The organism is Ruegeria sp. CDSB114 (assembly GCF_059611025.1).
This window is the reverse complement of record NZ_JBXWOT010000007.1, coordinates 1-112122: the sequence shown is the minus strand read 5'-3', so window position 1 is coordinate 112122 and position 112122 is coordinate 1. Positions and strand designations below refer to the sequence as shown.

Annotated in this window: 116 protein-coding genes and 1 tRNA gene; 64 read left to right on the top strand and 53 right to left on the bottom strand. The window is 57.1% G+C overall.

The window, feature by feature from the left end; genetic code table 11:
- Window positions 1–129: 129 nt before the first annotated feature.
- Window positions 130–1665, top strand: coding sequence for a winged helix-turn-helix domain-containing protein (locus AC2FIP_RS15500; RefSeq protein WP_496703047.1), 1536 nt, complete (start codon window positions 130–132; stop codon window positions 1663–1665).
- A gap of 233 nt (window positions 1666–1898) precedes the next feature.
- Here AC2FIP_RS15500 and AC2FIP_RS15495 read toward each other — a convergent pair whose 3' ends face one another.
- A complete protein-coding gene (locus AC2FIP_RS15495; RefSeq protein WP_496692691.1) occupies window positions 1899–2609 on the bottom strand; it encodes a DUF599 domain-containing protein in 711 nt (236 codons plus the stop codon).
- Window positions 2610–2691: 82 nt separating this feature from the next.
- On the opposite strand from AC2FIP_RS15495, the gene AC2FIP_RS15490 reads away from it, so the two are divergent.
- The 6 genes from AC2FIP_RS15490 (at window position 2692) to AC2FIP_RS15465 (ending at window position 8898) form a co-directional block, all read left to right on the top strand.
- Complete coding sequence (locus AC2FIP_RS15490; protein ID WP_496787109.1) at window positions 2692–4146, top strand: FAD-linked oxidase C-terminal domain-containing protein; 1455 nt, start codon at window positions 2692–2694, stop codon at window positions 4144–4146.
- Window positions 4147–4160: 14 nt separating this feature from the next.
- Window positions 4161–5261, top strand: a complete 1101-nt coding sequence (locus AC2FIP_RS15485; protein ID WP_496703051.1) for an FAD-binding protein — start codon at window positions 4161–4163, stop codon at window positions 5259–5261.
- Window positions 5262–5265: 4 nt separating this feature from the next.
- Window positions 5266–6588 (top strand): glycolate oxidase subunit GlcF, encoded by a 1323-nt coding sequence (gene glcF, locus AC2FIP_RS15480; RefSeq protein WP_496703052.1) that lies wholly within the window; start codon window positions 5266–5268, stop codon window positions 6586–6588.
- Between the two features lie 116 nt (window positions 6589–6704).
- Window positions 6705–7496 carry a trypsin-like serine peptidase gene (locus AC2FIP_RS15475; protein WP_281973552.1) on the top strand — a complete coding sequence of 264 codons (792 nt, stop codon included), beginning with the start codon at window positions 6705–6707 and terminating at the stop codon, window positions 7494–7496.
- A 47-nt stretch (window positions 7497–7543) separates the two neighbouring features.
- Window positions 7544–8308, top strand: a complete 765-nt coding sequence (locus tag AC2FIP_RS15470) for a trypsin-like serine peptidase (protein WP_496787108.1) — start codon at window positions 7544–7546, stop codon at window positions 8306–8308.
- 122 nt (window positions 8309–8430) lie between these two features.
- Window positions 8431–8898, top strand: coding sequence for an Hsp20 family protein (locus tag AC2FIP_RS15465; RefSeq protein WP_142638359.1), 468 nt, complete (start codon window positions 8431–8433; stop codon window positions 8896–8898).
- A 122-nt stretch (window positions 8899–9020) separates the two neighbouring features.
- On the opposite strand, the gene AC2FIP_RS15460 is transcribed toward AC2FIP_RS15465, so the two are convergent.
- Window positions 9021–10496 (bottom strand): NAD-dependent succinate-semialdehyde dehydrogenase, encoded by a 1476-nt coding sequence (locus AC2FIP_RS15460; RefSeq protein WP_496692696.1) that lies wholly within the window; start codon window positions 10494–10496, stop codon window positions 9021–9023.
- A 258-nt stretch (window positions 10497–10754) separates the two neighbouring features.
- On the opposite strand from AC2FIP_RS15460, the gene AC2FIP_RS15455 reads away from it, so the two are divergent.
- The 8 genes from AC2FIP_RS15455 to AC2FIP_RS15420 are packed head-to-tail and all read left to right on the top strand — an operon-like array spanning window position 10755 to window position 18345.
- Window positions 10755–11834: a coiled-coil domain-containing protein gene (locus AC2FIP_RS15455; protein WP_271950875.1), complete on the top strand. Its 1080-nt coding sequence runs from the start codon at window positions 10755–10757 to the stop codon at window positions 11832–11834.
- A 26-nt stretch (window positions 11835–11860) separates the two neighbouring features.
- Window positions 11861–12223, top strand: a complete 363-nt coding sequence (locus tag AC2FIP_RS15450) for a hypothetical protein (RefSeq protein ID WP_496787107.1) — start codon at window positions 11861–11863, stop codon at window positions 12221–12223.
- The gene (locus tag AC2FIP_RS15445) at window positions 12216–13334 is read left to right on the top strand and encodes a hypothetical protein (protein WP_496787106.1); all 1119 of its coding nucleotides are present in this window, start codon (window positions 12216–12218) and stop codon (window positions 13332–13334) included. The genes AC2FIP_RS15450 and AC2FIP_RS15445 overlap by 8 nt, the downstream gene beginning before the upstream one ends.
- Window positions 13335–13356: 22 nt before the next feature.
- The gene (locus AC2FIP_RS15440) at window positions 13357–15297 is read left to right on the top strand and encodes an AAA family ATPase (protein WP_496787104.1); all 1941 of its coding nucleotides are present in this window, start codon (window positions 13357–13359) and stop codon (window positions 15295–15297) included.
- Window positions 15294–16088: a hypothetical protein gene (locus tag AC2FIP_RS15435; protein WP_496787103.1), complete on the top strand. Its 795-nt coding sequence runs from the start codon at window positions 15294–15296 to the stop codon at window positions 16086–16088. The genes AC2FIP_RS15440 and AC2FIP_RS15435 overlap by 4 nt, the downstream gene beginning before the upstream one ends.
- Window positions 16085–17422 carry a DUF6638 family protein gene (locus AC2FIP_RS15430; protein WP_496697343.1) on the top strand — a complete coding sequence of 446 codons (1338 nt, stop codon included), beginning with the start codon at window positions 16085–16087 and terminating at the stop codon, window positions 17420–17422. Before AC2FIP_RS15435 ends, AC2FIP_RS15430 begins: the two co-directional genes overlap by 4 nt.
- Before the next feature lies 1 nt (window position 17423).
- On the top strand, window positions 17424–17690 hold the full coding sequence (locus tag AC2FIP_RS15425) for a hypothetical protein (RefSeq protein ID WP_282022190.1): 267 nt from the start codon (window positions 17424–17426) through the stop codon (window positions 17688–17690).
- Between the two features lie 10 nt (window positions 17691–17700).
- Entirely contained in the window at window positions 17701–18345 is a 645-nt protein-coding gene (locus AC2FIP_RS15420; protein ID WP_496689870.1) for a DUF1523 family protein, read from the top strand.
- A 52-nt stretch (window positions 18346–18397) separates the two neighbouring features.
- On the opposite strand, the gene AC2FIP_RS15415 is transcribed toward AC2FIP_RS15420, so the two are convergent.
- From AC2FIP_RS15415 to AC2FIP_RS15390, 6 genes are all read right to left on the bottom strand, one after another.
- Window positions 18398–19492 carry a flagellar basal body P-ring protein FlgI gene (locus AC2FIP_RS15415; protein WP_496787101.1) on the bottom strand — a complete coding sequence of 365 codons (1095 nt, stop codon included), beginning with the start codon at window positions 19490–19492 and terminating at the stop codon, window positions 18398–18400.
- Window positions 19489–20499: a flagellin gene (locus AC2FIP_RS15410; protein ID WP_496787100.1), complete on the bottom strand. Its 1011-nt coding sequence runs from the start codon at window positions 20497–20499 to the stop codon at window positions 19489–19491. The genes AC2FIP_RS15415 and AC2FIP_RS15410 overlap by 4 nt, the downstream gene beginning before the upstream one ends.
- Complete coding sequence (flgK, locus tag AC2FIP_RS15405) at window positions 20499–21950, bottom strand: flagellar hook-associated protein FlgK (RefSeq protein ID WP_496703768.1); 1452 nt, start codon at window positions 21948–21950, stop codon at window positions 20499–20501. The genes AC2FIP_RS15410 and flgK overlap by 1 nt, the downstream gene beginning before the upstream one ends.
- A 33-nt stretch (window positions 21951–21983) precedes the next feature.
- Complete coding sequence (locus AC2FIP_RS15400; protein WP_142638334.1) at window positions 21984–23279, bottom strand: flagellar hook protein FlgE; 1296 nt, start codon at window positions 23277–23279, stop codon at window positions 21984–21986.
- Window positions 23280–23377: 98 nt separating this feature from the next.
- On the bottom strand, window positions 23378–24217 hold the full coding sequence (locus AC2FIP_RS15395) for a flagellar motor protein MotB (protein WP_496787099.1): 840 nt from the start codon (window positions 24215–24217) through the stop codon (window positions 23378–23380).
- An 85-nt stretch (window positions 24218–24302) separates the two neighbouring features.
- The gene (locus AC2FIP_RS15390; RefSeq protein ID WP_496787098.1) at window positions 24303–25640 is read right to left on the bottom strand and encodes a FliI/YscN family ATPase; all 1338 of its coding nucleotides are present in this window, start codon (window positions 25638–25640) and stop codon (window positions 24303–24305) included.
- 87 nt (window positions 25641–25727) lie between these two features.
- Here AC2FIP_RS15390 and AC2FIP_RS15385 point away from each other — a divergent pair, with 87 nt between their 5' ends.
- The 9 genes from AC2FIP_RS15385 to AC2FIP_RS15345 are packed head-to-tail and all read left to right on the top strand — an operon-like array spanning window position 25728 to window position 30278.
- Window positions 25728–26114, top strand: a complete 387-nt coding sequence (locus AC2FIP_RS15385) for a FlgB family protein (RefSeq protein ID WP_496707467.1) — start codon at window positions 25728–25730, stop codon at window positions 26112–26114.
- A gap of 13 nt (window positions 26115–26127) precedes the next feature.
- Window positions 26128–26514 carry a flagellar basal body rod protein FlgC gene (flgC, locus tag AC2FIP_RS15380; protein WP_496787097.1) on the top strand — a complete coding sequence of 129 codons (387 nt, stop codon included), beginning with the start codon at window positions 26128–26130 and terminating at the stop codon, window positions 26512–26514.
- An 11-nt stretch (window positions 26515–26525) separates the two neighbouring features.
- Window positions 26526–26816 (top strand): flagellar hook-basal body complex protein FliE, encoded by a 291-nt coding sequence (fliE, locus tag AC2FIP_RS15375; RefSeq protein ID WP_142638325.1) that lies wholly within the window; start codon window positions 26526–26528, stop codon window positions 26814–26816.
- A 3-nt stretch (window positions 26817–26819) separates the two neighbouring features.
- A complete protein-coding gene (locus AC2FIP_RS15370) occupies window positions 26820–27092 on the top strand; it encodes a flagellar biosynthetic protein FliQ (protein WP_142638323.1) in 273 nt (90 codons plus the stop codon).
- Entirely contained in the window at window positions 27092–27802 is a 711-nt protein-coding gene (locus AC2FIP_RS15365) for a flagellar hook-basal body complex protein (RefSeq protein WP_271950829.1), read from the top strand. The genes AC2FIP_RS15370 and AC2FIP_RS15365 overlap by 1 nt, the downstream gene beginning before the upstream one ends.
- A 21-nt stretch (window positions 27803–27823) precedes the next feature.
- Window positions 27824–28609, top strand: a complete 786-nt coding sequence (gene flgG / locus AC2FIP_RS15360; RefSeq protein WP_142638319.1) for a flagellar basal-body rod protein FlgG — start codon at window positions 27824–27826, stop codon at window positions 28607–28609.
- Window positions 28609–29025 carry a flagellar basal body P-ring formation chaperone FlgA gene (gene flgA / locus AC2FIP_RS15355; protein ID WP_496697358.1) on the top strand — a complete coding sequence of 139 codons (417 nt, stop codon included), beginning with the start codon at window positions 28609–28611 and terminating at the stop codon, window positions 29023–29025. The genes flgG and flgA overlap by 1 nt, the downstream gene beginning before the upstream one ends.
- Entirely contained in the window at window positions 29025–29756 is a 732-nt protein-coding gene (flgH, locus tag AC2FIP_RS15350; protein ID WP_496787096.1) for a flagellar basal body L-ring protein FlgH, read from the top strand. Before flgA ends, flgH begins: the two co-directional genes overlap by 1 nt.
- Window positions 29757–29768: 12 nt before the next feature.
- A complete protein-coding gene (locus tag AC2FIP_RS15345; protein WP_496787095.1) occupies window positions 29769–30278 on the top strand; it encodes a flagellar basal body-associated protein FliL in 510 nt (169 codons plus the stop codon).
- 17 nt (window positions 30279–30295) lie between these two features.
- Here AC2FIP_RS15345 and AC2FIP_RS15340 read toward each other — a convergent pair whose 3' ends face one another.
- The 7 genes from AC2FIP_RS15340 to AC2FIP_RS15310 all read right to left on the bottom strand — a co-directional run bounded on the left by AC2FIP_RS15340 (window position 30296) and on the right by AC2FIP_RS15310 (window position 37206).
- On the bottom strand, window positions 30296–30682 hold the full coding sequence (locus AC2FIP_RS15340; RefSeq protein ID WP_496787093.1) for a hypothetical protein: 387 nt from the start codon (window positions 30680–30682) through the stop codon (window positions 30296–30298).
- On the bottom strand, window positions 30682–31767 hold the full coding sequence (gene flhB / locus AC2FIP_RS15335) for a flagellar type III secretion system protein FlhB (protein ID WP_496787091.1): 1086 nt from the start codon (window positions 31765–31767) through the stop codon (window positions 30682–30684). The genes AC2FIP_RS15340 and flhB overlap by 1 nt, the downstream gene beginning before the upstream one ends.
- The gene (locus AC2FIP_RS15330; protein WP_496787089.1) at window positions 31764–32537 is read right to left on the bottom strand and encodes a flagellar biosynthetic protein FliR; all 774 of its coding nucleotides are present in this window, start codon (window positions 32535–32537) and stop codon (window positions 31764–31766) included. The genes flhB and AC2FIP_RS15330 overlap by 4 nt, the downstream gene beginning before the upstream one ends.
- Window positions 32534–34561, bottom strand: a complete 2028-nt coding sequence (gene flhA, locus AC2FIP_RS15325; RefSeq protein ID WP_496692742.1) for a flagellar biosynthesis protein FlhA — start codon at window positions 34559–34561, stop codon at window positions 32534–32536. The genes AC2FIP_RS15330 and flhA overlap by 4 nt, the downstream gene beginning before the upstream one ends.
- A gap of 69 nt (window positions 34562–34630) precedes the next feature.
- Complete coding sequence (locus tag AC2FIP_RS15320) at window positions 34631–35329, bottom strand: lytic transglycosylase domain-containing protein (RefSeq protein WP_496787088.1); 699 nt, start codon at window positions 35327–35329, stop codon at window positions 34631–34633.
- Window positions 35330–35402: 73 nt separating this feature from the next.
- The gene (locus AC2FIP_RS15315) at window positions 35403–35831 is read right to left on the bottom strand and encodes an Lrp/AsnC family transcriptional regulator (protein ID WP_142638301.1); all 429 of its coding nucleotides are present in this window, start codon (window positions 35829–35831) and stop codon (window positions 35403–35405) included.
- A gap of 55 nt (window positions 35832–35886) precedes the next feature.
- Window positions 35887–37206 carry an MFS transporter gene (locus AC2FIP_RS15310; protein WP_496787087.1) on the bottom strand — a complete coding sequence of 440 codons (1320 nt, stop codon included), beginning with the start codon at window positions 37204–37206 and terminating at the stop codon, window positions 35887–35889.
- A gap of 161 nt (window positions 37207–37367) precedes the next feature.
- Between AC2FIP_RS15310 and AC2FIP_RS15305 the strand changes: the two genes are divergently transcribed.
- The 7 genes from AC2FIP_RS15305 to AC2FIP_RS15275 all read left to right on the top strand — a co-directional run bounded on the left by AC2FIP_RS15305 (window position 37368) and on the right by AC2FIP_RS15275 (window position 42152).
- Window positions 37368–37982 carry a ribonuclease D gene (locus AC2FIP_RS15305; RefSeq protein WP_496697372.1) on the top strand — a complete coding sequence of 205 codons (615 nt, stop codon included), beginning with the start codon at window positions 37368–37370 and terminating at the stop codon, window positions 37980–37982.
- Window positions 37979–38947 (top strand): KpsF/GutQ family sugar-phosphate isomerase, encoded by a 969-nt coding sequence (locus AC2FIP_RS15300; protein ID WP_281973575.1) that lies wholly within the window; start codon window positions 37979–37981, stop codon window positions 38945–38947. Before AC2FIP_RS15305 ends, AC2FIP_RS15300 begins: the two co-directional genes overlap by 4 nt.
- 11 nt (window positions 38948–38958) lie before the next feature.
- A complete protein-coding gene (locus tag AC2FIP_RS15295; protein ID WP_496697374.1) occupies window positions 38959–39558 on the top strand; it encodes an LPS export ABC transporter periplasmic protein LptC in 600 nt (199 codons plus the stop codon).
- Window positions 39559–39600: 42 nt separating this feature from the next.
- Window positions 39601–40053 carry an LptA/OstA family protein gene (locus tag AC2FIP_RS15290; RefSeq protein ID WP_496787146.1) on the top strand — a complete coding sequence of 151 codons (453 nt, stop codon included), beginning with the start codon at window positions 39601–39603 and terminating at the stop codon, window positions 40051–40053.
- Entirely contained in the window at window positions 40053–40811 is a 759-nt protein-coding gene (gene lptB / locus AC2FIP_RS15285; protein WP_496787085.1) for an LPS export ABC transporter ATP-binding protein, read from the top strand. The genes AC2FIP_RS15290 and lptB overlap by 1 nt, the downstream gene beginning before the upstream one ends.
- Window positions 40812–41063: 252 nt before the next feature.
- Window positions 41064–41627: a ribosome hibernation-promoting factor, HPF/YfiA family gene (hpf, locus tag AC2FIP_RS15280; protein ID WP_271950796.1), complete on the top strand. Its 564-nt coding sequence runs from the start codon at window positions 41064–41066 to the stop codon at window positions 41625–41627.
- A 60-nt stretch (window positions 41628–41687) separates the two neighbouring features.
- Window positions 41688–42152 carry a PTS sugar transporter subunit IIA gene (locus AC2FIP_RS15275; protein ID WP_142638287.1) on the top strand — a complete coding sequence of 155 codons (465 nt, stop codon included), beginning with the start codon at window positions 41688–41690 and terminating at the stop codon, window positions 42150–42152.
- A 50-nt stretch (window positions 42153–42202) separates the two neighbouring features.
- Here AC2FIP_RS15275 and dalA read toward each other — a convergent pair whose 3' ends face one another.
- Complete coding sequence (gene dalA / locus AC2FIP_RS15270) at window positions 42203–42718, bottom strand: divisome-associated lipoprotein DalA (RefSeq protein ID WP_496787084.1); 516 nt, start codon at window positions 42716–42718, stop codon at window positions 42203–42205.
- Window positions 42719–42886: 168 nt separating this feature from the next.
- On the opposite strand from dalA, the gene AC2FIP_RS15265 reads away from it, so the two are divergent.
- Both AC2FIP_RS15265 and AC2FIP_RS15260 read left to right on the top strand, forming a co-directional pair.
- Window positions 42887–43486, top strand: a complete 600-nt coding sequence (locus tag AC2FIP_RS15265) for a L,D-transpeptidase (RefSeq protein ID WP_281973577.1) — start codon at window positions 42887–42889, stop codon at window positions 43484–43486.
- A 139-nt stretch (window positions 43487–43625) separates the two neighbouring features.
- Window positions 43626–43808: a hypothetical protein gene (locus AC2FIP_RS15260; protein ID WP_142638281.1), complete on the top strand. Its 183-nt coding sequence runs from the start codon at window positions 43626–43628 to the stop codon at window positions 43806–43808.
- A gap of 75 nt (window positions 43809–43883) precedes the next feature.
- Here the strand turns inward: AC2FIP_RS15260 and hemH are convergent, their stop codons facing one another.
- Both hemH and AC2FIP_RS15250 read right to left on the bottom strand, forming a co-directional pair.
- Entirely contained in the window at window positions 43884–44933 is a 1050-nt protein-coding gene (gene hemH, locus AC2FIP_RS15255; protein ID WP_496787083.1) for a ferrochelatase, read from the bottom strand.
- Between the two features lie 57 nt (window positions 44934–44990).
- Window positions 44991–45821, bottom strand: coding sequence for a methyltransferase domain-containing protein (locus AC2FIP_RS15250; RefSeq protein WP_496787080.1), 831 nt, complete (start codon window positions 45819–45821; stop codon window positions 44991–44993).
- Window positions 45822–45837: 16 nt separating this feature from the next.
- Here AC2FIP_RS15250 and AC2FIP_RS15245 point away from each other — a divergent pair, with 16 nt between their 5' ends.
- The 4 genes from AC2FIP_RS15245 to AC2FIP_RS15230 are packed head-to-tail and all read left to right on the top strand — an operon-like array spanning window position 45838 to window position 48147.
- Entirely contained in the window at window positions 45838–46566 is a 729-nt protein-coding gene (locus tag AC2FIP_RS15245; protein WP_281973580.1) for a ComF family protein, read from the top strand.
- Between the two features lie 37 nt (window positions 46567–46603).
- A complete protein-coding gene (grxC, locus tag AC2FIP_RS15240; RefSeq protein ID WP_142638273.1) occupies window positions 46604–46861 on the top strand; it encodes a glutaredoxin 3 in 258 nt (85 codons plus the stop codon).
- Window positions 46861–47691, top strand: a complete 831-nt coding sequence (locus AC2FIP_RS15235) for a carbon-nitrogen hydrolase family protein (RefSeq protein WP_496787078.1) — start codon at window positions 46861–46863, stop codon at window positions 47689–47691. Before grxC ends, AC2FIP_RS15235 begins: the two co-directional genes overlap by 1 nt.
- Window positions 47692–47706: 15 nt before the next feature.
- Window positions 47707–48147, top strand: a complete 441-nt coding sequence (locus tag AC2FIP_RS15230; protein ID WP_142638269.1) for a MarR family winged helix-turn-helix transcriptional regulator — start codon at window positions 47707–47709, stop codon at window positions 48145–48147.
- A gap of 2 nt (window positions 48148–48149) precedes the next feature.
- On the opposite strand, the gene ubiG is transcribed toward AC2FIP_RS15230, so the two are convergent.
- The gene (gene ubiG / locus AC2FIP_RS15225) at window positions 48150–48896 is read right to left on the bottom strand and encodes a bifunctional 2-polyprenyl-6-hydroxyphenol methylase/3-demethylubiquinol 3-O-methyltransferase UbiG (RefSeq protein WP_496697389.1); all 747 of its coding nucleotides are present in this window, start codon (window positions 48894–48896) and stop codon (window positions 48150–48152) included.
- Window positions 48897–48944: 48 nt separating this feature from the next.
- Here ubiG and pip point away from each other — a divergent pair, with 48 nt between their 5' ends.
- The 6 genes from pip (at window position 48945) to infB (ending at window position 56237) form a co-directional block, all read left to right on the top strand.
- Window positions 48945–49922 (top strand): prolyl aminopeptidase, encoded by a 978-nt coding sequence (gene pip / locus AC2FIP_RS15220; RefSeq protein WP_496697391.1) that lies wholly within the window; start codon window positions 48945–48947, stop codon window positions 49920–49922.
- Window positions 49919–50740 carry an ABC transporter substrate-binding protein gene (locus tag AC2FIP_RS15215; protein WP_496787076.1) on the top strand — a complete coding sequence of 274 codons (822 nt, stop codon included), beginning with the start codon at window positions 49919–49921 and terminating at the stop codon, window positions 50738–50740. Before pip ends, AC2FIP_RS15215 begins: the two co-directional genes overlap by 4 nt.
- Window positions 50741–50901: 161 nt before the next feature.
- The gene (gene rimP / locus AC2FIP_RS15210; RefSeq protein ID WP_496697395.1) at window positions 50902–51492 is read left to right on the top strand and encodes a ribosome maturation factor RimP; all 591 of its coding nucleotides are present in this window, start codon (window positions 50902–50904) and stop codon (window positions 51490–51492) included.
- A complete protein-coding gene (gene nusA, locus AC2FIP_RS15205) occupies window positions 51492–53105 on the top strand; it encodes a transcription termination factor NusA (RefSeq protein ID WP_271950779.1) in 1614 nt (537 codons plus the stop codon). The genes rimP and nusA overlap by 1 nt, the downstream gene beginning before the upstream one ends.
- 22 nt (window positions 53106–53127) lie before the next feature.
- A complete protein-coding gene (locus AC2FIP_RS15200; protein WP_142638257.1) occupies window positions 53128–53751 on the top strand; it encodes an RNA-binding protein in 624 nt (207 codons plus the stop codon).
- A gap of 8 nt (window positions 53752–53759) precedes the next feature.
- Window positions 53760–56237, top strand: coding sequence for a translation initiation factor IF-2 (gene infB / locus AC2FIP_RS15195; protein ID WP_496692727.1), 2478 nt, complete (start codon window positions 53760–53762; stop codon window positions 56235–56237).
- A 587-nt stretch (window positions 56238–56824) separates the two neighbouring features.
- Here the strand turns inward: infB and AC2FIP_RS15190 are convergent.
- Window positions 56825–58420: a GMC family oxidoreductase gene (locus AC2FIP_RS15190; protein ID WP_496697453.1), complete on the bottom strand. Its 1596-nt coding sequence runs from the start codon at window positions 58418–58420 to the stop codon at window positions 56825–56827.
- Window positions 58421–58529: 109 nt separating this feature from the next.
- On the opposite strand from AC2FIP_RS15190, the gene AC2FIP_RS15185 reads away from it, so the two are divergent.
- From AC2FIP_RS15185 to AC2FIP_RS15170, 4 genes are all read left to right on the top strand, one after another.
- The gene (locus AC2FIP_RS15185) at window positions 58530–59768 is read left to right on the top strand and encodes a TRAP transporter substrate-binding protein (protein ID WP_142638251.1); all 1239 of its coding nucleotides are present in this window, start codon (window positions 58530–58532) and stop codon (window positions 59766–59768) included.
- Window positions 59769–59833: 65 nt separating this feature from the next.
- Window positions 59834–60499, top strand: a complete 666-nt coding sequence (locus tag AC2FIP_RS15180) for a TRAP transporter small permease (RefSeq protein WP_496692258.1) — start codon at window positions 59834–59836, stop codon at window positions 60497–60499.
- The gene (locus AC2FIP_RS15175) at window positions 60499–61857 is read left to right on the top strand and encodes a TRAP transporter large permease (RefSeq protein ID WP_496787075.1); all 1359 of its coding nucleotides are present in this window, start codon (window positions 60499–60501) and stop codon (window positions 61855–61857) included. Before AC2FIP_RS15180 ends, AC2FIP_RS15175 begins: the two co-directional genes overlap by 1 nt.
- 11 nt (window positions 61858–61868) lie before the next feature.
- Complete coding sequence (locus AC2FIP_RS15170) at window positions 61869–62648, top strand: IclR family transcriptional regulator (RefSeq protein WP_496678596.1); 780 nt, start codon at window positions 61869–61871, stop codon at window positions 62646–62648.
- Window positions 62649–62948: 300 nt separating this feature from the next.
- On the opposite strand, the gene AC2FIP_RS15165 is transcribed toward AC2FIP_RS15170, so the two are convergent.
- The 5 genes from AC2FIP_RS15165 to AC2FIP_RS15145 form a co-directional block, all read right to left on the bottom strand.
- On the bottom strand, window positions 62949–63776 hold the full coding sequence (locus AC2FIP_RS15165) for an alpha/beta hydrolase (protein WP_496787073.1): 828 nt from the start codon (window positions 63774–63776) through the stop codon (window positions 62949–62951).
- A 3-nt stretch (window positions 63777–63779) separates the two neighbouring features.
- Window positions 63780–64661: a tryptophan 2,3-dioxygenase gene (locus AC2FIP_RS15160; RefSeq protein ID WP_496787072.1), complete on the bottom strand. Its 882-nt coding sequence runs from the start codon at window positions 64659–64661 to the stop codon at window positions 63780–63782.
- Window positions 64662–64724: 63 nt separating this feature from the next.
- Window positions 64725–65753, bottom strand: coding sequence for an L-threonine 3-dehydrogenase (gene tdh / locus AC2FIP_RS15155; RefSeq protein ID WP_142638456.1), 1029 nt, complete (start codon window positions 65751–65753; stop codon window positions 64725–64727).
- Between the two features lie 14 nt (window positions 65754–65767).
- Entirely contained in the window at window positions 65768–66952 is a 1185-nt protein-coding gene (locus AC2FIP_RS15150) for a glycine C-acetyltransferase (RefSeq protein WP_496787070.1), read from the bottom strand.
- Between the two features lie 110 nt (window positions 66953–67062).
- Window positions 67063–67626: a helix-turn-helix domain-containing protein gene (locus AC2FIP_RS15145; protein ID WP_271950762.1), complete on the bottom strand. Its 564-nt coding sequence runs from the start codon at window positions 67624–67626 to the stop codon at window positions 67063–67065.
- 118 nt (window positions 67627–67744) lie between these two features.
- On the opposite strand from AC2FIP_RS15145, the gene AC2FIP_RS15140 reads away from it, so the two are divergent.
- The gene (locus AC2FIP_RS15140; RefSeq protein ID WP_496787069.1) at window positions 67745–68920 is read left to right on the top strand and encodes an acetyl-CoA C-acyltransferase family protein; all 1176 of its coding nucleotides are present in this window, start codon (window positions 67745–67747) and stop codon (window positions 68918–68920) included.
- Window positions 68921–69018: 98 nt separating this feature from the next.
- On the opposite strand, the gene ubiB is transcribed toward AC2FIP_RS15140, so the two are convergent.
- Window positions 69019–70548 (bottom strand): 2-polyprenylphenol 6-hydroxylase, encoded by a 1530-nt coding sequence (gene ubiB / locus AC2FIP_RS15135; RefSeq protein ID WP_496787067.1) that lies wholly within the window; start codon window positions 70546–70548, stop codon window positions 69019–69021.
- Window positions 70548–71300 (bottom strand): bifunctional demethylmenaquinone methyltransferase/2-methoxy-6-polyprenyl-1,4-benzoquinol methylase UbiE, encoded by a 753-nt coding sequence (gene ubiE, locus AC2FIP_RS15130; RefSeq protein WP_142638232.1) that lies wholly within the window; start codon window positions 71298–71300, stop codon window positions 70548–70550. Before ubiE ends, ubiB begins: the two co-directional genes overlap by 1 nt.
- Window positions 71301–71386: 86 nt before the next feature.
- Between ubiE and mutM the strand changes: the two genes are divergently transcribed.
- The 6 genes from mutM to recF all read left to right on the top strand — a co-directional run bounded on the left by mutM (window position 71387) and on the right by recF (window position 77990).
- The gene (mutM, locus tag AC2FIP_RS15125; RefSeq protein ID WP_496689846.1) at window positions 71387–72238 is read left to right on the top strand and encodes a bifunctional DNA-formamidopyrimidine glycosylase/DNA-(apurinic or apyrimidinic site) lyase; all 852 of its coding nucleotides are present in this window, start codon (window positions 71387–71389) and stop codon (window positions 72236–72238) included.
- Window positions 72239–72303: 65 nt separating this feature from the next.
- Entirely contained in the window at window positions 72304–73080 is a 777-nt protein-coding gene (gene acuK, locus AC2FIP_RS15120) for an acryloyl-CoA hydratase (protein ID WP_142638228.1), read from the top strand.
- A gap of 228 nt (window positions 73081–73308) precedes the next feature.
- A complete protein-coding gene (rpsT, locus tag AC2FIP_RS15115; protein ID WP_281973595.1) occupies window positions 73309–73572 on the top strand; it encodes a 30S ribosomal protein S20 in 264 nt (87 codons plus the stop codon).
- Between the two features lie 549 nt (window positions 73573–74121).
- Window positions 74122–75507: a chromosomal replication initiator protein DnaA gene (dnaA, locus tag AC2FIP_RS15110; protein ID WP_142638224.1), complete on the top strand. Its 1386-nt coding sequence runs from the start codon at window positions 74122–74124 to the stop codon at window positions 75505–75507.
- 227 nt (window positions 75508–75734) lie between these two features.
- Window positions 75735–76856 carry a DNA polymerase III subunit beta gene (gene dnaN, locus AC2FIP_RS15105; RefSeq protein WP_271950744.1) on the top strand — a complete coding sequence of 374 codons (1122 nt, stop codon included), beginning with the start codon at window positions 75735–75737 and terminating at the stop codon, window positions 76854–76856.
- A 39-nt stretch (window positions 76857–76895) separates the two neighbouring features.
- Window positions 76896–77990, top strand: a complete 1095-nt coding sequence (gene recF / locus AC2FIP_RS15100) for a DNA replication/repair protein RecF (protein ID WP_496697440.1) — start codon at window positions 76896–76898, stop codon at window positions 77988–77990.
- Here recF and AC2FIP_RS15095 read toward each other — a convergent pair.
- On the bottom strand, window positions 77987–78553 hold the full coding sequence (locus tag AC2FIP_RS15095) for a carboxymuconolactone decarboxylase family protein (protein WP_496787065.1): 567 nt from the start codon (window positions 78551–78553) through the stop codon (window positions 77987–77989). The two genes, recF and AC2FIP_RS15095, sit on opposite strands and share 4 nt — an antisense overlap.
- 99 nt (window positions 78554–78652) lie before the next feature.
- On the opposite strand from AC2FIP_RS15095, the gene AC2FIP_RS15090 reads away from it, so the two are divergent.
- Both AC2FIP_RS15090 and gyrB read left to right on the top strand, forming a co-directional pair.
- Window positions 78653–79225 carry a TetR/AcrR family transcriptional regulator gene (locus AC2FIP_RS15090; RefSeq protein ID WP_496787063.1) on the top strand — a complete coding sequence of 191 codons (573 nt, stop codon included), beginning with the start codon at window positions 78653–78655 and terminating at the stop codon, window positions 79223–79225.
- 101 nt (window positions 79226–79326) lie between these two features.
- The gene (gyrB, locus tag AC2FIP_RS15085) at window positions 79327–81744 is read left to right on the top strand and encodes a DNA topoisomerase (ATP-hydrolyzing) subunit B (protein WP_271950736.1); all 2418 of its coding nucleotides are present in this window, start codon (window positions 79327–79329) and stop codon (window positions 81742–81744) included.
- Window positions 81745–82088: 344 nt separating this feature from the next.
- Here gyrB and AC2FIP_RS15080 read toward each other — a convergent pair whose 3' ends face one another.
- From AC2FIP_RS15080 to AC2FIP_RS15055, 6 genes are all read right to left on the bottom strand, one after another.
- Window positions 82089–82448, bottom strand: coding sequence for a hypothetical protein (locus AC2FIP_RS15080; RefSeq protein WP_496787061.1), 360 nt, complete (start codon window positions 82446–82448; stop codon window positions 82089–82091).
- Window positions 82449–83080: 632 nt separating this feature from the next.
- Complete coding sequence (locus tag AC2FIP_RS15075; protein ID WP_496787060.1) at window positions 83081–83560, bottom strand: hypothetical protein; 480 nt, start codon at window positions 83558–83560, stop codon at window positions 83081–83083.
- 20 nt (window positions 83561–83580) lie between these two features.
- On the bottom strand, window positions 83581–83973 hold the full coding sequence (locus AC2FIP_RS15070) for a hypothetical protein (protein WP_496787058.1): 393 nt from the start codon (window positions 83971–83973) through the stop codon (window positions 83581–83583).
- Complete coding sequence (locus AC2FIP_RS15065; RefSeq protein WP_496787057.1) at window positions 83934–84620, bottom strand: pyridoxal-phosphate dependent enzyme; 687 nt, start codon at window positions 84618–84620, stop codon at window positions 83934–83936. Before AC2FIP_RS15065 ends, AC2FIP_RS15070 begins: the two co-directional genes overlap by 40 nt.
- Window positions 84621–84679: 59 nt before the next feature.
- Entirely contained in the window at window positions 84680–85117 is a 438-nt protein-coding gene (locus tag AC2FIP_RS15060; RefSeq protein ID WP_496787055.1) for a DUF6512 family protein, read from the bottom strand.
- 46 nt (window positions 85118–85163) lie between these two features.
- A complete protein-coding gene (locus AC2FIP_RS15055; protein ID WP_496697459.1) occupies window positions 85164–85532 on the bottom strand; it encodes a hypothetical protein in 369 nt (122 codons plus the stop codon).
- Window positions 85533–86153: 621 nt separating this feature from the next.
- Here AC2FIP_RS15055 and AC2FIP_RS15050 point away from each other — a divergent pair.
- Both AC2FIP_RS15050 and AC2FIP_RS15045 read left to right on the top strand, forming a co-directional pair.
- The gene (locus AC2FIP_RS15050) at window positions 86154–86750 is read left to right on the top strand and encodes a TetR/AcrR family transcriptional regulator (protein ID WP_496787053.1); all 597 of its coding nucleotides are present in this window, start codon (window positions 86154–86156) and stop codon (window positions 86748–86750) included.
- Window positions 86751–86872: 122 nt separating this feature from the next.
- Window positions 86873–87979: an alkene reductase gene (locus tag AC2FIP_RS15045; RefSeq protein ID WP_496787052.1), complete on the top strand. Its 1107-nt coding sequence runs from the start codon at window positions 86873–86875 to the stop codon at window positions 87977–87979.
- Between the two features lie 471 nt (window positions 87980–88450).
- On the opposite strand, the gene AC2FIP_RS15040 is transcribed toward AC2FIP_RS15045, so the two are convergent.
- The 7 genes from AC2FIP_RS15040 to AC2FIP_RS15010 form a co-directional block, all read right to left on the bottom strand.
- Window positions 88451–89962 (bottom strand): mannitol dehydrogenase family protein, encoded by a 1512-nt coding sequence (locus tag AC2FIP_RS15040; protein ID WP_496787051.1) that lies wholly within the window; start codon window positions 89960–89962, stop codon window positions 88451–88453.
- Window positions 89962–90735: an L-iditol 2-dehydrogenase gene (locus AC2FIP_RS15035; protein ID WP_496709976.1), complete on the bottom strand. Its 774-nt coding sequence runs from the start codon at window positions 90733–90735 to the stop codon at window positions 89962–89964. Before AC2FIP_RS15035 ends, AC2FIP_RS15040 begins: the two co-directional genes overlap by 1 nt.
- Window positions 90732–91736 (bottom strand): ABC transporter ATP-binding protein, encoded by a 1005-nt coding sequence (locus tag AC2FIP_RS15030; RefSeq protein WP_496709975.1) that lies wholly within the window; start codon window positions 91734–91736, stop codon window positions 90732–90734. Before AC2FIP_RS15030 ends, AC2FIP_RS15035 begins: the two co-directional genes overlap by 4 nt.
- Window positions 91737–91748: 12 nt before the next feature.
- Complete coding sequence (locus AC2FIP_RS15025; RefSeq protein WP_496787049.1) at window positions 91749–92579, bottom strand: carbohydrate ABC transporter permease; 831 nt, start codon at window positions 92577–92579, stop codon at window positions 91749–91751.
- A gap of 12 nt (window positions 92580–92591) precedes the next feature.
- Entirely contained in the window at window positions 92592–93458 is an 867-nt protein-coding gene (locus tag AC2FIP_RS15020) for a carbohydrate ABC transporter permease (protein WP_142639539.1), read from the bottom strand.
- A gap of 107 nt (window positions 93459–93565) precedes the next feature.
- Window positions 93566–94867, bottom strand: coding sequence for an ABC transporter substrate-binding protein (locus tag AC2FIP_RS15015; protein ID WP_271951885.1), 1302 nt, complete (start codon window positions 94865–94867; stop codon window positions 93566–93568).
- 95 nt (window positions 94868–94962) lie between these two features.
- Window positions 94963–95988, bottom strand: a complete 1026-nt coding sequence (locus AC2FIP_RS15010) for a LacI family DNA-binding transcriptional regulator (RefSeq protein ID WP_142639537.1) — start codon at window positions 95986–95988, stop codon at window positions 94963–94965.
- 114 nt (window positions 95989–96102) lie between these two features.
- Between AC2FIP_RS15010 and xylB the strand changes: the two genes are divergently transcribed.
- A complete protein-coding gene (gene xylB, locus AC2FIP_RS15005; RefSeq protein WP_496787048.1) occupies window positions 96103–97539 on the top strand; it encodes a xylulokinase in 1437 nt (478 codons plus the stop codon).
- A gap of 7 nt (window positions 97540–97546) precedes the next feature.
- On the opposite strand, the gene AC2FIP_RS15000 is transcribed toward xylB, so the two are convergent.
- From AC2FIP_RS15000 to AC2FIP_RS14965, 8 genes are all read right to left on the bottom strand, one after another.
- Window positions 97547–98065, bottom strand: a complete 519-nt coding sequence (locus AC2FIP_RS15000; RefSeq protein WP_496787046.1) for a GNAT family N-acetyltransferase — start codon at window positions 98063–98065, stop codon at window positions 97547–97549.
- Window positions 98062–98616, bottom strand: a complete 555-nt coding sequence (locus AC2FIP_RS14995; protein WP_496787044.1) for a helix-turn-helix domain-containing protein — start codon at window positions 98614–98616, stop codon at window positions 98062–98064. The genes AC2FIP_RS15000 and AC2FIP_RS14995 overlap by 4 nt, the downstream gene beginning before the upstream one ends.
- A gap of 111 nt (window positions 98617–98727) precedes the next feature.
- Window positions 98728–99744, bottom strand: coding sequence for an extracellular solute-binding protein (locus AC2FIP_RS14990; RefSeq protein ID WP_496787042.1), 1017 nt, complete (start codon window positions 99742–99744; stop codon window positions 98728–98730).
- Window positions 99745–99991: 247 nt separating this feature from the next.
- Window positions 99992–100558 carry a hypothetical protein gene (locus tag AC2FIP_RS14985; RefSeq protein ID WP_282022427.1) on the bottom strand — a complete coding sequence of 189 codons (567 nt, stop codon included), beginning with the start codon at window positions 100556–100558 and terminating at the stop codon, window positions 99992–99994.
- 20 nt (window positions 100559–100578) lie between these two features.
- A complete protein-coding gene (locus AC2FIP_RS14980; RefSeq protein WP_496787040.1) occupies window positions 100579–101163 on the bottom strand; it encodes a hypothetical protein in 585 nt (194 codons plus the stop codon).
- Between the two features lie 13 nt (window positions 101164–101176).
- A complete protein-coding gene (locus AC2FIP_RS14975) occupies window positions 101177–101551 on the bottom strand; it encodes a hypothetical protein (RefSeq protein ID WP_496787039.1) in 375 nt (124 codons plus the stop codon).
- Between the two features lie 186 nt (window positions 101552–101737).
- On the bottom strand, window positions 101738–101863 hold the full coding sequence (gene ykgO, locus AC2FIP_RS14970) for a type B 50S ribosomal protein L36 (protein WP_008562923.1): 126 nt from the start codon (window positions 101861–101863) through the stop codon (window positions 101738–101740).
- A gap of 90 nt (window positions 101864–101953) precedes the next feature.
- A tRNA-Val gene (locus tag AC2FIP_RS14965) sits at window positions 101954–102028 on the bottom strand.
- Between the two features lie 148 nt (window positions 102029–102176).
- On the opposite strand from AC2FIP_RS14965, the gene AC2FIP_RS14960 reads away from it, so the two are divergent.
- Entirely contained in the window at window positions 102177–103037 is an 861-nt protein-coding gene (locus AC2FIP_RS14960) for an N-formylglutamate amidohydrolase (RefSeq protein ID WP_282022428.1), read from the top strand.
- A gap of 2 nt (window positions 103038–103039) precedes the next feature.
- Here AC2FIP_RS14960 and AC2FIP_RS14955 read toward each other — a convergent pair whose 3' ends face one another.
- Window positions 103040–104293: a DNA polymerase IV gene (locus AC2FIP_RS14955; RefSeq protein WP_496693105.1), complete on the bottom strand. Its 1254-nt coding sequence runs from the start codon at window positions 104291–104293 to the stop codon at window positions 103040–103042.
- Between the two features lie 359 nt (window positions 104294–104652).
- On the bottom strand, window positions 104653–105357 hold the full coding sequence (gene pyrF / locus AC2FIP_RS14950; protein WP_496787038.1) for an orotidine-5'-phosphate decarboxylase: 705 nt from the start codon (window positions 105355–105357) through the stop codon (window positions 104653–104655).
- Window positions 105358–105496: 139 nt separating this feature from the next.
- Between pyrF and AC2FIP_RS14945 the strand changes: the two genes are divergently transcribed.
- Window positions 105497–105829 carry a hypothetical protein gene (locus AC2FIP_RS14945; protein ID WP_142639515.1) on the top strand — a complete coding sequence of 111 codons (333 nt, stop codon included), beginning with the start codon at window positions 105497–105499 and terminating at the stop codon, window positions 105827–105829.
- Between the two features lie 125 nt (window positions 105830–105954).
- Window positions 105955–108573 carry an ATP-dependent chaperone ClpB gene (gene clpB / locus AC2FIP_RS14940; protein ID WP_496787036.1) on the top strand — a complete coding sequence of 873 codons (2619 nt, stop codon included), beginning with the start codon at window positions 105955–105957 and terminating at the stop codon, window positions 108571–108573.
- Window positions 108574–108626: 53 nt separating this feature from the next.
- Here the strand turns inward: clpB and AC2FIP_RS14935 are convergent, their stop codons facing one another.
- Both AC2FIP_RS14935 and AC2FIP_RS14930 read right to left on the bottom strand, forming a co-directional pair.
- A complete protein-coding gene (locus AC2FIP_RS14935) occupies window positions 108627–109250 on the bottom strand; it encodes a class I SAM-dependent methyltransferase (RefSeq protein WP_496787035.1) in 624 nt (207 codons plus the stop codon).
- A gap of 46 nt (window positions 109251–109296) precedes the next feature.
- On the bottom strand, window positions 109297–110112 hold the full coding sequence (locus AC2FIP_RS14930) for a cyclase family protein (RefSeq protein WP_496787033.1): 816 nt from the start codon (window positions 110110–110112) through the stop codon (window positions 109297–109299).
- A gap of 254 nt (window positions 110113–110366) precedes the next feature.
- On the opposite strand from AC2FIP_RS14930, the gene msrP reads away from it, so the two are divergent.
- Together msrP and msrQ are read left to right on the top strand one after the other, a co-directional pair.
- Window positions 110367–111269: a protein-methionine-sulfoxide reductase catalytic subunit MsrP gene (msrP, locus tag AC2FIP_RS14925; protein WP_282027853.1), complete on the top strand. Its 903-nt coding sequence runs from the start codon at window positions 110367–110369 to the stop codon at window positions 111267–111269.
- 4 nt (window positions 111270–111273) lie between these two features.
- A complete protein-coding gene (gene msrQ / locus AC2FIP_RS14920) occupies window positions 111274–111897 on the top strand; it encodes a protein-methionine-sulfoxide reductase heme-binding subunit MsrQ (protein WP_496787031.1) in 624 nt (207 codons plus the stop codon).
- The last annotated feature ends 225 nt before the right edge of the window (window positions 111898–112122 follow it).

Here is a 112122-nt window from a genome sequence, read left to right as displayed (position 1 = left end):
TCCTAGCCCCTCTTTGAATGGATGATGTTCTGCATTAATGTACTGACTTTGCCCCATGGTTCGCGCACAAGCTTGCAGACAGCTTGTAGAAATGGTGTAGAATTTCGCGACTTCTGATAGATTTCTTTCATGAAATTCTGTTTTGGCAATTTCGAGCTGGACCACGCTGCCGCTGAATTGCGGTATTCGGACGGTCAAGGCGTTCACCTTGAACGGCAAGTTTTCCTGTTGCTGAGCTTATTGGTCCAAAACGGCTCGCGCGTGACGACATTGGACGAAATTGTCACCAAAATCTGGAATGGCGCACCAATTTCAGACGCCGCTATTGCAAGCCGTATCCGATCTGCCCGTGCCGCTTTGGGGGATGACGGGAAAACGCAAAGCATCATCCGCACGATCCGGGGACAGGGCTTTCGGTTCGAATTGCCGGTGACCAAAAAGGTCGACGCAAACCTCGCAGAGACGCTGATCATCAATGAAGGGGTCGCTCCATCCATTGCCGTGTTGCCGTTTCAGGCCTTTGGAGAAACAGATCAGGCTAGGGTGATCGCTCCGGCCCTTGCACATGAATTGATTGTGTCGTTGTCGCTGACAAAGTGGGTGACGGTCATTGCGCGCGCCTCAAGTTTCCAACTCGGTAGTGTTGCAAACACGCAAAGTGTGCGCGAGCAGTTAGATGTAAGATATGTGCTGTCGGGTAGCGTCGAGATTAACGGACCAAATCTGACCGTGTCGCCGGTGCTTGCTGCTGCGGATTCTGGACAAGTGATCTGGGCTGATCGCTACACTGGCCTGATTGATGACATTTTCTCTATCAAGGCAGATGTCACCAATTCTGTAGTAGCAGCGGTCGAACTCCATGTTCCGCGCCACCAGGCCGCCGAGGCCCGACGGCAGGATATTGAATCCCTCGACGCCTGGAGCTTTTTCCACCTTGGACTAAACCACATTTATCGGTTCACCCAAGAAGACAACGCTTTGTCTGCCAGATATTTCAAAGAAGCTCTTGCCCGTGCGCCCAATTTTGCACGTGCCCATGCCGGGCTTTCTTTCGTTTCTTTCCAGAAGGCGTTTACCGGTTTCGGCGCCGATCGCGGTGTTGCCGCTCAGGATGCCTTATCTGCTGCTGAACGGGCAATGGAACAGGCCCCCGATGACCCGTTTTCCAATTTTGTGCTTGGGCGCAGCTATTGGATTCAGCAAGATTTGGATACCGCGGTGCATTACTTGCAACAGGCTGTTTCGCTAAATCCAAATTATGCGCAGGGTCACTACTCGCTCGGTCTAGTGCAAGCGTTGAACGGCGTCAGTGATAACATTGACCAACGTGCAGATCTGGCGACGCGCCTCAGCCCGCTAGACCCGTTGCTCTATGGAATGCACGGCATGAAAGCATGGGCACGGATCAACAGTTGCCAATGGGAAGAGGCCGCGCATTGGGGGGATCTGTCTGCACGCACACCCGGCGCGCATTTCCTCATCGATATGTTAGCGGCTATGGCCCATCAGGCGAATGGAAACATAGAAGACGGCCGTAGATTTGCTGATTGCGCCCGCAAGCGTCGCCCGGACGCGTCACTAGATCATTTTTTCGCGGCCTTCCCCCTTCCTAAGGGTGAGGCAAGAAACACAACACGTGCAGCGCTCACAGCGTTAGGATTCTAGGATTACGTCAGAAATCAGCGCCGTGATTGGTTTTGGTGGGCGACCAAAAAGTAATGAGCGCCGTTACCAACGATAAGTAATCATTGGATTGAGGCGCAGCAATCGGCATTTTGGGCTCAAATCGGCAATTCATTGTGCGTTGATCAAAAAGTTCGTTTCGACCCACACGAAAACCAGCTCGTAACAAGGAAGAACTAAAGGCGGCGCAGTAACGCCACAGCCATGGCATTAGATCACGACGGCGTATTGTCTGCCTGTGCCAGTAGGATCGCGCGGGATTGCGAGGCGAATTCGCGTCGGTAAAGCAGGCCTGCAGTGATAACTGTGCCGACGATCAACGCGAGTGGCCCCAGAAACCATGCAAGCAAGGCCAGTGCGAAATAGGTAGAGCGCAGCCCGCGGTTAAAGCTGCGGGCTGCGGTGACGCAGATTTCGGCCGATTGCGTGGCGCGGGGATAGGCGATGGGATCTTCGGGCTCATTCGGGACCGCGGCCATCAGTACCGCGCAATAGCCGAACAGACGATGCGCCCAGACATATTTCAGAAAGGCATTGGCCAGCAGCAGGACGACGGCGAGTATCTTGATCTCCCACACCAGGGCTGGAAAGCTGCCGATGGCCAGATCACTGGCGACACCGGCCAGACGCTCGGTATTGCCCAGCAGGGCCAGGCCACCACCGATGGCAATCATCGTGGTCGAGGCAAAGAAGGTACTGCCTTGCCGCATCGTGGCCACGACCTGCGCGTCAAACATCCTTGGCTGGCGTGTGACCATCTCGCGCATCCAGTCGCGGCGATACTCATCCATCATCAAGGCCACTGACCGCTTCTTTGGCGACGGGTTTTCGATCATCCACCCAAGGCACAGCCAGGCCCCCATCATCAGCGTTATGGCGGCAAAATCCAAAGGGGCAAACAGAGCGGCGCGGTCAATCCAGGTCATGGCCGTGACAGTACTTCCGGAAGTCGGAACTTGCCATACTGACAAATTGGTAATATTATTTTACCAAACCAAGGAGCCTGCCATGGAAATGCCAAAGCCAAGCCCTGATGTCCTGCGTCGCAAAGATGCGGTGGTGGCACGCCTGTCGGGGGTTCTGCCGGACGAAGCGATCATTCATGACCCGGCCGAGACACGCGCCTATGAATGCGATGCTTTGACCGCCTATAGATGCCCGCCGATGCTGGCGGTTTTGCCTTCGACCACGCAGCAGGTCTCGGATATCTTGCGCATTTGCCATGACGAAGGCGTGCCGGTGGTACCGCGTGGTGCGGGTACGTCGCTGGCCGGGGGCGCGCTGCCAACAGCTGATTGCGTCATACTGGGCGTGGCCCGGATGAACGACGTGCTGGAGGTTGATTATGACAACCGATTCATCAAGGTCCAGACCGGGCGCACCAACCTGAGCGTCACCGGCGCGGTCGAGGAAGAGGATTTCTTTTATGCCCCCGATCCGTCGTCGCAACTGGCTTGTGCGATTGCGGGCAATATCGCGATGAATTCCGGCGGGGCGCATTGCCTGAAATACGGGGTGACCACGAACAACCTGCTGGGTGTGACCCTGGTGATGATGGATGGCTGCGTAGTCGAAATCGGTGGCGCTCATCTGGACGCGCCGGGTCTTGACCTGCTGGGGGTGATCTGCGGGTCCGAAGGGCAACTGGGCGTCGTCACCGAAGCGACCCTGCGCATCCTGCGCAAGCCAGAAGGCGCACGGCCCGTCCTGATGGGGTTTGATGACAATGAAATCGCAGGCCAATGCGTTTCGGACATCATCAAGTCCGGTATCTTGCCTGTTGCGATTGAGTTCATGGATCGCCTGTGCATTCAGGCCTGCGAAAACTTTGCACATGCCGGGTATCCGGAATGCGAAGCATTGTTGATTGTCGAGGTCGAAGGCTCGGAGGCCGAGATCGACAGCCAGCTGGCCAAGATTGTCGAGATTGCAAAACGCCACGATCCGGTCGAGCTGCGCGAGAGCCAGTCGGCGGATGAAAGCGCCCGGATCTGGTTGGGCCGCAAATCGGCCTTTGGCGCCATGGGGCAGATGAACGACTATATGTGCCTGGATGGGACCATCCCGGTATCGGCGCTGCCCGCCGTATTGCGCCGGATTGGTGAGCTGAGCGATGAATTCGGCCTGCCGGTTGGAAATGTATTCCATGCCGGCGACGGGAACATGCACCCTTTGATCCTGTTTGATGCCAACAAACCCGGCGACCTCGAAAAATGTGAGGCGTTCGGGGCGGAAATCCTGAAACTTTGTGTGGATGAGGGCGGTTGCCTGACCGGTGAGCACGGTGTGGGAATTGAAAAGCGCGATCTGATGCATCATCAATATGCCCCTGCCGATCTTGAGGCGCAGATGGCGGTTAAGGATGTGTTCGATCCAGGATGGTTGCTGAACCCCGCCAAAGTGTTCCCGCTGGATGCCTCCGAATCCCGTCGCGACCCGCAAATGGCTGCAAATAGGCTCTAACAAAGAGAAATATGATGAAACCCACGTCAGAAACTGAACTGGCCCAGATGGTGGCCGGGTTGACAGGCGCCGTGCGTATCGCCGGCGGCGGCACCCGTGGTATCGCGGGGCCTGACGAAGTGATTGAGACCAGCAGGCTGACAGGCATCACACTGTATGAACCCGGTGCCCTGACGCTGGTTGCGCAGGCCGGGACACAGTTGGCCGAGGTTGAGGCCGCATTGGACGCCGAGGGCCAGCAACTGGCCTTTGAGCCGATGGACCATCGCAGCCTGTTGGGCACCCAAGGCGAACCGACCATCGGCGGTGTGGTTGCTGCTAACATCTCGGGGCCGCGCCGCATTCAGGCAGGCGCATGTCGCGATTTCTTGCTGGGGGTGCGATATGTCGATGGCACCGGGCAGGTGATCAAAAATGGCGGGCGGGTGATGAAGAATGTCACTGGCTATGATCTGGTCAAGCTGATGTGTGGGTCCTGGGGAACGTTGGGCGTGCTGACCGAAGTATCGCTGAAAGTCCTGCCCAAGCCAGAACACACAGCAACGCTGTCAGTGACCGTATCTAATGCAGAAGCAGCGATAAAAACGCTGTCCGCAGCGCTTAGATCTCCGTTCGAGGTCACTGGCGCAGCTTATGACCCGGAAGGCGAAAAGGCCTTAATTAGAGTCGAAGGTTTTGCCGATTCCGTCGCTTACAGAACCGAGAGGCTGACATCCGAACTGTCTGGGTTCGGCCAGATCGCAAATGTCGATGAACCGGCAACACTGTGGACGGCGATCCGCGATGTTCACGCGTTCCGGGGCAAGGCTGGCGACGTGTGGCGTCTGTCTGTCACGCCCGGTGACGCCCCGATGATCGCGGCGCGGGCCGAGGCTGAACAGGTGCTCTACGACTGGGGCGGGGGTCTGATCTGGCTGCGTCTTCCTGCGGGAACCGATTTGCGCGCGCGTCTTGGCACTTTTTCTGGTCATGCAACCCTTGTGCGCGGCGATGCGGAAATGGTCGAGCGGCTGGGCCGGTTCCAGCCTGAGAGTGTAGCTACACAGGCTCTAATAAAAGGCATTCGGGCGAGATTTGATCCCCGAGGGCTGTTTAACCCAGGGCTGATGGGGTAGGGTAATGCAGACAGATTTCACCGAAAAACAGTTGCAGGATCCGGCGATCCAGCGATCGAACCAGATCCTGCGCAGCTGTGTTCATTGCGGCTTTTGTACTGCCACCTGCCCGACTTATCAGGTGCTGGGGGATGAGCTCGACAGCCCGCGCGGACGGATCTACCTGATCAAGGACATGCTTGAGAATGAGCGTGTCCCGGATGAGAAAACCGTCAAACATATCGACCGCTGCCTGTCCTGTTTGGCCTGCATGACCACCTGTCCGTCGGGCGTTCACTATATGCACCTGGTCGATCACGCGCGCGAGTATATCGAGCAAAACTACAAACGCCCACTGACCGATCGCCTTCTGCGTTGGGTTCTGGCGCAGATTCTGCCCTATCCGACGCGGTTTCGCTGGGCCCTGATCGGGGCCAAGCTGGGCCGTCCCTTTCGGTTTCTGATGCCGGATGCGCGGCTGCGGGCGATGCTGGAGATGGCACCAAAACATATCCCTCCGGTCAGCCGCAACGATGACCCGCAACGCTTTGCCCCTAAAGGAGCGCCGAAAAAGCGCGTGGCACTGATGACAGGCTGCGCCCAAAAGGCGCTGAACACGGATATCAACGATGCCACGATTCGCCTGCTGACCCGGCTGGGCTGCGAAGTCGTTGTGGCCAAAGGCGCGGGATGCTGTGGTGCGCTGACCCATCACATGGGCAAGGTGGCTGACAGCCACAAAGCGGCGGCGGCCAATATACAGGCCTGGACCAATGAGATCGATGGCCAGGGGCTGGATGCCGTCGTCATCAACACCTCGGGTTGTGGTACGACCGTCAAGGATTACGGGCACATGTTCCGAAACGAGGATTTGGCGGCAGATGCCGCGCGGGTTTCGGAGATTGCCATGGATATCAGCGAATTGCTGGTGCAGCTGGACCTGCCCGGAGGCCAGCACAAGGGCATGACCGTCGCCTATCATGCCGCTTGTTCTTTGCAGCATGGGCAAAAGATCAAAAACCATCCCAAAGACCTGTTGAAGAATGCGGGTTTCACCGTGTTAGAGCCTTCAGACAGCCATCTGTGCTGTGGCAGCGCCGGGACCTATAACCTGATGCAGCCCGAAATCTCGGGTCAGTTAAAGCAACGCAAGGTTCGGACGCTTGAGGCTAAGAACCCCGATGTTATCGCTGCAGGCAATATTGGTTGCATGATGCAGATCGGTTCGGCCACGCAGATACCTATTTTGCATACGGTCGAGCTGTTGGATTGGTCCACTGGCGGACCGTTGCCGCGTGCGATGCAGCAGGGTCATGAGGTGGGAACGGCCGTGCCGATCCTGCGTTAGCTACCTGATGCAGGGCTGCATCAGATAGAACGGGAAACGTGCCATACTGTCGATGCCCTATTTTCGCCGTACCTGACAGCTATGAACATATGCCGAAAGCAACGCCGGAGAACCGCTTGAGAAACTGGATCAAGGCTTTGGCGCTGGCACTCATACCGATGGCTGCAACGGCGCAGGATAGCGGGCTGAAGAGTCTGGACACCACCGATGCCGGGCGGGCCTGGATGGCTGTCGGGCGCTTGAATATTGACGGCGAAGCATTCTGCACCGCGACGCTGATTGCGCAGAACCAGGTGCTGACGGCAGCGCATTGTCTTTATGATAAGGCCACAGGCCAACGTATTGACCTGTCTAAGGTCGAATTTCTTGCCGCCTGGCGTCTGGGTCGGGCATCAGCCTATCGTGCGGCGCGCAGGGCGGTGATTCACCCCGATTACTTTTACGACGACGAAACCCCGACCAACCGGATCGGTAGCGATATTGCGCTGATCGAGCTATGGCAGCCAATCCGCAGTACCTCGGTCATTCCATTTGATACCGGCGATCGGCCCGTTCGCGGACAGGAAGTTGGTGTTGTGTCCTATGCGAAGGACCGCGCCGAGGCGCCATCATTGCAGGAGGTCTGCTCGGTCGTGACCGGCGTTTCCGAGGTTCTTGTCCTGTCCTGTGATGTCGAGTTTGGATCCTCCGGCGCCCCGGTATTTGCGTTCGAGGGCGAAAGACCACGGATCGTCTCGGTCGTGGCGGCCAAGGCGGAATTCAATGGCGAGCCTGTGGCCATAGGTACCGCAGTCGAGGTTTCGCTGCCTTTGCTGCGGAGTGAACTGTCCGCCGGGCGCGGATTCAGCGGCTCGGAAACCGGCGATTCGGCAAGCCGTCATATTGGCGCCAGGTTCGTCCGGCCATGATGCGATTTTGGGCAAGCCTGTTTTTATGCCTGGCTATGATGACAACGATGTCCCAGGCGCAAAGTGCAAAACGCAAACTCACCGACCGCGATGACCTATATGGCTGGGAGGCCGTCGGCCGCCTGGATATCGGCGCCGAGGGGTTTTGTACGGGTACGTTGATCGCACAGGATCTGGTACTGACCGCGGCCCATTGCGCCTTGGACAAAAGAACCGGTCAACCCTATGGGCCGGGGCAGGTAACCTTTCGGGCAGGGCTAAGCGACGGAACTGCGTTGGCAGATCGCAAGGTGGTGCAGATCGCGGCACATCCGGATTACACACGTTTCGCTCAACTGTCGCCCGATGCCGTGCGCGTTGATGTCGCGTTGATGCGGCTGGATCAACCGATCCCCTATTCCGTGGCCGATCCCTTTGCGTTGCATAACGGGCGCGTGGCGGGGGATGAGGTCAGTCTTGCATCGTATGGTCGGGGCCGATCGAATGCGATTACGCGGGAACGGTCCTGTAAAATCCTGCAGCGCTATCAGGGCCTGATCACATTCAACTGCGACATTACCTTTGGGTCCTCGGGTTCGGCCCTGTTGGCGCGAAAAGGTCCGCGCTGGCAAATACTTTCAGTAGTCTCTGCAGTTGGTACGGATGGTCGGCAGAAAGTGGGATTCGGTATGGAATTGCAGGAAATTGTGGCCGATCTGAAGGCGACTCTGCGCCGGGATGCCCCTAAGCCAAAGGCGACAATAAAGCGATTGCAGGTGGGATCAGGCAAGTCGGATACCGGTGCGAAATTCATCAGCTCCGGAGGGGGTTGAACTCGGCCAGAACGTTTCCCATGTCAAATGTATCGGGCCGCCGCAAACGGGGCCTGAGACAATCGAACGCCCGTCCGATCGGAGGGCATTACGTTCATCGCTCAAACATGAGGATACGACATATGCGTACATTTGACTTTGCACCGCTGCACCGCGCCACCGTAGGTTTTGACCAGATCGCTGACATGATGGATCGCGTTCTGACCAATGATGTGGCTCAACCCAGCTATCCGCCCTACAACATCGAAAAAACCGATGTCGACACCTATCGTATCTCGGTTGCTGTTGCCGGTTTTTCCGAGGCCGATCTTTCGGTCGAAGTGAAAGAGAATTCGTTGGTCGTCGCCGGTAAGAAAACTGCGGAAGACAAAGATCGCAGCTATCTGCACCGCGGTATCGCCACCCGCGCGTTCGAGCGCCGTTTTGCCCTTGCCGACCACGTTCGTGTTACTGGTGCCAGCCATGAGAACGGCATGCTGAATATCGATCTCAAGCGCGAGGTGCCCGAAGCCCTGAAAGCCCGCCGGATCGAGATTTCGTCCAGCAAGGCCATCGAAAAGGATGTGGTTGACGCCAAAGCCGTAAACTGAGGCAGTCAGTCACCACGCCGCGGTAATCGTTCCTCTCTGGATTACCGCACCATGCGCCCCGCGTTCCTCCAGACGCGGGGCGTTGCCTTTACGGCCAGCTGTTCAGCGAAGGTTTGGGCGGATCAGACCGACAGGCAGATGTATTTCATCTCCAGATAGTCTTCCATGCCATGATGGCTGCCTTCGCGGCCCAAGCCGGATTGTTTGACGCCGCCGAACGGGCCCAACTCGGTTGAGATGATGCCGGTGTTCACACCAACGATCCCGTATTCCAGCGCTTCGGCCACTTTGTAAACGCGGCTGAGATCTTTGGCATAGAAATACGAGGCCAGACCAAAGATCGTGTCATTGGCCATGGCGATCACGTCGTCTTCATCCTCGAACTTGAACAGCGGTGCCAGCGGGCCAAAGGTTTCGTCCTGCGCCACCAGCATGTCCTGCGTCACACCGGTGACAATGGTCGGCTCAAAGAAGGTGCCGCCCAGATCGTGCGGCAGGCCACCGGTCAGGATTTGGCCGCCTTTGTCGGTTACGTCCTTGATGTGTTCTTGCACCTTGGCAACGGCGTCATCATTGATCAACGGTCCAGTGGTGATGCCTTCGTTCAGGCCGTCGCCGACGTTCAGAGCCTCGACCGCGGCCTTCAACTTGGCAGCAAACGCGTCATAGACACCGGCCTGCACATAGATGCGGTTGGCGCAGACACAGGTTTGGCCGTTATTGCGGAACTTGCACATCATCGCGCCTTCGACGGCGGCATCCAGATCGGCATCGTCAAACACGATGAACGGCGCATTGCCGCCCAGTTCCATCGAGCATTTCATCACCTGTTCCGCCGCCTGCCGCAGCAGGATGCGCCCGACTTCGGTTGAGCCGGTAAAAGTCAGCTTGCGCACGCCGGGATTTTCGCAGAATTCCTGGCCGATTTCGCTGGCGCGCGACGAGGGCACCACGTTGAACACACCGGCGGGGATGCCTGCCTGCTGGGCCAATGCGCCCAGAACCAGCGCCGACAAGGGTGTCTCGGCGGCAGGCCGGGCGACAAAGGCACACCCGGCGGCCAGCGCTGGCCCGGCCTTACGGGTGATCATCGCGTTGGGAAAGTTCCACGGCGTGATCGAGGCCGCAACGCCGATGGGCTGTTTCAGCACCATGATGCGTTTGTCGCGCTGATGACCCGGAATAATCTCGCCATAGATGCGCTTGGCCTCTTCGCCGAAAAACTCGATGAACGAGGCACCATAGCCGATCTCACCCACGGCTTCGGCCAGCGGCTTGCCCTGTTCGGCGGTCAGAATCTTGCCCAGATCCTCGGCGTTTTCCATCATCAGATCGTACCAGCGGCGCAGGATCACGGCGCGTTCCTTGCCGGTCAGCTTGGCCCATTCCTTTTGCGCGGCCTCAGCCTGAGCGATGGCACCTGCAACCTGTGCACGGCTCAGATCGGCGACCTCGGCGATCACATCGCCACGCGCTGGGTTGGTGACGGAAAACGTCCCATTGTCACCATCGACCCACTGGCCGCCGATATAGGCCTTGGTCACCAGCAGATCGGGGTTTTTCAGAATGGATTTCAGGTCGGTCGTAGTATCCAGCATGGGTCGGACTCCGGCAGAAAAGGGTTTGCGCGCACCCAAACAGGTGGCGTCGCATTTGTCTATGTCCACTCGGCGGGCAGGATCAATCCAGATTTGATCAAATTCATCGTTGCAGAGCGCAGATATCTCGCCTGCGTGGCCTATCTTTTTCGATACGAAATTGTAAAAGTCTCGGTGATTTGAGGGCTCAAGGGGATGTAAATAAACATAACATTCCCTATCTTATTGGGTAAATAAAGAAAACAGGGGACAGCAGAGATGTCGAACCAGCAATTCGAAGCGTTGATTGAAGAAACACAGACGAAAGTGCGCGAAAGCCAGTCGCAGATCCAAGGGCTGACCTCGCGGATTGAGGCTGCGCGGGCCAAGATCGGTACGGCCGAGGCGGATATCGATATCGAAAACGCCACTTTGGAAGATGTGCACGCCCATACCGAAGTCATGAACGCCAATATCGCCGAGCTGATCATGGGTCTGGATGACGTCACCAGCGCATTCTCTAAGGATTTTGACGAGATGCGCTCAAAATCCGGGTGGGAGACGTTTGTTGGCATCTTCTCGAAGGGCAAATCTGAATCGATGCGGCAGGAGCGGATGCGCACAGCCAGTATTGACGACAAGCTGCAGGACCTGATCGCCAAATCCGACGTGATCGTGAAACTGCTGGAAGGGCAGCTGTCGGTGCTGGAAGAACAGCGCGTGAAGGTTGAAAACAACCTGACCGGCACGCTGGACGACCGTGAGGCCACCGTGGCCGAGCTGGAGGCATTGCGCGCCGAAATTCAGGGCATGGACCCGACAATTATCACGCTGGAGAACAAGATCAGCGTCGAACAAGACGCCGCCGCGCGCACCCAGTTGGAGACCGAGCTGGCCGAGCTGAACAAGCAATACAACGCCAAGGTTCAGGAAGAACAGGTCAAGCTGGCCAAGTCACAGACGCTTGAGCGGTACATCGAAAAGGGCAAGACCTGGGTCGATTCACTGCAGAACCAGGCGGCGACGCAGATGGTGCTGATCAACAAGCTGCAGACAGACACTCAACAGCGTGTAGTGCTGTATGACGCCCTGACCAAATCGCTGAAAACCGCGCAGCAGCAGGATGTGGCCCACCGCATCAACGAGATCGGCGTGCAGACGGATCAAGAGGCGCAAACCGCCATGGCCTCGATCGGCACCGCGACCAACCAGAAAATGGCCGACATGCTCGAGGCGCATGAGGACCACATGGTCTTTGCCCGCGACGTGCTGGAGAAAAAGGCCAAAGCGGATGAGCGCTTTGCCCGGCGGTTTGCGTCGATTGTCGAGAAGCATGATAAGAATTTGTATGGTGGGTGATGAATAGCCCTAAAATGAGAGCGTGTTTGGCGTTCGGATTGCTATTCTTTGCGTTGACCTCGCTGACTTTCTCGGTACCAGCTTATTTTTCGGAGTCGGTGAAAGTAGAATACAGTAACAGTATCACTGGGGAGTCCGGAAAATACACAGCACCGGGTTCGCAACTTGTTGCGTTCCTTGTCACTTTTCCCGTTGTTTTTGGCCTCTTCGGCGCGTTCTTTGGCTGGCAAATACGGAAGCAGCGTCAGGTAACTCTTCTGGCTGCTTCCAATCCGATAGCACCAGATTACGTGAAGAAAAAAAGTAAAACGGGGTTCTTGGATCAATCTGTATATCGATTGAACCAAGACGGAACCGATATGCAGGTCGTTGGGATTGAAAATGACTAACCCCACCCAAGACCACGTCGGCCTGACCGACACGTTCGCCTCGCGTCGCTATTTCCGCAAATTTGAGGTGATCACCGTTCACCTCCTGCGCGTGGCCGCGACGATGGAGGCTGAGGGCGCGATTTCCAAACAAGAGGTGCGCATTGTGTCGCGCTATCTCTCGGGGCTGCTCTTCACCTTCCGCGCGCTATCCATGAAATACCTGCTGGTCGGGCGCGATACGGGGCGGTTCTTTGGAAGCCTCGCCATGGACAAGCGCGACAGTGGGTTTCCGGTGGCGGCCGAGCTGCTGACTATGGCCAACGATGCGCAGCAGGCGCAGGTGCATCTGGCGAATATGCCGTCCGAGGATGAGCTGAAAACCGACATGGTGCGCACCATTATCAGCGACCGGGAAATCCCGACCAAGCTGCAATTCGCGCTGTCCCAAAGGCTCTATTACGAGGAATTGCTGAAGGGTGAGCTTTTCTGGGCCCGTAACGATCCCGAATGTCACTGGATTGGCAATGAGGGCGAGCGGCGCAGGTTCCTGATCCACTGGGCCGTGTACGACAGCCAGATCAACCTGCCGGTCATCTACCTGATGGAGTTGGAGGATTCGGGGCGCACGGCCCTGCCCAAAGATCAACGCCGCTGGCCCGAAGTGCAGGCGCATCTGATGGCGCAATCCTTGGGTGGGTTGAAACTGGTGACCATTGCCAAAGGCTTTGATCAGGATTTCGACGACCTGCATCCCAAACACCTGCGCCGCATTCATGTGGGGCCAATGTATTCCTCGGCCTTTACCGAGCAATCCGGCCCGCTGCGGCAGGTGCTGGAGGATGCGAAATCCCCTGCGGGTCAGGATTGGGCCTTGGCCTGGACCACTGAAGCGCTGCGAAGCGAGGATGTGATTCAGGAACGCTCAGGCTGGTTCGGGACCGTAGACCGCGAGGTCTTTGCGCTGGACCCATTCGGCGGGCAGGGGGCCGAGACGGGGGCGACACAAACCGAGCGCTCGATCATTCTGCCACAACGCCCGTTCCAGGTACTGGCCGAGCGCAACCCGCCGGGCTTTGGTGACGTGCGCAAGTTCGTCGTCAGCAAGACCGGGCAGGTGTTGAGATATTGAAGACAGTAAAGGCTATTTTGAGATGAGTTTGACGTCAGACCAGATGGAATTGCGCGAAGACGATATTCGCAAGCACTACACTGCGGCCACCGCCTTGCTGAACGGGTTCGAGCACGCGCCGCGGATTGCCAAAGCGGTTGAGGCCGCGGTTGAGAGGTCGCCGGGCGTCTCCACAGGTCGGCGGTTTCGGTCCACCACACCTGGTTTGGTGACACGGCGGACTGTACGGGCTGACGGGGTGCATCTGGTGGAACGGATCGAGGCGTCAGATGACGGCGATACGCTGGTTTCACCCCCGCAGGCCACCACACAACAGGCCATTCGCCGCGCGATCGCCATCGCTCTGGCGGTGTCTGAAGCCTATGCCGAACAGACCCCGCTGGCTGATCTCAAACGCGCGAATTTGGCCGGGGATTTGCCCGCCGCACGCAAGACCGAATTCTCGGAACTGCTGACGGCTGAGGCGCTGATCACCTCGCACAGCTTCGGCAATGCGCTGGCCTATCTGATGTCGTCGCATCTGGGTGAAACCACGGTTGATGTTGGGGAAATCGAAGAGGTTCTGACCGACAATGGCCAGCTCGCCCTGCACGGCGCGCTGTGGGAGCTGGACCAAACCCTCGCCAAACACGCGCCCGATGATGCGCATTTGATCGCGGCCACCAGCGCCTATGCCGAGCAACTGATGGACAAGGCCGCCCTGCGCGCCCAGTCCGCAGGCCATCTGGCCCCGTTCCAGAACGCCGCTTGGCATATCGAAGCCGATGACCTGACCATTCGCGGCTTTGAACCCGCCTCCAAAGCGAAATCCACCACCCTCACCATGACGTTCAAGAAACCGAACGAAGTGGTCGGCAACCACATCGCCAAGTATCAGGCGATGAAGCTGGCCAAGATGGTGATGGCCTATGACTTTGACCGCCGTCTAAATCCGTTTGCCGAACTTGGCGGGTTCATCTTCACCTTCATGGGCGACGGCAAACCGGGCACCGGCAAGACCACCTTGATCCAGATGATGGCCGGGCTGATCAACGACTATTGCCAGAACGCGGGCTATCCGTTCCGCTATCAAAACCTGAGCACCGACAATATCGACAGCTATCAGGGCAAATCCGGCCAGAACGCCAAAGCGTTTATCAATACGATCATCGACCCCTCGGTCATCGGCTTCGGCACCATCGACGATATTGACCAACTGGCGGGTAAACGCGGCGACCGGCAGTCCTCGGCCGGGCAGTTGGAAATCACCGCCGTGCTGATGGAAAGCTTTGCGGGCGCCAACACCGTTGTGCGCGGCAACTGTACCTTTGGCATGTTCTCGAACTACCCCGAGAATGTGGACGACGCCCTGCGCCAGAGGGCGGGTGCTCGGTTCCTGGTGGACGGGCCGCAGACGCGCGAGGATTACATCGACATCCTGCACCTGCTGATGGGCCGCAACCACGACATTCCGCTGGGCGAACACGAAGCGTATGCAGCACAGGAGATCAAGAAAGCCGTCGCCGCCAGTTTCGAAAGCCACTCCCGCCCGCACGAAGAGGCTCTGTTGCAGGTCTATGACCGGGTGTCCGGCGATATCGGCCAGATGGACACGATTGCCAAGATGGGCAGCTATCTCAAGGCGATCCAACAGGCGGATGAGCGGTTCACCGGCCGCGCGATCAAGAACATCACCGATGCGGTCAAGGTCCGCGCGATGGATTTCGAACTGCCCGATGAGTGGATGGAAAATCCCGACCTGTTCCTGTTCCGCGACTACGACACCAAGAAGGCCATGATCGAGGACCTGCGCCAGCCGATCACGGTCGAGATGGTGATCCAGGAAATCAACCGCTACGCCGACAGCGAGTTCCGCTATGCCGACAAGAGCGACGAGGTCGCCATCGAAAATGCCGTTCGTGAGATGGGCCGGATGGAAGAGGCCAAACGTCGGTATTTGGAGGGGAAGGGAACAGCTGGATGAAGCGCTCTTTGAAACATCCAGTCTTTTGGGGAGTTTGTGCCACCGCTTTGCTAGGCGCGTTCGCCATCTGGATCGGTTCTCAAGAGTATTGCGTCGGTGATACCAATTGCCGAAGCAAGTTGTCTGTTTTTCTAGATGCGAGCCCCAATGAAGTTGGAGATACATTGGCTGGATTTGCAGGAACGCTGGCCTTTGTTTGGATAATAGTGACTGTTTGGCTCCAAAGCTTGGAGTTGGCCGAACAAAGAAAGGAACTTGCCGCGACACGTGAGGAACTAAAGCTCAGCAGAGAAGCGCAGCAGCAGCAAGTGAAAGCCTTGAGATCGCAGGCAGAAATATTTCTAGATGAGCAACGGTCCCGACAGGAACTTCGAGCAGGTAAACTTTTGGAGGAGAGGTTAAAAGGCTTAGCTGAGCGGATAGTAGGCAAACCTGATCTCGTTGTGGATGTCGATGTCATACGACCCAACTCCAAAGTTCAAAAATCCGGAGTTGGTATCGGGATTGATTTAGACGAGAACATGCCAGTTGACGTAGTCCTAAGGCGTTTCAACCAAGAGTTAGAAGCGATGACACGGGCAGTTGAAAAGAACAAAAGCGAAGGAACTAAGTACACCAACCATCGATATGACATTGCTCGCTTTGGCGAGATAGAGGGTTTGTTAGAAGCTATAATTGAAGACTTTAAGTCGCTATCTGAAGCGGACAAACAGAGGGTTCGAAACCTACATATTGTTAAATCTTACACACAGTTTCTGGAACTGTTGGACCTAAGTATGGTGGAAGCATGATCCGCCTCATCGAAAAAGGCCTGATGTTTGGCAACCTCGTCCACATCTCCAGCCCGGCTCTGGTCGAGCGGTATAACCGCGCGCTGCAGCATCTGGCGGGTAAGACCACGGAGCTGACGGATTTTCACGTGGATATCTCGGGCTATTCGCCGGAGGTGGGGATCGAGCTGGAAGATGAGCTCTACCTCAACCCTAACGGGGTCAACCGGCAGTTCATCCTGCTGACGACCGAACAGAAACGCGCGCCTCTGCTGAACGTCAAATTCTCGACCTCGCGCGATATTCTGCGGGAATTCATCGAGATGAACGAGGCGCAACTGTTCGCGCTGACCGCTACTGATGCGGTGGCTGGAGAACTGGTGAACTCGGTCATCAAGCTCAGCACCCCGCGCGATCTTTTCAACATCCAGAAGATCGAGATTGAGGCCGATACTGCTGGCGGCACCCTGCGCAAGGCTCAGCAACTGGCAGGCATGGTTGAGCAGTTCAAAACCGAAGAGGACGCCTGGTTCGACGATGTGTTGATCGCAAAGATGATCGAAACGGCCAAGGAAACCGGCGATGTCACCCGCAACCCGGTCCACCTGCGCCACACTGCCTTTGAACAGCGTAATTTCTGGACCGCGCATTTCGGCGGGCTGTATCTGTTTCCAGACATGGATCACCCGGCGGCGATCTGCATGGGCGAAAAGCCCGACGATCTGAACATCAAATACACGTTTGACCCGTCGCAGCGGAACCAGATCGCCAAGTTTCTGGACTATAACGACCTGGTCGAACCCATCGTCAAGGCGCGCGGCGTGGATGCTGCTGCGATCCTGCAGCAAAAGATGGACTTCCTGACCGTCGACGCGGCCGCTGATGCCGGGGTCGATCTGACTGGCCTGAACCGCAGTGATATGCGTCGGCTGGCGCGCACCCACGCGGATCGGTTGCCAGAGGCCTATCATGGGCTGGCGCAGCTATTGCGTTGGGCGACGGATGGCGGGCGGTGGCCCCGGATCACCTCGGATCATTCGGCGTATTTCTATACGCTGCGGGCTGCCGATACGCCGAACCGTGATCTGGTGAACATGCTGCTGGCCGAATTGGCCCCACTGGACCCGCGCCAGATGTTCATCTGCCACAAAGAGCTGTTCTATAGCACCTACAAATCCTGGTCCGAGGCCAAGAAGGCCTATGTTGCTGATTTCCTCGCGCGTGAGTATCAGGTGGACAAGGCGGGTGCCCGCGCTGCCCTGTTCGGACATGAGCCGGATATGAGCGGTCGAGACAGGATCAGCGAAACCGTTATCGCCCGCGTTGGTCCCTGGGGCGCATTAGGAAAGGATTGAAATGTTCGGAGCGATGCGCCTGTTTCTGATCCTGCTAGTCATCCAGACCGTGGCCTATTTTGCCCTGTCGCTGTATTCACGCAGTGCGCGTCGCCGCAGGCTAGAGCGTTGGTGGGACGAAAAGGGCAAAACCGGAGACAAGGCAGCCTTTGTCGCACGGGGGCTGCACGTCTATGACAATTCGTTCCGGCGCAAATTGATCCTGGGTGTCTATGTTGTGCCTTGGGTAGCGATCGGGTCGCTGATCTACATTGTGAACTACATGTGAGAGGTAAAGCATGGCCTATTTGAAATGGGCATTCATTCTGATTTTCTGGGGAACGGTCGCCGTAATCCTTCAGTATTCTCTGCCACAACGGGATGTGGTTCGGATCGTCAACACCTATGAAGAACGGCAGGACCTGAACGACTGGACCCGGATCTTCTGGTCCGAGCCCGATGATCAGTCGGCCAGTCTGTCGAACCGGGATGTACAGTTCATTCAGGCCGTACGTGCCAATGGCAAACCGATTGTGTATCGCAACGAAGATACCAGCTGGGGTTGGCCGCCCTATTTCAAATTCGACACTGCCAATTTGTATACCGAAGCCAATGACGCGATCTCGGACAAAAATGACCCGGACTGGGTTGCCGTGACGCATTATGGCTGGCGGAATGAGTTCATGTCGATCTTTCCCAACGCTGTCTTTATCAAACATGTCGATGGTCCGGATGCGCGTCTGATCCCTTGGTTCAACATCGTCTTCCTGACGGTCTTCTTTGCGATTGTCTGGGCAATCTGGGTGCGCTGGCGCAGGTTCCGCCAGGCGCGGATCGATCCGATGATCGAGAGTGTCGAGGATGGGTTGTATGCAACCGGCGACGCCATCGGTGAGCATCGCAACCGATTCCGCAAATGGTTGGACAGTTGGAAATCAAAATGACGTGAATTCCCGGCGGGTCTTGGGGCTGTGCGCCTACCGCCGGGATAGCCCTTCATCGAACGATGAACTCGGCGTGTAATGCTCCGGCCGCTTTGATCGTTTTCAGGATGTCGATCATGTCGCGGGGTGAGACACCCAAAGCGTTTAGCCCTGCGACGACTTCGGACAAGGTCGTGGCCTCGGGAATTTCCGCCAAACCGGTGCCTTCCTCTTCTTCGATACCGGCTACGGTACGCGGAACCACGACGGTTTCGCCTCGTGCGAACGGGTTTGGCTGAACCGCGATAGGGGCCTCTTCGACCGTCAGTGTCAGGTTGCCCTGCGAGACTGCCACGCGTGAGATCCGCACTTCCTGACCCATGACAATCGTGCCCGAACGCTGATCGACTACTACTCGCGCCTTTGTTTCTGGCTCTACCAGGATGTTCTCAATGCGCCCAAGCGCATGCGCGGTCGAGATCGCCTGTGTCGCTGCAATATTCAGTTCGATCGTTCCGGAATCGCGCATGATCGCTACGGCCCGGTTGAATTCGGTATTGATTGCCTGCTCGATCCGACCGGCGGTTGTGAAATCCGGTTCACGCAGAGCCAGGCGCATTTGGGTCAGATCGGAAAGCTCAAAGTCGATTTCGCGTTCGACCCGAGCTCCGGATGGGATCACACCGGATGTCGGCACCCCTTGGGTGACCGAAGCCGCATCGCCTTCGGCAACGGCGCCACCCGCCAAAACCGACCCCTGCGCCACCGCATAGATCTGGCCATCTGCGGCATTCAACGGTGTCATGATAAGCGTCCCGCCCAACAAGCTTTTGGAATCGCCGATTGCCGAAACGGTGACGTCAATCTGCCCACCAACCCGCGAAAAAGGGGGCAGGCTGGCGGTTACAAGAACGGCGGCCACGTTTTTGGGGCGAAAATCCTCACCATTCACGTTCACACCAAGCCGTTCCAGAATATTGGACATGATCTCTTCGGTGAACGGAGAATTCCTGAGCCCATCGCCGGTTCCATTCAATCCGACCACAAGACCATAACCAACCAGGTCATTGCCGCGCACCCCGTCGAAATCGACAAGGTCCTTCAGCCGGATTGCCCCGGCAAAAGACAGGCTCGGAAGCAGGATCAGGAGAATGGCAAGTAATCTCATCTCAGGAAATTCACTAACGATAGGTTCGCGTTGCGAACGGTGACAGAATACAGGCTTTCCAATTGAAATTGGACAGTCTGCAGTTGCACTGCGGTTTGATACGGGTCCGCGGCGATCAGAGAGTTTCGGCTGTATTCCAGGCTTGTATGCGCCGCCGCGTTGCGCGTGGCGGCTTGTTCAATCCGGGCCTCCGCCGAACCAACATCCGCCCGCAGGTTCACTGTGCCGTCCTGCGTATTGGCAAGCTTGACACCCAACTGGGTAAACAAGGACGTCCGCAGATCATTGGGAAGTCCCAGATTATCGTCCGAAACCAGAGCGGCGACGGCGATGTCCCGCAACGCGGCTTTGAGCGTCGGATCGGTCGCAGTGATCGGAATAGAGACACTTTCATTCTCCGAAATGCTCATCGGTGCCAGCGCCGTATCTGCGCCCTGATAGATAACCGCATCGAAACCCGCAGGATCATTGAACCAGTCTTCCGCAGCTTGTGTGATGTCCGTGAGTGTTGTCAGCCCCGTCAACTCAGCCTTTAACGCGGTCAACAAGGTATCCGCAGATGCCAGAGGCGACACATCAGTATCCACGCCGGAAAACAGGCTTCGGCCACCCGCACGGGTGTTCAATGCCGACATGACCGTATCCAGCTCATTTCTGGCCTGGACAGAGGTATGCTCATGCGTGACCGCCTGATTGGAAGTCCCATATGCCAGCAAGGACGACGTCAGGCGCCCCACCGCGTCGTTGACCGTTGTAAGGCTTAGCTGCATGGCGTCGGTGAACAGACCGGCTTCGGCTGTGGCCACTTGAAAGGCATCCAGACGCGACAGGTTGCGATCCATATCCAGAAGATAGGAATAATCCCCGTCCAGATGGCCGGAGACATCCTGCACTTTGCCTGAAGACATCTCATAAGACAGGGTTTCGATCTGATTTTTGATATCAGTCGCCCGCGATTTCAGGGTCAATCCGCGCGCGAGGTCGCCCATAGAGGTTACATTCATCATCACAGCCTCAACAACGTGTCCATAAGTTCATCGACGACCGAAACCAGTCTGGCATTTGCCGCATAGGCCTGTTCGATTTGCATCAGCCGCTGCAATTCCTGATCGGTATCGACGCCCTGTTCGGCCTCAATGGCCGTCATTTCCAGATTGGCGCTGTTTGCAAACACCCGCCGCCCGTCGGCCACATGGGCGTCCGAGCCAACCCGTGACAGCAACGCCTCAGAGATGTCGGCGGCGCGCATGTTTCCGGCCCCGAAAACCGAGCCTGCAACAGGGCGCTCGTCGTTCAGAATTGAGCTGAAGGCGCGCAGTTGGCTGGCATCTCCGGCGCTACCAGGTGTGGCTGCCCCCAGCCCGGCGCGTAGTTTCCAGCTGTCTCCCCCGGCGTCCGGGTCGACGATTGCGTTCAAGCTGATGCGCGAGGCCAATCCCGTCACCGATGCCGGATCAAACCGGCTGCCATCATCGGTGAACACGCCCGGATCCGTGGCCAGCGCCGTCGGATCCAGCCCCGGCGTTTCGAATCTTTCGATAAGATCGCGCGCAACAGCATCCAGATCGACTTGAGCCTCAACCGCGATTTCATCCCGAATCTGGAATTGGGCCATCAAGGCACCACCGCGAATTTGGGCAAAATCGCCACTGGTGCGGACAGGGTTTCCGTTCAGCTCAAGCCCGGACAACAACCCGTTTGCTAGGGTCATATGGGGCTTGGTGTCGCCGGTTGTCGAAAAGGAGAACTCGGCCGCAGTGTTTTCCAGCAATATCAAGCCGCCATCAGAATAAAGCGAGACTTGATCATTGTCCCTTTGAATCACATTTACAGGAACCAGTTCGTTGACCTGATCAATCAGGACCTGTCGTTGATCCAGTAGCCCACCAATATCGGCGCCGGAATACTTAATGGCCGGGATCTTGGCATTCAGCTCTTCGATGTCCTTCAGAGTCTGATTCAGGGTATCGACCTGTTTGCCAATGGTCCGGTCAGCTTCGGACCGCATCTGCCGTAACCCTTCCGATGCTGCGTTCAGGCCGCGCGCCAGATCCTGAGCCGTGCGCGCAACCTGGTCCAGTCTTTCACTGGAATCCGGCAGGCTTGCCGCTGTTAAAAGGCTGTTGTCAAAATCAGCCAGTCGAACCACAAGCGAAGCGGGATCATCGGCGGACCCTACCAAAGATTCCAACCTTGTGTGAAAGTCTGAAATGGTGGTGTGAAAGGCCAGATCGGCATCCGTGGCCCTGCGGTTGGACGTGAGGACGGGATTCTGATGACGAATGACACCTACGGTACGCACGCCGTGGCCGGAAATCGTGTTGGTTGCCAGTTCCAAAGACCTGCGCGCGTAGCCGGGCGTCAATGCGTTTGCAATATTTTCGGACACAACCGCCGCACCGCGACTGGCGGCGGTCAGGCCGCCCAACGCGTTGTTCAATGCTGTGGACATATTCATTCTGCAGGTCCCTTTCCTGAATCAAAACCCTGATCAGCGTTTGATATTGGTTGTTTCCTGAAGCATCTCATCCACCGTTTGGATAACCTTTGCGCTGGAAGAGTAAGCCCGCTGTGTCTGGATCATCGAGGTCAGCTCGGTCGCCACATCGGTAGTGGATTCTTCGCGCGCAAAAGAAACCAGGTCGCCGGTTGGCCCGTCCCCCGCATTCCACAGAAAGAACGTCCCGCTTTCCCGGGATGGTGCATAGGTCTGGCTGTCCAGCGCGGTCAGTCCATTTGGGTTCGGAACATCCGCCAATGGGATCTGGTACATGCGTCGGCTGACGCCGGTATCGTAGAACGCATAAACATACCCGTTTTCGTCAACCTGAACGCTGGTCATGGTGCCGACCGCCGAACCGTCGCGCGTGATCGAAACTGGTGCAAATGTATCGGACAGTTGCGTGATTCCGTCGGCATCCCCGATTTCCCCTATATTGATCTCCATCGGGCCGCCGGCCACGTTCACCACAACGCTGCCGGTTGCTGGGTCATATGCACCGCCGGTGACCGCAGTTACGCTGGCCAGCGTGCCACCCGCAGTTCGGCTATCGGTGAAGGTCAGGGTGTATTCACCGATAATGGCGCCGCCCGAGGCTGAATCGCGCATGATCATCGTCCATTCGTTACTGCTGCCGGTGGCCGGCACTGTAGGGACAAGTTCGATATCAACGCTTTCGGATTTTCCCAGATTGTCGAAATATTCAACGGACAAGGGCTGCATGTCGCCAGGGGAACCCGCATCCGTAGCGGTCGCGGGCAGGTTCATGCGCAGATTCATCTGCGTCGTGGGCGCGCCCGACAGTTGATTAACACTGAGCTGAATGGGTTCAAGCGCAGCTGGCGTGTCACGCGGAACCGCAGGGATGGTTCCATCCGCATTCGCACGCCAACCCAGCAGAACAAGCCCTGATTCGGTGACCAGATATCCTTCTTCATTGGTGCGGAACGACCCTGTCGTGGTCAGCAACATCTCATTCGAACCGGCCGCGATCTGAGAACTTGGTCGTACAGGCATCATGCCGCGCCCACGCACCGCAAGGTCGGTGGAGTTGTTGGTTGTCACCAGCGAACCGCGCTGGTCGATCAGGCGTTGGCTGGTGGTGCGAACGCCCCCAGCGGAATAGCTGCCGCCCTGGCCGGAGGTGACCATAGAATGGAAATCAGTTTCCACCCGTTTATACCCGAAGGTTGACGAATTCGCGATATTGTCCGAGATCGTCGCCAGCCGGTTTGCGTTGGCCTTCAATGCGGCCACGCCAGCGTTCAGCGAAGAGGAAATTGTCATTGGCACGCCCTTCTGTTGCGTCAAATCTTGATGCAACAGCTAACGCGCTGGGCCTTAACAGCGCGCTAACAGGTAAAATGCCGTCTATCCTTTTATTCTCAGGTGCCGCGCAGAAAGATGATCTCGATCCTGTTGTTGCGTGCGGCCATCGGGTTTTCATCCGACAATTTTCGATCAGCATGACCGGTTACGCGGTCCAACCTGAGCGGCGCAACACCCTTGTCCTGCAGCATTTGGCGAACTTGCTGAGCGCGCGAGGTAGACAAATCCCAGGCCGGGTTTTTGGCCAGAACCACCGGCGAGGAACCGACATGCCCTCCGACCGCCATGTCATTTGTCACCAGATCAGAGGATCGGGCCACCAACAATGTCAGAGCACGCAGCATATTGGTTGGTTGGTTCGTCCCTGATTCGAACAGAGGTTGATCCTTGGTGGCGAAGAGTTCGACCACCAGACCCTCATCTGTCACGCGGGTGACGATATGTTTGTGGACCTTGTCGGACACCATGCTTTCGCCGGTTCGCCCCATAAGCTCTGATTCCAGTGAGGAAAAGTCTTCGACCGTTTCTTTTCCGCCGCCGTCCGAGCTGACGCCAACCGATCCACGCGCTTGTCGCGCGGGCGTCGGGCTGCGTTTGCTGGCGCCGGTCCCGTCCATGACCAGAGTTTCCTCAGAGAACATGTTATTGCCGCCAAAGGCCCCATCGCCGCCACCCGAAACCGGGTTTATGGGAATGGTCGGCGAGAAATAATCCGCAAGCCCTTTGCGTTGTTGTTCCGTTGTTGCATTCAGCAGCCACATCAACATGAAGAACGCCATCATGGCCGTGACAAAGTCGGCATATGCGACTTTCCACGCGCCACCATGGTGACCATCGCCACCTGACACACGTTTCTTCTTGATGATGATTGGCGCCACATTGGATTGCGCACCCATCTCCACCACCTTTTTATCACCCAGTTACAGGGGTAGCCGGGCAGGTCTTAAGGTGGGCTTAACACTTAAAACTGTCTTGAATTCCTCACTGCGGTAATGCTGCCCCGGCACGGCGCAGAATCAGTTGCAGGTGTTTGAAACTGTTGCTGATTCCGTCCGGCTCGGCCTTGCCGAAAAAGGCATCAAGCTCGTCATGAACCCGGACTGCCTGATCCAATAACGGGTCTGCCCCTTCGGCATAAAGCCCGGCTTTGATCATAACCTCGGATTGCTCGTAACTGCCAACCAGCTTGCGGGTTTCCGAGATCATCCGGTTTTCCGCCTCGGAGGCAGCCCCCGGCAGGCTGCGTGAAACTGAACGGCTAAGGTCAATGGCGGGGAAACGGCCGCGCTCGGCGATTTCGCGGCTCAGGACGATATGCCCGTCCAGAACGCCACGCAGAATGTCCGCTATCGGTTCATCCATGTCCGAGCCCGCAACCAGAACGCTGAAGACTGCGGTGATATCACCCTGATCGGCGGTGCCCGGCCCGGTTCGTTCGCACAGGCCTGCGATCAAGGGCGTGACTGAAGGTGGGAACCCGCGCAAAGTGGGGGCCTCACCCATCGCAACGGCGATTTCGCGGTGCGCCTCGGCAAAGCGGGTGACCGAGTCGGCCAGAAACAGGACGTTCAGCCCTTGGTCCCGCAGGAATTCCGCGACTGAAAGTGCCGACCATGCACAGCGCCTGCGGGCCAGCGCTGACTGATCCGAGGTTGCCGCCACAACCACAGATCGTGCCAACCCCTTGGCTCCAAGCGCATGTTCAACGAACTCATTGACCTCACGACCACGTTCGCCGACCAGAGCGACCACAACCGCGTCTGCCTGAATCGACCGCGCCAGGGTCGCCAACAGGGTCGACTTGCCGACCCCTGACCCGGCGAACAGGCCGATACGCTGTCCCTGCACCACAGGTAACATGGTGTTCATAATGCTCAGCCCGGTTTCCATCGGTGCGCCCAGCGGTTTGCGGACAACGGCAGGTGGCGGATTTTGCAGGATATCTCTTTCCTGAGTGCCCGACAGCAACGGCTTGCCGTCCAGCGGTTTGCCGAAGGGATCAATGACCCGGCCCAGCCAGTGCAGTCCGGGGGAAAATGCCGGTGTCTGATTTAGAATCACCCGATCACCCAAGCAAACACCATCGGGTGCAGCGGCGGGTAACATGTGGATCAGATCCGATTCGACATGCAGAACTTCACCCGCCAGATCCGGGCCGCTGCGCCGCCGCAGGGTCAGGTTGTCGCCGATGCGGGCAACGTACTCCAACCCCTTTATTTCTATGACGCCGCGCCCAACACTGGCCACGCGGCCCATATGGCGCATGGCAGACAGACGGTCGAATTCGCATTTCAGAAGCATCGGGTCGAGATCGGTCATCGTGGGTTCTCCAACGGGTTTCTGAAAACGGTTTCTAAAGGAATCGGGGTTAAGCCTTGATTGAAATTGATCGAGGGAGAAGCCCCGATGTTCTCTGACCTGAACGTCTTTAAGACAGCGTACGCAATGGCAACCCATGCCGGGCAACGGCAGTCTGTCATTGCGCGAAACATGGCAAATGCGGATACGCCGGGTTATCAGCCCCGCGATATCGAGACCTTTCAGAAAGCTTTCGAAAGTTCCGGGCGTGAGGTTGCGATGACCGCCACGCGGGCCAGGCATCTGAACGGCGCCGCCGCAGCCCAACCCTGGGCCGAGTTCGATGCCGCACCCTCGGGCGATCCCAACGGAAATGGTGTTTCTCTTGAGGAAGAAATGCTCAAAGCGGTCGAGGTCAAGCGTCAACATGACCGCGCGTTGGCGATCTATAAATCCTCGATTGGCATCCTGCGTACCAGCCTTGGTCGCGGGTGAGGAGGGCTGAGAGATGAGCGATTTTTCCCATTCCCTTTCCACCTCGGCCAGCGCCCTGCGCGCGCAGGCGGCCCGTTTGCGGCACGTCTCCGAAAACATCTCGAATGCGGATACGCCGGGATATCGGCGCAAAACCGTGCCGTTTGAAGCGGTCAGCAAAGATGGTGCGCAAATGGTCGAGACCGGGCGCGTTAAGCTTGATCGTCGCGACCTGTCGCGCATCTATGACCCCGGCCATGCGTTGGCCGATGAGACCGGCCATTATCGCGGGTCCAATGTAGATTTGATGATCGAAATCGCTGACGCGCGTGAAGCGCAGCGCAGCTACGAAGCCAATCTCAAGATGTTCGACCAGACACGACAAATGTCGTCGAGCCTTATGGAACTTCTCAGAAAATAAAGGACACCAGAATGGATATCCGATCCCTGACCGCCGCGCAGAGCTACGCCGTAGCGCGGCCCGCTACGCAGCCCGACCCCGACCTTGCCGGAATGGCACAGGGGTTGCGCTCAACCTTTCAGGACTTTGCCGCAACATTGAAACAGTCCGAGCAGATGTCCGGCGCGGCGATGACCGGCCAGGCCGATCCGCACGCGCTGGTTCAGGCGTTGGCGCAGACCGAACTGGCCGTCGAAACCGCCGTCATCGTGCGCAACAAAGTGGTCGAGGCCTATCAGGAAATCCTGCGGATGCCGGTCTGACCGATGCTCAGCGAAGGTCTGTATTATGACATCGTCCGTCAGGCGCTTTGGGTCGCGGTGATCACATCCGTCCCGATCCTGGCGGTGGCATTGGTCTCGGGTCTGGTTGTGGGTCTGTTCCAAGCGTTGACCTCGGTTCAGGAAATGACGCTGACCTTCGTGCCAAAGCTGATCGCCATCGTGATCGTGTTCTGGATTTCGATGGGGTTCATGACCCAGACGCTGGTGACGTTCTTTACCTCAACCCTCATCCCACTGATCGCCGGAGGCCGCTGATGGATACCTCATATACCACCTTGTCCCGCCAATCGGGGCTGATGAATGAAATGCGGCTGGTGGCGAACAATATCGCCAACGCCAATACCACGGGGTACCGCCAGCAGGGCTTGGTGTTTTCCGAGTTCGTGAAAGCCTCGCCGGGCAATCCGTCCTTGTCCATGGCGCGGGCAGAGGCACGCAATACCTCGTTGCAACAAGGCGTTCTGACCGAAACCGGCGGGCAATTTGATTTTGCCATCGAAGGCGACGGGTTCTTCATGATCGAAACCCCCAGCGGCAACCGGCTGACACGGGCGGGTGCGTTTTCACCCAGTGCCGAGGGTGATCTGGTTACCATGGATGGGTACCGGGTTCTGGACAGCAACGGCGCCCCTGTTTTCATTCCGCCGGATGCCGCGTCGATTGATGTCGGCAGCGACGGCACGCTCAGTATCGAAGGGCAGGTTCTGGGACAGATCGGCGTCTACCGCGTTGCTGATCCCACGAGCTTGGTGCGCGAGGGCAGCACGCAATTTCGGTCAGATGCAGCGATTGAACCCGTGGAGGAGCCGGTCATTGTGCACCGATTCCTCGAAGGATCGAATGTGAACGCGATCGAACAGGTCACCCGGATGATCGAAATCCAGCGCGCCTATGAGTTGGGGCAGAGTTTTCTTGAAACCGAAGACGAACGTGTGCGTGGGGCGCTTAAGGCGCTGATGCGCTGATTTGATAACGGAGGAATTGATATGCGGGCACTGAAAATCGCAGCGACAGGCATGACCGCGCAGCAGATGCGGGTCGAGACGATCTCGAACAACCTGGCGAATATGAATACCACAGGCTACAACGCGCGCCGCGCCGAGTTTGCAGACCTGCACTATCAACAAATGGCGCGCGCAGGGACGGTGAATGCCAATGACGGCACCGTCTTGCCCACAGGTATCCAACTGGGTCTGGGGGTGCGCCCGGCTGCGGTCACCGTGCAGCTGGCACAGGGTGCGTTGGCGGCCACTGGCAGCGATTTGGATGTCGCAATCGAAGGGCGCGGCTATCTTGAGGTGACGTTGCCGAGCGGTCAGTCTGGCTTTACCCGTGACGGCAGCCTGAAACGCTCGGCCGAAGGGTTGATCGTCACTTCAGATGGCTTCGCTGTCGCGCCAGAGATCACAATCCCAGACGATGCAAGGTCGATTTCGATCAATGCATCGGGTGAGGTCTATGCCTATTTCGATGATACCGCCGAGGGGCAGCTGCTGGGTGAATTTACCCTGGCCAGTTTCTCCAATGCGAAGGGGTTGGAGGCGATCGGCAGCAACCTGTTCAAAGAAACCGAAGCCTCGGGCGCGCCTGTCATCGGCACTCCGGGTGAGGGTGGGATGGGCACCCTGCGGCAGGGATATCTCGAGGACAGCTCGGTCGATGCGGTGCGCGAAGTCACTGAACTGATCGAGGCCCAGCGGGGGTATGAGATGAACGCCAAAGTCATCTCGGCCGTCGATCAGATGATGGGCGCTACAACGCAGGTACGGTGATGCGTGCCCTGTTCATAGCGCTGATGACGATCAGCCCGCTTTGCGCCCTGGCTGAAATTGTGGTGCCGATCCGGACCATCCGCGCCAAAGAGGTGATCTCGGCTGCTGATCTTGAGATCAAAGATCAGGTTGTCCCCGGAGCGGTTACAAACCCCGATGATCTGATCGGTCAGGAAACGCGCATCGCGCTCTACCCCGGACGTCCGGTGCGCGCTGCCGATGTTGGACCGCCCGCATTGGTGGACCGCAATGATCTGGTGGTTCTGGTCTTTGACCGCCAGCCCCTTTCGATCACAGCCGAGGGCCGTGCCCTTGGGCGTGGGGCTGTCGGTGATCGTATTCGCGTCATGAATCTGTCGTCCCGCACTACCGTCGTTGGCTTTATCCGACCAGACGGTCAAATCGAGGTAAAATGATGTCCGGAAAACTAAAACTGTTGATGATGGCAAGTCTGGCTCTGACCGCCTGCGGCCGCATAGATCATTTGGGAAAGCCACCAAGTTTCACACCCGCGGACGAATCTGCTGAACATGTCGCCATGCTGTGGCCGGGTTTACCGTTGCACACGCAGCCGCAACGCAATGTGGATCGGTCATCGCTGTGGAGCGGGGGGCAGCAATCGCTTTTGGGTGATCAGCGCGCGATCAAAAAGGGCGATATCTTGACAGTTGTGATCGAGCTGGACGAGAAAGCCGAGATTTCCAACGATACGAACCGCTCGCGCAGCGGGTCCGAAAGCCTTGAGGTTCCAGAGCTGTTCGGCCTGCCGCAGCGCGCATTGGAACGGCTGCCCGATGGGGCGACGCTGGACGAAGCTGTCGGGATCGACTCATCCTCGGTCAGTAAAGGCAAGGGCTCGGTCAAGCGTAAGGAAAAGCTGACCCTGCGGGTTGCGGCGACCGTCATCGACGCCTTACCGAATGGCGTGCTGGCCATATCCGGCTCGCAAGAGCTGCGCGTTAATTTCGAGCTGCGAGAGCTTTTGGTCACGGGATATGTGAGGCCACAGGACATCTCGCGGAAGAATGAAATCACCTATGACAAGATCGCCTCGGCGCGCGTGTCTTATGGTGGCCGAGGCCAGATCATGGATGTGCAGCAGCCTCGTTACGGCCAGCAGGTCCTCGATACACTTTTGCCGTTCTGAGGTCGTCCAACGATGAAAAAGCTACTTCCTATTTTGTTTCTGCTTGCTGGCCTGGGCGGCGGTATTGGTGCGGGAATTGCCATGTCTCCTTCTGGAAAAACCAAAGATGGTGACATGGATAAATCCGCTGCCGCCGAACCCAAGAAAGCCAAGGAGAAGGCCACTAAGACCAAGTCGGACAAAAAGGATACGTCCAGCAAGTATGAATATCTGAAGATGACGAAACAGTTTGTGATCCCGGTCGTGAAGTCCGACCGGATTGCCGCATTAGTCACAATGTCGCTGAGCCTGGAAACCAAACCTGGCGTTGCTGAAACGATTTATGAGTTTGAGCCAAAGTTGAGGGATGGGTTTCTGCAGGTTCTGTTCGATCACGCAAATACCGGTGGTTTCAACGGCAACTTTACGGAATCCGACAATCTGGATTTAGTCCGAAAGGCTTTGCTGCAGGTCGCCAAGAAGGATTTGGGTGATGACGTGCTGCAAGTCCTGATCATGAGTGTTAACCGTCAGGATACTTGAAGCCTGTTTCGGCCCGCTTATTGTCGCGATCGCTTTTTCATAAGCATGTCTCGGCGGGCCTTTTGTTCTTCTTCAATCAGCTGTCCTAGGGCCTGTTTGCGTCCGAACGCTTTCCGCAAGGCATGCATCTTGGTTAGCTTTTGCGCTCGGACGCGCGCGAGGTCTGTATTGAGTTTTCGTCGGGTTGCCTCTTCCCATCCACGCCACAGAACATCAGTGCCGGTGACCTGATATCCATCAGCTTGACCGCTGTTTTGTCGGGTCTGCTGAAGCTGTGCATCCAATCGACTCAGTTTTTGCAAAATCTCGGCCTCGGCTTCGACATATGGGCGCAAGGTCTGTTGCTCTTTTTGGAAGGCCGCGTCGGATATACGCTTCAGATCGGCAAGTCCGGTAAACCGCATCAAATTTTGTCCTTCGCGCGTTTGCGCATGGCTTCAGCAAAGCGGATGGCCGCAGCGACGGGGCGATAGTGTTCCTGGGCGATCTCATGCCCGATTTCGACGGTCGCATGGAGAGCCCGTGCGGTGGGGGGATCCGAGTGTATCGGAACCTTGGCCTCGGCCGCCGAGGCGCGGATGGCGGCCGCAATCTGGTCGACGCCTTTCGCCACGCAGATCGGTGCCGACCCGGCCGTCCGCTGCCATCTGAGAGCCACCGAATAATGGGTCGGGTTCACGATGACTACATCCGCAGTTGGGACATCCGCCATCATCTGATTTGCCGCAATTTCCTGCGCGCGCTGGCGGCGCTGTTGTTTGACATGCGGGTCGCCTTCGGCGTCTTTGGTCTCGTCCTGAATTTCTTTGCGGGACATCCGGTTTTTGCGCATATGTTCGGAGTATTGCCACATATAGTCGACGACTCCGATGGCCAGTGCGATGGTGACGACGATGAAGAGGAACCGGAATAAAAGATTCATCATCAAGACGATCGACGATTGCGGCGGCGCAGCGCTGGCGGTCAGAATCTCGGGCAGGTTGGCGCGCAGAAACATTAACAGGCAGACGCAGTAAATCAGTAGCTTCGCAAAGCTTTTGGCAAATTCGAACAGACCACCGCGCCCGAATTTATTCTTGGCATTGGAGAGGATCGAAATCCGGGACAGCTTGGGCTGCAACTTGCTGGGGGCAAAAACCAGCGCCTTTTGGGCGATCAGGCTTAGCAGAACCGCCGTCGCAGGAAGAACAAATATCGTTGCCATCGAGATTGCAGCTTTGCCAAGCATCCCACCCACCAGGCCGTCGGCGGGGCCAGCCGTCAACATGGTGCTGATCTTATCGGATTGGTCGATCAGGACGACAAACAAGGTGCCCAGATGCTGAACGCCCATCTGGCCTGCGAAAAGCAAACCGATCAGCAGCCCGACATATGCCGCGACCACGGACAGGTCGTTCGACTTGGCGACCTCACCCTTTTCCCGCGCTTTCAGAAGCTTTTGCGGCGTCGGGTCATATGACTTGTCGCTGTCGTCGTCCTGTCCGCTCATCTCGGATCTTTCAGCGGGTTCTGCATGAAATCAAACAGGGCATCGGACCAGACCGACAGGATTAGAGGCGCGCCAGCGAACAGCAAAAACAGCCCCGCAAATGTGATGGCCGGGGCGCCAACAAATGCTACCATCAGCTGTGGCATGGCGCGGTTGATGACACCAAGCGCAAGGTTGTAGATCAAAGAGGCAATCACAAAAGGCATCGCCAGGGCGAATGCCAGGCTGAAACTGTACGAGACCCGTTCCACGCCCCATTGGGACAAATCCGGAGCTGCGGGCACGGCGCCGGTGGGAAATAGATCGTAGCTGTGGACCAGGAACTCTGCCAAGCGGATGTGCAGGCCAAGCAATACAGCAAGGGCCAACCCGGCCAGCGTCAGCAGATAACCCATGGCCGGAACTGGATCGGCGGCGGCCCCACCCAGAATTTGCGAGAGTGACGTCGCCTGTGCCGCAATGGATCCTGCCGTTTGCAGGGTCAGAACAAAGATGCGCAGCGCCATCCCCAACGCCATTCCGACAAAAACTTCGGTTCCGATCAGCTGGACCATGGACAGGAATTCGGGATTGAATTCCTTTGTCGGCACAGCCGGTGCCACGATCAACGTAAAGGCAACGGCAGTGCCAAGTTTGACACGGGTGGGGATGCTGCGTTCTCCGAATGCAGGCATCAAGGACACCATTGCCGAAACGCGCACGAAAACACCAAAGAAATGCCAGGCCCCAGAGCCCAGGTGCGGCAAGAGTTCGGGTGGGAGGGCGATCATGCGGGTACCGTGCCTACAAGTGCGGGCCGCGCCTCGAGCCCGATTTCCTCAAATGACAGGACCGGATTGGACACGCCGCGCGCATGCATGATCGTACGCAGCAGCCTGCGGCGCCGGGTCGAGGTCACGACCGCAGGAAAGATACCATGGTCGGCGGAATGCGAGACACTGTCCACCACGCCCTCTGCAAGCTTGTTGAACAGGTTCGGTGGCAGGGCGACATCCAGCCCTGCATTGGGTGCATCGACCTGATAGGTGGCAAATGTGTCTTCCCATTCCGGTGCAAGCTGGATCAGCGGGATCGACCCGTCTTCGCGTTTCATGTCGGCCACAAGCTGGAACCCAAGCCGCTGTCGCACCAGTTCGCAAATCCCTTCGGGTTGCGTGGTGGTCAGGCGCGCCTCGGCGATGCTTTCGAGGATAAGCGCCAGATTGCGTATCGAAACCCGTTCGTCCAGCAACAGGCGCAGGACTGCGTGAAGCGTGTCGATTGGAACCTTGTCGGGGATCAACTCGTCCAGCAGTTTCCTGTTTGCCTCGGCCCGGACCGGGTCGCTGAGCCGGGCCATTTCTGATAGCAGCCTGCGTAGCGCCTTCAGCGTCAACAGACGCGAGAAGTTCTGTTTGATGATTTCCAGCAGATGCGTGGCCAGTATTTCCGGGGGTGAGACAATCGTAGCGCCGCTCATAGCTGCGGCCTCTTGATCCTTGGGCAGGATCCAACGTGCAGGCGCACCATAGACGGGTTCGGTTACATCCCTCCCCTCGGGCAAAAGATCGTGCCCGTCCTGAACAAGCGCCAAGATCAGATCGGGGTTCAGGGCACCGCGGGCCTGTTCCACGCCGTGCACCTTGATCACATATGTCCCCATCGGCAGCTCGGCCCGGTCGGTCAGGCGGATATCGGGCAGGATCAATCCAAAGGTCGAGGCGACATAGGTCCGCATATTCGCAATGCGCGCATCCAGACCGGTGCCCGGGTTCAGGACCATGCTGACCAGATCCGGTGCGAATTCCAGGTGGACATCATCGAGGTCAAGAATGTCGCCAATCGCTTGCGACACTGCCGTGTCCGCTTCGTCCGTCGCAGTTTGAACCTGGGTCTCTTGCTTTTGCTGTTTTCGGTGCACTGCATAGGCGGCGTAGCCCAAAACGCAGGCCCCCAGAATAAAGGGCAGAAATGGCAGGCCGGGAACCAGCGCGAAAAGCACCATCAACCCGGCAACAGTGCCAAGGGCGGCCGGGTGGCGCCCCAGTTGCGATAAGATGGCGGTGTCAGTTGCGCCCTGTGTTCCACCACGCGCCAGAAGCAAAGCGGAGGCAATCGAGATGATCACAGCCGGTATCTGCGAGACCAAACCATCGCCCACCGTCAGGATGGCGTAGGTTTCGAACGCCGATGACACCGGCATCCCGTGAACGATCACGCCCATGACAAGCCCCATCACCAGATTCAGCAGGGTGATCAAAAGCCCGGCAACCGCGTCTCCTTTGACGAATTTCGACGCCCCGTCAAGCGAGCCGAAAAAGGTGGTTTCCTGCTGTTCCCGTTCGCGCCGTTCCTTGGCCTCTTGATGGTCGATGGCGCCCGCTGACATATCGCTGTCGATGGCCAGCTGCTTCCCGGGCATGCCATCCAGAGCGAACCGCGCGCCCACTTCGGCCATGCGTGCCGCGCCTTTGTTGATGACCATAAAGTTCACGATCAACAGGACGCCGAACACCACAAGGCCCAGGAAAATGCTGCCGCCCATGACAAAGCTTGCGAATCCCTCGATCACATCGCCGGCGGCATTGGGGCCGGTGTGCCCCTGACCGATAATCAGCTTGGTCGATGAGACGTTCAACGACAACCGGAGCATCAATGACCCCAGAAGGATGGTCGGGAAGGAAGAGAAATCCAGCGGCCGCTCGATAAACAGGGTCAGCGTGAAAATCAGGATCGCCAGGGCGAAGGACGTGGCCAGTCCGACATCCAGAACCCAGGACGGCATGGGCAGGATCATCATCACGATGACGGTCATCAACGCAAGCGCCAGCAAAACAGTCGGAGAAAACAGGGAGCGGACATCAAGTCTGGGCACGTATTTCTCCTAGTTGAAGGCGATGAAGGCTGTTTGGGTGTCCGCAGCTGGCATCAAAGAGCCCATCGCACCCGTCGGAAACTGGGTGATTTGCACCGGGAACAGCGGTGCGGCGGGTTGTGTGAAGGGATCACGCGACATGCGGGCAGTTTGCACCGCCGTGCCCGGGTCAAGCTGAGCATGAACAATCTGGTAGCGGCTGGAATAGGTCTTGGCCAAAGCCGGGGTTCGCGAGTGATAGGCCCCCGCCGCTGCCGGCCACGACCCAAGTTCGGAATATAGTTGTTTCAGAAACCGGGCCGCGTAATTGGCGTTTGTCTCGGGATCGAACATGGCATCAATCGACTGAAAGGCCTGCCCGTGCCAGCGATAGTTGATTTGAAAGCACCCGATATCGAAGCTGCGTTTTCCGGCTTGGAAAATATCCGCGACATAGGCTTTAGCCTCCTGCTCAGATTGGAACCAATGGCCGCGCCCTTCGACATTGATTGCCCATGGCCAAGGCTCAAGTCGGCCTTTGATCGCGCGGCCAGTTTCAACCCGCGTTATGGCACGCAAAACATCAAGCGGTATGTCTTGGGCGAGGGCCGCGCGGCGGGCGGCCTGATCACATGTCTGAGACATCCGGGCCTCCGCGCCCGCAAAGCTCTGACGCGCTGCCAGAAGCAACGCAACACATGCTATGACAATGAATAGGCGATTTGGCATTCTGCCGGTCCGGGATTCTGATCAATCCGGGCCACGCTAGCCTTGCCTTGGTTTACAGAGGGTTATCAGTCAATCAGATTCGATCAATCCGCCGGCCAAAAACAACGCTCGTATTGGTGCGCAAAACACCGGGGATTCGTGCCAGATCATCAACGAGAATATCCAGATCCTCGATCCTTGGCGCGTCAGCGGTCAACAGCAGGTCAAAGTCACCGTTGATCGAAAGACAGAGTTTAACCTCGGGATAGGCCTCGAGCCGCTTGATGATACGGGTGGTTTCCTTCTGTTGGACCTCGAGCAGAACGACAACCTGGACGCGGGGGGCATCTTCGGGGCTGTTCAGGATCACGGAGTAGCCGGCAATGATGCCGCGTTCTTCCATCCGGCTGATGCGTTCATGCACGGTTGTCCGGGCAACGCCCAGTTTTGCCGCGATTTTTGTGGTCGACTCGCGGGCATTATGTTGCAGGACTGAGATGATGCGGCGGTCAAGCTGATCCATTGGCGCTCCGGTGCGGGTCTGGTTTTTCCGGTTTAGGGCAAAACGGCAGCAGGGCTCAAGGCTCACGCGGGATACGGGGGTGCAGGTCGTCTATTATGACGGGATGAGCATGCGGTGGCGGGCCGGCCATGTGCGGGTGGTCACGCGGCAGGTCAGGATGGTCGTGGATCACCGAATGCAGATCAGAACGCGGCCAAAGGGTGACCGCACCGATAATACCCAGAAAGGACATCGCCGCCATAAAGCTCAGGGCGGTTGTGGCCCCAAACAGGGTCATCAGCCCGCCTGCCAGAGGATACAGCACCAGCCAACAGCAATGAGACAGCGTGAATTGGGCCGCAAAGACGGCGGGGCGGTCTTCGGGATGGGCCGAGCGGGTCAGCAGGCGGCCAGACGGCGTCAGCGTAGTGGAATAGCCAAAGCCAGCTAGGGCCCACAAAACGATCAACAGACCCAAAGACAGCGGGGTTGTCGCAAATATCACGGCGGCTCCGGCCATGGTGGTGCAGCACAGAAGGGCGCCGGCCAACATGACCTTTCGATCCTCGATCCGGTCCAGCATCCGGGGCAGGATAAAAGCGGCAAGCATAGAGCCGCCACCAAAACCGGCCAGCGCAGCGGCGACGGCGCTTTCCGACAGCCCCAGATCTGATCGCACGATGACCACAGTGTTGACGATCACCATTGAGCTGAGTGCCGCCGCGCTCCAACTCAGGGCAAGAAGGCCCCGCAGCCGGGGTGTGTTCAAATAGATGCGTATGCCACGTGTTGTCCGTTCGTATATCCCGCGCGGCTTACTTGGTTTGGGTGATGGCAAAGCCACCGACACCACCAGCAGCGCCGAAGCGACAAATCCCAGGGCGGTGCCCCAGAACAGGCTGTTGAAGCTGACCAACAACAACAGGGCCGCGGCGAATACGGGGCTTAGCAGGCTCTCCAGATCATATGCCATCCGCGATAGGGACAGGGCGCGGGTGTATTCGCGCTCATCTGTCAGTACATCGGGGATTGTAGCCTGAAATGCAGGGGTAAATCCGGCCGAGGCAGATTGCAGCACGAAAATCAGGACATAAACCTGCCAGACCTCGGTCACAAAAGGCAGACACAGCGCGACAGCCGCACGGATCAGGTCAAGCACCACCAACATCTTACGCCGATCCAGCCGCTCGGCAAAAGCGGCCGCCAATGGCGCGACCGTGACATAGGCCACCATTTTGATGGTCATCGCGGTGCCCAACACCAGCCCGGCCGCATCCCCTGCCAGTTCAAAGGCCAACAGACCCAGCGCGACCGTGGCCAGCCCAGTGCCCGTCAGGGCAACGATCTGCGCGGCCAACAGGTGGCGATAGGTCCGGTTTCTAAGAACGCTTAACATTGATTGATATCTGCCGCAGTCTAAAGGCTCTGTCACCCCAAACCTTCGTTTAGGTCTTGACCAACTGCGACAGCGGCAACCGGCTGGCGTACAGGGATGGCGTTGAGTTTAGGGAATAAAGCGCCTATCTCGGTGGCGATACCGCGCAAAGGATTACTCGGGTGGCTAACTATTTGTACAAAAACGACCTGCCGGACGGGTTGGATATGGGGCCGGTGGTGGCCATTGACTGTGAAACCATGGGTCTAAACCCGCATCGCGACCGCCTCTGCGTGATCCAGATGTCGGGCGGCGATGGCAATTCGCATATCGTTCAGGTCGAAAAGGGCCAGACCGAGGCACCGAACTTGCGTGCCATGCTGGAAAACCCGGATGTGCTGAAACTGTTCCATTTTGGTCGTTTCGACATTGCCGCGATGTATCACGCCTTTGGTGCGTTAGCCGCGCCAGTCTATTGCACCAAGATCGCCAGCCGTCTGGTGCGCACCTATACCGACCGGCACGGGCTGAAAAACCTGTGCAGTGAGCTGATCGGCGTCGATATTTCGAAACAACAACAGATGAGCGACTGGGGCGCCGAAACGTTGAGCGAGGCGCAGCTGGACTATGCCGCCTCGGATGTTCTGTATCTGCACCGCCTGCGGGAGGAATTGAACAAGCGCCTGGCGCGAGAGGGCCGGACCGAGATGGCGCAGGCCTGTTTTGACTTCTTGCCGATGCGTGCGAAACTCGATCTCGCCGGATGGCCAGAAACGGATATTTTTGCGCACTCATGACTGATACCGAAGCATTTCTGAGAACCGCCCGTCAGGTGGTGACAGACGAGGCCCGCGCGCTGGAGGTACTGGCCGACGGTCTGGATGAACATTTTGCCCAAGCGGTTCAGCTGATTTTGCAGGCCTCGGGCCGCATCATCATCAGCGGCATCGGCAAGTCGGGTCATATCGGGCACAAGATCGCGGCCACGCTGGCCAGCACCGGTACACCGGCCTATTTCGTGCACCCGGCCGAGGCCAGCCATGGCGATCTGGGCATGGTTTCAAAAGGCGATGTGGTTCTGGCCATCTCGAATTCGGGCGAAGCGCCAGAGCTTGCCAACCTGCTGGCTTTTACCCGCCGCTTTGGCATTCCACTGATTGGCCTGTCCAGCAAGCCGGAAAGCACGCTGATGAAACAGGCAGACGTGCATCTTTTGATCCCGTCACTGGGCGAGGCCTGCGGCTATGGCATGGTGCCTTCGATCTCCACGACGTTGACTTTGGCCATGGGCGACGCGCTGGCGATAGCGTTGATGAAGTATCGCAACTTCAAACCCGAAGATTTCCGCGCCTTTCATCCCGGTGGCAAACTAGGCGCACAGCTGAGCACGGTGCAGGATCTGATGCACAAGGGCGATGCGTTGCCGCTGGTTTCGGTCGGAACACCCATGAGCGATGCGCTTATCGAGATCAGCCGCAAGGGCTTTGGCGTTGCCGGGGTTACTGATCCGCAAGGTCAGGTGGTGGGCATCATCACCGATGGCGACCTGCGGCGTCATATGGAGGGCTTGCTGGGCAAAACGGCCGAGCAGGTGATGACGCAGAACCCAACAACCATCCCGCCCGGCGCGTTGGCCGAAGAGGCGGTGGCCATCATGAATGACCGCAAGATCACCTCTTTGTTTGTGGTCGAAGAGGGCAGTGATCGCCAGGCCTTGGGCGTGCTACATATCCACGATTGCCTGCGCGTTGGTTTGGGGTAGAGGGGCGTTCGATGGACGGACATTCCCGGATGGTGCAATTTCTGAAGGTGTTGCTGCCTTTGGCAGCCATTGTGCTGCTGTCGACGGTTTTCCTGCTGTCACGCAGCATCGAAACCAGCGTGTCCGTTCCGTTTACCCAAAAAGACATAGATGAACGTCTGGCTGACCAAGTGGTGACCCAACCCCATTATCTTGGAACAACCAGAAAAGGCGAGGAAGTTCAAATTCAGGCGGCCCAAGCGACCCAGGGGCGCGAAGGGTCATTGCCCACGACTGCCGAATTTAGAGGGCGGTTGGGATTGTTGAATGGCGGCATCATAACGATGGATTCAAATTCCGGTATGATCCGCCCGGACAAGAATTCCGCAACGTTTGTTGGGGACGTCCTGATAACGACGACAGACGGAATTCAGGTCAGAACTGATCTTCTGAATACCTCTCTGGATGAAATCCGCGGCGACACTCCGGGTCAGGTCGATGGCACCGGCATCATCGGTGATTTCTCCGCGGGACGGATGACATTTGGAACCGAAAAAAAGGATGGGCCGGTCCATATTCTTTTTACAGATGGTGTTAAGCTGGTATACGAGCCTGAAAAAACAGAAAGATAAGCCGTGATTGATTTGCGATTTGCTGTTGTTAGTTTTGCGCTGATGGTCGGTGCCTTTTCGGTGTCGGCACAGGAAACGCAGGTCGCCTTCGGGTCAGCCAAGGCGGATCCAAGCCAGCCGGTCGAGGTCACCTCGGAATCCCTAAACGTCAATCAAGAAGACGGCACGGCCGAGTTTATCGGTAACGTCCTGATCGTGCAGGGTGAGATGCGCCTGACCGCCGAGCGGGTCCTGGTCATCTACAACGCCGACAGGTCCGGAATCGAGCGGATGGAGGCGACAAATGATGTGGTTCTTGTCAGCCCGCCTGATGCAGCCGAAGGCGACTGGGCCGAATACACAATCGACTCGGGCGAAATCGTGATGCGCGGAAATGTGCTTTTGACGCAAGGCCCCAGCGTTATCAGCGGCGATCAGATGAATGCCAATCTGACGACCGGAACGGCAAAGATGACTGGCCGCGTCAAAACCATTCTGAATCCGGATAGCAACTGATGGAGCGTCCGAATTTGTCTGTGGCCGAAGGCGGTTGCGGCCTCAGGATCGAGAAACTGCGGAAATCATACCGTAAGAAGACCGTGATACGCGAAGTCTCGATGACGTTGGGCCGGTCCGAGGTGGTTGCCTTGTTGGGCCCGAACGGATCAGGCAAGACCACAACGTTCTACTCGGTCGCCGGGCTTGTCTTTCCAGAAGCTGGCACTGTGACCATTGACGGCCAAAACGTGACGACCCTGCCGATGTATAGGCGCGCGCGGCTTGGGATCGGATATCTGCCACAAGAGATGTCGATTTTCCGCGGGATGAGTGTCGAGGACAACATTGCCGCCGTTCTGGACATCACCGTGAAGCACAGCCATCGCAGGAAAGAGCGGCTGGAAGAGCTGTTGTCCGATTTTTCGATCGAACATCTGCGCCGCGCCCCGGCATTGGCATTGTCCGGTGGCGAGCGTCGCCGTGTCGAAATTGCCCGTTGTCTTGCGGCTGATCCGAAATATCTGTTGCTGGACGAGCCCTTTGCTGGCGTAGACCCGATCAGCGTCGGCGATATCCGCCATCTGGTAGCGGACCTGAAAAAGCGCGGCATCGGCGTGCTGATCACTGACCATAACGTGCGCGAAACACTGGAAATCGTGGACCGGGCCTATATCCTGCATGATGGTCAGGTGCTGATGTCGGGCACGCCGGATGAAGTCGTCGAGAACGAAAATGTCCGACGGGTCTATTTGGGCGAAAACTTCCGTATTTCATAGGCTTGCGCGGAATTGCGCCCAGCGCATGGCTGAAATCACGTATATACACGCCTGTTTTGATTGACTCTGCCGCCGTCTCTTGCCTCAATTGGGTTATGGCATTTCTTCAGTTCCAGTCGGGATCGCGGTGCACCTTTGCTAAGGGGTACGTTTCTCAGCAACTGCGGAATATGCCGATATCCCCCACCCGATAAAAACACGTGCGCTGCGTAACGCAGCGTCAAAATGGGTGTGAATTGTGAAGGAGATCACATGCGTTACCAAATTAGCGGAAAACAGATCGACATCGGCGAGGCACTGCAGACCCATGTGCAGACCGAGCTAGGGGAGGTTGTTGGAAAATATGCCCAGCGCCCGACCGACGCCAATGTCGTCTTTTCCCGTTCTGCGCATGAGTATGTTTGCGAAGCCACCGTGCATCTTTCGACCGGCCTGACTGCGCAGGCCAAGGCCCACGCTATCGAAATCTACGCAGCATTCGAGGCCTGCTGTGACAAGATGGAAACGCAGTTGCGCCGGTATAAGCGCCGCCTCAAGGACCATCACAAGGACCGATCCGAGCCGGTTGAACTCTTTGGTGCTTCCTCTTATATCCTCGCCTCTGACGAATCAGAGTCGGCTGATGAACCTGAAACGCTGCAGCCGATGATCGTGGCTGAGATGGAAACCAAGATCCCATCGTTGAGTGTTGGTGAAGCCGTAATGCAGATGGAACTAGCCGGCGCCCCGGTGCTGGTGTTCCGGAATGAAAACAAGGACGGATTGAATGTCGTGTATCGCCGTGAGGACGGCAACATTGGCTGGATTGATCCGTAACAGGCAAGAATAGCAAGGCAAGCCCCTGTGCAAGCAGGGGCAAGGCCATGGAGCGTGATCATGGAGCTTTCGAGCATACTGAAGCCCGAGGCGGTACGTGTATTGTCCGCCGCTTCCAGCAAGAAGCGGTTGTTTCAGGAAATCGGCGATGTTGCCGAGGGGGCCCTTGGTCTTGACGCGCAGGTTGTTGTGGATGGCCTGCTCGAGCGGGAGAGCCTTGGCCCAACAGGCGTTGGTCATGGAGTCGCCCTGCCACATGCGCGGCTGGGTGATCTGGCCGAAGTGGCTGGCGTTTTCGTAATGCTGGAAAAGCCGATTGATTTCGGTGCGGTAGACCGCCAGCCGGTTGATGTCGCTTTTGCGTTGTTTGCCCCGGAAGAGGCAGGTGTGGACCACCTGAAGGCGCTTGCGCTGGTGTCCAGAACGCTGCGCAATACGTCGGTTTGCGCAAAGCTGCGCGCCAATCCTGATCCGGTCAAGCTCTATGCAATTCTGACCGAGGCGCAGTCGGTCCAGGCGGCTTAACTACCCCAAAGGCAATAAAAAAGCCCCCAGTTTTCGGGGGCTTTTGCGTTTTAACCGCCGGTTCCCATTTCCAGGGTCCACCAGATTTTCCCGCCGTTCTCCTGGTGCCAGGCAAAGCCCATCTGAGTGGCTTTGGCATCCATGATGACACTTCGCGGTCCGGGTTCCTGCATCCAGGCGGCCAGCGTTTCGGTCTCGGTCTCATAGGTTTCCGAGATCGCCTCGCCGAGGAAGGTGCCGTAATAGCCGACGCGCGTCGCCCGATCCAACGGCGAAGATCCGTCCGAGCCAAAGTGCCAGGGCCGATTCTGTCGCGCCATATCCTTGGAATGGGTGGCGGCCGCGGCATTGAGCTGAGCATTCAGTTGTACTGGCTGAAGGCCCGATGCCTGGCGGAGGGCGTTAACCGAATCCAACATCCGGAATTGCAGCTTTTCTGGATTGCCACGGATCTTGTACACCGTTGGCAGGGGGCGCCCATCTGCCCCATAGGTTGGGGATCCACCCGGCGTACAGGCGGCCAGTGCAATAAAGCTAGCAAGCAGTAATGAAATGATGCGCGTCATGATCGACCTGATTATTGTGTTGCCATACGGCATAGCGTGACAGAAGGCTGTGGGCAAACGCACAATGGCTATGTTCTGCGTGATTCTGCCGGTTTCAATTGCGACTGAAGCATTCTGGCAATAAAATGCACAGGATTTTTAGATTTTCTGTCAAAAGGACCTCCGGTCATGGTCAAGAAAAGCATTACTCATACAACCCGACGTGGATTCGTTGCAGGTGTTTCCGCCCTTGTCGCCTCTCCAGCGATTGCCCAATACACCCCCGGAGACCCGCTGCGCCCCGCACCCGAGGACGAACCCGCGGTGCGCCGTAACATCTCTGGCTTCAGAGCTCTGGACTGGCAGCCCTATTTTTCGAATACGAAAAACGGAGCTATCCTTGTCGATACTGTGTCGCGCGCGCTGCACTACTGGTCGGACGATCAATCGGTGTACAAACTATACCCGTCGTCGGTTCCCCTGACCGAAGAGCTGACGCGCCGCGGCCGGACCAGCGTGATCCGCAAGGTCGAAGGCCCAAGCTGGTCGCCAACACCTTCGATGAAGAAAAGAAATCCGGAATGGCCAGACTATATCCCGCCGGGTCCGGATAACCCATTGGGAACACATGCTTTATATCTAAGCTGGAAATATTACCGAATTCACGGAACCCATGATACGCGCAAAATCGGGCGTCGATCTTCGAATGGGTGCATCGGTCTTTTCAACAACGATATTGCCGAACTGTTCTCAATGGCCAAGGTTGGCACGCAAGTGTTGCTAATTTGACGACATTTCCGCGCAGGTACCCGCTTGTGACGCAACTTCCATTTGCATTCCAGTTGGATAGCTGATTAGAAAAAAACACGAGGTAAGTCTTGAGTGCATGGTTTCACTATACGGAACCGTGCGTATCCTGGAGGTTAATATGAAGAAACTCGTTCTCGCCGCTGCACTGACTGCTGCTGCTTCGACCGCTTATGCAGGCAACCTGGAAGAGCCGGTTGTTGAAGCACCTGTTGTTGTTGAAGAAACTCAGGGTTCGTCAAACGGCATCATCCTGCCGCTGATCCTGTTGGTTGTTGTTGCCGCAGCTGTTGCAGCAAGCTAATTCGACAAGCGATATCTAAAGAAAAGGCGGTGGAGCTTTCCACCGCCTTTTTTTGCGCCTAGTCGACTGGGTGGCTTAGTCCAGCCAACCCTTCAAATTATCCTCGATCACCTTGCCCAGGGCCGCTATGTGCGATTCGTCATCGTTCAGGCATGGGATATAGGTAAAGCTTTCGCCGCCCGCGTCCTCGAAACTCTCTTTGATCTCTTCGTTGATCTCTTCCAGCGTTTCGATGCAATCGGCGGAAAACGCTGGTGCGATAACGGCGATCTTCTTCTTACCCTGTTTTGCCAGCTCGGCCACGTGGTCGACCGTATATGGCTTGAGCCATTCTTCCGGGCCGAATCGTGACTGGAAGGTCGATACAAGCTGGTCGTTCGACCAGCCCAACCTTTCTTTCAGCAACCGAGTCGTTTTTGCGCATTGGCAGTGATAGGGGTCGCCTTGTTGCAGGTAGCGTTCCGGCATGCCGTGGTAGGAACAGACCAGTATGTCCGGTTTGTCCACCATCGCGGCATAGGCCTTTTTAACCGAGCCCGCCAATGCGTCGATATAGGCGGGTTCGTCAAAATAGGCGGGCACGGTACGGCTGGCGGGTTGCCACGTCTCATCCATCAGAGCGCGGAAAAACTGATCATTGGCCGTGGCCGTCGTAGCGCCTGCGTATTGTGGGTACAGTGGAAAGAACAGAACCCGGTCGCAACCTGCCGCGACCATTTCCCGGACTTTTGATTTTGTCGATGGGTTGCCGTAGCGCATGCAGAATTCCACCATGACCTTGTCGCCATAGCGTGCCTGCATCGCGTCACGCAATTTGGCGGTCTGGTCCTTGGTAATCGTCATCAGCGGGCTTTCGCCCTTGTCGTGGTTCCAGATCGACTTGTACGCCTCACCCGAGCTGAAGGGCCGTTTGGTCAGGATGATCCCCTGCAGGATTGGCTGCCATTTCCACTTGGGATAGTCGATCACGCGCTGGTCCGACAGAAACTCGTTCAAATAACGGCGCATGGGCCAATAGCTGTAATCGTCGGGCGTGCCGAGATTGGCCAGCAGGATGCCGACGCGGCCCGTTTTGACTTTGGGGTGATCCGCCGGGGCATGATCGGGGCGTGTGGCGTCGAACATGTTTCACTTCCTGAGATGTCTTTGCTTCGGGCTGAGATAACCGGAATTCCGCATTCGTCAATCGGACAGTTTGCCTTCGCTTGCGCCCAGAGCATCTGCAAGCCGCATCTGGGCCGAGCCCGGACGCAGCGGTTTTGGCTGGCTTTCATCGGGAGACCAGCCGGTTAGGCAGACCAGCTCGAATGTCGCCTTGAGGCGTTTTTGATCAGTGCTGAAATGATTGGCATAGATGTGTTGCGCCCGGGCAAAGACCTGCCGGTTTGTGGGATGTTTCATGCGGTTTTGCAGGCTGTTGGTTTCACCCATTGCCCGCAGGTCATGCATCAGGTGGGTCAGATCGCGATATTCCGCCGTCAATCGCGCGGTATCAGCAACCGGCAGGGCCAGTCCGGCGCGTTGCAGTAACCCGCCCAGATCGCGCAGCTCGGCCATAGGCGCGATGCGGGGGCTGAGGCCGCCCGTGACCTCAACCTCGGCCTGCCCAAGTGAGGCGCGTAGTTCATGCAGGGTTTCACCGCCCAGACAGATCACCAGCAACAGCCCATCAGGTTGCAGCGCGCGGTGACACTGGATCAACTGCCCAACCGGATCATTGGCCCAGTGCAGAGCCATGGCATGGATCACCAGATCATGGGCACCGGGGTTCAGGTCCAGCACCTCGTTATCCGGGATGATCCGCGCCATTGGCAACACATCCTGCCAGACTTGCGCAAAAGGGGTCACGATCGCCGGGGCCGTAAAGCTTTTATTAACCAAGGCGAGCCGATCCTGAACCTCGTCAACTGCGGCGCGGTGCAAGAACAAGGCATCTTCCCGTGCGCGGGACCGACGCCGTGCAAGGATTGCGCGGTCGAACAGTGAGGGTGCGTTGGAATCAGGCAGTTTCATAGGGCGCAACTATCGCATGTGGCAGCGGATTCAAACCGCTGTCCAGATGATCTATCCCCCGCGCTGTCTGGGATGCGGTGATTTGACCGAATCGGATTTCGGCCTCTGTGGCTCCTGTTGGCGTGAAACGCCCTTTATCGGTGGCGCTGTATGTGAAAGCTGCGGCGTGCCCTTGCCGGGTGAGGCCGATGGCCACCGAATCGAATGTGATGACTGTATGAAAACGCCGCGCCCCTGGCGCGATGGGCGGTCTGCGCTGTTGTATGATGGCAAGGCGCGATCCCTGATTCTGGCTCTGAAACATGGGGACCGGCCCGAGCTTGCACGCCCTGCGGCGCGCTGGATGGCCCTGGCGGGTCGGGATTTGTTTCGCGAGGACATGCTGATCGCGCCGGTACCGCTGCATTGGTCCCGGTTGCTGAAACGCAGGTACAACCAATCTGCCCTGTTGGCGCAGCATCTGGGGCGGCAAACCGGGTTGGAGGCCTGTCCGGACCTTCTGGTCCGACGAACAAGAACGCCGGTTTTGGATGGAAAAACAGCCGCACAGCGCATGGAAACGCTGGAGAATGCGATTGCAGCGCATCCCAGGCGGCTTCGGCAGATGCAGGGGCGCGATATTCTGCTGGTCGATGATGTCATGACATCAGGCGCAACATTGACCTCATGTGCACGTGTCTGTCGTGCATCCGGGGCAAATCATATTTTTGTGTTGACCCTAGCGCGCGTTGCCAAGGATACCTAACTCGCCCAGGATTGTGCGAAACCCAAAGGTACGGAATATGAAATCGGTAGAAATATATACCTCGCCGCTCTGTGGCTTCTGTCACGCTGCAAAACGGCTGTTGAATCAGAAGGGCGTCGAGTTTCAGGAAGTCGATGTGCTGAGGAACCCAAAACGCAAACCTGAAATGATCCAGCGCGCCGGTGGCAAGCGCACCGTACCCCAGATCTTTATCGGATCGCAGCATGTGGGTGGATGCGACGACCTGTATGAGCTGGAACGTCAGGGCAAGCTGGACGGTTTGCTGGCGGCCTGATGAAGAGCGCCCTGCTTCAGATCACCTCGTCGGATGACCCGGCTGAAAACCTGAAAATGGTGCGCGCCCTGATGTCCGAAGCGGCAGGGCTAGGTGCGCGGTTCGTTCTGACGCCCGAGGTGACGAATTGCGTGTCCACCTCGTCCACACGGCAGCGGGAAATCCTGCAATACGAAGAAGAAGACCTGACACTTGCGGGGCTGCGCGAGCAGGCCGCGAGCCTGGGGATCTGGTTTTTGATCGGCTCGTTGGCGATCAAAACACATGATGCGGATGGTCGGTTTGCCAATCGGTCTTTCATGATTGATCCTCAGGGGCAGATCGTGGCGCGGTATGACAAGATTCATATGTTCGACGTGCAGGTGTCCGAGGCCGAGACGTTTCGCGAGTCCAAAAACTACCGTCCCGGCACACGGGCGGTCATAGCCGAGACAGATTTCGGCAAGGTGGGTCTGAGTATATGTTATGATATCCGCTTCCCCCAACTGTACGCATCTCTGGCGCAGGCTGGAGCGCGCATTCTGACGGTTCCAGCCGCTTTTTCACCTGGCACGGGTGAGGCCCATTGGAAATCGCTGTTGCGGGCGCGGGCGATTGAAAACGGATGCTGGGTGTTGGCCCCGGCGCAGACAGGTGAACACCCTAAAACAAGGGGAAAGACCCGCAAAACCTACGGTCACAGCATGGTCGTCGCCCCATGGGGAGAGGTCGTCATCGACGCAGGGACCGATCAGGGCATTCACTTTTTCAATTTGGATGATAGTTCTGTTACAGAAGCACGACGCCGCGTGCCTTCGCTGACACATGTCCGTCCCTTTGACGGCCCTTGATCCAGAATCTGGACTATGACAAACGATACCAATGCCCTCGCGGTCACGCTGTTCAGCGAGATCCTGACCGCAGACCAGTTATTGCGGAACCGGCTCAGCCGGGTGCTGCCCAGGGGCATGGAAATTTCGCATTTCTCGGTTTTGAACCATCTTGTCTTTGTCGGCAACGAACGCAGCCCGGCACAGCTAGCCGATACGTTTCACGTGACCCGAGGTGCCATGACCAATACCTTGGCCAAGCTGGAATGGGCCGGATATATCCACATCCGCCCCGACTGGGACGACGCCCGCCGCAAGATGGTCGCCATCAGCCCCGCTGGGCGGAGTGCTCGGGATCAGGCGATCTCCTCCATTGCGCCGCTGATCAATCGCGTGGTCGGAGAGCTGGGGCTGGAGCGGGTGCGCAGCACCCTGCCCGTACTGCGGGATTTGCGGTTGCAGTTGGAAGGGGAGTAGGTTCACCCCGGCTTCACGCTCGCCGTCACATAATTCACGCTCAAATCCCGGGCCGAGATCGACCAGCTCCACAGGATCGGGTTGAATACGAAACCCTTGCGGTCCACCGGGTCCAACCCGGCTTGACGCAACAGGTCGAACAACTCGTCAGGGGTGATGAACTTGTTCCACTCATGCGTGCCGCGCGGCAGCCAGCGCATGATCACCTCGGCACCAAAGATGGCCATCGCATAGGATTTCGGGTTGCGGTTGATGGTCGAACAAATCTCAAGTCCGCCGGGTTTCAGCAAATCCCGCGTGGATGTCAGAAAGCTGAGCGGGTCGGCCACATGTTCGACCACCTCCATGTTCAGAATCACATCAAACTGCTCACCTGCGGCGGCCATAGCCTCGGCAGTGGTGTGGCGATAGTCGATCCCAAGCCCCGATTGCTCGGCATGGATGCGGGCGACGGGCAGGTTGCCCTCGGCGGCATCGGCGCCCACGACCTCGGCGCCAAGGCGAGCCATGGGTTCGCTCAGCAAGCCTCCTCCACATCCGATATCCAGCAGGCGCAGGCCCTCGAACGGGCGCGGGGCCTTCAGATCACGGTCAAATTCGCCTGCGATTTGCTGTGTGATATAATCCAGACGACAGGGGTTCAGCATATGCAGGGGCTTGAATTTCCCATGCGGGTCCCACCATTCGGCGGCCATCGCCTCGAATTTTGCGATCTCGGACGGGTCTACCGTGTTCGGATGCGCTTGCATTCCTGTCTCCGTATGCTCTTTTACGTTTAAGGACTATATAGGGCCATAATGGACAAGTACCCGGACCAAAAGCGCGCAGTGCAATATCTTTACCCGCCGATCGACCCGTTCGATCAGCGCATGGTCGATGTGGGCGATGGTCACCTTATCTATATGGAACAATGCGGCAATCCGGATGGCCTGCCGGTAGTCGTGTTGCACGGAGGTCCGGGTGGCGGATGCAGCCCCGCAATGCGGCGCTATTTCGATCCGGACGTCTTTCGGGTGATTCTGTTTGATCAGAGAGGCTGTGGACGCTCGCGCCCGCACGCGTCGGTCACAGACAACACAACCTGGCATCTGGTGGCCGATATCGAACGGCTGCGCACACTGTTGAACATCAGTGACTGGGCCGTTTTCGGTGGAAGCTGGGGCGCAACCTTGGCGTTGATCTATGCGCAGGCGCATCCCGACCGGGTGAATAGGCTGATATTGCGCGGCGTGTTTCTGGCAACGCAGGCCGAGCTGGACTGGTTCTATGGTGGTGGCGCGGGCAAGTTCTGGCCCGAGCAATGGTCCAAGTTCACCGCTCTGCTCTCCGAGACAGAGCTTTCCGATGCGATTGGGGCCTATAACAAACGCCTGTTCTCAGGGGATCGGGCGACTGAGGTTCTGTACGGACGGGCCTGGTCCGCCTGGGAAAATGCGCTGGCGTCAATCCATTCGAACGGATCCACCGGAGAAAGCCCGGGTGAGTATGCGCGCGCCTTTGCCCGGCTTGAGAATCACTATTTCATCAATCGGGCTTTCCTTGATCAGGACGGGCAGATTCTGGAGCAGATGGATCGGATCGCTCATATTCCCGGCCATATCGTTCAGGGGCGCTATGACATGATCTGCCCGCCGCATTCTGCCTGGAACCTGGCCGAGCGCTGGCCGAATGTCGAATTGAAGATGGTCCGTCAGGCGGGCCATGCCCTGTCTGAACCCGGCATCAGTGCCGAACTGGTCCGCATTATGAACCGCGTGGCTGAGGGGGTAGCATGACCCGCATTGACCGCCGCGCGTTGTTTGCATCAGGTGCCGCTGCGGCGCTGTTGGCCGCAACAGGTGCGTCACTGGCGAATACGCCCAAGCCGGGCGGAACCCTGCGGCTTGCGGTGCCGCGTGACGACAGTCTTGAACAGGTTGCACGGGGGGCGGTGTTTGACACGCTGACCGAAATCGCACCGGACGGTACCTTGCGAGGTGAGCTGGCAACAGGATGGCAGACCGATACGGATGCCCGGATCTGGACGTTTGATCTGCGCGATGATGCGGTGTTCCACGACGGCGTAGCATTGGATATCGCTGATGTGATGGCGGTTTTGGCCGAAGTCGGGCGCGCCGAAGCGCTGGCCCCTAACCGGCTGCATCTTGAACTGGCCAAACCTAATCCCGGCCTGCCTTTCCTGCTGGCCGAAAGTCAATTTGTCATCCCGCGGGCTGGTCAGAGCGTCAAACCGCTGCAGATCGCCAATGGCACCGGATGCTACCGTGTCGAACGGGCTGAGGATGATCGCCACTTTCTGGGCCGCAAAGTTGTTGACCATTATAAGAGCACTCAGGCCGGCTGGGCGGATGCTTTTGAGATTATCGTCATTCCTGATGCCTGCGTCCGGGCCGAAGCATTGCGGGATGGCTATGTGGATATTGCTGCCCTGCCATCATCCGAAGACTTGAATGGACTGCGCGGTCTGCGCCTTCACCCCAGCGAATCGGATATTGCGCTGGCTGCTGCTGCTCATGTTGGTATGCCCCAGCAGATCGGCGGCGCGCGCGCGCTGGACGACGGACGCATCGCTGAACGGTGGTGGTTGGCGTAAATTCCGGTCAGGGTTCCTGCCGGGGGTTGCAGACTCGGGAAACCCTGCGTATATGCAGTTGCAACAGCGGCGTGTCAGACTTCTGGTCTGGGGCTCCACCGGGAATTTCGACGGGCCGCGCGCCCGTTTTTTTGTGCCCGACTGACAGGGTAGAGTAGCTGATGACAAACGAACTGATAGCCAAAGCTGCCATCGATCGGAGACTGGCCGAGATCATCACCCCAGTGATCGAAGATCTGGGGTATGAGCTGGTCCGTATCCGCCTGATGAGCGGCAAGCAGACCACCTTGCAGATCATGGCCGACAAGCCCGATGGTGGCATCGAAGTGGATGATTGCGCCGAGATATCGAACGCAGTCAGTGCCACGTTGGATGTCGAAGATCCGATCCTTGACGCCTATGCGCTGGAAGTGTCCAGCCCCGGCATCGACCGGCCTCTGACACGTCTCAAGGATTTTGAGATGTTCGAGGGCTATGAGGCAAAGATTGAAACCGCCGAACTGATCGACGGCCGTCGCCGCTTCAAAGGTGAGCTGGCCGGGACCGAAGGTGATGAGGTTTTGATCAATATCTCCGAGGGAGATGAGACGATCACCATCGGCTTGCAGTTTGACTGGCTAAGCGATGCCAAGCTGGTCCTGACCGATGATCTGATCAAAGAGATGCTGCGCCAGCGCAAGGACGCCGGTGCCCTGAACGAAAACGCTTTCGACGAGATTGAGACCGAAGGGTCCGAAGAGGAGACGAACTGATGGCAATCACCTCAGCCAACCAGCTGGAGCTGCTGCAGACCGCCGAGGCCGTGGCCCGCGAAAAGATGATCGACCCCGGTCTGGTTGTCGAAGCGATGGAAGAATCGCTCGCCCGTGCCGCCAAAAGCCGCTACGGCGCCGAGATGGATATCCGCGTCAGCATCGACCGCAAGACCGGCAAGGCGACCTTTACCCGTGTCCGCACCGTGGTTGAAGATGAGGAGCTTGAGAACTATCAGGCCGAGATGACCGTCGAGCAGGCCAAGCAATACATGGAAGCGCCGGAAGTCGGTAGCGTCTATGTCGAAGAAGTGCCTCCGGTCGAAATGGGCCGGATCGCGGCGCAATCCGCCAAGCAGGTGATTCTGCAGAAGGTCCGCGAAGCCGAGCGCGATCGCCAGTACGAAGACTTCAAGGATCGCGCAGGTACCATCATCAACGGTGCGGTCAAGCGCGAAGAGTTCGGCAATGTCATCGTCGATCTGGGCGGTGCCGAGGCTGTTCTGCGCCGCAACGACAAGATTGGCCGCGAAAGCTATCGCCCCAATGACCGTGTGCGCGCCTATATCAAGGAAGTTCGCCGCGAGGTTCGTGGCCACCAGATCTTCCTGTCGCGCACCGCGCCTGAATTCATGGCTGAACTGTTCAAGATGGAAGTGCCGGAAATCTATGATGGCATCATCGAGGTCAAAGCTGTTGCTCGTGATCCCGGATCGCGCGCCAAGATCGCTGTCATTTCCTATGACGGCTCGATCGACCCTGTCGGTGCCTGCGTTGGTATGCGCGGCAGCCGTGTGCAGGCCGTCGTGAATGAGCTGCAGGGCGAAAAGATCGACATCATTCCATGGAACGAAGATCAGCCCACTTTCCTGGTGAACGCGCTGCAGCCTGCCGAGGTGTCCAAGGTTGTTCTGGATGAAGAAGCGGGCAAGATCGAAGTTGTGGTTCCTGAAGAACAGCTGAGCCTTGCCATTGGCCGTCGCGGTCAGAATGTGCGTTTGGCCAGCCAGCTGACCAATCTGGACATTGATATCATGACCGAGGCCGAAGAATCGGCGCGCCGTCAGAAAGAATTCGAAGCCCGCACCAGCCTGTTCATGGAAAGCCTGGATCTGGACGAGTTCTTTGCGCAGCTGCTGGTCTCGGAAGGGTTTACCAACTTGGAAGAAGTCGCTTATGTCGAGCTCGACGAGCTGTTGGTCATTGACGGCGTCGACGATGGCACCGCGCAGGAACTGCAGACCCGTGCGCGTGAACACCTGGAAGCACAGGCCAAAGCGGCGCTGGATGCAGCGCGTGAGCTGGGTGTCGAGGACAGCCTTATTGAATTCGAAGGTCTGACACCCCAGATGGTAGAAGCGCTGGCCAAGGACGACGTGAAAACGTTGGAAGATTTTGCCACCTGCGCTGACTGGGAACTGGCTGGTGGTTGGACCACAGTTGATGGTGAGCGTATCAAGGATGACGGCGTTCTGGAGCCTTTTGGCATAACGCTGGAAGAGGCGCAGGATCTGGTCATGACCGCACGCATCATGTTGGGCTGGGTTGATCCTGCCGAACTGGAGCAGGCTGAAGAAGACGGCGTAGCGGCCGACGAGGAAGCCGAGGCCTGATCGCAGGCTTCGGGTGGCGCACATGGGTCGCGGTGGCGTCCATAAGGATCGGTCTGACGGACCCGAACGCAAGTGCATTGCCACTGGCGAGGTTCAGCCTAGATATGGGCTGATCCGCTTTGTGGTCGGGCCAGACGGTCAGGTCTTTCCTGATGTCGCGGCAAAACTGCCGGGGCGCGGTGTTTATGTCTCGGCCGACCGCAGCGCGTTGGACAAAGCCATCGGCAAGAAATTGTTCGCGCGGGGGTTCAAGGCGCAGGTCACTGTGTCAAAGGATCTGGCCGATGAGGTTGAAAAGCAGATTGCGCGGCGCGTGATCGAGCTTTTGAGCCTTGCACGCAAGTCCGGTGATGCGGTTGCTGGCTATGAAAAGGTCAAGGCAATGCTGGACCGGGAAGAGGCCCAGATATTGCTTCAGGCGTCCGATGGATCGGGGCGCGGCAAGTCGAAACTCAGCACGCCGCACTTTGGGAAATACATCGGCTGGTTGACCGCAGACGAACTTGGGGCGGCATTTGGGCGCCAAACCGTGATTCATGCGGCCTTGGCCTCTGGCGGACTCGCCAAACGTGTTGTAGAGGAAGCGCAGCGCCTGCATGGCTTGCGCGAAACGGATGACGGCGGCAAGGGCCGCGCGGAAGGGTAAGAAGCTTTATGAGCGATAGTGACGGCAAAAAGACATTGGGTCTTCGTGGCGGGGCGCGCCCCGGAAATGTGAAACAAAGTTTCAGCCACGGACGCACCAAGAATGTCGTGGTGGAAACCAAACGCAAGCGCGTGGTGGTCCCCAAGCCGGGTGCGGCCAAAACCGGTGGTGGAGCTACGCCATCAGGTGATCCGTCGCGTCGTCCTGCCGGGATTTCCGACGTGGAAATGGCGCGCCGGATGAAGGCGCTGCAGGCTGCCAAGGCGCGTGAGGTCGAAGAGGCCGCCGAGCGTCAGGCCGCTGAAAAAGCGCGCGAGGAAGAGCGTGCCCGTCGCCGTGCGGAACTAGAGGCCAAAGAGCGCGAACAGCGCGAGGCCGAAGAACGCGCGCGCGCCAAGGCCGAAGAGGAAGAACGCAAGCGCAAAGAGGCTGAAGATGCCGCTAAGCGTGTCGCGGCGACCCCGACTCCTGAAGAGCCAAAAGCCGCCCGCAGCCCGGCCAGCAAGCCTGCGCCCGCAGCAACGCCACGCAAGCAGGATCGCGAGCGTGAACAGCGCGGCACGCGCACCAAGGGCCGTGACGATAACCGCCGTTCAGGCAAGCTGACTCTGGGTCAGGCGACCGGTGGTGAAGGCAACCGCCAGCGTTCGATGGCAGCCATGAAGCGTAAGCAAGAGCGCGCGCGTCAGAAAGCCATGGGCGGCGCGGTCGAGCGGGAAAAGGTTATCCGTGACGTACAGCTGCCCGAGGCGATTGTCGTGTCCGAGCTGGCCAACCGTATGGCCGAGCGTGTAGCGGACGTTGTCAAATCGCTGATGAACATGGGCATGATGGTCACGCAGAACCAGACCATTGACGCTGATACTGCGGAACTGATCATCGAAGAATTTGGCCACAAGGTCACGCGCGTCTCGGCCTCTGACGTCGAGGACGTCATCAAAGAGATCGAAGACAGCGAAGGCGATCTGCAGTCGCGTCCGCCGGTCATTACCATCATGGGTCACGTTGACCACGGTAAGACCTCGTTGCTGGACGCGATCCGCGACGCTCGCGTTGTGGCGGGTGAGGCCGGGGGTATTACCCAGCATATTGGCGCTTATCAGGTGAAAACCGATGGCGGCACAACGCTGTCTTTCCTGGATACGCCGGGCCACGCGGCCTTTACCTCGATGCGTTCGCGCGGGGCACAGGTCACGGATATCGTGGTTCTGGTTGTTGCTGCGGATGACGCGGTGATGCCGCAGACGATCGAGGCGATCAACCACGCCAAAGCGGCGGGTGTCCCGATGATCGTTGCGATCAACAAGGTCGACAAGCCGGATGCGAACCCGGACAAGGTTCGCACCGATCTGCTGCAGCACGAAGTCATCGTTGAGAAAATGTCGGGTGAGGTTCAGGACGTCGAAGTGTCCGCCATCACCGGTCAGGGTCTGGACGAGCTGCTGGAAGCCATCGCGTTGCAATCCGAAATCCTCGAGCTGAAAGCAAACCCGAATCGCGCCGCCCAGGGGGCCGTGATCGAGGCGCAGCTGGATGTGGGCCGTGGACCTGTTGCTACCGTTCTGGTTCAAACCGGTACATTGCGTCAGGGCGATATCTTTGTTGTGGGTGAGCAATACGGTAAAGTCCGTGCACTGATCAACGACAAGGGCGAGCGCGTCAAAGAAGCTGGCCCCTCGGTTCCGGTCGAGGTTCTGGGTCTGAACGGCACGCCCGAGGCCGGAGACGTTCTGAACGTCACCGAGACCGAAGCGCAGGCGCGCGAAATCGCCGCCTACCGTGAGCAAGCCGCCAAGGACAAACGCGCCGCCGCCGGTGCCGCGACCACCCTTGAACAGCTTATGCAGAAGGCCAAGGAAGACGAAAACGTCACCGAGCTGCCAATCCTGATGAAAGCGGACGTGCAAGGTTCTGCCGAAGCCATCGTTCAGGCGATGGAAAAGATCGGCAATGACGAAGTACGTGTACGCGTGCTGCACTCGGGCGTTGGTGCAATCACCGAAACCGATGTCGGCCTGGCCGAAGCATCCGGCGCCCCGATCCTGGGCTTCAACGTGCGTGCCAATGCCTCGGCGCGGAACACGGCGAACCAAAAGGGCGTGGAAATCCGCTACTACTCGGTGATCTACGATCTGGTCGACGACGTGAAAGCTGCCGCTTCAGGCCTGCTGAGCGCCGAGATCCGCGAAAAGTTCATCGGTTATGCCGAGATCCGCGAAGTCTTCAAGGTCACCGGCGTTGGCAAAGTTGCTGGCTGTCTGGTCACCGAAGGCGTGGCGCGTCGTTCCGCAGGCGTCCGCCTGCTGCGCGACAACGTGGTGATCCACGAAGGCACGCTGAAAACGCTGAAGCGCTTCAAGGACGAAGTGGCCGAGGTTCAGTCGGGTCAGGAATGCGGTATGGCATTCGAGAACTATGACGATATCCGCGCCGGCGACGTCATCGAAATCTTCGAGCGCGAAGAGGTCACCCGGACACTGGATTGATCCGGACAGAACTGAAATTCGGAAAACAGCGGCTCTAACGGGCCGCTGTTTTTCTTTTGGAGAGCTGCCGTGAGCCTTTGACTTTATGCGCGAGTTTGTTTGAAGTTAATCATCAAGTCGCACCGGGTAGCCTTGGTTCAAGAGGCAAAGTAAATCTAGGTTGGTGGCGGCTATGCGGACTTAGCGGCCAATAGGGTTCACCGACGCAATGTCAGTAGCCAAGCATTCAGGCTCGCGACCCAGTGCTGTTTATATCTCTCTCTGCAAGTGAAGTACTTGTACGCCAAAAATAGGAAAGTGGACGTTCCGATTTGAACTATTGGAAAAGCAAGTAGTGTCCGCGATCGCTTATGCATGTTTCGCGAGATTGGTTTGACGTCAAAATCTGAGCTGGATGCAGCACAGATCGTTGACCAAGAGTCGCCCTCCCAGATCACGGTCAGTCATGAGACAAGAGTTGGCAAAGTGCGAGTTGCGATCAGACATAATCAACAGAACAGCTTGAGCTTGCGCGACTGGCACACCGATCCATCGGTTGCGAGTGTTTTGGGCATTCTGCATCGCACACAGGCAAGATGGAGGGCCTGTCAGGCATCCGCGATTATCAAATCGCTCGCCTTTTCCCCGATCATTATTGCCGGTGCGTTGGTGTTGCCACTGACGATTTCGGGCATGATTGAACAATCGGCCACGCGCAGATTTTCTAGTCCGTGAACCCTTAGTTTAGGATCGACAACAGATGCCTCAGAGCTTCCCATCGCACAGGTGCCGGTTGGGTGGTAGATTGAGGTCGAATTCGACCTGGCCCAATCCAGCGTAGCGTCATAGTCGTTGCAATTCAGATCTGCTGTTGGTCGAAACTCTTCCGAAATCTTCGAGGCCAAAGGGTTTTTCTTGGCAATTCGCCGCGCGATATTCACGCCATCGACGATGGTTCTGCAATCTGTTTCTGTGGACAAGTAGTTCGGTATGATCTTGACATGTTTGGACGGATCGGGGCCGTTCAAGCGCAACTCCCCCCTGCTTTCCGGGCGCAGCTGGCAGACCGACATTGTAAAGGCCGAGAACGGGTGTACGCCCTCGCCCGGGCTGTCAGCGGACCAGGGTTGGACATGAAACTGTATATCGGGTGTCTCTACATCCGGGCGCGTTTTCATAAAGCCGGTGGCAAGGCTGGCCGCCATTGTCATAGGCCCGGCACGGAACAGTGCATATTTCAGAGCGATGCGCGCCTGATTGAAGAGGCTGCGGACTTCATCATTCAGTGTTGGTTCATTGCACTTGAACACCAGGCGCGCCTGTAAATGATCCTGCAAGCCCTTACCAACGCCAGACAGGGCGTGAAGCGGTTCGATTCCGTTTTCTTTGAGGTGGTCCGGGTCTCCAATCCCCGACAACATCAGGATCTGGGGCGAATTGATCGCGCCACCAGACAGGATAATTTCGCGTCGAACCTTCAGAGTTTGCTCGACCCCTGACCTGTCCCGGTAAACCAGCCCGGTCGCCTTTTTCCCGTCCAAAACCAAGCGCGTCACAAATGCGTTGGTGATGATGTTCAGATTCTGACGACTTCGAATGGGTTTGAGATAAGCCACAGCCGCGCTGCAGCGACGACCGTTGCGGGTGGTCAGTTGGAAATACCCCACGCCCTCTTGTTCAGCACCGTTGTAGTCGGGGTTGAACGGGTAGCCTGCGGCCTGTGCCGCGGCAACCCAGGCGTCGCAGATGGGGCGTTGAATGCGCATGTTCGAAACAGACAAAGGCCCGCCAATGCCGTGAAACTCATCTTCACCGCGTTCTTGATCTTCGCAGCGTTTAAACAGGGGCAAGACATCGTCCCACCCCCATCCCTCATTGCCCATTTGCCGCCAGCGATCGTAGTCTTCTTTCTGGCCGCGGACATAAAGCAGCCCGTTCAGCGAGGATGAGCCGCCCAGCACCTTGCCTCGTGGCCAGTCTATGGATCGTCCATTAAGCCCCGGATCGGGTTCAGTGCGATAGCACCAGTCAACCGACGGGTTGTGCATTGTTTTGAAATATCCGACCGGAATGTGAATCCACGGGTTGGTGTCGCGACCGCCAGCCTCCAGCAATGCGACGGTCGTATTGGGATCAGCACTCAAACGGTTGGCAATGACACAGCCCGAAGATCCTGCTCCGACTACCGCATAATCGACTTCCATAACTGTCTCCTCCCGACGCGACTGAAAAAAACTCTATGCAAGATGCGAGAAATATACTAGCCTTTTTTGATACAAAACGTCTCATTAATTGCGATCAGGGAGGTAGGCAATGGAGATCGGTAAGAAACTAAGTGGCATTTCCCGGCGAGATTTTTTTCGTGTGGCCGGGCGCTATGGCATGAGTTCGACACTGCTGGCGGCAGGTGGGTTCGGTGGCGCGATGAGCCTGGCGAATCTGGCGCAGGCAGCCGAATCAACCTATGAAAAGCGCTTCTCGAAAGAGCCAAAGCACACGCTTAAATTCGGCGCATCGGGCTTTAACACCCGCAATCTGCTGATCGAACGCGCCGGCGCGATCGAGTTTGCACGCGATCTGGAAGAGCGCACGGACGGTGAAATTCGGATCGAGTTCATTGGCGACAACCAGATCTGCGGGCAGCTGAGCTGCGTTGAAAAAACTCAGCAGGGCATTGTTGATATTTACGCGGCCTCGACCCAGAACTCGGCTGGAGGCGCGCCGTATCTCAACGTGCTGGACTATGCTTACATGTTCCCCAGCCGGGCAGCGCAGTATCACTTCTTCTACAGCCCGGCGAGCCAGCGCATTCTGCGTGATCCGCTTGAGAAACGGCACGGCCTGAAGTTCCTGTTTACCCACTGTGAATTGCGCGGCCTGCAAATGGGTTCGACCTTTGCCGACAAGCCGACCGTCACCAAACTGGAAGAGCTGTTCGGCACAAAGAACCGTGTGACGGGTACACAGCTGGGACGCATTGCGATGCAGCTGTTGAACCTGAATCCGGTACCGGTTGCATGGGAAGAAACTCTGGATGCGTTGAAGACTGGTCTGATCGACGGGGCTGAAACGTGGGCATCGGCCGTCGCATATGCCAACATGGCTCCAGTGGTGTCGCAGTCAGTCAACCTGAAATTCTTCTGCGGCACTGAACATACCTCAATGTCAGCCAAAGTGTTCGACAGTCTGGGCGGGGAGCTTCAGGATGCTGTGATGGAGTCTTCCTACTTTACGCAGGCTTTGATTCAAGGTGCCAATGAAGCGGCTTTGCTGAACACCGTCGGTTTCTCGGAACCGCAGCTGCCTGATACTATCTTCGCCGAAAATGGAGTACGTCCGGCATTCCTGCCAGATGATCAGATCAAACTGGCCGAAGAGATGTGCGCCCCGAACTACAACCCCGAACCTTGGGCGCAGTGGCGTGAGCGTTTGAACAAATGGGCCGGTGGCATCGATACCTATCAGGAAATCTACGACATCGCGCGTGAGATTCCGGCAGACACCCTGCCGGAAAACGTAGAACCGCGCCGTTGGTGGAAAGGCGAAGCCTGATACAAAAGACGAACCGGCCCCAAGCGGGCCGGTTCTAATACACACCGACTGGGAGGACGGGGTACATGTCGTTTTGGGCAGACACAGGCGCGATCTTCAGTGCCTTTCTCAGCCAGGATTCGTTCGAGATTCAATCAGCGCTGGAATCGGACGCCGCATGGGTGTTGGGCGCGGTTGTTTCAGCCATGGGCGGATTCGTGATCATGCTGATCTATCGGACAGTGCCGTTTATCGAACGCCATCTGGAGCGGTCGGTGATGGTATATTCTTACCTCGCCATTGCGTTGATCATTTTCTGGGGCGTGATCGACCGATTCGTGTTCAACGATCAAGAACCGTGGTCCACCACTATCCCTCCCTTGTTGTTTATGGTGATGGCGTGGTTCGGGGCCACGTACAATGTTCGCCTGCGGACGCATCTGAGTTTCAATGAGTTCCGCACCGCAATGCCCCGAGGCGGGCAGTTGGCCTGTTTGATCCTTGATGCGGTGCTGTGGTTCATCTTTGCGGTGATCGTCATCGTGACGACAACGCGACTGGTTGCGTTATCGGCCTCGAATTTTCAGATCGTTCTCGGCACGGACAATATCATGCAGTGGTGGTTTTTGCTGGCCGCGCCTATTTCGTTCTTTTTGATGATCGGGCGTGTGTTTCAGAACCTCGCCGACGATCTGCAAAACTGGAAAACAGGTGAGCCGCTGATCAAGCAGGCCGTGATCGGAGCAGACTGATGACAGACGGAACTTTGGTTACACTGATCTCACTTGGGGTTACCTTTCTGTTTATGCTGGGCGTGCCGGTGTTTTTGGTCATCGGCTATTGGGTGATCGGCTGCTCATTCGTCCTTGGCTTGACGCTGGACAATATGGGGGCCGAACTGTTGAACGTGTTCAACAAAGGCTTTGCCCTGCTCGCGATGCCGCTCTTTATCCTGACCGGAGACCTGATCAACAAATCTGGTATTGCCCGAAGGCTCAGCGATTTCGCCTATGCCTGTCTGGGCTGGATACGTGGTGGGTTGGCGATGGCATCGCTTGGTGCCTGCGGGTTATTCGCGGCGATTTCGGGATCAAACTCGGCGACGACAGCCACAATTGGTTCGATGCTGCACCCCGAGATGGTCAAAGGTGGCTATGACGAACGGTTCAGCGCGGCGACCGCTGCGGCAGGGGGTACTGTAGGGATCATAATCCCGCCGTCCATTATCTTCATCGTCTATGGCTTCTTGATGAACCTTCCTATTTCCGAGTTGTTCGTGGCGGGCATTCTTCCGGGCGCGCTCATGGTCTTTGGTATGCAATTCGCGTGCTGGATCATTTGCCGCATGAACGGGTGGGGCCATCTGATCCCTTTGCAGCTCAACCGGATACTGAAAACGGCATTTGGCGCCTGGCTTGGATTTTTCGCCATTGGGCTGGTGCTGTGGGGCATCTACACAGGCAAGTTTTCCCCGACAGAAGCCGCGGGCGTGACAGTTGGCTTCTGTGTGATCGCTGGTTTGGTCAGCTATCCGATCAACCGGATTATGGGGGCCAGAAACGACATATCGCCAACCGAGAAGAGTTACGCCGAAATGTTCGTGGTCGAAGGCTTTACGATCCCCGAGATCCCCTCGATCGTCATCCGCTCGGCCCAGATCACCGGCATCCTTGCGCCGCTGATCGCGATATCAGTTGTGATGCAACAGATCTTGTCATTGCTCGGCGCGCAACAAACCATTGGAGATTTTGTAACCTCGATGGGTGGGTACTATGCGGTTCTGTTCACGTCGATGGTGATTGTCTTCTTCTCGGGTATGGTTCTGGAAAGCCTACCTGTAACCATAATTCTCGCCCCAATTCTTGCGCCAATCGCGGCCTCGGTTGGGATTGATCCAATCCATTTCTCGGTGATCTTCCTTGTGGGGGCGTCCATTGGATTCATCACACCACCTTATGGGTTGAACCTCTATGTGGCTTCAGGAGTAACAGGAGTACCCTATTTCCGGTTGCTTCGGTATACGGTACCCTATCTGGTGGCGCTTCTTTCGGTTTGGATTTTAGTGTCGCTTGTGCCCGATCTGGCCTTGATACTGCTGCCAAATAACTAGACTGTTGCAGGATGGCCGAGACGGAAACACAAGAAAAAGAAACTCAAATACCGACCAACCTCCGCCTCCTGCTGATCCTCGAGGAGGTGGCGCGGCGTGGCGTTTCCGTAAAACCATCGGATCTGATTGAGGCATTAGGTCTGGCCAAGCCAACAATTCACCGTCTGCTGCAAACCGCAGAAGCCGAAGGGTTTCTGCAGCGGGATCTCGATGGCAGATCGTATGGCCCGGGACACCGGCTGCGACTGCTATCGGTCAACACCATGTCTTCCGAGCATTTGCGCACCGCGCGACTGGCGATCTTGCGCAGTGTGGCTGAAACTGTTGGCGAGACATGTAATCTCGCCATTCCAGACCGCGAGGGCATGATCTATCTCGACCGGGTGGAAACGAAGTGGCCCCTGCGAATTCAACTGCCGGTCGGGACACAGGTGCCCTTCCATTGCACGGCCAGCGGCAAGATGTACCTGTCCACACTACGGCAAAGAAAGCTGGATGGGTTTCTTTCGGCAGGACATCTACAACCACAAACCGAACGCTCGCTGACCGATCCCAAGGCATTGCGATCGGAGATTCGACGTATCTCTGAGAATAGTTATTCCACCGATGACGAGGAATTCATGACCGGAATGACTGCCCTAGCAGTACCCGTTCAGGATGGACAAGGCCGATTGGTAGGCACGCTTTCGGTTCACGCGCCGACACAACGTCATGACGTCAACAGTCTGATGTCGTTTCTGGGCATACTTCAGAAGGGAGCGAAGCAGCTTTCGGCTCTTTTGAGCGAGTGACTAATGCTTCAGATGACAGTCAAAGCGTGATTTTTTTCACCAGCTGCGAATTCGATCATCGACCGGTTTGGAGAATTCTGCACCAGAACGGATGAGAGCGCGATAAAAGTTCCGTGTACTCCGTTCGTTCAACTTTGCAGAGTCGACATTAGCGCACCGCTGCCATTCCTAGCTAGTACAGCATCTGTCACTCTGGGCGCAAATCGGACACTTGCGTGTACCGCCACAAATGCAGGGATATGGCGACTTGCTCAGTGCATGACGCAAAGGTCAGAATATTCTTTCGCCCAACACCTATGATTACCGAGGAGCCGGCAGGAACGTGCTTGCGTGCATGATGATGTCGAAATGCTGCATCCCTTTCTGCAGATCAAAACTGACAGAATGCCCGCCTTTACGCAGCAATTCCGCATAGTCCCGGCTTTGACGAATGAATTCGGGTGTGTCGCGCTCGGCGACGGTTAAATGGTAACGCGGACCGGGGGCGGGCAGGTGCAGAATGGGTGAGAGATCGTGTATTTCGACCGGGGTCAGTTGCAGCGGGTCATTCACCGGCGTCAGGCTGATCGGTTCAAGATCATAGACGCCGCTGATCAGAATCACCTCTCGTACCCGCAAGCCGGCGCGGGCTAGCGCATCGGCTGAAGTCGCCATCATCATGGCTGCCAGATGTGCCCCGGCGCTGTGCCCCGACAAGGTGATCTGCGCCGGATCGAACCCAAGGGCCGTCGCCTGTGATCCCAGCCAAAGCAGGGCATCGCGGCACTCTTTGATCATCTGATCCAGTCGGGCCTCAGGTGCGAGCTTATAGTTCAGCGTTGCAAAGGCTTGCCCGTTTTCCACCAGTGTAGGGGCCATCATCGCCGACTCACGCTGACTGAGCGCCTGCCAGTAACCTCCGTGAATAAAGACATGCAGCGGAGCGTTGGCCGTCGACGCAGGAAAGAAGTCGAGCACCTGTTCAGATGTTTCGCCGAAGGGCAGGTTTTCCCGGCATTCCATCCGGGCGCGGTTCTGCGCACTCAGCGCGGCGTAGCTTTCAAGATAGGGTGTCAGATCGCCGCCAACCATCGAACTGGGAGAATACTCCTGCTCCAGCTCTGTCTGAGTGAAACCACGATACAGCATCGCCTACTCCTGCCCGCTATACATCAATTCGGTGCGCACATCGTAGAGATCGTGAAAGAACCGCAAGTCCAGCGCTTTGCGCAGGAACGACACACCGCTGGACCCGCCTGTACCTGGCTGGTTGCCAATAACTCTCTCGACCGCTGTGACATGGTCAAACCGCCAGCGCTGGAACAGAGATTCAACGTCCATCAGCTTTTCGGCCAGCGCATAGAGGTCCCAATACTGATCGGTATTGTGAAACACCTGAGTCCAGATTTTCACCACGCGCGGGTCGCCGGAATATGGTTGTGCAAAGTCACGGTTCAGCAGGTCATCAGGCACGTCAAACCCTTGCCGGGCCAGCATGTGCAGCACTTCGTCGTAAAGCGAAGGCTTGGTCAGTGCGGCATCCAATAATTCCATGACTTCGGGATCATGCTGGTGAACCTTCAGGGTCGAGGCATCCTTGTTGCCCAGAATGAATTCAATCTGACGATAGCCATAGCTTTGAAATCCCGAGGAGTTGCCAAGTGCTTGCCGAAAGGTCATGTAATCGGCGGGGGTCATGGTCAGAAGCGTTTCCCACGCGGAAATCAACTGCCGCTGGATTGCTTTGACCCGGTCGAGATTCTTCATTGCCGGGCCAAATTCGTCCTCTTGCAGAAAGCGGCGCACTTCGACCAGCTGGTGATGCATCAGCTTCAGCCACAGCTCGCTGACCTGATGGATGATGATGAACAGCATCTCATCTGGTTGCGCGGGATCCTGAAACGTCTTTTGCAGATTCAGTAGGGTTTTGAGCTGCAGGAAGTCGCCATAGCTCTTGCGGTGGGTTTCGGCGAAATCCGTGACCAGAGTGTCCTCGATCCCGCGTTCAAGATACCGGTTGTCCTTGTCGCTCATCTGCGCCTCCAAACACCTGAGTTCCCTCCTGTTTAGGGGGTGAAGCCGTTTAACGCCAGAGGGTTAGGTCCAATCCAGAACAACCTTGCCGGATCGACCTGATTTCATCTCGCCAAAGCCCTTGGCGAATTCATCAACCTTGAAACGGTGCGTGATCACTCGGCTGACATCCAAGCCGTTTTGTAACATGGCAATCATCTTATACCAGGTCTCGAACATCTCGCGCCCATAGACACCTTTGATGGTGATGGCCTTGAATACGATGCGGGACCAGTCCACGGGGGATTTTCCAGGTGGGATGCCCAGCAGAGCGATCTTGCCGCCCATCACCAGTGCCTCGACCATCTGGTCCAGTGCAATTTGTGAACCTGACATCTCAAGCCCGACGTCAAAACCTTGCTGCATGCCCAGTTCGGCGATCACGTCCTGCAAATCTTCCTTGGTCACATCGACAGGGCGCAATGTTGGCACAACATGCGCAGCCAGCGTCAAGCGGTCCGGATTGATATCGGTGATCACCACATGCCGCGCGCCTGCATGGCGGGCCACGGCGGCGGCCATGATGCCGATGGGGCCTGCACCGGTGATCAGCACATCCTCACCCAGCAGATCAAAGCTGAGTGCAGTGTGCACAGCATTCCCCAACGGGTCGAGAATGGCTCCGATTTCGTCGGGAACGTCATCGGGCAGGGGTACCACGTTGAAGGCAGGTAGTTTCAGGTATTGCGCAAAGGCACCCTGTTCGTTGACGCCGATTCCGCGCGTGCCGGGATCCAGATGGAACTTGCCAGCGCGGCTTTGGCGGCTGTCGGTTGTGATCAGGTGCCCCTCGCCGGAGCAGCGCTGGCCGATCTCAAGCCCGGTCACGTTGCGCCCGATCTCAACGATTTCACCGGCAAATTCATGGCCGGTGATCATCGGGGTGGGCACCGTGGCGGCGGCCCAGTCGTCCCAGTTCCAGATGTGGATATCGGTGCCGCAGATGCCGGTCTTGTTGATGCGGATCAGCACTTCATCAGGGCCGATCTCGGGCACCGGGGCCTGCACCATCCACAGCCCCTCCTCGGGCTTGGATTTTTCCAGCGCTTTCATCGTATTGGGTCGCATCAGATAATCCCCAGCTCTTTGCCGACCTTGCCAAAGGCGGCCAGCGCACGGTCCAGCTCATCCTTTGTCAGCGTCGCATTCATCTGCGTTCTGATCCGTGCCTTACCGCGCGGGACGACGGGGAAGAAAAAACCCGAAACATAAACGCCTTCGTCAAACAGCTTTGCGGCCATGTCCTGCGCCAGTTGTGCTTCGCCCAGCATTACCGGGATGATCGGGTGTTCGCCCGGTAGAAGGTCAAAACCCAACTTTTCCAATCCCGCGCGCCAATACTTGGCGTTGCCGAACAGTTGCGCGCGCAGCATGTCGCCCTCTTCGACCAGACGGATGGCTTCGATCCCGGCAGCAACGATTGAAGGCGGCAGCGAATTTGAGAACAGATAGGGCCGCGCCCGCTGCCGCAGCAGGTCGATCACTGGCTGCGGCCCGGCGATATAACCGCCGATTGCCCCCCCAAGTGCCTTGCCCAAGGTTCCCGTCAGAATATCCACAGCGACACCGAAATGATCCGGTGTACCGGCCCTGTTCGGACCCATGAATCCGGTGGCATGGCAGTCATCGACCATGACAATGGCGTCATATTTGTCCGCCAGTTCGCGGATTTTCGGCAAGTTAGCCAGATAGCCATCCATCGAAAACACACCGTCTGTCGCGATCATGATGTGACGCGCGCCGTCCTCGCGTGCCTGCTTCAGCCAGGCCTCCAGATCGTTCATGTCGTTGTTCAGATAACGATAACGTTTGGCCTTGCACAACCGTACCCCGTCGATGATTGAGGCATGGTTCAGACTGTCCGAGATGATGGCGTCTTCAGGCCCTAACAAAGGCTCAAACAGCCCTCCATTGGCATCAAAACAGGCGGCAAACAGGATCGCATCGTCCTTATTCAGGAATTGTGCCAGCTTCTGTTCCAGCTCACGGTGAATGTCCTGTGTGCCACAAATAAACCGGACCGAGGCCATGCCGAACCCTTTGGGCTCCATCGCATCTTTGGCGGCGGCGATCAGTGCCGGATGATCGGCCAGACCCAGATAATTGTTGGCGCACAGATTGATGACCTGCCTGTCGCCCACAGTAATCTCGCCGCCCTGGGGCGAGGTGATCATTCGTTCACGCTTGTACAGACCCTCCGCTTCGATCTGCACGAGGGTGTCGGTGACATGGGACAGGAATGCATCTGACATGGCGATCTCCGTTCAACTGAGTCGCATGTCTAACATAACGGATGAAATTCCCAAATAGGGGAATTACAGTATGAAGGAAAAATTTCCGTAAAGGCGGAAATGCGCCGATGTCAGGCGTTTTTGACGATCAGGAACACCCTTGCTGGCTTCTTGGCTGTAATTGAGTGCAGAACGTCCGCCGCGTATCGCGCGGTGTCGCCCTGGTTCAGCTCGCTGACGGCACTGCCCGAGGTGACGCGCACCGCACCTTCAAGTACAGTCAACTGTTCATGAGCGCCGCGTGCGTGTGGTTGGCTGTTCAGCGCGCCATCACTGTCAAAGCGGATATCGTAGACCTCGTGGCCACCGGCCTCTTCGGGCGGGGAGAGGATACGGATGCGGCAATTCTGGCCCATATTGTCGATGCTGGGCACTTCGTCGCTGCGCAGGGTTTCGATCTGATCGGCGTTATTGGCCTCTTCCAGCAGGCCAGCGAAATCCACCTGCAGGGCACGGGTCAGGTTCCACAGGGTCGAGATCGTCGGGCTGCTTTCGCCGCGTTCAATCTGGCTGACCATGGATCGGGACACGCCGCTGAGATTGGCCACAGCTTCCAGCGACAGGCCTTTAGCGCGGCGGGCCTCTTTCAGGCGGGCGGGCAGGCGCGTCAGGATATCGTCTGAATTTTCCGTCATGACGGAATCTCATGCGCGTTTGGTGGCCTCATGTCAATTCCGCTTGTGACGGTACGTCCTATGGGACAGTTCCAATGGCTGGATGCATAGTGCCCGCAAATCCACGAGGAGAAGAGACATGAAAGATATCGTCATTCTTGATGGTGCGCGCACCGCGATTGGCACATTTGGTGGCGCCTTGGCTTCAACTGCGCCGATTGATCTGGCGACCGTTGTGGCTGAAGCGGCGATGGAGCGATCTGGAGTTGCGCCCGAGCAAATCGGCAATGTGGTGTTTGGTCATGTCATTAATACCGAACCACGCGACATGTACCTGTCACGCGCCGCGGCCAAGCAGGCCGGTATCCCCGTTGAAACGCCCGCTATGAACGTAAACCGTCTGTGCGGGTCCGGTGCGCAGGCGATTGTGTCGGCGGTACAGTCCCTGATGCTGGGCGACGCTGAATTCGCTGTAGCTGGTGGCGCCGAAAGCATGTCGCGGAGTCCGTATATCGTGCCACAGGCGCGCTGGGGAGCGAAGATGGGCGATGTCACCTCGATGGATATGATGCTGGGCGCGTTGAACTGCCCGTTTGGCACTGGCCACATGGGCATTACGGCGGAAAACGTTGCTGATGAGCACCAGATCACCCGTGAGCAGATGGATGAATTCGCGATGGCCAGCCAAACCCGTGCGGCGGCTGCGCTGGAGGCGGGGTATTTCCAAAGCCAGATCACGCCGGTTCAGGTCAAGGTCAAGCGCGACATGGTCGATTTCATGGTCGACGAGCATCCCAAACAGACATCCGCCGAGGCGCTGGCCGGGCTGCGTCCTGCCTTCCGCAAGGATGGCCGGGTGACGGCAGGCAACGCCTCGGGCATCAACGATGGTGCGGCGGCGATGGTACTGGCCACGGCGGAGGCGGCCGAGAAGGCGGGTCTGAAGCCGAAAGCGCGGATTTTGGGATATGGCCACGCGGGCGTACGCCCCGAGGTGATGGGCATTGGTCCGGTTCCTGCGGTGCAGAACCTGATGGCACGGACTGGCCTGACGCTGGATGATTTCGATGTGATCGAAAGCAACGAAGCCTTTGCCGCGCAAGCATTGGCCGTGAACAAAGAGCTGGGCTTGGATGCCGCCAAGGTAAACCCGAATGGCGGGGCGATTGCGCTGGGCCATCCGGTGGGTGCAACCGGTGCGATTATAACGCTGAAAGCCCTGTATGAGCTGGAGCGCACGGGCGGGTCCAAGGGTTTGGTCACCATGTGCATCGGTGGCGGTCAGGGCATTGCCATCGCCTTTGAGCTGCTCTGAAACCGAACCAAGCAGGGGGGCTGTCTGCCCCCCATCGCACCTATGGCGCAATTCCCCCCGAAGGTATTTTTGGCCAGATGAAGCGGGCGGGATTGGGTTTAGCTGAAGCTTGTCAGCAATAGGACGAGGGCCGCGCCGGTAGCGGCACCAATGGTGGCGGGCAAGGCAACGGACCATAGGCGCGACCGGGTCGGCTCATCCTTTTGGGTTTGGGAAATCAATGCGTTTTCTACCAGTGCTGGAAGCCGCGGACCAAACCGGGCCAGAACCATTGCTGTTTTGCCAAGATCGCGAAGTGCGGCGCGGGGGCCGATGGATTGTTTGATGTAGTCTTCGACCACGGGCCGGGCGACTTCCCAGATGTTCATTTGCGGGTCGAGTGAGCGCGCGACGCCTTCGACCACAACCATTGTACGCTGAAGCAGGATCAGCTCGGTACGGGTTTCCATGCCGAAGCGTTCAGTGACTTCGAACAGATAGCTGAGCAACCGGCCCATTGAGATATGGGTGGCGTTCATACCAAAGATCGGCTCTCCAACCGCGCGCAGGGCACGGGCGAATTCATCGACGTTCTGATTGGCAGGGACATATCCGGCCTCGAAATGCACCTCGGCCACGCGCTTGTAGTCGCGGCGGATAAAGCCAAAGAGAATCTCGGCATAGACCCGGCGGGTGTATTCGTCGATATGGCCCATGATGCCATAGTCATAGGCAATGATATCGCTATTTGCCGCGACCTTCAGGTTACCCTGGTGCATGTCAGCGTGGAAATAGCCGTCGCGCAGAGCGTGGAGAAGGAACAGGCGCAGCACGCGTTCGGCCAGATCGCGGCGGTCATGACCGGCTGAATCCAGTGCGCCATTGTCGCCCAGCGGGATGCCATCTGCCCAGCTGAGTGTCATTACCCGACGCGCCGACAGGGACCAGACCACGGGGGGCAACCAGAATCCGGCATCGTCCTTGGTGTTAGCGGCATATTCCGAGGCAGCCGAGCTTTCCAGACGCAAGTCCAGCTCGCCACGCACGACGCCGTCGAAATGTTCGATCACTTCCATCGGGCGCAGGCGGCGCGCGCCGGGGGCGAAGAGTTGCACGATTCGGGCAGCAAAATAGAACGCATCAACATCCTTGCGGAAGGCACGTTCGATCCCCGGCCGCAAAACCTTGACGGCGACATCCTCGCCTGTGCTGACCAACTTGGCCTTATGGACCTGGGCGATTGAGGCGGCCGCAATCGGTTCGCTGAACTCATCGAATATCTCGACGACGGGTTGACCAAGCTCTTTCTCGACCTCGGCCATGGCCTCGGCCTTGGAGAACGGGGGTAGTTTGTCCTGCAGCACGCGTAGCTGTTCGGCCAGTTCGTCTCCAACCACGTCGGGCCGCGTGGACAGAACCTGACCGAATTTTATATAAGCAGGTCCCAGGGCGGTGAGGGCACGGGTGGCTGGGGGCATCGACGGATCGCCTTTGTAACCCAGCCATTGAAAGGGTTTGCCCAGGGTGTGGGCCAGAACTCGCAGGGCACGTGGTGCTTCGAACGCGTCCAGAACGACATTCATGGCACCTGTCCGTTCCAGAGTCGCGCCGGTCCGGATCAAGCGGATGATATTGTGAGGGCCGCGCATCAGATTTTCCAGCCGGAATGCAGCGCGGCAATGCCCATGGTCAGGTTACGGTATTTCGCGTTGTCGAACCCGGCGGTGCGGACCATGTTCAGGAAAGTATCCTGATCCGGGAAATTACGGATCGATTCGACCAGATACTGATAGCTGTCATAATCATTGGCGATCAGTTTCCCCATGCGCGGGATGACATTGAAACTATAGAGGTCATAGAGTTTCTGCAGCCCGTCATTGGGCAACTGGCTGAACTCCAAAACCATCAGGCGGCCGCCGGGTTTCAATACGCGGTAGGCCTCGTTCAATGCCTCTTGCGGGCGAGTCACGTTTCGGATGCCGAAGGAGATCGTGTAGACGTCAAAGGTGTTATCCTCGAACGGCAGGGCCATCGCATCGCCCACCACCCAATTCAGACTGTCCGACATCTGATCCGCCTCGGCCCGCTGTCGGCCTTCGATCAGCATCGGCTCGGTCAGGTCCAGAACGGTGGCATGGCCACGGCCTGCGCGTTTCAGGAACCGGAACGAGATATCGCCGGTGCCGCCCGCAACGTCCAGCAGGCGCTGACCGGGGCGTGGGGCCAGCCAGTCCATCATTGCGTCTTTCCAGATCCGGTGAATGCCCATCGACATGACATCGTTCATCACATCGTATTTTGAGGCGACCGAGTTGAACACGCCCTGCACGCGCCCGGCCTTGTCGGCCTCGCGCACGGTTTCGAACCCGAAATGAGTGGTCTTGTCGCTGTTGTCGGACATTTGCCTTGCCGTTTGTCGAATTTCGCCTCTGTTATAGGGCCATAAGAACCGGGCACAATGCGGCCCTTTGGAATAGGAGCCAGGAAATGCCCGAATTGCCCGAGGTCGAGACAGTAAGACGCGGCCTGTCCCCGGCGATGGAAGGTATCGTGATCGAACAGGCGGATGTAAATCGCCCCGATTTGCGCTGGCCGTTTCCTGACCGGATGGCCGAACGGCTGACCGGCCAGCGGGTCGATCGGTTGCGGCGGCGGTCCAAGTACATTCTAGCTGATCTTAGCAGTGGCGAAACGTTACTGATTCATCTGGGCATGTCCGGGCGAATGACGGTCTCGGGTGATCCGCTGGGTCAATTTGCGCATACCCATCCCATGCCCGAGAAACATGACCATGTGGTGTTTCACATGGCCAATGGTGCCCGGATCACCTTCAATGACCCACGTCGGTTTGGTGCGATGGACCTGCTACCTACGGCAACCGCCGAGCATAATAAGCTGTTATCGGTCCTGGGACCGGAGCCTTTGGGCAATGATTTTCATGAACAGCATCTGATCGAAGCGTTCAAAGGCAAGAACACACCGGTCAAATCAGCGCTGTTGGATCAGGGAATCGTTGCAGGACTGGGCAATATCTACGTCTGCGAAGCGCTGTATCGGGGTCGAGTGTCGCCACGTCGCAAAGCGGGACAGATTTCTTCAACCCGCGTTGCCGGGTTGGTTCCGATCATTCGTCAAGTGCTGCAGGAGGCGATCGAGGCAGGTGGATCGTCGCTGCGGGATTTCCGGCAAGCCGATGGAGAACTTGGATATTTTCAGCACAGCTTTGATGTCTACGGGCGCGAGGGTGCGCCCTGTCGGACAGGGGGGTGCGGGGCAGAAATCAAGAGAATCACCCAGTCCGGTCGCTCATCCTTCTATTGTGTGCAATGCCAAAGATAGCTTGATCCAAGTTTTTCGCGTGGTAAGGAATCGTACCTGAACGGAACAACCGGAAGCTTTAACTCATGGCTTTTGAGACGATCATCGTCGAAATCGAAGACCACGTCGCCCTCATCAAACTCAACCGCCCCGATGCGATGAATGCGCTGAACACTCAGTTGCTGGGTGAATTGTGCACCGCGTTGGAAGAGGCGGATGGAAACGACAAGGTACGCTGCGTCGTCATCACCGGCTCGGACAAGGCCTTTGCCGCAGGTGCGGACATCAAGGAAATGTCCGAGATGAGCTTTGTTGACGTCTTCACTGTCAACCTGTTTGCCGAGGCCAACGATCGTATCTCGGCCATCCGCAAACCTATCATTGCAGCAGTTGCGGGTTATGCGCTGGGCGGTGGCTGTGAATTGGCGATGCTGTGCGATTTCATCATTGCCGCCGATACTGCCAAGTTTGGCCAGCCTGAAATCAATCTGGGCGTTATTGCAGGGCTGGGCGGCAGCCAACGTCTGACCCGGTTCGTCGGCAAGTCAAAATCGATGGACATGAATCTGACCGGTCGCTTCATGGACGCGGAAGAGGCTGAACGTTCTGGTCTTGTCAGCCGGATTGTACCGGCCAAGAAGTTGATCGAAGAAGCCATTGGCGTGGCCCAGAAAATTGCCGAGAAATCGCAACTGTCGACCATGGCGGCAAAAGAGGCGGTCAACCGCAGCTATGAAGTGCCGTTGAGCGAAGGTATGTTGTTCGAGCGCCGGGTGTTCCATTCGATGTTCGCCACCGAGGACCAGAAAGAAGGCATGGCAGCCTTTCTGGAAAAACGCTCGGCTCAGTTCCGGGACAAGTAAACCGGCCACGAAATATGTATCGAACAGGCGGGCTGAGCCCGCCTTTTTCTTGCCCGCGGCTCAGCAGTGAAGAATCGGCTTGGCAAAGCCTCAAAACTTGTCTATGCACCGCCGCTATACATGCGCGTGCGGCCCGCTTGGCCCGACTCACACTCGTGATTTCTGATCCGGTGCGGATATCCGCGGCGCGCATTCTACATAACCGTACCGAACAAAGGTCAGAGACACATGGCAAATTCGCCCCAGGCAAAAAAACGCGCTCGTCAGAACGAAAAGCGTTTCGCCGTAAACAAAGCACGCCGTTCGCGCATCCGCACCTATCTGCGCAAAGTAGAAGAAGCAATCGCATCCGGTGACAAGGACGCAGCAACTGCTGCTCTGCGCGCAGCTCAGCCCGAACTGATGCGCGGCGTCACAAAGGGCGTCTTCCACAAGAACACAGCCTCCCGCAAAATGTCCCGTCTGTCGGCCCGCGTTAAATCGCTGGGCTGAGTCTTTATGTGACCTAGGGTCACGTAAGCATGGCTGAACTATTCCGAAGGGCGTCGCATATCGCGGCGCCCTTTTGCTGTTGCCAGAATACCGCGTCTTCACGTTGCCGAGAGATTCTTTCGCACAAAGACCCGAGTCAATATCAGAGTTTCGTTGCCGCAGACGTCGGCCTCTTGTTACCACTGATACAGCGATTCACTCGCTTGGGGGGACAGGCTGTTCCTACGATTGTACTGACGGGCATCAGAGCGGTCGAGGAACGAATGTTGGCATCCGGATAAACCGGTTTGCTGATCTGCTGAGGGTCTTGGGGTAACCGAGGATCCGAGCCCTGTCTAAAGATAAGATTGCGAAGCGCAGGCCGCTTTTCGGGATATTCAGGTGCTGGATGTCACGAGTTTGGATTGTGCTGACTTTCAGGGACAAACCCGCCAAACTTCTGCGGTTTGGCGCAGGGTATCCTTTTGCGAGTGACATCGTGATCCGGGCGACCGGGGCTTAGTAATAAGGCCGACAGGCCAATAAAGAATGGGATGCGTGAGGCGCTTAATGACACAAGAGAAATGGGGACTACTGCGTAACAAACTGCTCAAGGCGATCGGAAAGAACAACTATACCACCTGGATCGAGCCTCTTGAATTCCAAGAGCTGCAGGACGGTGTAGCGGTGTTCTCGGTTCCGACGAACTTTATGGGCAATTATGTGAGCCAGAATTTTGCGGATCTTATCCTGTATGAGATGAACACCGCCGGAGAATCTGTACAGCGCCTTGCGTTCCGAGTGGCAGCGAACTCTCCGGTACGTCCTTCGAACGACGTGGCAACTGCGCCTGCCCGCGTCCAGGAAGCGCAAACGCAGACTTTATCCGCGACCGCAAATGATGCGTTGGAATCCCTGCAGGCGGCGCCGTTGGATTCTCGTTTCACGTTTGACAGCTTTGTTGTCGGCAAGCCCAACGAGCTGGCCCATGCCGCCGCGCGTCGTGTGTCCGAAGGTGGCCCCGTGACTTTTAACCCGCTGGTTCTGTATGGCGGTGTCGGCCTGGGTAAAACCCACCTGATGCATGCCATCGCCTGGGAACTAAAGACCAAACATCCCGAATTGAATGTTCTGTACCTATCGGCGGAACAATTCATGTACCGCTTTGTGCAGGCGCTGCGGGAACGCCGGATGATGGACTTCAAACACCTGTTCCGTTCGGTCGATGTGTTGATGGTTGATGACGTCCAGTTTATCGCTGGAAAGGATTCGACTCAGGAAGAGTTCTTTCACACCTTCAACGCGCTGGTAGACCAGAACAAACAGATCATCATCTCGGCCGACCGCGCCCCGGGCGAGATCAAGGACCTGGAGGACCGTGTGAAATCACGCCTGCAATGTGGTCTGGTCGTCGATCTGCATCCCACCGATTACGAACTGCGTCTGGGCATCCTGCAAACCAAGGTTCAGCAATACAGCCGCACCTATCCTGACGTGACTATCGTAGATGGGGTACTGGAATTCTTGGCCCATCGCATCTCGACCAATGTGCGTGTTTTGGAAGGGGCCTTGACCCGGCTGTTTGCCTTTGCCTCGCTTGTCGGGCGAGAGATCGACATGGAGCTGACGCAGGATTGCCTGGCGGACGTGCTGCGCGCGTCAGAACGCAAGATTACCGTCGAAGAGATTCAGCGCAAAGTGTCAGAATATTACAATATCCGCCTTAGCGACATTATAGGCCCCAAGCGTTTGCGCTCCTATGCGCGCCCGCGTCAGGTGGCGATGTATCTGTGCAAACAGCTGACCAGCCGCTCTTTGCCCGAGATTGGCCGTCGGTTTGGCGGACGCGATCACACCACGGTCATGCATGGCGTCAAACGCATCGAAGAACTGAAGACAACCGATGGCCAAATCGCCGAAGACGTGGAAATGCTGCGTCGCGCGCTGGAAGCCTGAGTATCTTCTAGGCATTAAACAGGCGCCCCGGATCTTGATGGCCGGGGCGTTTTTTTGTGCGCAATAGTCCACGGTTGGCTATGAACTGTGACCGCAGGGTCACGCGCCTCTTGACCCTGCGGGCAAACCGACTCAGAAATCCATAAAAAATCCTTGTGCCTCGGGGCGGAGGCGCTAACGTGCCAGTCCCGCCCATTTTCGGCACGCAAGTCAGAGGAATTAAGGGTATGAAGATCAGCATCGAACGCGGCACCCTTCTCAAGGCCGTTTCCCAGGCCCAATCCGTCGTCGAACGACGCAACACGATCCCTATACTTGCTAATGTTCTGATCGAGGCCGAAGGCGATCAGGCCATGTTCCGCGCCACCGATCTGGATATCGAAGTGGTCGACAAGGCCCCTGCGCAGGTGGAAAAGGCCGGCGCCACCACGGTTGCCGCCACAACCCTGCACGAGATTGTGCGCAAACTGCCCGATGGCGCGCTGGTCACCCTGACCGCCGACAGTGCGGCAGGTCGTCTGACGGTTGAAGCCGGGCGATCGAACTTCTCTCTGGCGACTCTGCCGAAAGAAGATTTCCCAGTTATGGCATCATCGGAATACCAGTCGAACTTTACGGCTTCGGCAGCATTGCTGCGCCGTTTGTTCGACAAATCGAAATTCGCCATCTCAACCGAAGAGACGCGGTACTATCTGAATGGCGTCTATATGCATGTTTCAGATGGCTCCGAAGGCGGCAAGGTGCTGCGCTGTGTGGCCACAGATGGTCACCGTCTGGCGCGCATTGACGCAGACCTTCCGGATGGGGCTGCGGATATGCCCGGCGTGATCGTGCCGCGCAAAACCGTGGGTGAGATGCGCAAGCTGTTGGACGATGACGAGATGGATATCGCCGTTTCCGTCAGCGAAACCAAGGTGCGTTTCGCAACGCCGGATATCACGCTGACCTCGAAGGTGATCGACGGCACATTCCCCGACTACACACGGGTCATCCCGCAGGGCAACACGCGGCAACTGGAAGTGGATGCGGCTGAGTTTGCGCAGGCCGTCGACCGGGTTGCGACGGTCTCGTCGGAACGTTCGCGCGCGGTCAAGCTACAGCTGGACACGGATAAGTTGGTTCTTTCGGTCAATGCACCGGACAGCGGTGCAGCCGAGGAAGAATTGGCCGTCGCATATTCAGATGAACGGCTCGAGATCGGTTTCAACGCAAAATACCTGCTGGAAATTGCTTCTCAGGTAGATCGCGAAAACGCGGTGTTCCTGTTCAACTCCGCTGGTGATCCGACCCTGATGCGCGAAGGCAATGACCTGAGCGCGGTCTATGTGGTCATGCCGATGCGTGTCTGATCGGCTTTGGGGGCTGATCGCTGAGGAAAGAGAGGGGTCATGACCTTGGCCCTGACCGAACTGACGGTCTCGCATTTTCGCTCTCACAAACTGGCGCGTTTGTCGCTGGATGGCCGTCCGGTTGCCATTCACGGACCCAACGGCGCGGGTAAGACCAATATCCTTGAAGCTGTTTCGATGTTTTCACCCGGCCGTGGCATGCGGCGGGCCAGTGCTGCCGAGATGACGCGGCGGCCCGAGGCGCTGGGCTGGAAGCTATCCGGTCTGCTGCAAGCGCAGGGACAGCATTACGAGATCGAGACATGGTCCGAAGGCGGCACGGCGCGGCAGGTTCGGATTGATGGCAAATCCGCCAGTCAGATTGATCTGGGTAAACTGGCGCGGGTCGTCTGGCTGATCCCGTCGATGGACCGGCTGTGGATTGAAGGCGCCGAGGGGCGGCGGCGATTTCTCGATCGCATCGCGCTGAGCTTTGATCCCTCCCATGCCGAAGCATCCCTGATTTATGAAAAATCCATGCGCGAACGAAACCGGCTGCTGAAAGAGCAGGTGCGTGATGCCCATTGGTACGCGGCGCTGGAAGGGCAGATGGCCGAGACTGGGCATCGTATTCATTTGGCACGAGTGGCCGCGCTGAATCATCTGCGTGCTGCACAGGACCAGGCTGAAACGGCCTTTCCGTCGGCTGATCTTGAACTGGTTCAAACCGAAGGCGCCATGCCGGAAACGGCGGAGGACCTGTGCGAAGCGTTGAATGAAAGCCGCTTTCGCGATCTTGCGGCGGGGCGGACGCTGGTCGGGCCGCACCGGTCGGATCTGTATGGCGTCTTTGCCGCCAAAGGCGTTCCGGCCAAAGATTGTTCAACCGGTGAGCAAAAGGCGCTGCTTGTGTCCCTGATCCTGTCCAACGCGCGGGCACTGGCCGGGTTGGTCGGGGCGCCGCCGATTGTGTTGCTGGATGAGGTTGCCGCCCATCTGGATGCCGGGCGCCGCGCCGCGCTTTATGAAGAGATTTGCGCGTTGGGGGCTCAGGCCTGGATGACGGGGACCGGGCCTGAACTGTTTGCAGAATTGGGGGACCGGGCCCAGACCTTGGTTGTCACCGAAGGTGATGAGGGCTCGATCGTCGATTAGGCCGGTTCGCTGACCTTACGTTCCCACAAGAAGCCGCGCATTACTTCGTCAACTGGGGTTTGTGCCATGTGATTGACGTAGTTCGACATGGTTTTTTGCGCCAGGCCCAGCACCACATCCAACACGGCACGGTGCGAATACCCGGCGTCAAAGAAGGCTTGCAGCTGCGCCTCGGTGGGATTGCCACGGGTCTGCATCATCTGTAGCGTAAATGTCCGCAGCGCCTCAAGCTTGGCATTGGGCAGCGCGGTTTCGTTGCGCAGTGCCTCGGTGATGTCATCCGACACCTTCATCATCTTGGCGATGCCGGTATGGGCGGGCACGCAATAGTGGCACTCGTTTTCCACATTGATGGTCTGCCAGACGACGGTTTTTTCGTCATTGTCGAAATCAGTCTGCATGAAGAGGCCATGTAGAACCTGGTAGCCTTCCAGATGCTGTGGGCTTTCGGCCATCACCATATGCAGGCCGGGCAAGCGGCCAAACGCGGCCTGAGATTTTTCCAACAGAGGTTTGGACCCTTCGGGGGCGGTGGTCAGGTCGTGGGATGGGAAATCGGCCATGTGGATGCTCCATTTTTTGATGTCTGAGTAGGAAATAGTCTTTCTTGAGCGATCACTCAAGTATATATTTGAGTGACCGTTCAAGAATTGGTGATGTCGATGCCCCGCAAACCTACCTATGACCGAGACGCGCTGGTCGCCCGGGCCCGCGACATATTCTGGCGCTACGGCTGGGCTGGGACGTCGTTGAAAGATCTGGAGCGCGAGCTGAAGTTGAAACCGGGCAGTTTCTATGCGGCCTTTGGGTCGAAAGACGCGCTTTATGCGCTGGCGCTGGAACGTTACACGCAGGACGGTGTAGCGCGGCTGACAGCGCTGGCAGAAGACATCGGGCCACTGGCCGCGTTAAAGACGCAGCCGCAGATTGTGATCGATTCCAGCCAAACGCCGGTGCAGGCCTGTATGCTCGCCAAGACCTTTGCCGAATTGCAGGCAAGGGATCACCAGCTAGCGCAGAAAGCCAGCCGGCATATGGCTGAGATGAAGCAATGTTTTGCAACGCTGTTTAGGCAGGCGCAACAGGCCCGAGAGATCGGTCCTGACCACGATCCAGAGCGGCTTGCGGCGCGCTATCAATCCGACCTGTTGGGCCTGCGATTGTCCGCTGAACGCAGAGACGTCGACGCCAAGGAAATCGCCGCAGATATCGCCGCAGACCTCGATCAGCTTTGATCGGCTGAAAATCCAAACTCTGGCACAAAATATTGGGGGATCGCGTGACATTCCCCACCAGAGAACGTATAAGTTACCAAAATAATATAGGTACTAACGGCATGTCCGAAGACGCACAGGCACCGCAAGAATACGGCGCGGATTCAATCAAGGTTCTTAAAGGCTTAGAGGCAGTTCGAAAGCGCCCAGGCATGTATATCGGCGACACCGATGATGGCTCGGGTCTGCACCATATGGTGTATGAGGTTGTCGACAACGGAATTGACGAAGCTCTGGCCGGTCATGCCGACCATGTGACAGTGAAAATTCACGCCGATTCCAGCGTCTCAGTCAGCGACAACGGTCGCGGGATTCCGGTGGATATCCATCCCGAAGAAGGCGTGTCCGCCGCCGAGGTCATCATGACTCAGCTGCATGCGGGCGGTAAGTTCGACAGCAACTCGTACAAAGTGTCTGGTGGTCTGCACGGCGTGGGCGTTTCGGTTGTGAATGCGCTGTCCAACTGGTTGGAACTGCGCGTCTGGCGCAAGGGCAAAGAACATGTTGCCCGGTTCGAAGGGGGCGAAACCGTCGAGCATCTGAAAGTGGTCGGCGAATGTGGTGACCGTACGGGGACCGAGGTGCGCTTTCTGGCCTCGACTGATACGTTCTCGAACCTCGAATACTCGTTCGAAACGCTGGAAAAGCGCCTGCGCGAGCTTGCCTTCCTGAATTCGGGTGTGCGGATCATCCTGGTCGACGAACGCCCCGCAGAACGGCTGGAAACTGAGCTGTTTTATGAGGGCGGCGTGAAGGAATTCGTCAAATACCTCGACCGGTCAAAGTCGTCTGCCATGCCCGAGCCGATCTATATCAAAGGTGAGCGGGACGATATCGGTGTCGAAATCGCGATGTGGTGGAATGACAGCTATCACGAGTCGGTTCTTCCCTTTACCAACAACATCCCTCAGCGCGATGGCGGTACTCATATTGCTGGTTTCCGGGGTGCGCTGACCCGCACGATCAACAACTATGCACAATCTAGCGGCATTGCGAAAAGGGAAAAGGTCAGCTTTACGGGCGATGACGCGCGCGAGGGCCTGACCTGCGTGTTGTCGGTCAAAGTACCGGATCCAAAGTTTTCCTCACAGACCAAAGACAAGCTGGTCAGTTCCGAGGTCCGCCCGGCGGTCGAAGGAATGGTGAACGAGAAGCTGGCTGAATGGTTTGAAGAAAACCCAAATGAAGCCAAAATCATCGTGGGCAAAATCATCGAGGCTGCTCTGGCCCGTGAAGCCGCACGAAAAGCCCGTGAACTGACCCGCCGCAAAACGGCGATGGATGTGAACTATCTGGCCGGCAAGCTGAAGGATTGTTCCGAGAAGGACCCGTCGAAGACCGAAGTTTTCCTGGTCGAGGGGGACTCGGCTGGTGGCTCGGCTCAGACGGGTCGGGATCGTTTGACACAGGCCGTGTTGCCGCTGCGTGGAAAAATCCTGAACGTGGAGCGTGCACGGTTCGACCGGATGCTGTCGAGCCAGGAAATCGGTAATCTGGTAATGGCGCTGGGCACGGGCATTGGCCGCGATGAGTTCAATATCGAAAAGCTGCGCTACCACAAGATCGTTATCATGACGGATGCGGATGTGGATGGCGCACATATCCGGACGCTGTTGTTGACCTTCTTCTTCCGGCAGATGCCAGAGCTGATCGAGGGCGGATACCTGTATATCGCGCAGCCGCCGCTTTATAAGGTCGCACGCGGTAAGTCCGAGGTGTATCTGAAAGATCAGGCGGCACTGGATGACTACCTGATCAATCAGGGCGTCGAGGGTGCGGTGCTGAAACTGGGTTCGGGCGAGGAATTGACCGGCCAGGACTTGGCGCGCGTGGTTGACGAAGCGCGCCAGCTGAAACGCGTTCTGGATGCATTCCCGACGCACTATCCGCGCCACATTCTGGAACAGGCCGCCGTGGCCGGTGCCTTTGTCCCCGGTGCGGTTGATGCCGATCTGCAAGGCGTGGCCGACAAGGTCGCAGCCCGTCTTGACCTGATTGCATTGGAATACGAACGTGGCTGGCAGGGTCGGATCACGCAGGATCACGGCATCCGCCTGGCTCGTATCTTGCGCGGCGTTGAAGAGGTGCGTACGCTGGACGGCCCAATGCTGCGCTCGGGCGAAGCGCGCAAGACCGGCAGCTTTACCCAAAGCCTGCAGGAGATCTATAACACATCCGCAACCCTGATCCGCCGCGACCGGTCGCAGGCCATCCACGGTCCGCTGGACCTGTTGCGTGCCATTCTGGAAGAGGGTGAAAAGGGCTTGTCCCTGCAGCGCTATAAGGGACTGGGCGAGATGAACCCAGATCAGTTGTGGGAAACCACGTTGGACCCGGATGCAAGGACGCTGTTGCAGGTACGGGTGAATGATATGCTCGAAGCTGATGACCTGTTTACTAAATTGATGGGTGATGTCGTGGAACCGCGCCGTGAATTCATACAGAAAAATGCTCTGAGCGTCGAAAATCTGGACTTCTGAATTTTTGTATGTGCGCCCAAAGATTTGCATTTTTGGCCCAAAACTCTGGGCGCATTAACCTTCAACTTTTTTGGTTTGAGGTTCGATATCTTCGGGTCTCATTCTTGGCTGGTTTCGCAGCATAGTCGTAGTACTGGGGAAGATTTACGGATAGCCGCTCCCAGCCCGAAGCGGACATCCAAAACTAGTCTTTGTAGTTTCCGAGTTGCGGACAAAAGAGACGTTGTCCTCTGCCTATTGAATGGTCGTTTTCGGGTGGCCGCCATGATCAACAACAGACGAGTCGATCACCGGGGATCACGTGTTTCGGTTTCTACAATCCCGTGGTGAATAGCGGCAATTGGCTATCGCAGTTCACCTCGGAACTTGGCGATGCGGGCAGCTTTAGTGACTGGACCACCGCCAATGCCGATGGGTATTTGGGTGGGATTATCTTGCGACTGTTTGATCTTTTGTACCCCCGCGGAGGCCATGCCAAAAGCCGAGATATAACTACCTGCTGAGATTTCCTTGGCATAGGGAGCCGTGACATTGGGGCTGATGCTGCGTTCGCCTCCACGCGCCTCGCGATCGGTCCAAGTAGGGCCCTTGTTACTAACAACCTGACCTCCAAGATTACGATCTCTGGCGGATGATGAATTTGCTGCGACGATGGCCACAACAAATGTGAATGTGGCCACCAATAGATTGTTTGAATTGATCATCTCAAGAACGTTCCTTTTTGAAAACGCGGTCCCGGTTGCGTCCCCGGCGTTCACAAAGATGTGCGAATTGAAACGTGACCCATGTTCTAAGGTATCGAGCTTTGTACGAAATGCAACCTAGGGCGTCGCTCCTCAGCCGCTCGACGGCAAACTTTTCGTGAAGGAAATTTCGACTGTCAACTCGGAGTAACTACGGGGGCGGATCTAATCTTCCTGTCCTCAACGGCCTCTGAAGCGGACATCTAACCAAGACTCAGCATTGGTTGCCTTGGGCTCGGTGCTGCCGTTCTGTTCGGTGAGCATCACTGGCTGCTTGCGGACCGAAGCGGGTATTGCAATTCCCGAGAAACGGAACAGAACCGCAAAGATATTACACCATATGATGCCAAGATTTATCGAATCCGTCACAAGATTGAGAACATGTTTGGACGGCTGAAAGAGTGGTGCAGGGTCGCGACGCGTGATGACAGGTACTCTATTATCTTCTTGTCTGCCATCGCCCTCGCGGCAAAGGTTTTGTTTTGGTTATAAGTCGAAAATTTAGGAAATCGCCGTCGAACAGATCAAGCTCGATCCAAAAGTTCTGGCCCATTAGGCCGGGGGCGTACAGCAACCGGTAGCGCTGCGCGAGCTTAATCTGGCGACGAACCAACGGTTAAAAGCTTCCCATTGCTCCAAACTAGAGCCTCGTAACAAACTTCGGCTCCTGCGCCTCCGCACCAACCACCGTCTCTTCCAATAAGCAGTATACGGTCAGGCCCCCAATCAATAAGACGCCAACCCGTTGCCTGCCATGACATGGTCTCACCGTCGACGATAAGATTGAGCATGCAACCCCCTGTTCCGCAGTACATAGAGGCAGCAGAAGAGCAGGAATACTGGCTTTCATCTACGAGTTCAGCCTTAACCGTGCCAAACTGGGAGCGCAGCTCGATCTCGGTCATAGCGTCACCCTGATCAAACTCTCCATTCTCAAAGTCTTTGCAATCAGCAGCCGCGCTTTCGATCATCCGTTGTGCTTCCTGAGAGGTGGCCAAAACTGTTGTGGCGCAAAACACCACGGCGATCATTGATGCCAGAGGCGCTGCAAACACAAATTTCACCCTTTTCATGCTGCCCTCTTCGTTTGAATTTAGTGATATCCCGCCAAAGTAGCTTCGTAAGAGGCGGTTTCGCCGAAGTTTTCCATCACCCATTCCGGATCGTAGTAGGTGTCGAGATAACGGTTTCCGTCGTCACACAGAATAGTGACAATGGAGCCAGATCGTCCGGCAGCCTTCATCTCTTGCGCAATTTGCAAAGCCCCCCAAAGGTTTGTGCCTGTCGATGGACCTGCCCGCCGCCTGATCCGATCTTCAAGCCAGAGCATTGTCGCAATGCTTGCCGCATCGGGCACTTGGATCATACGGTCGATTACATCTGCCAGGAATGACTTCTCTACCCTGGGACGTCCGATACCTTCGATACGACTTGAACAGGAGCGGGTCAGGGTCCTGTTCCCGGTTCGAAAACTATCAAAAAACACCGAGTTTTCGGGATCCCAACAACCAATTCACTGTTAAAGCCTTTGTAGCGAATGTTCCGCTCCAGCGTTGCCGGAGTTCCGCCAGTGCCCGCGCTCATCACAATCACCGATGGAATTGGATGTGGCTCTCGTTCCATCTGACGAAAAAGACTTTCTGCAATGTTGTTGTTGCCTCGCCAATCCGTCGCCCGCTCGGCGTACGTGAACTGATCCATGAAGTAGCCACCGACTTCAGCTGCCAGTTCAACCGAGGCCTGGTGCATGTCTGGCGCCGCATCGACGAAGTGGATTTCCCCACCTTGGAATCGGATTAGGTCGATTTTACTCTTGGCGGTAGATTTTGGGAGAACCGCGGTAAAAGGTACTCCGATCATACGGGCGAAGTAAGCTTCTGAAACGGCAGTGCTGCCAGACGAGGCTTCGATTACACGTGTCCCTTCCCTTATCTTCCCGTTTACCAGCGCATAAACAAATAGCGAGCGCGCCAGCCTGTGCTTGAGGCTGCCAGTGGGATGGGTGCTTTCATCCTTCAGATAGATGTCTACGCCCTTCAGCGCCCGAACGGGTAGCTTGAAAAGGTGCGTATCGGCAGAGCGGTGAGCATCTGCATTTATCTTAGCTATCGACTCCGAAATCCAATGATCCATGCCTCTACTCAATCGCCCAGCTTAGCGCCCGTCAAGCTCGGGAAAACCACCTCCAAAATTCATGGGGATGCAAGCATGCGCCACCAATTGGTCCGACTGTCCATGTAATGGGCAGGAATGCCTACCGTGCCAGAACGTGCTTCTATGAACAGCCAATGATTAAGAGGGAAAAATGTTAAGGTACTATAGGCGACGACTTGACCCCCAAGGAGAACCAGGCCGAATACATGGATGAGTTCACGAATTCGATCTTCATAATCAAACATCAGAATTGACACGATCTGGCCGATGCAAATTGCTGCAACAAATAGTCCAATATCAAAAACCAAAAAGTTGCGCTCAAGTATCGCTGTGTATGCCGTGGATACTGTCACAATCGAAATAGCAGTAATTGCGAGGCTAAATCCCTTAGCACTAAATACGTCCCTTCTTGTAAGTTGGGGTGATTTCCCTGATCTCGCTATTCTTGCCGGAGGCAGAAAAAGCAGGGGAGACACGAATTTGCCAGATGCTGTACGATGTATGAGTGACCAGAAGCTAACACTAAGCTGCCATCAGACCACCAGCTTCGCCTGCGATATCGACTATGCAGTCATCGCCGGTCTGAATGCGATTTGCCGGACTTTCCCCTCGGAGTTCTGATTTGGGTGAGGTTAACCAGAATGCGCATTGCCACGGCGTCATTTCTCGTGGCAGGGCTTTCAACACTTTTTCCATCAAAGGAAGCGGGGTTCCATCCTCAGCAAACTGGAAAGATGGATAGGCGTTCGCCCCTTTGTAAGGCAAAGAAAGTACCTTCCCGGTTCTTGTCCAGATATCGGCTATTCGCGTGATCTGCCTGGAGCCCTTTTGCCATTGTGCGTGCACGCCGGCATCGTCCAACAACGGATACTCAAGCGCAAAATCATCCATCCGGATGTCATCGATTGCGCTACAATGTCCCTCGAAACTATGCAAATACATCTACTTACTCACCGAACTCACTAACAACTCATGAAACGATACTGACAAGAAATCGTTCTAGCCAAAGTTAAGAAGTTCACATTGGGCGAATTAAACTTCAGCTAACCTCGTTTTTTTAATCTAGCGCGCTGAAATTATTGTTGGTTTGCTTACAATGGCTCGCCGTTCGTATGCTCGTAAAACCAGTTCTGAATTCGTGGCTTTGTTACTCATTGGGGTAGTAATCCTCACAAGTTGAGGGCATTGGCCATGGATCTGCCGAACCAATCTCTGGTTTGTGAGTGATCAACATCTACGTATTGGACAAAGCCGCCAGTCACTCTGTCCAGTGTTGGAAACGAGTACCGAGGGTGAACTTTCTTTTCTACGATCACGATCCTCTTCGTCTGACACTCCCGCAAAAAGACAAACAGTCCTGATCCTAAGATTAGCGTGACACCAAACACGGCGGGGAGGTTATGCATTTCCCGGGACCTAATTTCCTTTCTCTGCTCACAATACGGACTGACCATTCCAAAAATTTCTTACCGCCACCTTGAATTTCTGGACCAATCATTCCAAATCATGCGCATGAGCAAAAAAACTCTCCCAGTTGGCGACATCAAATCATCCGCAGGTCCAGGTAGACCTCGTACCTTTGACGAAGCTGAGGCTTTGGAAAAAGCCTTGTGCGTATTCTGGCACAAGGGCTACGAGACCGCGTCCGTGGACGATCTGACCAAGGCCATGGGTTTGAGCCGTTCCAGCTTCTATGGAACGTTCGTCAACAAGCAGACTTTATTTCACAAAGCCCTCAGCCACTATTCAAGGCGTGGTTTGAATACTCTGCGCGACGTCGCGGACGCGGGCGGGGATGATCCCGTTGGTGCGATAATGGAAGCTTTGGCGAACCCGCAAGGAGGTCGTGACGGCTGCATGCTTATCAACTGCCTGACGGAACTTGCTCCGCAGGATGATGAAGTGGCGGCTCTCGGACGGCACCATTTGGAGAGTATTGACGAGATTATTGCGAGAGCGCTTGAGCCTTCGGACCCGGGACGAGCACTCGACAAGGCGCGTGCTTTTGCCTCCCTTGCAATCGGCACACTAGCCTTGCGCAAGGCGGGTGTTCCCGCGGATCAGATCTCACAAACCCTGAAACAAGCCCGGTTGGTGATTTCGCCATAAGGCCTCCTCTAAAAATAAGGGCATGAAACGTAACACAAAATCAAACAAGAGACAGTGACCCTAATATTGGACTAATTGGTCCAATAATTTCTGAACGAAGTTTACCAAAGAAGGAAGCAGCAATGGCTGATGAAAAACTGTTCTCCGGCATCAAAGCTGGTGCAATCGAGCTGAAAAACCGCGTTGTCATGGCGCCACTGACCCGCAACCGGGCAAGAGCCGAAGATGACAGCGTCCATGAATTGCAGGCCAAGTACTACGTGCAACGGGCGGGTGCTGGATTGATCATCACGGAAGCTTCGCAAATCTCGCCCCAAGGCAAAGGCTATGCCTGGACACCTGGCATTTATTCCGAAGCACAGATCGACGGCTGGAGAAAAGTGACTGAGGCCGTCCATGCTGAGGGCGGCAAGATCGTGATCCAGCTTTGGCATGTGGGCCGGATTTCGCATACCAGCTTACAGCCGGATGGCGGTGCCCCTGTTGCGCCATCTGCGATCGGCGCTAAGGCCAAGACCTTTGATGGTGAGCAGTTCGTCGAAACATCTGAGCCGCGGGCTCTGGCCGTCGAAGAAATTGCTGGCATCGTTGCCGACTACCGGAGGGCCGCAGAAAACGCCAAGGAGGCCGGTTTCGACGGTGTCGAGGTCCATGCAGCCAACGGATACCTTATCGATCAGTTCCTGAGGGACGAGTCCAACAAGCGTGAAGACGAATACGGCGGTCCTGTCGAGAACAGAGCACGGTTTCTGAAAGAGGTCATGGACGTAGTTGTTGACGTGTGGGGCGCCGACCGTGTTGGTGTCCGCCTAAGCCCGTTCTCGGAGGCCAACAACATCTCCGACAGCGACCCGCAGGCGACATTCACTCATGCGGTCAAATTGCTGAATGGCTATGGGCTGGCCTATCTCCATCTTGTGGAGGGACAGACCGGCGGCCCCCGCGATATTCCGGAAGGTGGCGATCTGAAGATGCTCTATGATCTGTTTGACGGTGCGAAAATGGGCAACAACGCTTATGACCGAGACATGGCGATTGAAGCGATTGAAACCGGAGCCGTCGATCTGGTGGCCTTTGGCCGGCCGTTTATTTCCAACCCTGATCTTGTCAACCGGTTGGAGAAAGGCGCCGCTCTGAATGAGCTCGATCCAACCACGCTCTACGGCGGCAATGAAAAAGGGTACACCGACTACCCGGCACTGGAAGAGGAAGCTGTTGCCGCAGAGTGATACATCGCTCTTAACTCCGTAGTGACAAGCAATACCAAGCAAAGTGAGCGCGTCGGTTTGGACGCGCTCACTTGGCAATTACGGGAATATCCATTCTCGAAGCGAGGATCTATCACAAGCCCTCGAAAGAACTGCTTCCCTATGATCCGGGCCGAATATTTCCAGTAAGAATTTACTCTTGATTGAGAAACGCCCGGTTTTAGTTGAAGAGGATGTGTGGTGACTACCATCAATTGAGCGCGTTTCTCGAACCGCGCAATGTTATGGGCAAATCGCGCAAATTTATGCGCAAAAGTCTTCAATTTTCGTGAGTAAAATCAATGGCGCCGATGCAGCGTTATGAGAACACCTACAATTTTTATGGGTGCGCGCCAATTTGCAGTGTCAGAACCCCTGCGCCGCGTTTGCACGTGATACGTCACGGAACTGCGCGGTTTTGGCCCGCGACTGATCTCCATGTGTGTTGACCGGTTACTCTGACGCGGAGGTCTGCGCGACGTAGTCTGCTATCGCAGCGCGGCTGCCATGTCTCCAGATCTTGGTCAGCCAAAAAGAAAAGGCCTGACCAAAGCGGATATCTCGGCCAATCTCGCCGTAATACTGATCCTGCTCGATCCACAGTTTCGGGTCATCTCTGGACGCCAGCGCGATGTGCTGAAGAGCGTCCCAATGGGGGTCGTTTGGCGCAATTTCAGACCCATCCTCGCGCCTGCCTGCACACATCCGGCACCAGAATGCCTCGGCCAGGGCCAGCCCGCTGGGGGCAGGGTCCGAGGCAACCGCGTCACGCAGCGAAGGCAGCAAGAAACCGGGATGCCGTGAGGATCCGTCAAACGCGACGCGGCGCGTGGTGTCATGGATGGCGGTGTTTGCAAATCGCTTTTCGACCAGATCAAGATATTCACTTGGTTTAGCGCCGGGGACAGCAGCGACATGCGGGAGGATTTCTTCTGCCTGAACTTTAGCGAAAAACGCCAGGATATCAGAGTCCTGCATGCATCGTGAAATCGTCGGGACGTTCAGGATTTCTCCGACATTCGCAAGCAGCTGATGACCGCCGTTCAAAATACGCAGTTTCATCGTCTCATAGCTATGAACATCGTGGGTCAGTGTGACACCGACTTGTTCGAGCGGCGGACGCCCTGCGCAAAAATTGTCCTCGATCACCCATTGGCGAAAGTTTTCATGTGAGACAGGGACGCGGTCATCGATTCCAAGTCCGTGGCATTGCGAAACAACCTGCTCTGTCGTAGCGGGTACAATGCAATCCACCATCGAATTGGGAAATGCGCCATATTGGTCGATCCATGTGGCTAGATTCGGGTCAGACATACGCGCCAAACCAACAATGCAGTTTCGCAGGATCACCCCGTTGCCCTGAAGGTTGTCGCAGCTGAGTGTGGTAAAGGGTTTCAAACCCTCCTTCTTGCGCTGTCGAAGAGCTGCAACAATGGCGCCAAACGCGGTTCGCGGCTGGTCTGGATGGGCGGCATCGTATCGAATGTCTTCGTGATCGGCGTTGAACGCGCCGGTATTGGCGTCCAGAAAATAGCCGCCCTCGGTCACTGTAAGCGACACAATCCGGATGGACGGATCGGCCATCTGCCGGATCAGCGTCGCATTGCCCTCTTCGATTGGGAGGTAGTCGATCATGGCTCCGACAATTTCGGCGGATATTCCCTTTGGGTCCAGCTCGATCAGTGTTGTCAGACAGTCCTGCGCCAGCAACCTCTCTCGCATTTCGGCATCATAGCTGCGGACACCGGCCCCGATGATCGCCCAGTCCAGTGCTTGGCCCTGTTGCATCAACTGGTGGATATACCAGGCCTGATGCGCGCGGTGAAAATTGCCCAGCCCGATATGGACGATGCCGGGTTTCAGGTCTGTGGGCAGGTAATTCGGTGTCCTGACAGTCGCAGGCATATCTGCAAGGCTGTCGCGCCGCAGCCGCACCGGGGTATTTGCGTTTGCCAGAGGATCCATCAGCTCATCCAGTTCCCGCCGTCGACATTATAGGTTTGCGCGACGATATACTGCGCCTCGTCTGAGGCCAGAAACACGGCCATTCCGGTCAGGTCCTCGGCACGGCCCATCCGACCGTGCGGCACCGCTGCGGCTACCTCGCGTTTCTTCTGCCCGGGCTCTTTGCCCTCATGCTTTGCAAAAAAGGCGTCCACACCATCCCAGTGTTCGCCATCGACAACCCCCGGAGCAATGGCATTTACGTTGATGCCGTGTTGGATCAGGTTCAGCCCTGCAGATTGGGTAAGCGAAATGATAGCGGCTTTGCTTGCGCAATAGACGGCGACCAGAGGCTCGCCCCGTCGTCCGGCTTGCGATGCCATGTTGATGATCCGGCCTTTGGTCCCGTGTTTGACCATATGGCGCGCGACGGCCTGCATCGTGAACAAGGCGCCTGAGACGTTGATGTCGAAAACTCGGTTGTAGTCGGCACGCTCGATTTCAACGATTGGTGCTGCAGTAAAGATGGCGGCGTTATTGATCAGAATGTCGATGGGACCGAAATGTGAAGCCGTCTTTGCCACCGCTGCATCGATGCTCTGCTGGTTGGTCACATCCATCTCGATAGCCAAAGCGGCCTCACCGATTTCGGCGGCCGCGGCTTGCACGCGCGCGCCGTCAATGTCGGCTAGCGCGACACGGGCCCCTTCGGCAACATAGGCTTTGGCAAAAGCCAGTCCGATGCCACGCGCGGCCCCGGTAATCAGGGCGGTTTTACCGACCAGACGTGTCATTCGATCCGCAGGCCCTTTGCGTCAAACCGATGGATCACATCCGCGCGTGGCGTCAGATAGATACGGTCGCCGTGGTTGAAGCCAACTTCACCCCCCGCTCGTACGGTGATCGTGTCCGCAAGGCCGGTTTCGTGAATGTGGAAGAACGTGTCCGAGCCCAGATGTTCGGAAACCCCAACCACCCCGGACCAGGTGCCGGAACTGTCGGATACCTCCAGATGCTCGGGGCGGACCCCGATCGTATGGGCGTCATGTTTCGCGGCCTCTTCACCCGAAATGAAGTTCATTTTGGGTGAGCCGATAAAGCCCGCGACAAACAGGTTTCGCGGAGTCTTATACAGCTCGAGCGGGCTGCCCACCTGTTCGATCACACCGGCCTGCAGCACGACGATCTTGTCGGCCATCGTCATCGCCTCGACCTGGTCGTGGGTCACATAGATCATCGTGGTTGCAAGACGCTTATGCAGCTCGCTGATTTCGAGCCGCATTCCAACGCGCAAGGCGGCGTCGAGGTTCGAGAGTGGCTCGTCAAACAGAAACGCCGCAGGCTCACGTACGATGGCGCGGCCAATGGCAACGCGCTGGCGTTGACCGCCGGACAGTTGGCCCGGTCTGCGATCCAGGTAATCGGTCAGGTTCAGAACATCAGCAGCGCCTTCTACGCGGCGGTCAATCTCGGCCTGGTCCAGCTTGGCCATGCGTAGCGGGAACGCGATGTTCTTGCGCACCGTCATATGCGGGTACAGCGCGTAGGACTGGAACACCATCGCCAGACCGCGCTTTGCGGGCGGCACATCGGTGGCATCCGCCCCGTCAATGTCGATATTGCCCGAGGTGATGTCCTCGAGCCCGGCAATCAGCCGCAACAAGGTGGACTTGCCACAGCCCGAGGGGCCGACGAAGACTGTGAATTCGCCATCTTGAATGGTCAGATCCAGCGGCGGAATGACTTCAACGTCGCCAAATTTCTTGGTCACGGATTTGAGTTGAATGCGTCCCATGCGGAGTTTTCCTTATTTCACGGCGCCGAAGGTCAGGCCGCGGACAAGTTGTTTCTGGCTGAACCAGCCAAGGATCAGGATTGGTGCGATTGCCATGGTCGATGCCGCGCTGAGCTTGGCAAAGAACAGGCCCTCGGGGCTGGAATAGCTGGCGATGAAGGCCGTCAGCGGTGCCGCGTCAACCGCGGTCAGGTTGAGGGTCCAGAACGCCTCGTTCCAGGCGAGGATAAAGTTCAACAGGATGGTCGAGGCGATCCCGGGCACCGCCATCGGCGTCAGCACGTAAAGGATTTCTTCCTTCAGTGTTGCCCCGTCCATGCGGGCGGCTTCCAGAATTTCTCCTGGAATTTCGCGGAAGTAGGTGTACAGCATCCAGACAATGATCGGCAGGTTGATCAGCATCAGAACCAAAACCAGACCCGCGCGGCTGTCCAAAAGCCCAAGCCGGATGAACAGCAGGTAGATCGGGTACAGAACGCCGACCGCAGGCAGCATCTTGGTGGACAGCATCCACAGCAGGATGTCCTTGGTGCGTTTCGATGGCACAAAGGCCATCGCCCAGGCGGCTGGCACCGCGATGATCACGCCCAAAATGGTCGAACCACCTGCGATGATGACCGAATTCCACAGGAACCGCATATAGTCCGAGCGTTCCTGAACGATGGCATAGTTTTCCAGCGTCCAGTCAAAGTTCAGAAACAGCGGCGGGCTGGCGATGGCCTGTGCTTCGGTCTTGAAGCTGGTCAGGATGGTCCAGAGGATCGGGAAAAAGATCAGCAGCCCAACGGCCCATGCCAGGGCGGTGTTAAGCGACTTGCGACGGGGTGTAACTGAGCGGCTCATATCGTTACCTCCTCACGCGTCCAGGTTCTTGCCGACGATGCGCATCAGGAAGATCGCAACGATATTGGCAAGGATGATTGCATAGACACCTCCGGCTGATCCAAGGCCGACGTTCTGGCCCTCTAGCACGCGCTGGAAGATCAGGTAGGTGAGTGTACGGGTGCCGAAGGCGCCGCCGGTGGTCACGAAGATTTCGGCGAAGATCGACAGCAGGAAAATGGTCTGGATCAGGATCACGATGGTGATCGCGCGGCTTAGATGCGGCAGGATGATATGGTAAAAGCGCTTGAGCGGTGGCGCGCCGTCCATTTCCGCGGCCTCCAACTGTTCACTGTCCAGCGACTGGATCGCGGTCAGCAGGATCAGCGTCGCAAACGGCAGCCATTGCCACGATACGATCATGATGATTGACGTCATCGACGCCTCGGATAGCCAGGAAACTGGCTCAGCCCCGAAAAAGCGCCACAAATGGGCCAGCAGGCCATTGACCGGGTCCATGAACATGTTCTTCCAGACCAATGCGGAAACGGTCGGCATCACAAAGAACGGTGCGATCACTAGGATGCGGACAACGCCTTGGCCCCACATCGGCTGATCCAGCAGCATTGCCAGAAGGATGCCCAGAACGACCGTGATGGCAAGCACGCCGCCGACGATCATCAGCGTGGCCTGAACCGCGGGCCAGAAGGAACTTGAGGAGACGAACCGGACGTAGTTGTCCAAGCCGACCCATCCCAGATCACCGCCGCGCAGGGGCAGGTATTTCTTGAAGGAAAAATACAGCGTCATCGTCAGAGGCACGAGCATCCAGCCAAGAAGCAGGATCACTGCAGGTGCCATCATCAGGCGTGCAACTGATCGGGAATGTTGAGTAGCCATGACGCAAAACCTCTCTGTTCAGGCATAGCTCAGCCTGCGAGAAAAACGCGAGTTGTGGAAGGGTGAAGCGGGGGACAGACCTCTGTCCACCCGCTGGGAAGGAGGCCTTAGTAGCCTGCGGCTTCCATTTCTTCGGCAGTGAAGGCTTGCGCTTTGGCAAGAGCTTCTTCTACTGTCTGCTGCCCGGCATAAACTGCTGAGAACTCCTGGCTCACCTGCGTGGCAATACCTGCGAATTCCGGGATCGCTGCAAACTGAATACCAACGTAAGGCACTGGCTTTACAGTCGGATTGTTCGGATCAGCCGACAGGATCGAGTCCAACGTCATCTTGGCGAACGGAACCGCCTGATAGTCCGGATTTTCGTACAGCGACGTACGTGCGCCCGGAGGCACGTTGGCCCAGCCTTCGTTTTCGGCTACGAGTTCGATGTAGTCTTTGGATGTTGCCCACTCGATGAACTGTTTGGCCGAGTCTGCTTGTTCCGTACCAGCCGGAATTGCCAGAGCCCACGCCCACAACCAATTCGAGCGCTTGCCAAGCCCCGTGTCGGGTGCAAGTGCAAAGCCGACGCTATCCGCGACTGTCGAGTCGGTCGGGTTGGTCACGAAAGAGGCCGCAACCGTTGCGTCGATCCACATGCCGCATTTGCCCTGCTGGAACAACGACAGGTTTTCGTTAAATCCGTTAGTGGCGTAACCTGCGGGGCCGGACTCGTTCATCATACCCACGTAGAAGTTCAACGTGTCAGCCCATTCAGGCTGATCGAACTGCGGCTTCCAATCTTCATCAAACCAGCGCGCACCAAAGGAATTGGACATCGCTGTGATGAAAGCACCGCCTTCGCCCCAACCGGCCTTGCCGCGCAGGCAAATACCGTTGATATCAGCGTCGCGATCGGTCATCGCAGCCGCCGCTTCGCGGATGAACTCCCAAGTCGGAGCGTCCGGCATTTCCATACCCGCTTTTTCCATCAGGTCAGTGCGATACATGATCATCGAGCTTTCGCCGTAGAACGGAGCCGCGTAGAGCGTTCCATCATGGCTAAGGCCGCCTGACATGGCGGGCAGGATGTCACCTACGTCGTATTCATCCGACAGCCCGTCCAGGGGTACCAGCCAGCCGTTCGCGCCCCAGATCGGCGTCTCGTACATGCCGATGGTCATGATGTCGAATTGGCCACCTTTGGTCGTGATATCCGTTGTCACGCGCTGGCGCAGCACGTTTTCTTCCAACGTAACCCACTCGACATCGATGCCGGTCGCTTCGGTGAATTTATCGGTATAGCCCTGCATCCGGATCATGTCGCCGTTGTTCACGGTCGCTATTGTTAAGGTATCCGCTTGGGCTGCTGCCGTGGCGACGAAAGTCATTGCTGTCGCCGCACGAAGTGCGTTCTTGAGATACATCCCTGTCCTCCCTGAGCTTGGATGTCGTGCAGAGAGGGTAGTTTTAAAATTGTCGCGCCGTCAATAAAAACTTTACGCGCGTTAAAAATATGAGGTCACGCGGAATCCCTTAAAACCAACCTTGCGGGGAAAAGAGTCTCGGTTCGAGTGTCAAATTTCCCCCCGTTTTCAATGAGTTCAAACAAAGTCTCCACACTGCGCCCGGCTACGTTGTCATAATCATGTGCTGCTGTAGTCAGGGATGGGCATGTGAATTTTGCAAAAGGATGGTCATCATTTGAGGCCAGGCGCAGCGTAGAATCGTCTTTGCGACCGACCCGAATCCCCTGTTCATAGCAAGCAGCAAGAAAGCCGATGGCCAAACGGTCGTTGCTGCACAAGACCGAGTCCGTCCTCAGCTCGCGATCTGACAGAACTTTCAGCGCCCCCCTGTGACCGATTTCCTCAAATGCCCAACCCTTGCCGTCGACTTTGATGATATGAGGATCGAACCCAAGGCGCTCCATCACTTCGATATAGGCCTTCCGTCGCTTGTTGGCGTTTGGGTTGGCGGGGGTGCGCATTTCGAAGAATGAAGGCGGTTCGCCGGTGCGGGTCATGTATTCGACTGTCTGCGAGACAAAACTGAAATTGTCCGATCCAATAAAGGCTGCACCCAAACCTTCAAGATTGCTGTCAAACAGGACTGTTGGAACATTGGCGCAGAATTTCTCGATCGCCGTCCGATCCGAGGTGCGCCCCAAAGGTGCCAACAGCACTCCGGCGGGCTTCATGGATTTCAGGCCGTCGAGAATTTCGTTTTCCAGCTTGGGATCGCCATGCGAGCTAAACAGGGACGGGCGATACCCCGCAGCAATACAGCTTTGTTCCAGATAGCGCGCAATTTCGGCAAAAAACGGATCGGCAAGATAGGGGACCACGATGCCGATATTCTTGGTCAGTTTCCGGTTTTGGTTCACCGCATAAATGTTGGGGCGATAGTCGAACCGCTCAAGCGCCTCTTCGATACGCAGCCGTGTCGTGGGCCGAACACTGTCTGGGTCCTGGAAATATTTCGATACTGTGGGCCGAGAGATGCCGCTGAGGGCCGCAAACTCTTCCATGTTCCTGATCTTCGTCATGCCAGTCTGTTCGTCCGCCTTGATCTTATCATAGTTTTACATATTCTTTGCGCGCGCAAAAAAAATCAATAGCCTGGCCGGTGATATCGGAATTATGCAAGGCAAGGGGTGTGAATGTATCTTGGGATCGACATCGGAACGTCAGCGGTCAAACTTGTCTGCGCGGATGCGGGGCGAATTCTTGCGACCTCTTCCGTGGGGATCGGGACATCGTCGCCACAGCCCGGCTGGTCCGAGCAGAACCCGGAGATTTGGTGGCAGGCGACGCGTGATGCGCTGGGCCAGCTTGCAGGGGAAATCACCCTGTCGGATGTGAAAGCGGTCGGATTGTCGGGGCAGATGCATGGGGCCGTGTTGCTGGACCGCGATCAACGTCCCATCCGTCCGGCAATTCTGTGGAATGACAGCCGCGCGGTTCGCGAATGCGACGACATTCGCGCCGCACAGCCGCAGGTTGGTCACATCGCAGGCGTCCTGCCCTTGCCCGGCTTTACGGCGCCCAAGATTGCCTGGCTGAAACGGCATGAACCGCACAATTATGCCCGACTCTCCCATATCCTGCTGCCAAAGGATTATGTCGGCCTACTTCTACATGGAGAGCTTGCAACCGATACTTCCGATGCCGCAGGAACAATGTGGCTCGATCAGGCTTCACGCCGCTGGCATACCGGAATGGCGGAAGCCACGGATGTCGCTGTTGACTGGCTGCCGCAGGTGTTCGACGGCCACAATGTCGTTGGCACGGTAACAACGCAGGCTGCAGTTGAGACCGGATTGAACTCCGGCGTGCCCGTCGTGGCCGGAGGTGGGGATGCGGCAACCGGTGCGGTGTCATTGGGCGCAACCGAACCTGGACGTGGGTTTATCTCGTTGGGGACATCTGGTCAGTTGTTTGTTGCGGATCGTAAATACAAGCCCAACCCCGAACGCTATGTCCATGCGTTTGCGCATACATTGCCCGACCGCTGGTATCAAATGGCGGCGATGCTGAACGGGGCAAGGCCCATTTCGTGGATTGGTGATCAGCTGGGGCTGTCCGCTGCCGAGGTTGTCGGGCTTGCTGAAACCGTCAGCGGTGATCGTGTGCCCATATTCCTGCCCTACCTGACAGGTGAGCGCAGCCCCCTGGGGGACCCGCATATCCGAGCCTGTTTCTTTGGCCTTGAGGACGCCACAACGCGTGCCGAGATCTGCCGCTCGGTGGTCGAGGCAATCGCCTTTTGTTTTGCTGATGCTGCACAGAGTTTTGGCGACACCATTGACAGTTTGCCAGAACTTGCAGCGATTGGCGGGGGCAGTCGATCTGATCTGTTGCTGGGTCTGATTTCAGCTGTAACCGAGAAGCCCATAGTGCGATCAGTGGGGGCGGAATCCGGCCCGGCCTATGGCGCCGCCCGGCTGGCGGCCTGTGCTGACGGTGCGCTGACCATAGCTGATCTGGCCGAGCAACCTGCGACGACGAACAGGTTCGAGCCTGTTGAAATGTATGCGTTATTTGAACGCCTGGGGCGGTTTCGGCGGCTTTACACAGTCGTAAGCGCCGTGGACTGAGCGCCCCTCAGGTCAGGGTTTTGAACATAAAGGTAGTTGGTTCCAGCTGATCATTTTCCGGGTTGCGGCAGTAGTTCGGAATTTCTCCGGCAATTTCAAACCCAAGGCTTTGATAGAGGAGGAGCGACGGGTCCGTGCTGCGCGTGTCCAGCACCAAAAGGGACCGCCCCAGTTCGCGTGCCCGCGCCTCAACCGCCGCCATAAGCGCCCGCCCAATGCCCCGCCGTCGCGCGCGGGGATGAACAAGCAGCTTGGACACGTCGGCGCGATGCGCTTGGTTGGGCATCGCGGCAGGCACCAGCTGTGCGGTGCCGACAATTCGTTCGCCATCACGATAGACGAATATCTCGGCTGCGCCGGTCTGGATGTTTGGCCAGACATGGGACTGCCAATAGCGCAGCGCGTCGCCCGACGGAAATGGCTGAATGAACCCGATACTCGCCCCGTCATGCACGCAGGCGTGCAGTATCTCTGTCAGATCGTTCATGGCTTGGTTCAGATCATTGGCCGCCAGTCGTAAGATCATATCAGCACCATCAAATACCGCGCACCGCGGTCGGCGTGGGTTTCGAAACGTGTCGGGCCAGACAGGTGATAGCGCAGGCAATCCCCGCTCGTCAGATGATGCGCGGTTCCATCCACGGTCAGGGTCAGGCCACCGTCCAGCATGATCAGGTGATGCTCCTGCCCGTGTTTTGGCGGCGTGTCATAGGTGATCACAACGCCTGGGGGCAGATGGCCTTCCATGACCTCTCCGCCAAGACCCGCGGCCGGAGGGGAGACGGATCGCCGGGTAAAGCCGGTTTCGGGGTCGCGCCATTCGGGTTGATTTTCGAAGGGAACGCGGGGGGCGAAACTGTCCTCGACCATCATCAATAGACGCGACATCGGCAGCCCATAGGCCGCACATAACCGGCCCAGAGTTTCTGCGGTTGGGCTGACATCCCCCTTTTCCAAGCGCGACAGAGTGGCCCGGCTGACACCGCTGTGTTCCGCCAACTGATCCAGCGACCATCCCCGCGTTTGGCGAAGTTGATTCAGGTGGTTTGCAAGGCGGTCTGATAGGGTATCAGGCATAGCTCGTATATGGGAATCATTTTCATATATGAGATTATTGACCGGAAAACATAACTTCACAATAGAAAAGGGCGCAGAAAACTACGCCCTTCTGCTCGATGGAATGAAAGATTACTTCCAGCCGGCCTCGTTAAAGATTTTCTGTGCCTCGGGGATGTTCTTGGCAACCTCGGACAGGTTGATCTCGTCGGCTTTGTACTCACCCAGGGCGGCAACGTTATCCGCAAGGGCGACGCCTTCGACCGCCGGGAATTCGTCATTGCCGTTCGAGAAATAAACCTGCGCCTGATCGCTGGCGAGGTATTCCAGGAACTTGATCGCGTTGTCCTTGTTCGGGGCATTTGCGGCAACGCCAGCACCGGACAAGTTCATATGTGCGCCTTCGGCTTCTTGCGCCGGGAACTGGACGCCGATCATGTCAATCTCAGCGCTCAGGCCTTTGACGTCTTTACGCATTGCACGGGCAAAGTAGTAGGAGTTCGAAACGGCGATCTCGCATTCACCCGAAACAATGCCGCGCAGCTGGTCAGTGTCACCGCCCTGTGGTTCACGCGCCATGTTCGCGACCATGCCTTCGGCCCAGGTCTTGGCGGTTTCCGCGCCGTGGTTTGTGATGATCGAGGCCAGCAGGGTCTGGTTATAGGTGTTGCTGGACGACCGGATGCAGACCAAACCTTTGTATTCGGGCTTGGCCAGATCCAGATAAGACGCGGGCGGGTTGGTAACATCGGCCTTGTCAAAGAAGATGATCCGCGCGCGCTGCGAAAAGCCATACCACTGGTTGTCTTCGTCCTGCAGGTTGGCGGGAATACGTTCTTCCAGAACCGCGCTTTCGACCGGCTGCAGGATACCCGCGTTCTTGGCACGCGCCAGACGCGAGGTATCAACGGTCAGCAAAATATCTGCGGGTGAGTTCGCGCCCTCGGCCTCCATCCGAGCAATCAGCTCGTCCGCTTTGCCTTCGATGCGGTTGATGGTGATACCGGTGGCCTCTTCGAAATCGGAATAGAGGCGTTCGTCAGTGTCGTAGTGGCGCGAAGAATAAAGGTTCAGTTCGCCCTCGGCAGCGGCAGAGGTCGCGATCAGGGCCGTCAGGGCGGCGGCAACGCAGGTAGAGGATTTCAGCATCATGTGTCCCAACATTGAAAATCGGCGCGGGTAATAACCCGACTGAAATGGTCAATTAAACGATTCTCAGGGGGATGCAAGAAATTCCGACAAAATTAGTTGGTCAAATCACTGCCAACATGTCGCTGGCTCCGACCAAGTGGTGCAGCACAGCGGGGCCTTAGGGTCGGCAAAGCCCATCCTGGCTACGCCGTCATGGCTGGCCTAGTCGTGTTGATTTAAAAACTGAAAGATCGAGAGATGCTGCTTAGCGCTTTCTCTGTCTTTTTTCAGGTTCAGTTGGAGACGGGTCCGGGACAGGTGCGGGGGCCGGCTCAGGGTCTGGATCGTCGGTCAACACCGGTTCTTTTTTCAGCATGACCTGTGTGACAGCTTCCATGTATTTCTGCAGCAGGACCGGCGGATCGGCCGGGGCCAGTTTGATGGTCAGCCTGCTTGCGCCTTCTTGGCTGTACGCATAGCGCGAGGAATAGCTGGCATTGACTTGCGCTGCGACAGGGCCCCAACCACCTTTGACCGAAGCGCTGCCCGCTTTTTCGGTTTGCTTGGTCATTGAGATCGCCATTTTGACCTCAATTTCGGCTTCTTGCACCGCGTAGAATGCGGGTAGAAAGCCCATGGAAACCAAACTGAATTCTTTGGGGGGGCCATTTGGGTTGGACAGGTCCGGAAGCTGGATCTTCTGATCGGCCATATATTTGGCGACATCTGTAGAATGTCGATCCAACTCGGTCTGCGACTCGGCAACGGAAAGCGCAAGCTTTTGAACCATTTCCGCAAACGGGACGTTTAGCAGTTCCTGCCCGATACTCATTTCCAATCTCCTCTGTTAATTCAGTCTTTCTCAATAATTTGCGTGGCGGTCCGCCTCCTGACGGAAAAAGTGACCTTGGATGCGTTCTGGCTGATCGCCTGTTTTCGGGCATTCGTCGCGATTTGGGCTTTGGTGCCGTCCTGACCCAACCCAACAACCGCTTCGACTTTGACGTTGTCGATGGTGAAATCACTGCTGCCATCAGACCCGGCGAGGATCTGTTCACCCAGGGCTTGCGAGAATTCCTGCGCGTTGACGACCTGTGTGTCAGGATCGTCCGCTCCCATTGCCGCGCGGCCCTCGGCCATCGGGTTCATCACCGGGTTACCCGCGCCCATCAACATGCCGCCGCTGCCTTCTTCCAGATCGTCGATCCGTTCTTGGAGGTCGTTGATCGTCTCGAGCAGCGCGACTTCGCGCGCCTCCATTGCCGTCATGCGGTTTTCAAGTGACTGAAGCAGTGTGGTGAATGCCTCGGGCATCTCGGTGACGCGGACATCAATAGACGGTCGGGCGGGTGCTTTAACCTTCCTCTTAACGGTCTTCCTCCCCCCCGCGGGTGTTTTAACCTTACTCTTATCTGTCTTCCCACCCTCTGCTGTCACTCTAACCTTCCTCCTAACTGCCATCCGACCCACCTTCGTCTACCGGCCCCGGTGCGAACCGCATCCGCATGGTCGAGGCGCTCTTGGAATCGATTGTATCGGTTTGCGTCAGCTTTGGCCCAAACAGAAAGGCACCAATGACCCCGCGCTTGCCTTCCTCGGTGGAACTGGTCATCTCCATGACAACCTTCAGTTCCACGTCGACATCCTGCATGTGGTAAAAGACTGGCGGAATGCCCATCTCGCGCAGTTCCTGGGGGTAGTTCTTCAGCGCGTTCAACTGATCCAGGCTAAGCTGCTCGGCGGCCTGGGCCACGCTGCTGCCTATGTCGGCTACCATCTCAGTCAGAGTTGTTCCGAATATCTTGTCCAGATCATCGTTGGCCAATCCGACCTCCCGTCATAAAAATCACGGAAAGCGTAGCACGAGATCGCCCTATCACAACGTTGAATCTCAGAACCGAACTTTCTGAGCGAATTCCTGCAGTTCCGTCCGCATTACATCTGGTTGAAATGCCGGACAAAAAAAACCGCACCCGAAGGCGCGGTTCTTTGAATTCAGTATGTGCAGTTCTTAGCCCTGACGAGCTTTGAACCGACGCTGCGTCTTGTTGATCACGTAGACGCGGCCTTTGCGACGCACAACCCGGCAATCACGGTGCCGGTTCTTGAGCGAGCGGAGCGAGTTCTTGACCTTCATGGGTCTGTCTCCAATCTGCGGCGCCTTCATCAAGGACGTGGCCAGCGCCTGGGTTTGCGGGTGCCCCGGAAATCCGAAGCAGTGAGTTCATGGTGGGCGGTACAAGGATCGAACTTGTGACCCCTTCGATGTCAACGAAGTGCTCTACCGCTGAGCTAACCGCCCATGAAACCGTCGCGTGGCCAACCCCATAACGAAATGGGGCGCGGAACCCCGCGCCGGTAGCGGGGTCTATAAAAGGAGTCGCAAAAGGGTTCAAGGGGTTTGGTAGAACTATTTTCCGGTCTATGTTTGGTGCGAACAAGGAGTCGCCATGCAAAACGCTGCTTACCTACTGGATATGCCTGCCAAGCGCACGTCCTGTGTGGTTTTTTCCTCTCCGCATAGCGGTCGAAACTATCCAAATGGGCTGATGAAGCGGTCGGTTCTCAGCCAAGATGTGATTCGTTCTTCCGAGGATGCTTTTGTGGATCAGTTATTTTCATCAGCGGCGGACCATGGTGCGCCACTGATTTCGGCGATGATGCCACGCGCCTATGTCGATCTGAACCGCAGCGCAGAAGAGCTGGATCCAGCCCTTATTCAGGGCGCGCGCCGCCAAGGCCATAACCCGCGGGTAGCGTCCGGGCTGGGGGTGATTCCGCGTGTGGTCGCCAATGGTCGAGAAATCTATCGCGGTAAGCTGACCATGGATGAGGCGCGTCTGCGAATCGATACCTGTTGGCGTCCCTATCATGCCCGGATCAAATCGTTGCTGGCAGAATCGCATCAGGAATTCGGGCAGGCGATTCTGATCGACTGTCATTCGATGCCGCACGAAGCCGTGGCCCTTGCGTCCACAGTCAATTCCAGACGTCCCGAGATCGTGCTGGGGGATCGGTTCGGTGCCTCTGCAGCGCCAGAGGTCGTCGAACAGATAGAGGCCGCTTTCGTCTCGGCGGGTCTGAGCGTGGCCCGAAATACGCCGTTTGCCGGGGCCTATGTGACCCAGACCTATGGACGCCCCAGCCGCCACCAGCATGCTGTACAGATCGAGATCGACAGATCCCTGTATATGGATGAAAGCAGGATCGAGCCGAATGACAATTTCGCTGCCTTCAAAGAGACCCTGGGCGAAATCATCATGGATATTGCGCGGATCGGGCCTGAGCCGCTGCAGCTTGCAGCCGAATAACCTCAGCGCAGGGCACGTCCTTTGACGATGGCATCCGTCCCAAAGCGGCGGCGAATCTCATCCGTTGCGCGTTCGGCCTGCGATCTGCGCGAGGCATCCGGGTCCAGCAGATCCCCTGAAATATCCGCCTGATCCTCGGGGCACAGATCCGACAGGCCACACCCCAACAGCCGATAGGGGCCCTGATCACCAACCTGATCGAACAGCGCCCGTGCTGTGCGATAGATCCGATCGGCGATCTGCGTGGCATCGCGAAGAGAAACGCGTCGTGTAATGAGTTTGTGATTGGCCCGTTTCAGTTTGAGCGTCACAACCCGCCCGGCCAGCCCCTTGGCCTTGGCCCGATCCGAGACTTTTTCGGCCATCCGCCAAAGGTGCCCATCCAGAATGTCGGCATTGGCCGTATCTTCAAAAAAGGTCGTTTCGTTGCTGATGGACTTCATCGGTTCATGTGCCGAAACCCGGCGCTTGTCCTGACCGCGGGCCAGATGCCACAGCCGGTAGCCCATGGAGCCAAACCGCGCGGTCAGATCCTCTTGGTCCCAGCGCAACAGGTCCGAGAACAAGCGTATGCCTGCGCGGTCCAGCGATTCCTGCGCCGCAGGGCCTATGCCCCAGATCAGGCGCACTGGCTTGTCGTTCAAAAACGCGGATGTCTCTTCCTCGCCGATCACCGAAAATCCGCGCGGCTTGTCCAGATCGGATGCGACCTTGGCCAGAAACTTGTTATGTGACAGCCCGATTGACCCGGTCAGCCCCAACTCGTCCTTCATCCGTTTGACCAATCGTGCAAGCATGACTGCGGGAGGCGCACCGTGCAGACGTTGCGTGCCGGATAGGTCCATGAACGCTTCGTCCAGCGAAAGCGGTTCAACAATCGGCGTCAGCTCGTCCATCATCGACCTGATTTGGCGCGAAGCCTCGGCATAGACCGACATGCGCGGTTTGATCACGACAGCGTCGGGGCATAGTTGCAACGCCTTGAACATCGGCATTGCCGAACGGACGCCGCGAATCCGGGCTACATAACAAGCCGTAGACACAACACCGCGCTTGCCGCCCCCGATAATGACGGGTTTGTCGGCCAGCTCCGGATTGTCCCGTTTTTCGACAGAGGCGTAGAAGGCATCGCAATCCATATGTGCGATGGACAGGTCAAACAATTCAGGATGCGTTTTGATGCGCGGGCTGCCGCAGTCCGGGCAGCGGCGTTCCTTCGTCAGTTCTGTCAGGCAATCTCGGCAGAGGCCGGGCATTTTCTTTTCCCGTCTTCCATGCGGTCCGTAAGGTTCGGTGACTATATCATTCGCATGCCACGGGCAAAACCCGCACAGTGAGGGTAGGAACCAGATCTGCCAAAAGAAGGCCCCCCGCAAAGTGGCGGGGGGAGGTGACGGACCTCAGGAAGAGATGGTCCGCGGGGAGTATCACCTACTTAGATTCTCTCAAAATCGAATTTTTCGATAGAACCCAGTTCACACAGTGGAAACTCGTGTTTTGCATGTGTGTTTTGGGGCACAGGGACGATTTGGCGCGGATCGGGTGAAAAGTGACCTAAGGTCAACTGTTTGCGGGTTGTTCTTGCGAAAATTTAGCCTGATTTAGCCGGATTGCCCTAGTGTCGGGATGAGGAATTTAACTCTGCAAGCACCGCCTCTGCGGCGGCTTTAGGGTCTTGCGCCTGATAGATTGGGCGTCCCACTACGATGTGATCGGCGCCGTCACCGATGGCAGTTGCCGGGGTTGCGACCCGTTTCTGATCACCCAACGCGGCACCTGCGGGCCGAACGCCGGGTGTCACGATCAAGCGATTTTCGGCTTGGGGCAGGGCACGGATCAGCGCGGCCTCTTGCGGGCTGGCGATGACGCCATCGGCACCCGCCTCCAACGCTTTGGCCGCGCGTTCGACAACCAGGTCCTGGACATCGCCCGACTTCAGCAGGCTGGCATCCAGATCATCCCGGTTCAACGAGGTCAGGATGGTTACGGCCAGGATCTTGAGGTCTTTGCCAGACGCACCCTCTTTGGCGGCCTGCACCACGTGCGGGTCACCATGTACGGTCAGGAAATCCAAATCGAACTGTGCCAGACCGCGCACCGCATTTTCCACCGTATTACCGATGTCGAACAGTTTCATGTCCAGAAAGATGCGCTTGCCCTGATCCTGCTTTAACTCGTTCGCCAGGGCTAGCCCGCCCCCTGTCAGCATTCCCAGGCCGATCTTGTAGAATGAGACACTGTCCCCCAGCCGCTCGGCCAAGGCCAGACCGTCCAGGGCGTTGGGGACATCAAGGGCTACAATCAGGCGGTCATCGGACATTGGGGGCTCCTTTTTGGCAAACGTCTGCGTCCTAACGGTTTCGTGCGCTTCTGTCCATGCGCGCCTTGCGTGATTCAGATCACGGCAGAGGTTTCCGACTGTGCTATTATCGCGTTGTGCAACTGGGACGGAATTCGGAATGAGACAGTTTACGAAACCCACTATCGCAATCTGCGCGGGGCTGATGCTGGCCGGGTGTCAGGACATGGCGCTGGAAAAAGAGGCTGCTGATACAGTTCTGAGGTCTCCGACGAACGACAACCTCCGGCTGATTGGCGGTTATCGTTCGATGGATGATGACTGTCAGGTTACGGGGGAATCCGCCTTTACCGTGGATTTTCTGGATGACGCCGCCGATCTGGTTTCCTGCCCGACAGGCAGCGATGCGGCGCAATCGCTTGTCGATATGTACGGTGCGCGTTCTGTGGCGAAAACTGGGGGGTATACAGTTTATTCTGTGCCGCGTCGGTAGGTTGGATTCTGTTGGCAGACCCCTTGAACCGCGCAAGATATTTCCCAGATTGAATGTGAGGCCCAGACCGACGCGCGCTGCCAGGCGGGCGCGTCAAAACCGGGCGCTTAGAGAAGGAGCAAAATATGGACTTGAACAAGTTCACCGAGCGGGCACGAGGTTTCGTGCAGGCAGCGCAAACGATTGCGATGCGCGAGGGGCACCAGAGGTTGACCCCTGAACATATACTCAAAGCCTTGATGGACGATGATCAGGGGCTGGCCAGCAATCTGATCACCCGCGCAGGCGGAGCGCCCAGCCGTGTCGTTAACGCACTGGATGCGTCCATGGCCAAAATTCCCAAGGTCAGCGGCGATGCGGGCCAGGTTTATCTGGATGGTCAGACCGCCAAAGTTCTGGATGAAGCTGAAAAGATCGCCACCAAGGCAGGCGATAGTTTCGTGCCGGTTGAACGTATTCTGATGGCGCTGTGCATGGTGAAATCCAAAGCCAAGGATGCTTTGGAAGATGGCGCGGTGACGGCGCAGAAACTGAACGAAGCCATCAATGACATCCGCAAGGGCCGCACTGCTGACACCGCATCGGCGGAAGATGGTTATGACGCGCTCAAGAAATACGCGCGTGACCTGACCGAAGCGGCTGCTGAGGGCAAGATCGACCCGATCATCGGACGGGATGAGGAAATCCGCCGCTCGATGCAGGTTCTGTCGCGCCGCACCAAGAACAACCCGGTTCTGATCGGGGAACCCGGCGTCGGTAAAACCGCGATTGCCGAAGGTATGGCCCTGCGCATCATCAATGGGGATGTGCCGGAATCGCTAAAGGATAAAAAGTTGCTCGCGCTCGACATGGGTGCGCTGATCGCAGGTGCGAAATACCGTGGTGAGTTCGAAGAACGCCTCAAGGCGGTTTTGACCGAAGTGACCGAAGCCGCCGGTGAAATCATCTTGTTCATTGATGAGATGCACACGCTGGTGGGCGCGGGCAAATCCGACGGCGCGATGGATGCTGCCAACCTGATCAAGCCTGCGCTTGCTCGGGGTGAGCTGCATTGTATCGGTGCAACCACGCTGGATGAGTATCGCAAATACGTGGAAAAAGACGCGGCTTTGGCGCGCCGGTTCCAGCCGGTTGTGGTGCAGGAACCGACTGTCGAGGACACGATCAGCATCCTGCGCGGTATCAAGGAAAAGTACGAGTTGCACCATGGTGTGCGTATCTCGGACTCGGCTTTGGTGTCGGCAGCGACCCTGTCGCATCGCTACATCACTGATCGCTTCCTGCCCGATAAAGCTATCGACCTTGTCGATGAAGCGTCGGCTCGCTTGCGGATGGAAGTGGATAGCAAGCCCGAAGAACTCGATCAGCTGGATCGTCAGATTCTGCAGATGCAGATCGAGGAGCAGGCGCTGAAGCTCGAAGATGATGCGGCATCGAAGGATCGTCTGGAAACCTTGCAAAAGGATCTGGCCGATCTGCAGGAGCAATCCGCCGAGATGACTGCACAGTGGCAAGCCGAACGTGACAAGCTGGCTGGTGCGCGCGATCTGAAGGAACAGCTCGACAAGGCACGGGCCGATCTGGAAATCGCCAAGCGCGAAGGCAACCTCGCCAAGGCGGGTGAGCTGTCCTATGGCGTCATCCCCGAGCTTGAGAAGAAGCTGACCGAAGCCGAAAACGCCGAAAGCAGCCAGATGATGGCCGAGGAAACGGTGCGTCCGGAACAGATCGCTTCGGTGGTCGAACGCTGGACCGGTATCCCGACCTCGAAAATGCTGGAAGGTGAGCGCGAGAAACTGCTGCGGATGGAAGACGATCTGCATTCCCGCGTGATCGGTCAGGATGCGGCGGTCACTGCTGTTTCAAATGCCGTGCGCCGTGCGCGGGCCGGTCTGAATGACGAAGGCCGCCCGCTGGGCTCGTTCCTGTTCCTCGGACCAACCGGCGTGGGGAAAACCGAGCTGACCAAGGCGGTGGCGAACTTCCTGTTCGACGACGACAACGCGATGGTGCGCATCGACATGTCCGAGTTCATGGAGAAACACGCGGTTGCCCGTCTGATAGGTGCCCCTCCGGGCTATGTCGGCTATGACGAAGGCGGTGTGCTGACCGAAGCCGTGCGGCGCAGGCCCTATCAGGTTGTGCTGTTTGACGAGGTCGAAAAGGCGCATCCGGATGTGTTCAACGTGCTGTTGCAGGTACTGGATGATGGTGTGCTGACCGATGGTCAGGGCCGCACCGTGGACTTCAAGCAGACGCTGATCATCCTGACCTCGAACCTCGGCTCTCAGGCGCTCAGCCAGTTGCCCGACGGTGCCGACAGTGCACAGGCACGGCGGGATGTGATGGATGCGGTCCGGGCGCATTTCCGGCCCGAATTCCTGAACCGTCTGGACGAAACGATCATCTTCGACCGTCTGAAACGGGGTGATATGGATGGCATTGTCGATATCCAAATGGCACGCCTGCAAAAACGTCTGGCCGTGCGGAAGATCGAGCTGGTTCTGGACGACGGGGCTAAGGAATGGCTGGCCAACGAGGGCTATGACCCGGTTTTCGGTGCTCGCCCACTGAAACGCGTGATCCAACGCGCCTTGCAGAACCCGCTGGCCGAGGCGCTGCTGGCGGGTGAGATCAAGGATGGCGAGTCTATTCCGGTCACCGCCGGGGCCGAGGGCCTGATCATAGGCGATCGGCTGGGCACGTCTGAGCGACCACGACCGGATGATGCCGTGGTGCATTGAACCTAAACTGATTGTTGAATGGACCCGCTTGACTGGTGGGTCCATTCTTGAATTTACCCGCGTTTTTTTGCGACTAACCCCCGGCTTGTCCGAGAGGGTGGGCCAGATGGGAAAGAATAGACCGTTTCGCAATCAAAACCTGCTTCATCTAGCAGCTCTAAGATCTCCGCGCGCTGAAACGTTTTATGTCGCCATTGCAACCAGATGATGGCGTTACACCAATGTGGCTTTGATACCACCAAAAACAGGCGACCCCCCGGGCGCAGCAGTCTGTGAATGTCTTGCAAGGCTTGGGACGGATCTGCGCAATGTTCAATCACATGGGCCGCAAGAGCTACGCTCACGGGGTCTAGATTGACATTACCTAGCACCCCTTGGGCTAGTTCTGGTTCGACCCCCCGCGCCCGCAGAGCCTTTTGGCCTTGCCTGATCATCCCCGCGCTGGGTTCAAGTAAGGTTATCCTGGCCGGTTTTCCGTGGACCGCTACCCAGGCCTCGGCGAAGGACGCAGTGCCAGCCCCAATATCGACCACATGTGTCACTTCGTCAGCGACAGGCAATCCCGAGGTCAGGAATTCTAGGTAGCCATCATAGTACCCAAGCGCGCGCATCTTGTCCCGCCACCGGGGCGCGGCTGTATCGTAGCGATGCGTGATTTCGGCAATGGGTTTGGGCATCGGTCCGTGCTTTGAAGGTATGCTGTATCACTAGTGCATCGTGGCTTTAGACCAAGGCGAATATCCGTGCCGGACCTCCGGTGCCGCCAGCATGTTTCGGTGCGCCGATGACCAGCGTGGCCCCCGCGGCCGGAACCCGATCCAGGCCCGCAAGGCATTCGATGCCAAACCGGCCCGAGGGCAGCCAGGCATAGTGGGTGGCGAAATCAGCAGACATGCCGTGATCCAGCGACAGGGTATCCACCGCAATCGACCGCGCGCCGGTGTCTTCCAATAACATCTGCGCCGCTTCGACGTGAAACCCGGGATAGTGCTGCGCCTCACCGTCGAAATTGCGGAACCCGTCCGTGGCGGTCTTGCCAGACCAACCGGAATGCATCGCTACGCAAGCGCCGTCGGGGATGTCTCCGTTGGCCGCAATCCACGCCTTCAGATCATCCGGGGTAACGCGGGTGTCGGCGTCTTCGGCCGCGCGGGCGGCGATATTGACGACACAAAGCGGTGCAACCAGATCAGTCACCGATATCTCATCGACCGACATACCATCCGCGGAAAAATGCAGAGGCGCATCTATATGCGTGCCGGTATGTTCGTTGATCGACAGATTGAACAGGTTAAAGCCGTGATCCGCGAAGTTGAACGCCTGTTCGGCGGAAATGCCCGGTTCCCCTCCCCAGGTGGGGAAGTCTGGGCTGAGCGTATGGGTCATGTCCTCGACCCCGCCATGACCTGCGGCCAGCGCTGCTGGTGCAATCGCTCCGGTGGTCGCAGCCGCAACGCTCGTGGCGGCCGCAGCTTTGAAGAAACTCCGCCGCGACAGCATTCGATCTTTGACGGCATTCATAACGCAGATGTCACACATTCTTCTTCTCCCACTGGTGGATTTCAATCGTTGGATGGGTCGTCCATCTTTTCCCTTGTTGGTAATACCTGCGGCCCAGCCTGCATTTTTGAGGCCTGCGTTGTAAAGGTGGTGACCACAGGTGGTGCCGCGACAACAGCCTCACCCCCCTGATACGTTACAAACTGGTCGCTCAATCGTGAGGCCTGTTTCCTTGGCTCTGTGCTATCAGCGGACTACCTCACCTCAGAGGATGTATGAAGACGGAGACTTAGATGGCGCATCGCTGGACCAACACATTGACACATGCCGACGTCACCCCCCGGGCGGCGTTTCTGAACCGGCGCCAGATGATGGCCGGGATGGCGGGTGTCGGATTGGCAGGGCTGGCGCAGGGGGCAGCCGCGCAAGAGGCGCTGGAGCCGAATACCTGGGAAGAGATCACCGGTTATAACAATTATTACGAGTTTGGTACGCGGAAAGAAGATCCTGCAAAATACGCCTATACTCTTGTTACTGAGCCGTGGAGCATCAAGATTGACGGTCTGGTGGACAAGCCCGGCGATTACAATTTCAAGGACATCCTGTCCGAAATGACCGTCGAAGAACGGATATACCGGTTTCGCTGTGTCGAGGCATGGTCGATGGTGATCCCTTGGAACGGGTTTGAACTGGCCGATCTGCTGAACATGGCCGGTGTTCAGGAAGGCGCCAAATACGTGGCCTTTGAAACCGCTTATCGTCCAGATGAAATGCCGGGTGTTCAGTATCCGGTTCTGGACTGGCCGTACCGTGAAGGTCTGCGGCTGGACGAAGCTATGCACCCGCTGACCCTGATGGCCACAGGTATCTATGGCCGGCCGATCCCGAACCAGAACGGTGCCCCATTGCGTCTGGTGGTTCCGTGGAAATACGGGTTCAAATCCATCAAGTCGATCGTTCGCATTACGGTGTCAGATGTTGAGCCGCCGACAAGCTGGAACATGGCCGGTCCGCGCGAATATGGTTTCTATAGTAACGTGAACCCCAATGTGGATCACCCGCGCTGGTCGCAGGCCTCGGAGCGCCAAATCGGCGGTGGGCTGTTTGCCAAGCGCATCCCGACGCTCATGTTCAATGGCTACGAGGACGAGGTCGCCGGGCTTTACGAAGGCATGGATCTGTCCAAGCATTATTGAGAGTATGAGCGCGCTGAACCAGATATTCTGTCGGATCCCTGTTTGGGCCGTCTATTTGCTGGGGGTCCTGCCGACACCTTGGCTGTTCTATCAAGGGCTGACCGGAGGTTTGGGTGCCGACCCGATTGAGGCTCTTGAGCATAAGTACGGCAAACTGGCATTGCAGTTTTTGATTGTTGTTCTGGCTATATCGCCCCTGCGCAGGTTTGTTGGCGTGAACCTGATCAAGTTCAGGCGGGCGCTGGGCGTTTTGACATTTATATATATCAGTCTGCATCTTTTGGTTTGGCTGGTATTGGATGTGCAGGCCCCCGGGCAGATCTGGGCGGACATCCTGAAGCGCCCCTATATAACAGTAGGTATGGCGGCATTTGTTCTGACGCTGCCACTGGCCGTGACGTCGAACAACTTTTCAGTACGGCAGCTTGGCCCTGGCTGGCGCGCGCTTCAGCGTTTGGTCTATCCGGCAGCAGTTCTGGGGGGCGTGCATTATGTAATGCAGGCCAAAGGATTTCAGATCGAACCCTTGATCTATTTGTCCGTGATTTTGGCTTTGCTTGCTTTGCGCCTACCGATCTCGACCCTGATGAGCCGATTCCGGGGTGCGATTCCGCCCGACTCGGCCTGAGTCTCTCGGTAAGCCTGTGCGAAACACAATTTTCCGTACGCATTTTGGCGGTTGGTCGCCGTATTTGGACCTGGTACTATTTGTAAGTATTTGTTTTATTTCATTAAATAATAGTTCTGAAGATTTTCGCGAGTTTCGGGAATTTTCCGCTTGCGGTGTATGTTTGTAATGCTTAGAACCCCCTTCACCGGCGCTGCTGAGGCGCTTGGGACACACTGGAGAGAC

Coding starts and splice junctions, on each gene's coding strand:
- AC2FIP_RS15500 (WP_496703047.1), top strand. CDS start 130: ATGAAATTCTGTTTTGGCAATTTCGAGCTGGACCACGCTGCCGCTGAA.
- AC2FIP_RS15495 (WP_496692691.1), bottom strand. CDS start 2,609: ATGACCTGGATTGACCGCGCCGCTCTGTTTGCCCCTTTGGATTTTGCC.
- AC2FIP_RS15490 (WP_496787109.1), top strand. CDS start 2,692: ATGGAAATGCCAAAGCCAAGCCCTGATGTCCTGCGTCGCAAAGATGCG.
- AC2FIP_RS15485 (WP_496703051.1), top strand. CDS start 4,161: ATGAAACCCACGTCAGAAACTGAACTGGCCCAGATGGTGGCCGGGTTG.
- glcF (WP_496703052.1), top strand. CDS start 5,266: ATGCAGACAGATTTCACCGAAAAACAGTTGCAGGATCCGGCGATCCAG.
- AC2FIP_RS15470 (WP_496787108.1), top strand. CDS start 7,544: ATGTCCCAGGCGCAAAGTGCAAAACGCAAACTCACCGACCGCGATGAC.
- AC2FIP_RS15465 (WP_142638359.1), top strand. CDS start 8,431: ATGCGTACATTTGACTTTGCACCGCTGCACCGCGCCACCGTAGGTTTT.
- AC2FIP_RS15460 (WP_496692696.1), bottom strand. CDS start 10,496: ATGCTGGATACTACGACCGACCTGAAATCCATTCTGAAAAACCCCGAT.
- AC2FIP_RS15455 (WP_271950875.1), top strand. CDS start 10,755: ATGTCGAACCAGCAATTCGAAGCGTTGATTGAAGAAACACAGACGAAA.
- AC2FIP_RS15445 (WP_496787106.1), top strand. CDS start 12,216: ATGACTAACCCCACCCAAGACCACGTCGGCCTGACCGACACGTTCGCC.
- AC2FIP_RS15440 (WP_496787104.1), top strand. CDS start 13,357: ATGAGTTTGACGTCAGACCAGATGGAATTGCGCGAAGACGATATTCGC.
- AC2FIP_RS15435 (WP_496787103.1), top strand. CDS start 15,294: ATGAAGCGCTCTTTGAAACATCCAGTCTTTTGGGGAGTTTGTGCCACC.
- AC2FIP_RS15430 (WP_496697343.1), top strand. CDS start 16,085: ATGATCCGCCTCATCGAAAAAGGCCTGATGTTTGGCAACCTCGTCCAC.
- AC2FIP_RS15425 (WP_282022190.1), top strand. CDS start 17,424: ATGTTCGGAGCGATGCGCCTGTTTCTGATCCTGCTAGTCATCCAGACC.
- AC2FIP_RS15420 (WP_496689870.1), top strand. CDS start 17,701: ATGGCCTATTTGAAATGGGCATTCATTCTGATTTTCTGGGGAACGGTC.
- AC2FIP_RS15415 (WP_496787101.1), bottom strand. CDS start 19,492: ATGAGATTACTTGCCATTCTCCTGATCCTGCTTCCGAGCCTGTCTTTT.
- AC2FIP_RS15410 (WP_496787100.1), bottom strand. CDS start 20,499: ATGATGAATGTAACCTCTATGGGCGACCTCGCGCGCGGATTGACCCTG.
- flgK (WP_496703768.1), bottom strand. CDS start 21,950: ATGAATATGTCCACAGCATTGAACAACGCGTTGGGCGGCCTGACCGCC.
- AC2FIP_RS15400 (WP_142638334.1), bottom strand. CDS start 23,279: ATGACAATTTCCTCTTCGCTGAACGCTGGCGTGGCCGCATTGAAGGCC.
- AC2FIP_RS15395 (WP_496787099.1), bottom strand. CDS start 24,217: ATGGGTGCGCAATCCAATGTGGCGCCAATCATCATCAAGAAGAAACGT.
- AC2FIP_RS15390 (WP_496787098.1), bottom strand. CDS start 25,640: ATGACCGATCTCGACCCGATGCTTCTGAAATGCGAATTCGACCGTCTG.
- AC2FIP_RS15385 (WP_496707467.1), top strand. CDS start 25,728: ATGTTCTCTGACCTGAACGTCTTTAAGACAGCGTACGCAATGGCAACC.
- flgC (WP_496787097.1), top strand. CDS start 26,128: ATGAGCGATTTTTCCCATTCCCTTTCCACCTCGGCCAGCGCCCTGCGC.
- fliE (WP_142638325.1), top strand. CDS start 26,526: ATGGATATCCGATCCCTGACCGCCGCGCAGAGCTACGCCGTAGCGCGG.
- AC2FIP_RS15370 (WP_142638323.1), top strand. CDS start 26,820: ATGCTCAGCGAAGGTCTGTATTATGACATCGTCCGTCAGGCGCTTTGG.
- AC2FIP_RS15365 (WP_271950829.1), top strand. CDS start 27,092: ATGGATACCTCATATACCACCTTGTCCCGCCAATCGGGGCTGATGAAT.
- flgG (WP_142638319.1), top strand. CDS start 27,824: ATGCGGGCACTGAAAATCGCAGCGACAGGCATGACCGCGCAGCAGATG.
- flgA (WP_496697358.1), top strand. CDS start 28,609: ATGCGTGCCCTGTTCATAGCGCTGATGACGATCAGCCCGCTTTGCGCC.
- flgH (WP_496787096.1), top strand. CDS start 29,025: ATGTCCGGAAAACTAAAACTGTTGATGATGGCAAGTCTGGCTCTGACC.
- AC2FIP_RS15345 (WP_496787095.1), top strand. CDS start 29,769: ATGAAAAAGCTACTTCCTATTTTGTTTCTGCTTGCTGGCCTGGGCGGC.
- AC2FIP_RS15340 (WP_496787093.1), bottom strand. CDS start 30,682: ATGCGGTTTACCGGACTTGCCGATCTGAAGCGTATATCCGACGCGGCC.
- flhB (WP_496787091.1), bottom strand. CDS start 31,767: ATGAGCGGACAGGACGACGACAGCGACAAGTCATATGACCCGACGCCG.
- AC2FIP_RS15330 (WP_496787089.1), bottom strand. CDS start 32,537: ATGATCGCCCTCCCACCCGAACTCTTGCCGCACCTGGGCTCTGGGGCC.
- flhA (WP_496692742.1), bottom strand. CDS start 34,561: ATGACCGTCATCGTGATGATGATCCTGCCCATGCCGTCCTGGGTTCTG.
- AC2FIP_RS15320 (WP_496787088.1), bottom strand. CDS start 35,329: ATGCCAAATCGCCTATTCATTGTCATAGCATGTGTTGCGTTGCTTCTG.
- AC2FIP_RS15315 (WP_142638301.1), bottom strand. CDS start 35,831: ATGGATCAGCTTGACCGCCGCATCATCTCAGTCCTGCAACATAATGCC.
- AC2FIP_RS15310 (WP_496787087.1), bottom strand. CDS start 37,206: ATGTTAAGCGTTCTTAGAAACCGGACCTATCGCCACCTGTTGGCCGCG.
- AC2FIP_RS15300 (WP_281973575.1), top strand. CDS start 37,979: ATGACTGATACCGAAGCATTTCTGAGAACCGCCCGTCAGGTGGTGACA.
- AC2FIP_RS15295 (WP_496697374.1), top strand. CDS start 38,959: ATGGACGGACATTCCCGGATGGTGCAATTTCTGAAGGTGTTGCTGCCT.
- AC2FIP_RS15290 (WP_496787146.1), top strand. CDS start 39,601: ATGGTCGGTGCCTTTTCGGTGTCGGCACAGGAAACGCAGGTCGCCTTC.
- lptB (WP_496787085.1), top strand. CDS start 40,053: ATGGAGCGTCCGAATTTGTCTGTGGCCGAAGGCGGTTGCGGCCTCAGG.
- hpf (WP_271950796.1), top strand. CDS start 41,064: ATGCGTTACCAAATTAGCGGAAAACAGATCGACATCGGCGAGGCACTG.
- AC2FIP_RS15275 (WP_142638287.1), top strand. CDS start 41,688: ATGGAGCTTTCGAGCATACTGAAGCCCGAGGCGGTACGTGTATTGTCC.
- dalA (WP_496787084.1), bottom strand. CDS start 42,718: ATGACGCGCATCATTTCATTACTGCTTGCTAGCTTTATTGCACTGGCC.
- AC2FIP_RS15265 (WP_281973577.1), top strand. CDS start 42,887: ATGGTCAAGAAAAGCATTACTCATACAACCCGACGTGGATTCGTTGCA.
- AC2FIP_RS15260 (WP_142638281.1), top strand. CDS start 43,626: ATGAAGAAACTCGTTCTCGCCGCTGCACTGACTGCTGCTGCTTCGACC.
- hemH (WP_496787083.1), bottom strand. CDS start 44,933: ATGTTCGACGCCACACGCCCCGATCATGCCCCGGCGGATCACCCCAAA.
- AC2FIP_RS15250 (WP_496787080.1), bottom strand. CDS start 45,821: ATGAAACTGCCTGATTCCAACGCACCCTCACTGTTCGACCGCGCAATC.
- AC2FIP_RS15245 (WP_281973580.1), top strand. CDS start 45,838: ATGTGGCAGCGGATTCAAACCGCTGTCCAGATGATCTATCCCCCGCGC.
- grxC (WP_142638273.1), top strand. CDS start 46,604: ATGAAATCGGTAGAAATATATACCTCGCCGCTCTGTGGCTTCTGTCAC.
- AC2FIP_RS15235 (WP_496787078.1), top strand. CDS start 46,861: ATGAAGAGCGCCCTGCTTCAGATCACCTCGTCGGATGACCCGGCTGAA.
- AC2FIP_RS15230 (WP_142638269.1), top strand. CDS start 47,707: ATGACAAACGATACCAATGCCCTCGCGGTCACGCTGTTCAGCGAGATC.
- ubiG (WP_496697389.1), bottom strand. CDS start 48,896: ATGCAAGCGCATCCGAACACGGTAGACCCGTCCGAGATCGCAAAATTC.
- pip (WP_496697391.1), top strand. CDS start 48,945: ATGGACAAGTACCCGGACCAAAAGCGCGCAGTGCAATATCTTTACCCG.
- AC2FIP_RS15215 (WP_496787076.1), top strand. CDS start 49,919: ATGACCCGCATTGACCGCCGCGCGTTGTTTGCATCAGGTGCCGCTGCG.
- rimP (WP_496697395.1), top strand. CDS start 50,902: ATGACAAACGAACTGATAGCCAAAGCTGCCATCGATCGGAGACTGGCC.
- nusA (WP_271950779.1), top strand. CDS start 51,492: ATGGCAATCACCTCAGCCAACCAGCTGGAGCTGCTGCAGACCGCCGAG.
- AC2FIP_RS15200 (WP_142638257.1), top strand. CDS start 53,128: ATGGGTCGCGGTGGCGTCCATAAGGATCGGTCTGACGGACCCGAACGC.
- infB (WP_496692727.1), top strand. CDS start 53,760: ATGAGCGATAGTGACGGCAAAAAGACATTGGGTCTTCGTGGCGGGGCG.
- AC2FIP_RS15190 (WP_496697453.1), bottom strand. CDS start 58,420: ATGGAAGTCGATTATGCGGTAGTCGGAGCAGGATCTTCGGGCTGTGTC.
- AC2FIP_RS15185 (WP_142638251.1), top strand. CDS start 58,530: ATGGAGATCGGTAAGAAACTAAGTGGCATTTCCCGGCGAGATTTTTTT.
- AC2FIP_RS15180 (WP_496692258.1), top strand. CDS start 59,834: ATGTCGTTTTGGGCAGACACAGGCGCGATCTTCAGTGCCTTTCTCAGC.
- AC2FIP_RS15175 (WP_496787075.1), top strand. CDS start 60,499: ATGACAGACGGAACTTTGGTTACACTGATCTCACTTGGGGTTACCTTT.
- AC2FIP_RS15170 (WP_496678596.1), top strand. CDS start 61,869: ATGGCCGAGACGGAAACACAAGAAAAAGAAACTCAAATACCGACCAAC.
- AC2FIP_RS15165 (WP_496787073.1), bottom strand. CDS start 63,776: ATGCTGTATCGTGGTTTCACTCAGACAGAGCTGGAGCAGGAGTATTCT.
- AC2FIP_RS15160 (WP_496787072.1), bottom strand. CDS start 64,661: ATGAGCGACAAGGACAACCGGTATCTTGAACGCGGGATCGAGGACACT.
- tdh (WP_142638456.1), bottom strand. CDS start 65,753: ATGAAAGCGCTGGAAAAATCCAAGCCCGAGGAGGGGCTGTGGATGGTG.
- AC2FIP_RS15150 (WP_496787070.1), bottom strand. CDS start 66,952: ATGTCAGATGCATTCCTGTCCCATGTCACCGACACCCTCGTGCAGATC.
- AC2FIP_RS15145 (WP_271950762.1), bottom strand. CDS start 67,626: ATGACGGAAAATTCAGACGATATCCTGACGCGCCTGCCCGCCCGCCTG.
- AC2FIP_RS15140 (WP_496787069.1), top strand. CDS start 67,745: ATGAAAGATATCGTCATTCTTGATGGTGCGCGCACCGCGATTGGCACA.
- ubiB (WP_496787067.1), bottom strand. CDS start 70,548: ATGCGCGGCCCTCACAATATCATCCGCTTGATCCGGACCGGCGCGACT.
- ubiE (WP_142638232.1), bottom strand. CDS start 71,300: ATGTCCGACAACAGCGACAAGACCACTCATTTCGGGTTCGAAACCGTG.
- mutM (WP_496689846.1), top strand. CDS start 71,387: ATGCCCGAATTGCCCGAGGTCGAGACAGTAAGACGCGGCCTGTCCCCG.
- acuK (WP_142638228.1), top strand. CDS start 72,304: ATGGCTTTTGAGACGATCATCGTCGAAATCGAAGACCACGTCGCCCTC.
- rpsT (WP_281973595.1), top strand. CDS start 73,309: ATGGCAAATTCGCCCCAGGCAAAAAAACGCGCTCGTCAGAACGAAAAG.
- dnaA (WP_142638224.1), top strand. CDS start 74,122: ATGACACAAGAGAAATGGGGACTACTGCGTAACAAACTGCTCAAGGCG.
- dnaN (WP_271950744.1), top strand. CDS start 75,735: ATGAAGATCAGCATCGAACGCGGCACCCTTCTCAAGGCCGTTTCCCAG.
- recF (WP_496697440.1), top strand. CDS start 76,896: ATGACCTTGGCCCTGACCGAACTGACGGTCTCGCATTTTCGCTCTCAC.
- AC2FIP_RS15095 (WP_496787065.1), bottom strand. CDS start 78,553: ATGGCCGATTTCCCATCCCACGACCTGACCACCGCCCCCGAAGGGTCC.
- AC2FIP_RS15090 (WP_496787063.1), top strand. CDS start 78,653: ATGCCCCGCAAACCTACCTATGACCGAGACGCGCTGGTCGCCCGGGCC.
- gyrB (WP_271950736.1), top strand. CDS start 79,327: ATGTCCGAAGACGCACAGGCACCGCAAGAATACGGCGCGGATTCAATC.
- AC2FIP_RS15080 (WP_496787061.1), bottom strand. CDS start 82,448: ATGATCAATTCAAACAATCTATTGGTGGCCACATTCACATTTGTTGTG.
- AC2FIP_RS15075 (WP_496787060.1), bottom strand. CDS start 83,560: ATGAAAAGGGTGAAATTTGTGTTTGCAGCGCCTCTGGCATCAATGATC.
- AC2FIP_RS15065 (WP_496787057.1), bottom strand. CDS start 84,620: ATGGATCATTGGATTTCGGAGTCGATAGCTAAGATAAATGCAGATGCT.
- AC2FIP_RS15055 (WP_496697459.1), bottom strand. CDS start 85,532: ATGGATGATTTTGCGCTTGAGTATCCGTTGTTGGACGATGCCGGCGTG.
- AC2FIP_RS15050 (WP_496787053.1), top strand. CDS start 86,154: ATGAGCAAAAAAACTCTCCCAGTTGGCGACATCAAATCATCCGCAGGT.
- AC2FIP_RS15045 (WP_496787052.1), top strand. CDS start 86,873: ATGGCTGATGAAAAACTGTTCTCCGGCATCAAAGCTGGTGCAATCGAG.
- AC2FIP_RS15040 (WP_496787051.1), bottom strand. CDS start 89,962: ATGGATCCTCTGGCAAACGCAAATACCCCGGTGCGGCTGCGGCGCGAC.
- AC2FIP_RS15035 (WP_496709976.1), bottom strand. CDS start 90,735: ATGACACGTCTGGTCGGTAAAACCGCCCTGATTACCGGGGCCGCGCGT.
- AC2FIP_RS15030 (WP_496709975.1), bottom strand. CDS start 91,736: ATGGGACGCATTCAACTCAAATCCGTGACCAAGAAATTTGGCGACGTT.
- AC2FIP_RS15025 (WP_496787049.1), bottom strand. CDS start 92,579: ATGAGCCGCTCAGTTACACCCCGTCGCAAGTCGCTTAACACCGCCCTG.
- AC2FIP_RS15020 (WP_142639539.1), bottom strand. CDS start 93,458: ATGGCTACTCAACATTCCCGATCAGTTGCACGCCTGATGATGGCACCT.
- AC2FIP_RS15015 (WP_271951885.1), bottom strand. CDS start 94,867: ATGTATCTCAAGAACGCACTTCGTGCGGCGACAGCAATGACTTTCGTC.
- AC2FIP_RS15010 (WP_142639537.1), bottom strand. CDS start 95,988: ATGACGAAGATCAGGAACATGGAAGAGTTTGCGGCCCTCAGCGGCATC.
- xylB (WP_496787048.1), top strand. CDS start 96,103: ATGTATCTTGGGATCGACATCGGAACGTCAGCGGTCAAACTTGTCTGC.
- AC2FIP_RS15000 (WP_496787046.1), bottom strand. CDS start 98,065: ATGATCTTACGACTGGCGGCCAATGATCTGAACCAAGCCATGAACGAT.
- AC2FIP_RS14995 (WP_496787044.1), bottom strand. CDS start 98,616: ATGCCTGATACCCTATCAGACCGCCTTGCAAACCACCTGAATCAACTT.
- AC2FIP_RS14990 (WP_496787042.1), bottom strand. CDS start 99,744: ATGCTGAAATCCTCTACCTGCGTTGCCGCCGCCCTGACGGCCCTGATC.
- AC2FIP_RS14985 (WP_282022427.1), bottom strand. CDS start 100,558: ATGAGTATCGGGCAGGAACTGCTAAACGTCCCGTTTGCGGAAATGGTT.
- ykgO (WP_008562923.1), bottom strand. CDS start 101,863: ATGAAGGTCAAGAACTCGCTCCGCTCGCTCAAGAACCGGCACCGTGAT.
- AC2FIP_RS14960 (WP_282022428.1), top strand. CDS start 102,177: ATGCAAAACGCTGCTTACCTACTGGATATGCCTGCCAAGCGCACGTCC.
- AC2FIP_RS14955 (WP_496693105.1), bottom strand. CDS start 104,293: ATGCCCGGCCTCTGCCGAGATTGCCTGACAGAACTGACGAAGGAACGC.
- pyrF (WP_496787038.1), bottom strand. CDS start 105,357: ATGTCCGATGACCGCCTGATTGTAGCCCTTGATGTCCCCAACGCCCTG.
- AC2FIP_RS14945 (WP_142639515.1), top strand. CDS start 105,497: ATGAGACAGTTTACGAAACCCACTATCGCAATCTGCGCGGGGCTGATG.
- clpB (WP_496787036.1), top strand. CDS start 105,955: ATGGACTTGAACAAGTTCACCGAGCGGGCACGAGGTTTCGTGCAGGCA.
- AC2FIP_RS14935 (WP_496787035.1), bottom strand. CDS start 109,250: ATGCCCAAACCCATTGCCGAAATCACGCATCGCTACGATACAGCCGCG.
- AC2FIP_RS14930 (WP_496787033.1), bottom strand. CDS start 110,112: ATGTGTGACATCTGCGTTATGAATGCCGTCAAAGATCGAATGCTGTCG.
- msrP (WP_282027853.1), top strand. CDS start 110,367: ATGGCGCATCGCTGGACCAACACATTGACACATGCCGACGTCACCCCC.
- msrQ (WP_496787031.1), top strand. CDS start 111,274: ATGAGCGCGCTGAACCAGATATTCTGTCGGATCCCTGTTTGGGCCGTC.